This is a genomic window from Bradyrhizobium sp. SZCCHNR1051 (assembly GCF_032489615.1).
In the GTDB taxonomy this organism is placed as follows: Bacteria; Pseudomonadota; Alphaproteobacteria; order Rhizobiales; family Xanthobacteraceae; genus Bradyrhizobium.
Genome location: NZ_JAUEYJ010000012.1, coordinates 56,483 through 168,239, shown reverse-complemented (window position 1 = coordinate 168,239; position 111,757 = coordinate 56,483). Strand labels below are relative to the sequence as shown.

General features: G+C 65.8%; 109 protein-coding genes, 1 tRNA gene and 2 pseudogenes (2 of these 112 cut by a window edge). 61 read left to right on the top strand and 51 right to left on the bottom strand.

Annotated features, from left to right (window positions below; genetic code table 11):
- The 4 genes from uvrB to QW868_RS16785 form a co-directional block, all read right to left on the bottom strand.
- Window positions 1–2,963 carry the 5' portion of an excinuclease ABC subunit UvrB gene (uvrB, locus tag QW868_RS16800; RefSeq protein ID WP_316230984.1) on the bottom strand. Its footprint begins 529 nt before the window's first position, so the window shows 2,963 of its 3,492 coding nt (coding positions 1–2,963); the start codon lies at window positions 2,961–2,963; its stop codon lies off the left edge, out of view.
- A 188-nt stretch (window positions 2,964–3,151) separates the two neighbouring features.
- Complete coding sequence (locus QW868_RS16795) at window positions 3,152–3,334, bottom strand: hypothetical protein (RefSeq protein WP_315733962.1); 183 nt, start codon at window positions 3,332–3,334, stop codon at window positions 3,152–3,154.
- Between the two features lie 203 nt (window positions 3,335–3,537).
- Window positions 3,538–3,750, bottom strand: coding sequence for a hypothetical protein (locus QW868_RS16790; RefSeq protein ID WP_315733961.1), 213 nt, complete (start codon window positions 3,748–3,750; stop codon window positions 3,538–3,540).
- 66 nt (window positions 3,751–3,816) lie between these two features.
- Window positions 3,817–4,740 (bottom strand): LysR substrate-binding domain-containing protein, encoded by a 924-nt coding sequence (locus tag QW868_RS16785; protein ID WP_316179932.1) that lies wholly within the window; start codon window positions 4,738–4,740, stop codon window positions 3,817–3,819.
- Window positions 4,741–4,830: 90 nt separating this feature from the next.
- On the opposite strand from QW868_RS16785, the gene QW868_RS16780 reads away from it, so the two are divergent.
- The 3 genes from QW868_RS16780 to QW868_RS16770 are packed head-to-tail and all read left to right on the top strand — an operon-like array spanning window position 4,831 to window position 6,568.
- Window positions 4,831–5,595, top strand: a complete 765-nt coding sequence (locus QW868_RS16780) for a sulfite exporter TauE/SafE family protein (RefSeq protein ID WP_315757351.1) — start codon at window positions 4,831–4,833, stop codon at window positions 5,593–5,595.
- Between the two features lie 7 nt (window positions 5,596–5,602).
- Window positions 5,603–5,842, top strand: coding sequence for a hypothetical protein (locus QW868_RS16775; RefSeq protein WP_316230983.1), 240 nt, complete (start codon window positions 5,603–5,605; stop codon window positions 5,840–5,842).
- A gap of 30 nt (window positions 5,843–5,872) precedes the next feature.
- Window positions 5,873–6,568, top strand: coding sequence for a glutathione S-transferase family protein (locus QW868_RS16770; RefSeq protein ID WP_316230982.1), 696 nt, complete (start codon window positions 5,873–5,875; stop codon window positions 6,566–6,568).
- On the opposite strand, the gene QW868_RS16765 is transcribed toward QW868_RS16770, so the two are convergent.
- Window positions 6,565–7,347 (bottom strand): crotonase/enoyl-CoA hydratase family protein, encoded by a 783-nt coding sequence (locus tag QW868_RS16765; protein ID WP_316230981.1) that lies wholly within the window; start codon window positions 7,345–7,347, stop codon window positions 6,565–6,567. The genes QW868_RS16770 and QW868_RS16765 overlap by 4 nt on opposite strands.
- Before the next feature lie 102 nt (window positions 7,348–7,449).
- On the opposite strand from QW868_RS16765, the gene QW868_RS16760 reads away from it, so the two are divergent.
- Window positions 7,450–8,079 (top strand): helix-turn-helix domain-containing protein, encoded by a 630-nt coding sequence (locus tag QW868_RS16760; RefSeq protein ID WP_315778043.1) that lies wholly within the window; start codon window positions 7,450–7,452, stop codon window positions 8,077–8,079.
- Here QW868_RS16760 and QW868_RS16755 read toward each other — a convergent pair.
- From QW868_RS16755 to QW868_RS16740, 4 genes are all read right to left on the bottom strand, one after another.
- Window positions 8,054–8,539, bottom strand: a complete 486-nt coding sequence (locus tag QW868_RS16755; RefSeq protein WP_315778044.1) for a hypothetical protein — start codon at window positions 8,537–8,539, stop codon at window positions 8,054–8,056. The two genes, QW868_RS16760 and QW868_RS16755, sit on opposite strands and share 26 nt — an antisense overlap.
- A gap of 15 nt (window positions 8,540–8,554) precedes the next feature.
- Window positions 8,555–9,226, bottom strand: coding sequence for a hypothetical protein (locus QW868_RS16750; RefSeq protein ID WP_315784120.1), 672 nt, complete (start codon window positions 9,224–9,226; stop codon window positions 8,555–8,557).
- 147 nt (window positions 9,227–9,373) lie between these two features.
- The gene (locus tag QW868_RS16745; RefSeq protein ID WP_315784123.1) at window positions 9,374–10,057 is read right to left on the bottom strand and encodes an HAD family phosphatase; all 684 of its coding nucleotides are present in this window, start codon (window positions 10,055–10,057) and stop codon (window positions 9,374–9,376) included.
- The gene (locus QW868_RS16740; RefSeq protein WP_315784232.1) at window positions 10,054–10,275 is read right to left on the bottom strand and encodes a cysteine-rich CWC family protein; all 222 of its coding nucleotides are present in this window, start codon (window positions 10,273–10,275) and stop codon (window positions 10,054–10,056) included. The genes QW868_RS16745 and QW868_RS16740 overlap by 4 nt, the downstream gene beginning before the upstream one ends.
- A gap of 140 nt (window positions 10,276–10,415) precedes the next feature.
- Between QW868_RS16740 and QW868_RS16735 the strand changes: the two genes are divergently transcribed.
- The 4 genes from QW868_RS16735 (at window position 10,416) to QW868_RS16720 (ending at window position 16,168) form a co-directional block, all read left to right on the top strand.
- The gene (locus tag QW868_RS16735) at window positions 10,416–11,936 is read left to right on the top strand and encodes a DUF1800 domain-containing protein (protein ID WP_316230980.1); all 1,521 of its coding nucleotides are present in this window, start codon (window positions 10,416–10,418) and stop codon (window positions 11,934–11,936) included.
- Window positions 11,933–13,156 (top strand): DUF1501 domain-containing protein, encoded by a 1,224-nt coding sequence (locus tag QW868_RS16730; protein WP_316230979.1) that lies wholly within the window; start codon window positions 11,933–11,935, stop codon window positions 13,154–13,156. The genes QW868_RS16735 and QW868_RS16730 overlap by 4 nt, the downstream gene beginning before the upstream one ends.
- Before the next feature lie 137 nt (window positions 13,157–13,293).
- Window positions 13,294–13,614 (top strand): antibiotic biosynthesis monooxygenase, encoded by a 321-nt coding sequence (locus QW868_RS16725; protein WP_315733939.1) that lies wholly within the window; start codon window positions 13,294–13,296, stop codon window positions 13,612–13,614.
- Between the two features lie 571 nt (window positions 13,615–14,185).
- On the top strand, window positions 14,186–16,168 hold the full coding sequence (locus QW868_RS16720) for an AI-2E family transporter (RefSeq protein WP_315784133.1): 1,983 nt from the start codon (window positions 14,186–14,188) through the stop codon (window positions 16,166–16,168).
- A gap of 161 nt (window positions 16,169–16,329) precedes the next feature.
- On the opposite strand, the gene QW868_RS16715 is transcribed toward QW868_RS16720, so the two are convergent.
- From QW868_RS16715 to QW868_RS16695, 5 genes are all read right to left on the bottom strand, one after another.
- Window positions 16,330–16,791: a GNAT family N-acetyltransferase gene (locus tag QW868_RS16715; RefSeq protein ID WP_315813105.1), complete on the bottom strand. Its 462-nt coding sequence runs from the start codon at window positions 16,789–16,791 to the stop codon at window positions 16,330–16,332.
- 63 nt (window positions 16,792–16,854) lie between these two features.
- Window positions 16,855–17,049, bottom strand: a complete 195-nt coding sequence (locus tag QW868_RS16710; protein WP_315733936.1) for a hypothetical protein — start codon at window positions 17,047–17,049, stop codon at window positions 16,855–16,857.
- A gap of 67 nt (window positions 17,050–17,116) precedes the next feature.
- On the bottom strand, window positions 17,117–17,368 hold the full coding sequence (locus QW868_RS16705) for a hypothetical protein (RefSeq protein WP_315771868.1): 252 nt from the start codon (window positions 17,366–17,368) through the stop codon (window positions 17,117–17,119).
- Between the two features lie 194 nt (window positions 17,369–17,562).
- Window positions 17,563–18,213: a glutathione S-transferase family protein gene (locus tag QW868_RS16700; protein ID WP_315714112.1), complete on the bottom strand. Its 651-nt coding sequence runs from the start codon at window positions 18,211–18,213 to the stop codon at window positions 17,563–17,565.
- Between the two features lie 193 nt (window positions 18,214–18,406).
- The gene (locus QW868_RS16695) at window positions 18,407–19,639 is read right to left on the bottom strand and encodes a glycosyltransferase family 87 protein (protein ID WP_316230978.1); all 1,233 of its coding nucleotides are present in this window, start codon (window positions 19,637–19,639) and stop codon (window positions 18,407–18,409) included.
- A gap of 191 nt (window positions 19,640–19,830) precedes the next feature.
- On the opposite strand from QW868_RS16695, the gene QW868_RS16690 reads away from it, so the two are divergent.
- The 8 genes from QW868_RS16690 to QW868_RS16655 all read left to right on the top strand — a co-directional run bounded on the left by QW868_RS16690 (window position 19,831) and on the right by QW868_RS16655 (window position 28,606).
- A complete protein-coding gene (locus QW868_RS16690; protein ID WP_315757337.1) occupies window positions 19,831–21,033 on the top strand; it encodes a pyridoxal phosphate-dependent aminotransferase in 1,203 nt (400 codons plus the stop codon).
- Between the two features lie 120 nt (window positions 21,034–21,153).
- Window positions 21,154–21,678 carry a DUF992 domain-containing protein gene (locus QW868_RS16685; protein WP_315733932.1) on the top strand — a complete coding sequence of 175 codons (525 nt, stop codon included), beginning with the start codon at window positions 21,154–21,156 and terminating at the stop codon, window positions 21,676–21,678.
- A gap of 173 nt (window positions 21,679–21,851) precedes the next feature.
- Window positions 21,852–22,325 carry a DUF992 domain-containing protein gene (locus tag QW868_RS16680; protein ID WP_315733931.1) on the top strand — a complete coding sequence of 158 codons (474 nt, stop codon included), beginning with the start codon at window positions 21,852–21,854 and terminating at the stop codon, window positions 22,323–22,325.
- 176 nt (window positions 22,326–22,501) lie between these two features.
- Window positions 22,502–24,550: an elongation factor G gene (locus tag QW868_RS16675; RefSeq protein ID WP_315733930.1), complete on the top strand. Its 2,049-nt coding sequence runs from the start codon at window positions 22,502–22,504 to the stop codon at window positions 24,548–24,550.
- A 205-nt stretch (window positions 24,551–24,755) separates the two neighbouring features.
- Complete coding sequence (locus QW868_RS16670) at window positions 24,756–25,058, top strand: helix-turn-helix domain-containing protein (RefSeq protein ID WP_315733929.1); 303 nt, start codon at window positions 24,756–24,758, stop codon at window positions 25,056–25,058.
- A gap of 93 nt (window positions 25,059–25,151) precedes the next feature.
- Window positions 25,152–26,915, top strand: a complete 1,764-nt coding sequence (locus tag QW868_RS16665; protein ID WP_315733928.1) for a SulP family inorganic anion transporter — start codon at window positions 25,152–25,154, stop codon at window positions 26,913–26,915.
- A 126-nt stretch (window positions 26,916–27,041) separates the two neighbouring features.
- Window positions 27,042–27,884 (top strand): shikimate dehydrogenase, encoded by an 843-nt coding sequence (locus QW868_RS16660; RefSeq protein WP_315771871.1) that lies wholly within the window; start codon window positions 27,042–27,044, stop codon window positions 27,882–27,884.
- A 143-nt stretch (window positions 27,885–28,027) separates the two neighbouring features.
- Window positions 28,028–28,606, top strand: a complete 579-nt coding sequence (locus QW868_RS16655) for a hypothetical protein (protein WP_315771906.1) — start codon at window positions 28,028–28,030, stop codon at window positions 28,604–28,606.
- Between the two features lie 281 nt (window positions 28,607–28,887).
- Here QW868_RS16655 and QW868_RS16650 read toward each other — a convergent pair whose 3' ends face one another.
- Entirely contained in the window at window positions 28,888–30,024 is a 1,137-nt protein-coding gene (locus QW868_RS16650; protein WP_315733926.1) for an alpha-hydroxy acid oxidase, read from the bottom strand.
- Between the two features lie 401 nt (window positions 30,025–30,425).
- Here QW868_RS16650 and glmM point away from each other — a divergent pair, with 401 nt between their 5' ends.
- From glmM to QW868_RS16630, 4 genes are all read left to right on the top strand, one after another.
- On the top strand, window positions 30,426–31,778 hold the full coding sequence (gene glmM, locus QW868_RS16645; RefSeq protein ID WP_315733925.1) for a phosphoglucosamine mutase: 1,353 nt from the start codon (window positions 30,426–30,428) through the stop codon (window positions 31,776–31,778).
- 597 nt (window positions 31,779–32,375) lie between these two features.
- Window positions 32,376–33,221, top strand: coding sequence for an outer membrane protein (locus QW868_RS16640; RefSeq protein WP_315778051.1), 846 nt, complete (start codon window positions 32,376–32,378; stop codon window positions 33,219–33,221).
- Window positions 33,222–33,410: 189 nt separating this feature from the next.
- Window positions 33,411–34,238 (top strand): outer membrane protein, encoded by an 828-nt coding sequence (locus QW868_RS16635; RefSeq protein WP_315733923.1) that lies wholly within the window; start codon window positions 33,411–33,413, stop codon window positions 34,236–34,238.
- Between the two features lie 28 nt (window positions 34,239–34,266).
- Window positions 34,267–34,722 carry a GNAT family N-acetyltransferase gene (locus tag QW868_RS16630; protein WP_316230977.1) on the top strand — a complete coding sequence of 152 codons (456 nt, stop codon included), beginning with the start codon at window positions 34,267–34,269 and terminating at the stop codon, window positions 34,720–34,722.
- Between the two features lie 5 nt (window positions 34,723–34,727).
- Here QW868_RS16630 and QW868_RS16625 read toward each other — a convergent pair whose 3' ends face one another.
- Window positions 34,728–35,579, bottom strand: a complete 852-nt coding sequence (locus QW868_RS16625) for an amidohydrolase family protein (RefSeq protein ID WP_316230976.1) — start codon at window positions 35,577–35,579, stop codon at window positions 34,728–34,730.
- Entirely contained in the window at window positions 35,576–36,562 is a 987-nt protein-coding gene (locus QW868_RS16620; RefSeq protein WP_316230975.1) for an aldo/keto reductase, read from the bottom strand. Before QW868_RS16620 ends, QW868_RS16625 begins: the two co-directional genes overlap by 4 nt.
- 106 nt (window positions 36,563–36,668) lie before the next feature.
- Between QW868_RS16620 and QW868_RS16615 the strand changes: the two genes are divergently transcribed.
- The 6 genes from QW868_RS16615 to QW868_RS16590 all read left to right on the top strand — a co-directional run bounded on the left by QW868_RS16615 (window position 36,669) and on the right by QW868_RS16590 (window position 46,055).
- Window positions 36,669–36,959 carry a hypothetical protein gene (locus tag QW868_RS16615; RefSeq protein ID WP_315733919.1) on the top strand — a complete coding sequence of 97 codons (291 nt, stop codon included), beginning with the start codon at window positions 36,669–36,671 and terminating at the stop codon, window positions 36,957–36,959.
- 144 nt (window positions 36,960–37,103) lie between these two features.
- The gene (locus tag QW868_RS16610; protein WP_316230974.1) at window positions 37,104–38,276 is read left to right on the top strand and encodes a phosphoserine transaminase; all 1,173 of its coding nucleotides are present in this window, start codon (window positions 37,104–37,106) and stop codon (window positions 38,274–38,276) included.
- A 275-nt stretch (window positions 38,277–38,551) separates the two neighbouring features.
- Window positions 38,552–40,141 carry a phosphoglycerate dehydrogenase gene (gene serA, locus QW868_RS16605; RefSeq protein ID WP_316230973.1) on the top strand — a complete coding sequence of 530 codons (1,590 nt, stop codon included), beginning with the start codon at window positions 38,552–38,554 and terminating at the stop codon, window positions 40,139–40,141.
- Between the two features lie 452 nt (window positions 40,142–40,593).
- On the top strand, window positions 40,594–42,261 hold the full coding sequence (locus tag QW868_RS16600) for a mucoidy inhibitor MuiA family protein (protein WP_316231006.1): 1,668 nt from the start codon (window positions 40,594–40,596) through the stop codon (window positions 42,259–42,261).
- 134 nt (window positions 42,262–42,395) lie between these two features.
- Window positions 42,396–44,252 carry an ATP-dependent zinc metalloprotease FtsH gene (gene ftsH, locus QW868_RS16595; protein ID WP_315733916.1) on the top strand — a complete coding sequence of 619 codons (1,857 nt, stop codon included), beginning with the start codon at window positions 42,396–42,398 and terminating at the stop codon, window positions 44,250–44,252.
- Between the two features lie 117 nt (window positions 44,253–44,369).
- On the top strand, window positions 44,370–46,055 hold the full coding sequence (locus tag QW868_RS16590; protein ID WP_315771877.1) for a methyl-accepting chemotaxis protein: 1,686 nt from the start codon (window positions 44,370–44,372) through the stop codon (window positions 46,053–46,055).
- Window positions 46,056–46,128: 73 nt separating this feature from the next.
- Here QW868_RS16590 and QW868_RS16585 read toward each other — a convergent pair whose 3' ends face one another.
- The 4 genes from QW868_RS16585 to mgtA all read right to left on the bottom strand — a co-directional run bounded on the left by QW868_RS16585 (window position 46,129) and on the right by mgtA (window position 52,314).
- The gene (locus QW868_RS16585; RefSeq protein ID WP_316230972.1) at window positions 46,129–47,484 is read right to left on the bottom strand and encodes an esterase-like activity of phytase family protein; all 1,356 of its coding nucleotides are present in this window, start codon (window positions 47,482–47,484) and stop codon (window positions 46,129–46,131) included.
- Window positions 47,485–47,606: 122 nt separating this feature from the next.
- Entirely contained in the window at window positions 47,607–48,584 is a 978-nt protein-coding gene (locus QW868_RS16580) for a DMT family transporter (protein WP_316230971.1), read from the bottom strand.
- A gap of 97 nt (window positions 48,585–48,681) precedes the next feature.
- Window positions 48,682–49,611: a DMT family transporter gene (locus tag QW868_RS16575; protein WP_315778059.1), complete on the bottom strand. Its 930-nt coding sequence runs from the start codon at window positions 49,609–49,611 to the stop codon at window positions 48,682–48,684.
- Window positions 49,612–49,755: 144 nt separating this feature from the next.
- Complete coding sequence (mgtA, locus tag QW868_RS16570) at window positions 49,756–52,314, bottom strand: magnesium-translocating P-type ATPase (protein ID WP_316230970.1); 2,559 nt, start codon at window positions 52,312–52,314, stop codon at window positions 49,756–49,758.
- A 131-nt stretch (window positions 52,315–52,445) separates the two neighbouring features.
- Here mgtA and QW868_RS16565 point away from each other — a divergent pair.
- The 6 genes and pseudogenes from QW868_RS16565 to QW868_RS16540 all read left to right on the top strand — a co-directional run.
- A pseudogene (locus QW868_RS16565) lies at window positions 52,446–52,553 on the top strand (FtsX-like permease family protein); the annotation flags it as partial.
- A pseudogene (locus QW868_RS16560) lies at window positions 52,552–52,998 on the top strand (ABC transporter ATP-binding protein); the annotation flags it as partial. The pseudogenes QW868_RS16565 and QW868_RS16560, both read left to right, overlap by 2 nt.
- 347 nt (window positions 52,999–53,345) lie before the next feature.
- Entirely contained in the window at window positions 53,346–54,638 is a 1,293-nt protein-coding gene (locus QW868_RS16555) for an adenylosuccinate synthase (RefSeq protein ID WP_315733910.1), read from the top strand.
- Between the two features lie 36 nt (window positions 54,639–54,674).
- Complete coding sequence (locus QW868_RS16550) at window positions 54,675–56,324, top strand: hypothetical protein (protein ID WP_316230969.1); 1,650 nt, start codon at window positions 54,675–54,677, stop codon at window positions 56,322–56,324.
- A 54-nt stretch (window positions 56,325–56,378) separates the two neighbouring features.
- Entirely contained in the window at window positions 56,379–56,825 is a 447-nt protein-coding gene (locus QW868_RS16545; protein WP_315798168.1) for a DUF5413 family protein, read from the top strand.
- 48 nt (window positions 56,826–56,873) lie between these two features.
- Complete coding sequence (locus QW868_RS16540) at window positions 56,874–57,425, top strand: DUF4112 domain-containing protein (protein WP_409997726.1); 552 nt, start codon at window positions 56,874–56,876, stop codon at window positions 57,423–57,425.
- Window positions 57,426–57,525: 100 nt separating this feature from the next.
- On the opposite strand, the gene QW868_RS16535 is transcribed toward QW868_RS16540, so the two are convergent.
- The 3 genes from QW868_RS16535 to msrA form a co-directional block, all read right to left on the bottom strand.
- Window positions 57,526–57,810 (bottom strand): hypothetical protein, encoded by a 285-nt coding sequence (locus QW868_RS16535; RefSeq protein ID WP_315733902.1) that lies wholly within the window; start codon window positions 57,808–57,810, stop codon window positions 57,526–57,528.
- 395 nt (window positions 57,811–58,205) lie between these two features.
- On the bottom strand, window positions 58,206–58,616 hold the full coding sequence (msrB, locus tag QW868_RS16530; RefSeq protein ID WP_315784164.1) for a peptide-methionine (R)-S-oxide reductase MsrB: 411 nt from the start codon (window positions 58,614–58,616) through the stop codon (window positions 58,206–58,208).
- Window positions 58,617–58,711: 95 nt separating this feature from the next.
- Window positions 58,712–59,425, bottom strand: coding sequence for a peptide-methionine (S)-S-oxide reductase MsrA (msrA, locus tag QW868_RS16525; RefSeq protein ID WP_316230968.1), 714 nt, complete (start codon window positions 59,423–59,425; stop codon window positions 58,712–58,714).
- Window positions 59,426–60,366: 941 nt separating this feature from the next.
- On the opposite strand from msrA, the gene QW868_RS16520 reads away from it, so the two are divergent.
- Both QW868_RS16520 and QW868_RS16515 read left to right on the top strand, forming a co-directional pair.
- Window positions 60,367–60,624: a hypothetical protein gene (locus tag QW868_RS16520; RefSeq protein ID WP_315733898.1), complete on the top strand. Its 258-nt coding sequence runs from the start codon at window positions 60,367–60,369 to the stop codon at window positions 60,622–60,624.
- Between the two features lie 177 nt (window positions 60,625–60,801).
- Window positions 60,802–61,053, top strand: coding sequence for a hypothetical protein (locus QW868_RS16515; protein WP_315733896.1), 252 nt, complete (start codon window positions 60,802–60,804; stop codon window positions 61,051–61,053).
- Between the two features lie 10 nt (window positions 61,054–61,063).
- Here the strand turns inward: QW868_RS16515 and ppk2 are convergent, their stop codons facing one another.
- The 7 genes from ppk2 to napE all read right to left on the bottom strand — a co-directional run bounded on the left by ppk2 (window position 61,064) and on the right by napE (window position 67,890).
- Window positions 61,064–62,191: a polyphosphate kinase 2 gene (ppk2, locus tag QW868_RS16510; protein ID WP_315733894.1), complete on the bottom strand. Its 1,128-nt coding sequence runs from the start codon at window positions 62,189–62,191 to the stop codon at window positions 61,064–61,066.
- A 146-nt stretch (window positions 62,192–62,337) separates the two neighbouring features.
- Window positions 62,338–63,447, bottom strand: coding sequence for an ATP-dependent RecD-like DNA helicase (locus QW868_RS16505; RefSeq protein ID WP_316230967.1), 1,110 nt, complete (start codon window positions 63,445–63,447; stop codon window positions 62,338–62,340).
- 264 nt (window positions 63,448–63,711) lie between these two features.
- The gene (locus QW868_RS16500) at window positions 63,712–64,374 is read right to left on the bottom strand and encodes a NapC/NirT family cytochrome c (protein ID WP_315813117.1); all 663 of its coding nucleotides are present in this window, start codon (window positions 64,372–64,374) and stop codon (window positions 63,712–63,714) included.
- A complete protein-coding gene (locus tag QW868_RS16495; RefSeq protein WP_316230966.1) occupies window positions 64,371–64,841 on the bottom strand; it encodes a nitrate reductase cytochrome c-type subunit in 471 nt (156 codons plus the stop codon). Before QW868_RS16495 ends, QW868_RS16500 begins: the two co-directional genes overlap by 4 nt.
- Before the next feature lie 5 nt (window positions 64,842–64,846).
- Window positions 64,847–67,351, bottom strand: a complete 2,505-nt coding sequence (napA, locus tag QW868_RS16490; protein WP_316230965.1) for a nitrate reductase catalytic subunit NapA — start codon at window positions 67,349–67,351, stop codon at window positions 64,847–64,849.
- A 15-nt stretch (window positions 67,352–67,366) separates the two neighbouring features.
- Window positions 67,367–67,687 carry a chaperone NapD gene (locus tag QW868_RS16485; RefSeq protein WP_315733883.1) on the bottom strand — a complete coding sequence of 107 codons (321 nt, stop codon included), beginning with the start codon at window positions 67,685–67,687 and terminating at the stop codon, window positions 67,367–67,369.
- A 17-nt stretch (window positions 67,688–67,704) separates the two neighbouring features.
- Window positions 67,705–67,890, bottom strand: coding sequence for a periplasmic nitrate reductase, NapE protein (gene napE / locus QW868_RS16480; RefSeq protein ID WP_316230964.1), 186 nt, complete (start codon window positions 67,888–67,890; stop codon window positions 67,705–67,707).
- 385 nt (window positions 67,891–68,275) lie between these two features.
- Between napE and QW868_RS16475 the strand changes: the two genes are divergently transcribed.
- The 6 genes from QW868_RS16475 (at window position 68,276) to QW868_RS16450 (ending at window position 72,952) form a co-directional block, all read left to right on the top strand.
- Window positions 68,276–69,232: an aliphatic sulfonate ABC transporter substrate-binding protein gene (locus QW868_RS16475; RefSeq protein ID WP_316230963.1), complete on the top strand. Its 957-nt coding sequence runs from the start codon at window positions 68,276–68,278 to the stop codon at window positions 69,230–69,232.
- Between the two features lie 34 nt (window positions 69,233–69,266).
- On the top strand, window positions 69,267–70,442 hold the full coding sequence (ssuD, locus tag QW868_RS16470) for an FMNH2-dependent alkanesulfonate monooxygenase (RefSeq protein WP_316230962.1): 1,176 nt from the start codon (window positions 69,267–69,269) through the stop codon (window positions 70,440–70,442).
- Entirely contained in the window at window positions 70,439–71,245 is an 807-nt protein-coding gene (locus tag QW868_RS16465) for an ABC transporter permease subunit (protein WP_316230961.1), read from the top strand. Before ssuD ends, QW868_RS16465 begins: the two co-directional genes overlap by 4 nt.
- A 9-nt stretch (window positions 71,246–71,254) precedes the next feature.
- Entirely contained in the window at window positions 71,255–72,115 is an 861-nt protein-coding gene (locus QW868_RS16460) for an ATP-binding cassette domain-containing protein (RefSeq protein ID WP_316230960.1), read from the top strand.
- 14 nt (window positions 72,116–72,129) lie between these two features.
- The gene (locus QW868_RS16455; RefSeq protein ID WP_315757306.1) at window positions 72,130–72,705 is read left to right on the top strand and encodes a flavin reductase family protein; all 576 of its coding nucleotides are present in this window, start codon (window positions 72,130–72,132) and stop codon (window positions 72,703–72,705) included.
- A 91-nt stretch (window positions 72,706–72,796) separates the two neighbouring features.
- Window positions 72,797–72,952 carry a hypothetical protein gene (locus tag QW868_RS16450; RefSeq protein WP_315733870.1) on the top strand — a complete coding sequence of 52 codons (156 nt, stop codon included), beginning with the start codon at window positions 72,797–72,799 and terminating at the stop codon, window positions 72,950–72,952.
- On the opposite strand, the gene QW868_RS16445 is transcribed toward QW868_RS16450, so the two are convergent.
- From QW868_RS16445 to QW868_RS16405, 9 genes are all read right to left on the bottom strand, one after another.
- Window positions 72,943–73,467, bottom strand: a complete 525-nt coding sequence (locus tag QW868_RS16445) for a hypothetical protein (protein WP_315733868.1) — start codon at window positions 73,465–73,467, stop codon at window positions 72,943–72,945. The genes QW868_RS16450 and QW868_RS16445 overlap by 10 nt on opposite strands.
- On the bottom strand, window positions 73,397–74,776 hold the full coding sequence (locus QW868_RS16440) for a sigma-54 dependent transcriptional regulator (RefSeq protein WP_315778076.1): 1,380 nt from the start codon (window positions 74,774–74,776) through the stop codon (window positions 73,397–73,399). The genes QW868_RS16445 and QW868_RS16440 overlap by 71 nt, the downstream gene beginning before the upstream one ends.
- A gap of 53 nt (window positions 74,777–74,829) precedes the next feature.
- Window positions 74,830–75,177, bottom strand: a complete 348-nt coding sequence (gene fliN / locus QW868_RS16435; protein ID WP_315733864.1) for a flagellar motor switch protein FliN — start codon at window positions 75,175–75,177, stop codon at window positions 74,830–74,832.
- Window positions 75,178–75,207: 30 nt separating this feature from the next.
- Entirely contained in the window at window positions 75,208–75,828 is a 621-nt protein-coding gene (locus QW868_RS16430; protein WP_315733862.1) for a FliH/SctL family protein, read from the bottom strand.
- Window positions 75,828–76,922 (bottom strand): flagellar motor switch protein FliG, encoded by a 1,095-nt coding sequence (gene fliG, locus QW868_RS16425; RefSeq protein WP_315733860.1) that lies wholly within the window; start codon window positions 76,920–76,922, stop codon window positions 75,828–75,830. Before fliG ends, QW868_RS16430 begins: the two co-directional genes overlap by 1 nt.
- A 44-nt stretch (window positions 76,923–76,966) precedes the next feature.
- Complete coding sequence (gene fliF, locus QW868_RS16420) at window positions 76,967–78,568, bottom strand: flagellar basal-body MS-ring/collar protein FliF (protein ID WP_316230959.1); 1,602 nt, start codon at window positions 78,566–78,568, stop codon at window positions 76,967–76,969.
- 337 nt (window positions 78,569–78,905) lie between these two features.
- Window positions 78,906–79,181, bottom strand: coding sequence for a DUF1153 domain-containing protein (locus QW868_RS16415; protein WP_002714638.1), 276 nt, complete (start codon window positions 79,179–79,181; stop codon window positions 78,906–78,908).
- A gap of 267 nt (window positions 79,182–79,448) precedes the next feature.
- Window positions 79,449–80,147 (bottom strand): flagellar hook assembly protein FlgD, encoded by a 699-nt coding sequence (locus tag QW868_RS16410; protein ID WP_315733856.1) that lies wholly within the window; start codon window positions 80,145–80,147, stop codon window positions 79,449–79,451.
- A gap of 12 nt (window positions 80,148–80,159) precedes the next feature.
- Complete coding sequence (locus QW868_RS16405; protein WP_410051302.1) at window positions 80,160–81,764, bottom strand: flagellar hook-length control protein FliK; 1,605 nt, start codon at window positions 81,762–81,764, stop codon at window positions 80,160–80,162.
- A 355-nt stretch (window positions 81,765–82,119) separates the two neighbouring features.
- On the opposite strand from QW868_RS16405, the gene mnmA reads away from it, so the two are divergent.
- The 7 genes from mnmA to QW868_RS16370 all read left to right on the top strand — a co-directional run bounded on the left by mnmA (window position 82,120) and on the right by QW868_RS16370 (window position 86,625).
- Window positions 82,120–83,316 (top strand): tRNA 2-thiouridine(34) synthase MnmA, encoded by a 1,197-nt coding sequence (mnmA, locus tag QW868_RS16400; protein ID WP_316230957.1) that lies wholly within the window; start codon window positions 82,120–82,122, stop codon window positions 83,314–83,316.
- 27 nt (window positions 83,317–83,343) lie between these two features.
- Complete coding sequence (locus QW868_RS16395; RefSeq protein ID WP_316230956.1) at window positions 83,344–83,979, top strand: class I SAM-dependent methyltransferase; 636 nt, start codon at window positions 83,344–83,346, stop codon at window positions 83,977–83,979.
- Between the two features lie 75 nt (window positions 83,980–84,054).
- The gene (locus QW868_RS16390; protein ID WP_316230955.1) at window positions 84,055–84,399 is read left to right on the top strand and encodes a hypothetical protein; all 345 of its coding nucleotides are present in this window, start codon (window positions 84,055–84,057) and stop codon (window positions 84,397–84,399) included.
- Between the two features lie 238 nt (window positions 84,400–84,637).
- Window positions 84,638–84,714, top strand: a tRNA-Met gene (locus QW868_RS16385).
- A 106-nt stretch (window positions 84,715–84,820) separates the two neighbouring features.
- On the top strand, window positions 84,821–85,351 hold the full coding sequence (locus QW868_RS16380; protein WP_316230954.1) for a hypothetical protein: 531 nt from the start codon (window positions 84,821–84,823) through the stop codon (window positions 85,349–85,351).
- A 569-nt stretch (window positions 85,352–85,920) separates the two neighbouring features.
- Window positions 85,921–86,283: a hypothetical protein gene (locus QW868_RS16375; RefSeq protein ID WP_316230953.1), complete on the top strand. Its 363-nt coding sequence runs from the start codon at window positions 85,921–85,923 to the stop codon at window positions 86,281–86,283.
- 42 nt (window positions 86,284–86,325) lie between these two features.
- Window positions 86,326–86,625 (top strand): hypothetical protein, encoded by a 300-nt coding sequence (locus tag QW868_RS16370; RefSeq protein WP_316230952.1) that lies wholly within the window; start codon window positions 86,326–86,328, stop codon window positions 86,623–86,625.
- A 6-nt stretch (window positions 86,626–86,631) separates the two neighbouring features.
- Here QW868_RS16370 and QW868_RS16365 read toward each other — a convergent pair whose 3' ends face one another.
- The 4 genes from QW868_RS16365 to QW868_RS16350 form a co-directional block, all read right to left on the bottom strand.
- Window positions 86,632–86,877 (bottom strand): hypothetical protein, encoded by a 246-nt coding sequence (locus QW868_RS16365; protein WP_316230951.1) that lies wholly within the window; start codon window positions 86,875–86,877, stop codon window positions 86,632–86,634.
- 204 nt (window positions 86,878–87,081) lie between these two features.
- The gene (locus QW868_RS16360; RefSeq protein ID WP_316230950.1) at window positions 87,082–87,531 is read right to left on the bottom strand and encodes a YbhB/YbcL family Raf kinase inhibitor-like protein; all 450 of its coding nucleotides are present in this window, start codon (window positions 87,529–87,531) and stop codon (window positions 87,082–87,084) included.
- A gap of 15 nt (window positions 87,532–87,546) precedes the next feature.
- Window positions 87,547–88,206: a dienelactone hydrolase family protein gene (locus tag QW868_RS16355; protein WP_316230949.1), complete on the bottom strand. Its 660-nt coding sequence runs from the start codon at window positions 88,204–88,206 to the stop codon at window positions 87,547–87,549.
- Window positions 88,207–88,237: 31 nt separating this feature from the next.
- Window positions 88,238–88,666 (bottom strand): DUF2267 domain-containing protein, encoded by a 429-nt coding sequence (locus QW868_RS16350; RefSeq protein ID WP_315733835.1) that lies wholly within the window; start codon window positions 88,664–88,666, stop codon window positions 88,238–88,240.
- 228 nt (window positions 88,667–88,894) lie between these two features.
- On the opposite strand from QW868_RS16350, the gene QW868_RS16345 reads away from it, so the two are divergent.
- Together QW868_RS16345 and QW868_RS16340 are read left to right on the top strand one after the other, a co-directional pair.
- The gene (locus QW868_RS16345; protein ID WP_315778083.1) at window positions 88,895–89,461 is read left to right on the top strand and encodes an HPF/RaiA family ribosome-associated protein; all 567 of its coding nucleotides are present in this window, start codon (window positions 88,895–88,897) and stop codon (window positions 89,459–89,461) included.
- An 82-nt stretch (window positions 89,462–89,543) separates the two neighbouring features.
- Entirely contained in the window at window positions 89,544–90,521 is a 978-nt protein-coding gene (locus QW868_RS16340) for a ribose-phosphate diphosphokinase (protein ID WP_316230948.1), read from the top strand.
- A 16-nt stretch (window positions 90,522–90,537) separates the two neighbouring features.
- Here QW868_RS16340 and QW868_RS16335 read toward each other — a convergent pair whose 3' ends face one another.
- Window positions 90,538–91,605: a hypothetical protein gene (locus tag QW868_RS16335; protein ID WP_315785467.1), complete on the bottom strand. Its 1,068-nt coding sequence runs from the start codon at window positions 91,603–91,605 to the stop codon at window positions 90,538–90,540.
- Between the two features lie 101 nt (window positions 91,606–91,706).
- On the opposite strand from QW868_RS16335, the gene QW868_RS16330 reads away from it, so the two are divergent.
- The 3 genes from QW868_RS16330 to QW868_RS16320 all read left to right on the top strand — a co-directional run bounded on the left by QW868_RS16330 (window position 91,707) and on the right by QW868_RS16320 (window position 94,185).
- Window positions 91,707–92,372 carry a phosphoribosyltransferase gene (locus tag QW868_RS16330; protein WP_315733827.1) on the top strand — a complete coding sequence of 222 codons (666 nt, stop codon included), beginning with the start codon at window positions 91,707–91,709 and terminating at the stop codon, window positions 92,370–92,372.
- Window positions 92,373–92,386: 14 nt separating this feature from the next.
- Window positions 92,387–93,718: a nicotinate phosphoribosyltransferase gene (locus tag QW868_RS16325; protein ID WP_316230947.1), complete on the top strand. Its 1,332-nt coding sequence runs from the start codon at window positions 92,387–92,389 to the stop codon at window positions 93,716–93,718.
- A 77-nt stretch (window positions 93,719–93,795) separates the two neighbouring features.
- The gene (locus tag QW868_RS16320) at window positions 93,796–94,185 is read left to right on the top strand and encodes a helix-hairpin-helix domain-containing protein (protein WP_316230946.1); all 390 of its coding nucleotides are present in this window, start codon (window positions 93,796–93,798) and stop codon (window positions 94,183–94,185) included.
- A gap of 215 nt (window positions 94,186–94,400) precedes the next feature.
- Here QW868_RS16320 and QW868_RS16315 read toward each other — a convergent pair whose 3' ends face one another.
- Window positions 94,401–95,249, bottom strand: a complete 849-nt coding sequence (locus QW868_RS16315; RefSeq protein ID WP_316230945.1) for an outer membrane protein — start codon at window positions 95,247–95,249, stop codon at window positions 94,401–94,403.
- Between the two features lie 355 nt (window positions 95,250–95,604).
- Between QW868_RS16315 and QW868_RS16310 the strand changes: the two genes are divergently transcribed.
- On the top strand, window positions 95,605–95,883 hold the full coding sequence (locus QW868_RS16310) for a hypothetical protein (RefSeq protein ID WP_316230944.1): 279 nt from the start codon (window positions 95,605–95,607) through the stop codon (window positions 95,881–95,883).
- A gap of 127 nt (window positions 95,884–96,010) precedes the next feature.
- On the opposite strand, the gene QW868_RS16305 is transcribed toward QW868_RS16310, so the two are convergent.
- Window positions 96,011–97,348 carry an MFS transporter gene (locus QW868_RS16305; RefSeq protein ID WP_316163123.1) on the bottom strand — a complete coding sequence of 446 codons (1,338 nt, stop codon included), beginning with the start codon at window positions 97,346–97,348 and terminating at the stop codon, window positions 96,011–96,013.
- Between the two features lie 443 nt (window positions 97,349–97,791).
- Here QW868_RS16305 and QW868_RS16300 point away from each other — a divergent pair, with 443 nt between their 5' ends.
- Both QW868_RS16300 and QW868_RS16295 read left to right on the top strand, forming a co-directional pair.
- On the top strand, window positions 97,792–98,817 hold the full coding sequence (locus QW868_RS16300; RefSeq protein ID WP_315813137.1) for a histone deacetylase family protein: 1,026 nt from the start codon (window positions 97,792–97,794) through the stop codon (window positions 98,815–98,817).
- A 224-nt stretch (window positions 98,818–99,041) separates the two neighbouring features.
- On the top strand, window positions 99,042–100,475 hold the full coding sequence (locus tag QW868_RS16295) for a lysophospholipase (protein WP_316230943.1): 1,434 nt from the start codon (window positions 99,042–99,044) through the stop codon (window positions 100,473–100,475).
- 13 nt (window positions 100,476–100,488) lie between these two features.
- On the opposite strand, the gene ppsA is transcribed toward QW868_RS16295, so the two are convergent.
- The gene (gene ppsA, locus QW868_RS16290; protein WP_316230942.1) at window positions 100,489–102,942 is read right to left on the bottom strand and encodes a phosphoenolpyruvate synthase; all 2,454 of its coding nucleotides are present in this window, start codon (window positions 102,940–102,942) and stop codon (window positions 100,489–100,491) included.
- A 174-nt stretch (window positions 102,943–103,116) separates the two neighbouring features.
- On the opposite strand from ppsA, the gene QW868_RS16285 reads away from it, so the two are divergent.
- Window positions 103,117–104,244: an SbmA/BacA-like family transporter gene (locus QW868_RS16285; protein ID WP_316230941.1), complete on the top strand. Its 1,128-nt coding sequence runs from the start codon at window positions 103,117–103,119 to the stop codon at window positions 104,242–104,244.
- Here QW868_RS16285 and QW868_RS16280 read toward each other — a convergent pair.
- The 3 genes from QW868_RS16280 to QW868_RS16270 are packed head-to-tail and all read right to left on the bottom strand — an operon-like array spanning window position 104,204 to window position 107,476.
- Complete coding sequence (locus QW868_RS16280; protein WP_315778095.1) at window positions 104,204–105,142, bottom strand: 1-phosphofructokinase family hexose kinase; 939 nt, start codon at window positions 105,140–105,142, stop codon at window positions 104,204–104,206. The two genes, QW868_RS16285 and QW868_RS16280, sit on opposite strands and share 41 nt — an antisense overlap.
- 6 nt (window positions 105,143–105,148) lie before the next feature.
- Complete coding sequence (gene glk / locus QW868_RS16275) at window positions 105,149–106,129, bottom strand: glucokinase (protein WP_315778096.1); 981 nt, start codon at window positions 106,127–106,129, stop codon at window positions 105,149–105,151.
- Between the two features lie 3 nt (window positions 106,130–106,132).
- Window positions 106,133–107,476: a GH1 family beta-glucosidase gene (locus tag QW868_RS16270; protein WP_315785601.1), complete on the bottom strand. Its 1,344-nt coding sequence runs from the start codon at window positions 107,474–107,476 to the stop codon at window positions 106,133–106,135.
- A 213-nt stretch (window positions 107,477–107,689) separates the two neighbouring features.
- Between QW868_RS16270 and QW868_RS16265 the strand changes: the two genes are divergently transcribed.
- The 5 genes in view from QW868_RS16265 to QW868_RS16245 are tightly spaced (at most 34 nt apart) and all read left to right on the top strand, a layout consistent with a single transcriptional unit that may run on beyond the window.
- Window positions 107,690–108,640: an ABC transporter permease gene (locus QW868_RS16265; RefSeq protein WP_315778097.1), complete on the top strand. Its 951-nt coding sequence runs from the start codon at window positions 107,690–107,692 to the stop codon at window positions 108,638–108,640.
- The gene (locus QW868_RS16260) at window positions 108,637–109,521 is read left to right on the top strand and encodes an ABC transporter permease (RefSeq protein WP_316230940.1); all 885 of its coding nucleotides are present in this window, start codon (window positions 108,637–108,639) and stop codon (window positions 109,519–109,521) included. The genes QW868_RS16265 and QW868_RS16260 overlap by 4 nt, the downstream gene beginning before the upstream one ends.
- Window positions 109,518–110,528: an ABC transporter ATP-binding protein gene (locus tag QW868_RS16255; RefSeq protein ID WP_315813143.1), complete on the top strand. Its 1,011-nt coding sequence runs from the start codon at window positions 109,518–109,520 to the stop codon at window positions 110,526–110,528. Before QW868_RS16260 ends, QW868_RS16255 begins: the two co-directional genes overlap by 4 nt.
- Window positions 110,525–111,577 (top strand): oligopeptide/dipeptide ABC transporter ATP-binding protein, encoded by a 1,053-nt coding sequence (locus QW868_RS16250; protein ID WP_316230939.1) that lies wholly within the window; start codon window positions 110,525–110,527, stop codon window positions 111,575–111,577. The genes QW868_RS16255 and QW868_RS16250 overlap by 4 nt, the downstream gene beginning before the upstream one ends.
- A 34-nt stretch (window positions 111,578–111,611) precedes the next feature.
- On the top strand, window positions 111,612–111,757 hold the 5' end (the start) of the coding sequence (locus QW868_RS16245) for an ABC transporter substrate-binding protein (protein ID WP_315798202.1). It continues 1,345 nt past the right edge of the window; only the first 146 of its 1,491 coding nucleotides appear in the window; its start codon is at window positions 111,612–111,614; the stop codon falls past the right edge of the window.

The following is a 111,757-nucleotide window of genomic DNA, read 5'->3' as shown; positions in this document are numbered from 1 at the left end:
TTCTTGGCGCCGGCGTAGCTGCCCGCCTTGCCCTGCACGGTGCGCTGCTTGGCGGTGGGGTCGTCGACGACGGCGAGCTCGGTGGCGCGCAGGCGCTTGACCTCGTCGCGCAGGCGGGCGGCTTCCTCGAAGTTCAAATCGGCGGCGGCTTCGCGCATGCGGGTTTCGAGATCGGCCAGCACCGCCTCGAAATTGTGGCCGATCGAGATGACGTCGTCGGTGGTGGTGCCGCCGCCGGTCTCGATCAGCACGTGGTCGCGCTCGTAGACCGAGTTGAGGATGTCGCCGATCGACTTCTTCACGCTCTCCGGCGTGATGCCGTGGGCCGTGTTGTACTCCACCTGCTTCTCGCGGCGGCGGTTGGTCTCGGCGATGGCGCGCTCCATCGAGCCGGTCATCTGGTCGGCGTAGAGGATCACCTTGCCGTCGACGTTGCGCGCGGCGCGGCCGATGGTCTGGATCAGCGACGTCTCGCTGCGCAGAAAACCTTCCTTGTCGGCGTCGAGGATCGCGACCAGCGCGCATTCGGGAATGTCGAGGCCCTCGCGCAGCAGGTTGATGCCGACCAGCGCGTCGAACGCGCCGAGGCGCAAGTCCCGGATGATCTCGATGCGCTCGATGGTGTCGATGTCCGAATGCATGTAGCGGACGCGGATGCCCTGCTCGTGCAGATATTCGGTGAGATCCTCGGCCATGCGCTTGGTCAGCACCGTGATCAGCGAGCGATAGCCGGCCTGCGCGGTGGCGCGGACCTCGCCGAGGAGATCGTCGACCTGGGTGCGGGCGGGGCGGATGTTGACCGGCGGATCAATGAGCCCGGTCGGGCGGATGACCTGCTCGACGAACACGCCGCCGGCCTCGTTCAGCTCCCAGCCGCCGGGGGTCGCCGACACCGCCACCGTCTGCGGCCGCATCATGTCCCACTCCTCGAAGCGCAGCGGGCGGTTGTCCATGCAGGAGGGCAGGCGGAAGCCGTATTCGGCCAAGGTCGCCTTGCGGCGGAAGTCGCCGCGGAACATGCCGCCGATCTGCGGCACGGTGACGTGGCTCTCGTCGGCGAACACCAGCGCATTGTCGGGGACGTATTCGAACAGCGTCGGCGGCGGCTCGCCGGGCAGCCGGCCGGTGAGATAGCGTGAGTAGTTCTCGATGCCGGCGCAACTGCCGGTCGCCTCCATCATCTCGATGTCGAAGGTGGTGCGCTGCTCCAGCCGCTGCGCCTCGAGCAGGCGGCCCTGCGCGTGCAACTGGTCGAGCCGGATCTTCAGCTCCGACTTGATCGACTTCATCGCCTGCACCAAAGTCGGGCGCGGCGTCACATAATGCGAATTGGCGTAGACCTTGATGAACTCCAGCTCGTCCTGCTTGTGGCCGGTGAGCGGATCGAACTCCTCGATATTCTCGACGGTGTCGCCGAACAGGTTCACGCGCCAGGCGCGGTCCTCATAGTGCGCCGGGAAGATGTCGATGACGTCGCCGCGCACGCGAAAGGTGCCGCGGGTGAAATCGTGCTGGGTGCGCTTGTATTGCAGGGCGACGAGGTCGGCGATGAGCTGGCGCTGGTCGATGCGCTCGCCCTTCTTCAGCGCGAAGGTCATCGCGGTGTAGGTCTCGACCGAGCCGATACCGTAGATGCAGGACACCGAGGCGACGATGATGACGTCGTCGCGCTCGAGCAGCGCGCGCGTCGCCGCGTGGCGCATGCGGTCGATCTGCTCGTTGATCGAGGAATCCTTCTCGATATAGGTGTCGGTGCGCGGGACGTAGGCCTCAGGCTGGTAGTAGTCGTAATAGGAGACGAAGTACTCGACCGCGTTGTCGGGGAAGAAGCTCTTGAACTCGCCATAAAGCTGCGCGGCGAGCGTCTTGTTCGGCGCCAGGATGATGGCCGGGCGCTGCGTCGCCTCGATCACCTTCGCCATGGTGTAGGTCTTGCCGGAGCCGGTGACGCCGAGCAGCACCTGTGTGCGGTCGTTGCGCGCGATGCCCTCGACCAGCTCCTTGATCGCCTGCGGCTGGTCGCCCTTCGGCTCATAGGCCGACTTGATCTCGAAGCGGACGCCGCCTTCCGACTTCTCCGGACGGGGCGGACGGTGCGGCGTCCACACCTTGAGCGAGCCGTCGTCCTTGCGGAACTCGGGACGGCCCTCGCGGATCAGCGACTCCAGCGCTTCCGCCGTGGCCTTGACGCCGAGCGCCTCCATCTTGTTGCGCGGCGGACGGGCGAGCGCCTCCTCGTCGTCCTCGGCCGTGGGCAGGCCAAGCTGCCGCGCCAGCTCGGGATCGAGCGTCGGGATGGTGGCGGCGGTGCCGTAATTGGCTTGCGGCGCTTCGGCGAGGCCTGACTCGCCAGCGTTGTCAAAGGGCGCGTCCGCATGCGCTGCGGCGCTCCCTCCCCCCTTGTGGGGGAGGGGTGGGGAGGGGGGTACTCCGGCACGAGCTGTGTCTGAGTCGTCGGCCAACGCGGGAGGGGACTCAGGTCGCGCCGCCACGCTCTCCTCCTCTCCCCCTTGCGGGGAGGAGGCGGGGGTGGATTCACGGGCAGTGTTGCTTGGGGCACCCCCCTCCCCAGCCCTCCCCCACAAGGGGGGAGGGAGCGCAGCGTCCTGCTGGGCTGAAGCTTGTGACGTGTCACGGACGGACGAACGCCCTCCCACCGGCTGCGGATTCGGCCGCAGCGGGATCGGGCGATCGGACGTGTCGCGGGCCGCAACCTCAGCGCTCTTGCCGCGCGTCGACGCCCGCGCGCGGTGCGCGGCGGCCTCGCCGCCGCTGCGGCGGTCCCAGGAATTGTCCGGCGGAGGCTTCAGTCCCGTTGAGGAACCGATGCCGCTCTCGCCGCGGTTGATGGCGGGATTGAGCAGCTCGGCGAGCGCGGGCGCGATCGGCTGCACGTCGGGCCGGTGCGCTTTCGATTTCGGAGTTCGGCCAGGCTTCTTGGGGGTGTCGGGGGTCTTCGCCATGGCCCGAATATGGGACGGATGACGCCGACTTGAAAGAGTGATCGGGCGCCGCGCAGCGGCCTTGCTGACAGCATGGTGGCAGCAGGACGGCCCGAGATGCGCCTGCACGCGGAAGGCCACACGAGATCAGCGAGCGACTCGCGAGCCGGGGCGCGCGCGATGGCGCTCCAGCGACCCCTCGCTGCGGTTCAATGCCGGGTCGGCTGCTCGACGATGTCGAGATGCACGCCGTGGCAGGCGACGCATTGCAGGGCCCAGTACTCGGAACCGCCGCGGCCGTTGATGACGCTCAGGACGCTCAGCTCGGCATCGCAGTCCGGGCATCGCGTACGCACCGAATAAGCGAGGTGTTTGACGGCAGGCTCAGCCATGAATTGCAGTCCGCATTACGAATACACTCGGCATTTCGAATTGGCGTTTGGATTGTTGGCTTGGAACCGTCTGGCCGCGCGGATGGACTCTCGGGGACTTCACTCTCGAAGATTGTTCCACGTCGCGCTATCCGTCTTTTCCCGGGGGGCGGTCGATATCCTCCGTTGCATGCTCGAAGCGACGGCCTATCAGTTGGCCGTCGTCAGTCCCACCGCTTGCGGAAGCGGTCGATGTGGCTCTTGGCATCGGCGATCGCCATGTCTGCATCGGACCAGGCAAAGCCGACTTCGAGAGACGGGAACGAAACACCATTGATCACCACCGGGGTCATGTCCGCGCGGCGGATCCGCGCGTGCCACAAGCCGCGTCCTGCTTCGAACGGCTCGATGGCGAAGTCTTCGTACAAGTACGTCATTGCGCAGTCCTGGATGTTCCAAACTGCAACAACAGCATGAGTTTGTCCGGGCATTTGTGAACAGGTTCACACGTCAGCGTCTTTTTTGATCGCGTCCCTCCGCTGAGAATTCCGGGTCGCGGGTTGCGACGCTGCGCGCATGATCCAGCGCCGGAACGCGGCGAAATCACGTTGGCCGGCCTGGAAATGGCGGTAGACAAGATACCAGCGCTCGCCTTTTGGGACGGTCAGTGCGAACGGTGCAACCAGGCGTCCCGCCGCGAGGTCATCGTCGATATAGGGACGGATGCCCATCGCGACGCCGAGCCCGTCGATCGCGGCCTGCAGCGCATGCCCGTAATACTGGAACTCGGTGCCGCGCGCGCTGACGCGGGTGACGCCCGCGGCCTTCAGCCACAGCGCCCAGTCCTCGGCCGCATGCGACACCCGCAGCAGGCTCGGGCCCTTGAGGTCGGCCGGTTTCTTCAAGGTCGCGGCCAGCCGCGGCGTGCACACCGGCACGAGATCGGCGGCGAACAGCGGCTCGGCGACGAGACCCGGCCAGGCGCCGTGGCCGAGCTTGATGCCGCAGCTCCAATCGTCGCCGAACGGCACCGCCGCCCCGCCGGTGGTGATGCGGACCTCGATGTCCGGCTGCTCGGTGCTGAAATCGGCGAGCCGCGGGATCAGCCATTTCATCGCGAAGGTCGGACCGACGCCGAGCGTCAGCACGCGCATCGACGACGGCGCCATGATCTGCGCGGTCAGGCTCGACAGCGCATCGAAGATCGGCGTCAGCCCGCTCTGATAGGCGCGCCCCGGCGCGGTCAGCGCCAGGCGGTTGGCCTTGCGCTCGAACAGCACCACGCCGAGCCGCTGCTCGAGCAGGTTGACCATGCGGCTGATCGCGGCCGCGGAGACGTTGAGCTCGCCGCCGGCCGCGGCGAAGCTGCCGGTGCGCGCAGCCGCCTCGAATGCCTTGATGCCGTTGAGGAACAGCAGCCGTCTCATCGAGCCCTCAGGAAAACTGATGGAGGGCAAGATAACTCGGTTTGTGCGGCCGTCGCCAGTACGACAATCTGCATGGCGAGGAGATCAGCCATGACACCAGCCCTGATTGCAGCGCTCGGATTGCTGATGGTGGCGACGGCGTTCCTGTCGGGTCTGTTCGGCATGGCGGGCGGGCTGATCCTGATCGGCGTGCTCTTGGCGATCATGCCGCTGCCGGCGGCGATGGTGCTGCACGCGGCGACGCAGATGGCGTCGAACGGCTGGCGCGCCGTGCTGTGGCGCCGGCACATCCGCTGGCGGCCGGTCGCGGTGTATCTCGTCGGTTGCGCGCTGGCGCTCGGCCTATGGTCCCTGGTGCGCTACGTGCCTGACAAGCCGGTCGCGCTCCTGCTGCTCGGCGTCACCCCGTTCATGGCGCGGCTGATGCCGGCCGGCCTCAGGCCCGATCCGGACAGTGTCTGGCAGGGCGCGATCTACGGCACGATCTGCATGGGGCTGATGCTGATGACCGGCGTGTCGGGGCCGCTGCTCGACACGTTCTTTCTCGGCGCGCGGTTCGACCGCCGCTCGATCGTCGCCACCAAGGCGACGTGTCAGGTCGCGAGCCACCTCACCAAGCTGATCTATTTCGGCGGCATCATCGATCAGGCCGCGGGCCTCGATCCCGTGCTCGCGCTCGTCGCCGTCGGAGCGTCGATGCTCGGCACCAGCCTGGCGCGGCGGCTGCTGGAGGCGATGAGCGAGCAGCAGTTCCGCACCTGGGCCAACCGCATCATCACGGCGGTGGCGAGCTACTACATCCTCTATGGCGGCTGGCTGCTGCTGGCCGCGCAGAGCTCGGCGGCGGCAGAGTGAGGCGAGCATGGCCGTATCGGCAGACCCCCTGGTGCTCGACTTCGTCGAATGGATCGCGCGCGCGCCGCGCAGCCATGCCGAGGTGGTGGCGACGTGGCGAACGAGCTGCCCGCGGCTGACGGTGTGGGAGGATGCCGCCGATCTGGGCTATGTCACGCGCCAGGCGATCACGGGCGTCGGCATCTTCATTATCGTCACCGATGCCGGCGCGCAGCTGTTGCGCGACAACGGCCGCGTCGTGCGCTAGAACGGTCCGGACTTGGAGGAAAGACCGGGAATGGTAGTGAAGCTGTATGAACTCGTCGGGAGCGATGCGGGCCGCCCGTTCAGCCCCTATTGCTGGCGCACGCGGATGGCGCTGGCGCACAAGGGGCTGAGCGCAGAATCGATTCCGTGGCGCTTCACCGAGAAGAGCGCGATCGCTCCGCATGGATCGGAGAAGGTGCCGGTCATGCTCGACGGCGACCGCGCGGTGGCCGATTCCTGGGCGATCGCCAACTACCTCGAGGACACCTATCCGGACCGGCCGTCGCTGTTCGGCGGCGCCGGCGGCCGCGCGATGGCGCGCTTCCTCAATGCCTGGGGTGACATCGCCATCGTCGGCGGCATCTTCCCGCTGATCATCGCCGACATCCCGAAGAACCTTGCCGCCGAGGATGCCGACTATTTCCGCGCGTCGCGCGAGGCGCGGTTCGGCAAGAGCCTCGAAGAGGTCATGGCGACGCGCGACCAGGCGGTCATCGGCTTCCGCAGATCGCTGGAGCCGCTGCGCCAGGCCTTGAAGACGCAAGCCTTCATCGGCGGCGACGCGCCCGACTATGCCGACTACATCGTGTTCGGCGGCTTCCAATGGGCGCGCGTGGTGAGCCCGTTCCGGCTGCTGGAGGAGAGCGACAGCGTCCATGCCTGGCGCGAGCGGCTGCTCGATGCGTTCGACGGGCTGGCGCGCAAGTCGCCGGGCCACCCGGTCTAGAAACGCGGCGGCCGGCGCTCGCGCCAGGCCGCCAGCCCATCGGTGAGATCGCGGCTGCCGACCAGGCTCGCGAACTGCTCGCTCTCGACCTGCAGCCCCTCGCCGATCGCCATGTTGAGCCCGCGCGTCGCGGCGGTGATGATGCCGGCGATGGTGTCCGGCCCGTGGCGGATGATGCGCTGCGCCAGCGCGCGCGCCGCCGGCAACAGCTCGTCGTGCGGCACGACGGCGTTGACGAGGCCGATCTCCAGCGCGCGCTGCGCCGGGAAAGCGTCGCCGGTCAGCAGCAGCTCGAGTCCGCGCTTGCGGCCGACCAGCCGCGGCAGCCGCTGCGTACCGCCGAAGGTCGGCGGCATGCCGAGCCTGATCTCGGGCTTGGCGAAGCTGGCGCGCTCGCTCGCGACCGCAAGATGCACGGCCTCGGTGATCTCGCAGCCGCCGCCGAAGGCGAGCCCGTTGACCGCGGCGACGACCGGCTTGCGGAACGCCTCCAGCCGCGCCGTCATCGCCTGGCCGCGCCGCACGAAGTCGCGCAGCGCGGCGGCGCGCCCCTGGCGGACGCTTGCGGTGAATTCGTCGATGTCGGCGCCGGCCGAGAAGGCGCGTTGTCCCGCGCCGGTGAGGATCACGGCCCTGACGCCGGCATCGGCCTCGATGCGGTCGAGCGCGGCCATCAATCGATCGATCAGCGCGTAGCTGAGCGCGTTCAGCCGCTGCGGCCGGTTCAGCGTGATCGTGGCGATGCGGTCGGAGATGTCGAGCAGGATGAGGTCGGTCATGGCGTCTCGCAGGCTGGCGGTTGGAGCAAGCGAAGACTAGGCGTCGCGCCAGCCGAGGTATATTCACTGGTTAGTATACATTGACCGAGACCGAGCGCCGCCATGCCCCGATCCTCCGATCCCACGCCCGCCCGCATCGTCGCCGCCGCGAGCAGGCTGTTCTATGCCGAAGGCATCCGCGCCGTCAGCGTCGATGCGGTGGCGGAAAAGGCCGGCGTCACCAAGAAGACGCTGTATTATCATTTCCGCAGCAAGGACGATCTGGTCGCGGCCTATCTCGCCGCGCGCGACCAGCCGAACCTGACGCTGTTCAAGCGCTGGTTCGACGAGACCGAGGGCGTGCTGCCCGACAAGATCGCCGGGATCTTCAATCAGCTTGCGCGCGCCGCGCGGCATCCGAAATGGCGCGGCTGCGGCTTCCTGCGCACCACCGCGGAGCTCGCCAATCTGCCCGGCCATCCCGCGATCAGGATCGGCGCCGCCCACAAGAAGAAGTTCGAGGCCTGGCTGCAGGCGATGTTCGAAGAGCAGGGAATTGCCGAAGCGGGCGAGCTCGCGCGGCAGATGCTGCTCCTGCTCGACGGCGCGTTCGCGGTCGTGCTGCTGCATCGTGACGCCAGCTACATGGAGACCGCGGGCGCGGCGGCACGGACGCTGGTCGCGGCGGCGCTGCCAAAGGGGAGGCGATATGCTTCCCGCAGGACCGTCAGCCTGCGCAGCCGCGTCCCCTGACCCGCTCGCCGCGAACGATCGTTGCGACCATCTGGCTCGCCATGCCGTCGAAATCGGACGGCTTGATGTAGCCGGCGGCGTAGGCTTCCTGGGTCAGGCGTTCGATCCGGCGATCCTCGGCGGTCGTCCAGACGCCGGCGATGTAGGCGGCGCCCGCCGGACCATAGGTCTCGGGATAGCGCTCGTTCTGGTTCTGCCGATGATAGTAGTAGTGGTTGAGGCCGCTGATGAAGCTGTCGCGCTTGGCGCCGCAGCGGTCGCTCCAGGCCAGATCGAGCGCCTTCAGCGCGTCCTGGCGCTGCGAGCGCCGGGCGTCCTCGGTGTATTTCTCGTGGTCCTGAAACTCCGCGCCCGTGACGGGCGGAAACGCAGCCGCCGCACTCGGCGCGTCGGTCAGGAACAGGCGTCCGCCAACCTGCCAGACGAGGATGGCTGCGATGATGAAGATGAGCCGGTTCATGGCAGCGCTCGTTTGCTATCGCCGGTCCCGTTGCGCCTGCCGGATACGGCACACCGACGATTCGTCGGACCAGAGACCGGGTCCGGCGAACATCGGGACGTCCTCGCGCACATCGGCCGGAAAGTCCGCCTTGGTGATCCCCTTCTCGTCGAAGGCTTCGAACAAGGCCTCCTTCACGCGCTGATCGAGCGGCGTGCCGACGCTGGCGGCCGCCTCCTCCATGGATTTTTCGCTGCAGATCTTGGCGCCGAAGAAATTGCGCTTGCAATCCAGCTTGGCGACGTAGGCGCGCGTATAGGCGGTGACCGCCTCGACGAGGTTCTGCTTCTGGGTCTTGTCGCAGGGCGACAGCTTGTAGGCGGTCGCGGCCTGCAGCGCGTCCATGCGCAACGCATCGAGCTTGGGGTTCTTGTCGCTCTGCGAGGTGTGCTCGGCGAGCCATGCCTTGCGATCGAATTTTTCCCTGGACCTGGCATCGCCGAACGACATGTCCACCGTCGCGGACAGCGGTGCCACCACGGCCACCGTCTGTGACCCATTGGCAATATTGGACACCGTCTCGATCGGGGCCGACCAGGTCGAGGCTCCCCAGGACGCGCCCGGCAACGGAAAGCCCCTGACGGCCCAGCTCACACCACCGAATGCCACTACAAATGCCGCGCCCACGGCGCCAATAAATCGCAACATGAAACGACCCATCCACGAACGTCCCTAAGGTAGTCCATGCAGGTTAATGCATCCACCAGCGCCGCGCGATGCGTGCATCGACGTGAAGAGAAGGTGACCGGCTTCGGCGGCTTTTGAAGACAATGGGCGGATGAATGCGCCGTCGCTTCAGGTCCTGACGGGCAGCACTGAACGTTCGGCCAGCAGCGTGATCGTGGCGTCGAGATCTGGCAGCACGGCGGCGCATTTCGCGCGCGACTGTTCGGTCGGCGCAACGATGTCTGGCACCATCAGCGTGATCGCGCCGGCGGCATGGGCCGCGGCGACACCCGGATTGGAATCCTCGATCGCGATGCAGGCCTGCGCGCGCGTGCCGAGCCGCTTCGCGGCGAGCAGATAGAGATCGGGATGCGGCTTGGCGCGGCTGACATCGTCGCGCGTCAGGATCGCGTCGAAGCGATGGTGAATGCCGGCAAGCCGAAGATGCTCCGCGGCCGTGCTGCGCGACGACGAGGTGACGATGGCCTTGGGCAGACCGGCGGCCTCGATCGCCGCGAGCAGATCGATCACGCCGGACTTCAGCGGCATACCCTGGTGCAGGATCTCGGCGGTCTTGGCGGCGAACAGCCGGTTGACCTCGTCGAGCGGAAAATTGTCGCCGAAATGGTCGCGCAGCGTCCGTTCATTGTCCGGCCCGGGGATGCCGATCATGGCGTGGCAGAGCTCGGTCACCCCGTCGACATGGCCGAGCGCATTCAGCGCCGCGATCGCAGCTTCGAGATAGACCTTCTCGGTGTCGAGCAACGTTCCGTCCATGTCGAGCAGGACCGCTTCGACGTGCCAGCGCGTCACGATCCCGCCTCCGGTTCGCCGGCCAGCCTCTTGAGGCAGTTGACGCACAGGCAGTCCTTGAACCGGCTTTGTCCGCTCTTGGGCAGCGGCAGGCGCACGGCCTCTTCGAAGCACCAGCAGGAGCCGCCGGGATCGCAGCTGAACTCCGCGCCGCACGACTCGCAGGTGAGTTGCCGCGCGGTCATGTCCGCTAAACGATTTGTCACGTTCGGAGCCACGTCCGACCAGCCCCTTTTCATGTCCGGTTCATCTGCCGGGGCAAGTATAGTGCGTGACAATCTGCCGCGCCATCGCAGTCTGCGGTCGCGGCAACACAGCGTTTCGGGAGCTCCCGCGATGACAGGCTCGAGGATGTGGCATGGCGCGTGATGCTCGAGCGGCTCTTGTTGCATTGAATCGCTTCGGCTTCGGCGCGCGTGGCGGCGCCTCGGGCGATCTCGTCAATGCGGCGTCGGACCCGCGCGGCTTCGTCAAGGCCGAGCTCGGGCGTCCCAATGGAGCGCTCTTGGAGGCGCCGGGTCTGCAGCCGACGCCCGCACTCGCCGATGCCGTCTTCGCCTATCAGGACGAGGTCAAGCGGGCCCGCGAGGCCGCGAAGTCGGAGGCTGCGCCGCAGGAGCAGTCCAGCCCCACGCGCGGCCTGTCCACGAACGGCGCGGACAAAGCCACGGCCGCAACGCCATCGGCGGCCCCAGCAGCCGGCGCCGACCCTGCACCCGCGATGCAGGGAACGCCGGCAAAGCCCGCGCAGGCTCAGCAGCCGCCCAACGTCGTCCAGAAGACGTTCCGTGCCGAGGCGCTGGCGCGGCTGCAGCGCGCCGTGCTCGCCGATTGCGGCTTCACCGAGCGGCTGGTGGCGTTCTGGTCGAACCATTTCTGCATCTCCGCAGGCAAGGGCGAGTTGGCGCGGATGTGGGCCGGTGCGTTCGAGCGCGAGGCGATCCGGCCGCACGTGCTCGGACGCTTCGCCGACATGCTGAAGGCGGTCGAGCAGCATCCGGCGATGCTGTTCTTCCTCGACAACCAGGAATCGCTCGGACCGGACTCGCGCGCCGGCCAGAACCGCAAGCGCGGCCTCAACGAGAATCTCGCCCGCGAGATCATGGAACTGCACACGCTGGGTGTCGGCGGCGGCTACACCCAGGAGGACGTGACCTCGCTGGCGCGCATCATCACCGGCTGGAGCTTTGCCGGCCGCAACAGCCGCAACGCGGCGCCCGGCAGCTTCGTGTTCAATGCCAATGCGCACCAGCCGGGGCCGCAGACCCTGCTCGGCAAGGTCTATCAGGATGACGGTCTCGCGCAGGGCGAGGCCGCGCTCGCGGACATCGCCCGCCATCCCTCGACGGCGAACTTCATCGCCACCAGGCTCGCGCGCCATTTCGTCGCCGATGATCCGCCGCCCGCGCTCGTCGCCCGGCTCGAAGCCGTGTTCAAGAAGAGCGATGGCGACCTCAAGGCGCTGACCTTGGCGCTGGTCGACTCCGACGAGGCCTGGTCGGCGCCGCTGACCAAGATCCGTTCGCCCTATGAGTTCCTGGTCGCCGGCGGTCGGCTGCTGGCGCGCGTGCCGGAAGATCCCGGCTTCTATCTCAGTTCCCTGAACACGCTCGGCCAGCCGCTATGGGCGCCCGCAGGACCGAACGGATTTGCTGATACCAACGCGATGTGGGCTGCCCCTGAGGGCATGAAGCTGCGGCTGGACATTTCCGCGCAACTCGCCGCACGTCTCGGCAACAATCTCGATCCGCGTGATCTGCTCGATCTCGTCGCGGGCGATGCGACTTGGACGGAGACGCGGCGCACGATCGAGCGTGCGGAATCGCGCCAGCAGGCGCTGGCGTTGTTGCTGATGTCGCCGGAATTCCAGAGGAGATGACGATGGACCGGATCGCGACCTCGCTGTTGACCTCGCGACGCCGTCTGCTGCTGGCAGGCGCGTCCTTTGCGGCCTGGGGCTATCTGCCGAAATTCGCGCGGGCCGCCGGCCAGCGCGACCCGCGGCTGATCGTCGTGATCCTGCGCGGCGCGCTCGATGGCCTCGCCACCGTCGCGCCGATCGGCGATCCCGACTACGCCGGACTGCATGGCGCGATCGCGCTGACGACGGCGGGACCAAATCCGGCGCTGCCGCTCGATTCGTTCTTTGCGCTGCATCCGTCGATGCCGGAATTCGCGCGCATGTATCGCGACAAGCAGGCTGCCGTGATTCACGCGGTCGCGACACCGTATCGCGAGCGCTCGCATTTCGATGGTCAGGACGTGCTCGAAAGCGGCTTCGCCGGTCCTGGCCGCGTGCAATCGGGCTGGCTGAACCGCGCAGTCGAGGCTCTGCCGCGCGGCCCCCGCGTCGCGGGCGCGCTCGCGGTCGGTCCGACGGCGCCGCTGGTGCTGCGCGGCGCAGCGCCCACCGTCGGTTGGGCGCCGGTGACGGTGCCGCAGGCCGATGACGACACCGCGATGCGGCTGGTCGACCTCTATGCGCATCGCGATCCCGCGTTGGCGGCTGCATTGTCGCAAGGGCTCAAGCTCGAGAAGGTCGCGGTCGGTGACGACATGAAGCCGAAGCCGGGCGGCAACCAGATCGCGGCGATGCGCCAGGTCGCGCGCGGCGCGGCGAAGCTGATCGCCGCGGAGGATGGTCCGCGCATCGCCGCGCTGGCGTTCGACGGTTGGGACACGCATGCCAATGAAGGGGGTGCGGTCGGTCGGCTGGCGCAGCTCTTGTCGGGTCTCGACGGTGCGCTCGCCGAGTTCGAAAGCGGGCTTGGCCCGTGCTGGCGCGATACGGTCGTGGTGGTCGCAACCGAGTTCGGGCGCACGGCAAAGATCAACGGCACCCAGGGGACCGATCATGGGACCGGGACGATTGCGCTGCTTGCCGGCGGTGCGGTGAAGGGCGGACGGGTGATCGCCGACTGGCCGACGCTGAAGATGGCGAGCCTCTACCAGGGACGCGATCTTGCGCCGACGACGGATCTTCGCGCGGTGTTCAAGGGCGTACTCGCCGATCATCTCGGCATCGGCGAGCACGCGCTTGGCGGCGCGGTGTTTCCGGACAGCGCGGCCGTGAAGCCGATCAAGGGGCTCGTAGCGTAAGGCTCGCTTGCGCCATTTCCTGATCAGGCGTCCTGAAGCCTTTCACATTGCGGCATCAGCGGCCGTCGTCGCAGGCGCATTGCACCGCGAAGTCTGCTACTCCTCGACCTGCGGCATTCATCCCTCAGGAGATCAGCATGTTCATCGCCATGAATCGTTTTCGCGTCGCCAAGGGCTCGGAGGCCGCCTTCGAGCAGGTCTGGCTGTCGCGCGACAGCCATCTCGACAAGGTGCCGGGCTTCGTCGAGTTTCACCTGTTGAAGGGACCGGAAGCCGAGGACCATACGCTCTACGCCTCGCATACGATCTGGGCGTCGAAGACGACGTTCGAGGACTGGACCAAGTCCGAAGCATTCCGCGCCGCGCACCAGCGGGCCGGCGACACCAAGGTGCACTATCTCGGCCCGCCGCAGTTCGAGGGGTTCGAGGTCCGCCAAACGGTGGGCAGCAAGACGTAGGACAAGGACAAAGCCCACCATTGCGATCCGTCTCCGCGACTCGTCTTGGCTGAGCACGGCCGAGCGAACGCTCGTTTTGCGCTGAAGCGACGCGGCGGCCGACAGGACCCGGACGGCCGCCGGTCGTGCGCCATCGCAAGCTGCTCGCGCCGGGCCAGCCGGTCCGCCGGGCCTGCTGGCGTCAACAAGGACAACGCCATAGCGAAGGTCCGGCTGATTCGAGCAGGTGCGACGGCGCGCCGAAGCTGAGCAGTCGTAGCCGTCGGCAGACGCGCAGGCGACGTCAGGCGCTCTCGGGAACTGGAGCCTCACGAGGCTGTTATCGCGTGTCTGAAACAGGAAGCCGAATGTCCGGCAGGGCGGGCAGCGCCGGCCAGCGCCCTCGGTCGTTCTGTTCTAGCGAAGGCCGGGATGGTTGCTCGGATCGAGACGAACCTTTCGGCATATGACCACCGGCGCCGGCGACATCGTCAGAAGCTTCCCTCCGTTGCAGCGCGCCGCCTTCGTCGACGTTGACAGCCTGACCGCATGAGCGACGTGCGCCGCCCTTCCTCGTTCGCAGAGAGATTCGATGATCATCAGACAGCCGCTCAAGGTCCGCACCCCGGAGGAAGTTCTCGGGCTGATCAGCGCGCTGGCCGTCGCCATTTTTGCGGTCATCATCATCGCGCTGCTGTATTTCGGTCGTGACATCCTGGTGCCCGTGGCCCTGGCCATCCTGCTCAGCTTCGTATTGGCGCCGTTGGTCGCGCAACTGCAGCGGCTTCGTGCCCCGCGCGGACTGGCCGTCGTCAGCGTGGTCGTTCTCGCGTTCGTCGTGATCTTTACGCTGGGCAGCCTGCTCGCCACCCAGCTCACCCAGCTTGCCAGTGAGTTGCCGAACTATCAATCGACGATGAGCAACAAGATCCAGTCGTTCCGCGACACCAAAGCCGGGAGAGGGACGCTCGAGCGTGCATCGGACATGCTCAAGGATCTGGGCAAGGAACTCGACAAACCGAAAGAGCCGGAAGCGGCTCGGCCGCCGAGCGGACTGCGAACGAATTCCTCAGTCCCTGTGACCCCGATCCCGGTGGAGGTCCGGCAGCCCGATCCTGGAGCGCTGGACAGTCTTCGCACGCTGATTTCGCCGCTCATTCATCCGCTGGCGACGACCGGCATCATCATCATCTTCGTGATCTTCATATTGCTTCAACGCGAGGACCTGCGGAATCGGCTCATCCGCCTTGCGGGCTCATCGGACCTGCAGCGCACCACGGCGGCACTCGATGATGCGGCTTACAGGCTCAGCCGGCTGTTCCTCACCCAGCTCGCCCTGAACGGCGGGTTCGGCGTCGTGATCGGCGTCGGCTTGTGGTTCATCGGCATCCCCAGCGCCCTCCTTTGGGGAATCCTCGCCGCAGCGCTTCGGTTCGTGCCCTATATCGGCGCCGTCATCGCCGCGGCGTTTCCGCTTGCTCTGGCGGCAGCGGTGGACCCTGGCTGGTCGATGCTGATTTGGACGCTGGCCCTGTTTCTCGTGGTCGAGCCGTTGCTCGGCCACGTCATCGAACCGATGGTCTATGGGCGCAGCACGGGCCTGTCCCCTGTGGCGGTGGTCGTTTCAGCCGCGTTCTGGACCGCGCTGTGGGGCCCGATCGGGTTGGTGCTCGCGACGCCGCTGACGGTCTGCCTGGTCGTCATCGGACGACATGTGGAGCGCCTGGAGTTCCTCGACGTCATGTTCGGTGATCGTCCAGCGCTGTCTCCTCCCGAGATCTTCTACCAGCGCATGCTTGCGAACGATCCGACGGAAGCGGCCGAGAAGGCAGAGGAGTTCTTGAAGGAGCGCTCGTTGATTGCCTATTGCGACGAGGTCGCGGTGAAGGGGCTGCAATTGGCCCAAGCCGACGCCGACCGAGGGGCGCTCGCCTATGATCGCCTTGCAACGATCCGTGACGCCGTCGCCGAGTTGACCGCCGATCTTTCCGATCAGAATGATGGTCCGCTGGCGAAACGCGAGACCACCAGCGATCCGGAGGCGGCATCGGCCGTCGACAGCTCGGCCAGCAGTGGGGCCATCGACACGATACCCATCCTCAGCAAGGACAATCTCGCCGAAGGATGGCGGAGCGAGCAGCCGGTCCTGTGCGTGGCGGGGCGAACCCCGATCGACGAAGCGGCGGCGGTGATTCTCGCGCAACTGTCGTCGGCGCACGGGCTGGGCGCGAAGGTCTCAGGAGCGGAGGCGCTCTCGACGGCGAACGTCATCAAGCTCGAGCCCGCAGGTGTCGCGATTGCCTGCCTGATCTATATCGGCAATTCCGGCGTCGCACATATGCGCTACTCCGTTCGTCGCTTGAAGCGACGGCTCCCCAGAGCAAAAGTGATGTTGGTCTGCTGCGCGGCCGACGTCGATCAGGAGGCCGCGAAGGTGCTGCAAGAAGCCACCAAGGCCGATCTGGTCGCGGCGAGCATGGGCGAGGCTGTCAGAATGTGCATCGAAGCCGCGCAGGCGAAGGCTTCTCAGCTGGCACCATTGGAGCAGCAGGACACGACGACGAACGTGGCGTGAGACGCGCCACGTCCAACGACCAGGCCCGACAAAAAAATGCGGCCCCGGTCAGAGACGGCGACTGACGGGGACCGCTGAAACGCGTGACCGGTGACGGGGGGATGATCAGGCGCTCGATGGAGCGTAGGCCGGCCCCGTGACGGCGGCGTGACACCGCCCGTTCACAGCGCCTTGCGGTAGACGATGAAGCCCGAGCGCTCGGCGATCTTGTCGTAGAGCGCCTGTGCCGTGGTGTTGGTCTCGTGCGTCTGCCAATAGACCCGCGGCGCACCAGCCTGCCGCGCTTCGCGGTAGACCGCCTCGATCAGCGCCCGGCCGACGCCCTTGCCGCGGGCGGCCTCGCTCGTGAACAGGTCGTTGAGATAGCAAAGCGGACCGATCGTGGTGGTGGCGCGATGAAACAGGTAATGCGCCAAGCCGATCAGCTCGCCACCGCTCTCGGCGACCAGGGCATGCACCGGCTCGTTGGCATCGAAGAAGCGCGACCATGTCATCGCGGTCACCTCGGCCGGCAGCGCCGTCGGCCCGGAACGGCCGTAGAAGGCGTTGTAGCCGTCCCAGAGCGGCAGCCAGCGATCATGGTCGTCGCGCGCGATGGCGCGCACAGTGAGTGCTTCGTGCATGAAGGATTCGTCGTCCGTTTGAAAATCTCGACGGACCTTCGATACGCGCAGCCGTGTTCGCGATCAATCAGGGATGGGCAGCACCGGTTCGGCGGTGGGCGGCCGCATCAGCTCGACGTAGACCGACCGATCCTCCTCGGTCAGCGGCGAGAGCGAGAGCTCGCCCCGTCGCTCGATCAGGATCAGCAGTGACGCCGCCAGCAGGATCGCGAGTGCCAGGGTCACGGCAACGATTACGACCGTTGATTTCATCGCCATTTTGTGTGCGAGACAATCATCGCCTGTTGTCGCGAAAACCGCGAAGGGTTGTCAAAATGGCTTCCTGCTAAGCGGGCATCGACAAGAGGGCGCGAATCGACACCACCGCAATGGTGACGCTGACACCCAATGAGAGCGTGCTGGCCGCGATCGTTGCGACCACGGCGGTGGTCAGGCCGGGCGAAAGGGTGAGCGTTGCGTGGCCGTGAAAGCCGCTGACGGGCGTGCGGAGCCCTCTACGGTGGTTCGACTCCTGCGGCGACGCGCGGCCGCGGACCCAACTGAACTTCGGAACGGAAGCACAACGCCACCGGGACATGAAGTCGAAATCCCTTACCCATACATCCGCGAGCGAATCACTCGCAGAGGTAAATTCTAAGGTAGCGCTGGGCAGGATTGCGGCGGCAAATCAGCAAAAAAGGCAAGAACATGGCGCTCGTGGTATTTGTTCCCGCCTAAACGTGTATTTTCCCCGCTGTTCTACGGGCGGTCGGTAGTTTTACGGTGAGCATGTCACCCGTAGTCGGCGGCGATGCCGGCTGAATCGATCAGTGCCGGCTGCCAATCCATCGCGACGAAACCGGGTGTCTGTTCGACGCGGCGCAGCCAGTTGCGGATCTTCGGGAAGGTCGACAGATCGAAGTCGCAGCGATCGGCGACGTGCGTGTAGCCGTAGAGCGCGATGTCGGCGACCGTAAGCTGTTTCGCGGCAAAGTAATCGTTGCTCTTGAGATGATTCTCCATCACCTGGAGCGCGGCATAGCCGCGCTCCATCCAGTCCTCCAGCGCATGGGTCTGAAGGTCGCGCCCGCCCTTGACCAGGAGCAGCCAGAAATAGGCGGCGCCGATGTTCGGCTCGAGCGCATGCTGCTCGAAGAACATCCACTGCAGCGCTTCGGCGCGCTCGATGCGCTGCTCCGGCACCAGCGGCGTGCCGCCGGCGACATACCAGAGGATCGCGTTCGATTCGGCGATGAAGCGGTCCTCGCCGACTTCCAGCAGCGGCACCTGGCCGCTCGGATTCTTGGCGAGAAAATCCGGCGTGCGGCTCTCGCCGCGCAGAATGTCGATCTCGATCGCCTGATAGGGCGCGTTCAGAAGCGCAAGCGCAAGGCGGACCTTGTAGCTGTTGCCTGACCGCTGCATCGAATAGAGCTTGTACATCCGGCCGATTTCGAGTTCGAGGAATCAAGGGTTGGACGCATCGCGCATCCGGACGCCAGATCGTCCCGCAATGCGGCCAGACAATGATGCCGATGAGCGCAGGCTGCAAGTGCCGGCGGATGGAAAAAGTCGAAATGCGCTACTGCACTGCACTCTCGAATAACAACTTTCCAATAGATTCAAACAATCGAGATCACGCTTGTGCGATGCGCGCGTGTCCACCGATCTCGACGGCGCGATCGGTGAGTGCGCGGCGCAGGGTCAGCGCGAACAGGGCCATCAGAATGATGAGGCCCAGCGGTATCGTCGTCAGCCCGGCGACGCTGCGCGAGAGTAGCGGCACGATCCAGGCGGCCGCGAGCACGCTGAGCTCGTAGTCGCGAAAGCCGTTCGCGAGGCCGTGCCGGACGAAGAAAATGATCGCAACCGCAACGACCACGAGGTCGTAGTCGAGCACGTAGGGCGTCGCCAGCAGGCTCGCGCTCGCCAGTGCCGAAGCCTTGAGATCGAACGCAGCCTCGCTCTGCCACAGCCAGGCAAGTCCGGCCGCGAGCGACAGCGCCAGCAGGCTTTGCAGCGCATAGGCGGACCTGACATCGGCGCCCCAATGGCGCGCGGCGGAGAATACCGACTGGATCTTCTCCCACCCGGTGCCGCCTTGCTCGAGCACGACGCTCTGTGTGAAAGTCATGGACTGGAAGAAGGCGTGCCAGACCTCGTTGCCGAGCGCGGCGAAGCTGATCGCGATCAGCGCGGCCACCGTGGCGGCTGCAGCAGCGATCGTCGGCCAGCGCGTGCCTGCGAGCAGCGCCACGGGAATGAGGACGCCGAATTGCGGCTTGTAGGCGAGCAGGCCGATCAGGATGCCGGCCGCCCACGGCCGGTCGCGCTCCATCAGCAACAGCGCGCCGCCGAGCAGCGCCGCGGTGAAGAACGCGTTCTGGCCGTGACCGATGTTGACGAACACGGCGGGAAAGGCGGTCGCCACCAGCAGGGTCTCGGAACGCGGCAGGATCGCGCGCATGACCGCGAGGTATGCGAGCAGGCTCGACACGACCCAGAGCGCGAGCCCTCCGGCATAGGGCAGCAGGGCGGTGATGGCGGCGATCGCGAAGAAGAAGGGCGGGTAGTGCCAGCCGAAGAACGGCACGTCGCGGCCGTCGAACACGGCCTTTTCCATCGCATGCTGCAGCGGCGGATCGTAGGCATCGGCCGCCTTGCCGTGAAGGGTCAGCACGCCTGCCGCATAGACGTTGGAGAAGTCGGTCCCGATCGGCTTGCCGTTGCGGTCGATCAGCCCGTCGGACAGCGCGACCCAGCCCACGATCGCAGCGATCGTGAACGCGAGCAGAATCCAGCTGTAGGACTTGATCCGCGTGGCCGTGAGCCAGTCGCCGGATCGCAGGGCGCACCCGATAGTGGTCATTTCGGCCTGAGACTCTGGACAATCGTGGGCCCACGCTAGCGGGGCGGCTTTAACGTTCCCTAAAGTCTTGGGAGCCATGTGCCCAAGCTTCTTGCGATGCAGCGCTGGGGGCCCTACAAATGGGCGTTTCCCTGACATGACTGGTCGTGGCCCCGAGGGGGTGATCCACGACGCCTGCATAGGAGCTGATGATGTCCTTTCTCGCCGCTGCGCTCGACCGTGTGAAGCCGTCCGCGACCATCGCGGTCACGGATAAAGCGCGCGTCCTCAAAGCGGCGGGCCGCAACGTCATCGGCCTCGGCGCCGGCGAGCCGGATTTCGACACCCCGGACAATATCAAGGAAGCTGCGATCCAGGCGATCCGGGCCGGCAAGACCAAGTACACCGCGGTCGACGGCATCCCCGAGCTGAAGGAAGCCATCATCGGCAAGTTCCAGCGCGAGAACGGCCTCACCTATAAGCCGAACCAGGTGATCGTCGGCGTCGGCGGCAAGCAGGTGCTGTACAATGCGCTGATGGCGACCATCAATCCCGGCGACCAGGTGATCATCCCGGCGCCGTATTGGGTCAGCTATCCGGAGATGGTGGCGCTCGCCGGCGGCGAGCCGGTGCCGGTGGTCTGCACCGCGGCGCATGGCTTCAAGCTGCAGCCGGAGGCGTTGGAGAAGGCGATCACGCCGAAGACCAAGTGGCTGATCCTGTGCTCGCCGTCGAATCCGACCGGCGCGGCCTATACCAAGGCCGAGCTGAAGGCGCTCACCGAGGTGCTGGTCAAGCATCCGCATGTCTGGATCATGACCGACGACATGTACGAGCACCTCGTCTATGACGACTTCGTGTTCACCACGCCGGCGCAGGTCGAGCCGTCGCTGTACGACCGCACGCTGACCGTGAACGGTGTCTCCAAGGCCTATTGCATGACCGGCTGGCGCATCGGCTATGCCGGTGGTCCGGCGCACCTGATCAAGGCGATGGCGACGATCCAGTCGCAGTCGACCTCGAACCCGTGCTCGATCGCGCAATGGGCGGCGGTGGAAGCCTTGAACGGTCCGCAGGACTTCATTCCCGCGAACAACAAGGTGTTCAAGGAGCGCCGCGACCTTGTGGTCTCGATGCTGAACCAGGCGAGCGGCATCGAATGCCCGCGGCCGGAAGGCGCGTTCTACGTCTATCCGTCCTGCGCCGGCACGATCGGCAAGACTGCGCCGTCGGGCAAGGTGATCGACAACGACGAGGCCTTCGTCACCGAGCTCCTGGAGACCGAGGGCGTCGCGGTGGTGCACGGCTCGGCGTTCGGCCTCGGCCCGGCGTTCCGTATCTCCTACGCGACCAAGACCTCCGATCTCGAGGATGCCTGCAAGCGCATCCAGCGCTTCTGCGGCAATCTGAGGTAATCGGGCAACATCCGTCTCGAAACTCCAGAAGCCAAGTTCCAGGCCGAAAGGCGCCATGTTTTGAACATGGCGCCTTTCTCTTGTCGGTCGATAAGTCTGGTGGCGTAGGGTTGGAGTTCGATGCGGCTGCTTCTGCTGTCGATCATGTTGCTTGTGTCGGTTGCTCCATTCGCGCAAGCCCACGCAAATCGCCCCATGCGCGCCGGTGTGCTCGAGTGCGCGGGACGAAAGACTTCCGGCAAGCTCGTGATGTCCCAGTCACGCCTCCGCTGCGTGTTTCGCAGCCAGGGCCGCCAGCCGGAGCGCTATGTCGCCAAGGTCCGGCGCTACGGCCTCGATGTCGGGCTGACGGATGAGACCAGGATGGCGTGGGCGGTCAGCGCACCGGTCAACGATTTCGGCCGCAGCGAGCTGCGCGGGCGCTACGGTGGATTGTCCGCCAACGCTGCGGCTCTGGTCGGCTTCGGCGGCAGCTTCCTGGTGCGCGACACCGATCGCGCCGCCGCCCTGCAGCCGATCAGCCTGCAGGGGCAGACCGGCCTGAACATCGCTGCCGGAATCACCGAGGTCGAGCTGGTGCCGCTGCTGCCGATCCACCCGAGCCCGAGCCGTTCATCGTCCTATTTCTCGCGCTTCTATCGCTGAGCCGCGGAAGCGTTCGGGCGAACGCGTCGCAATGGCCGGCGCGATGGCGCGTGCTGACGGCGCGGCGAATCTGGTGCGACTGTAAGGCTTGTGGCATAGATGTGATGCCCCGTGATCGTCAGTCCGATCGACGGGTCTGCATCACACGTTCATTTCAGCCGGAGTTTTTATTCATGCGCTCGACCATCCTCGCCGGGCTCGCTGCTGCGGTCGTCCTCTGCACCGGCGGCGCTGCCCAGGCGCAAGATCGCGTGCGGGTCGGCGTCCTCGAATGCCGCGGTGGCGCCAGCGTCGGCTTCATCGTCGGCTCGGTCACCCATCTCGGCTGCGTGCTGCGCGCCGACGGGCTGCCGGAGGATCGTTACGTCGCGACCATCCGCAAGGTCGGCCTCGATCTCGGCATCACCCAGGAATCGCTGCTGGCCTGGGTGGTCTATGCCCCGGTTGCACGGCTCGGGCCGGGCGATCTCTCCGGCGACTATGCCGGCGCACAGGGCTCGGCCGCCGTCGGCGTCGGCCTTGGCGGCAACGTGCTGGTCGGCGGCTCCGCCAACTCGATCGCGCTGCAGCCACTCAGCGTCCAGGGCCAGGTCGGCCTCAGCGTCTCGGCGGGGCTGCAAAGCCTCGAATTGCGCCCGGGTCGGTGATCTTCCCTTTGCCGTGAATAGCCGCTCTTCCCGCCATCGTGCGGGAAGGCGGCGTGCTCCCCGCACTGCAGCGACGTTTTTCGCAGGCCACCTGCTTGCCAAAGCGGCAGCCGAGGCAGAGCATTCGGCTTTGCCGACCCAATCAAGGGCCGAGCTCCACAACGAGGAGGCGGCGAATGGGACAAGACCTGAGAAGTCCCCGCGGTCCACGGTGCATTGCGCTGGTGGGCCCTTTCCAAAGCGGTAAAACCACTCTGTTGGAGGCGATCCTGGCGCGGACGGGCGTGATCCCACGCGCGGGCAGCGTCGACGCCGGCACATCCGTCGGCGATGCCAGCCCGGAGGCGCGTCAGCACAAGATGAGCGTCGCCATGACGGCGGCGACTACGACCTTCATGGGCGACAGCTACACCTTCCTCGATTGTCCCGGCTCGGTCGAATTCATCCACGACATGCGCGCGGCGCTGCCGGCGGTCGATGCCGCCATCGTGGTCTGCGAGGCCGACGAGAAGAAGCTGCCGCAATTGCAGATCATCCTGCGCGAGCTCGAGGAGCTGCGCATCCCGCGCTTCCTGTTCCTCAACAAGATCGACCGCGCCAATGCGCGCATCAGGGAGACGCTTGCCACATTGCAGCCGGCCTCGCGCGTGCCGCTGGTGCTGCGCCAGATTCCGATCTGGAACGGCGAGCTGATCGAGGGCTTCGTCGACCTCGCGCTGGAGCGCGCCTTCATCTATCGCGAGCACAAGGCGTCGGAAGTCGTTGGGCTCGAAGGCGGCGATCTCGACCGCGAGAAGGAGGCGCGCTTCTCGATGCTGGAGAAGCTCGCCGATCACGATGACGCGCTCATGGAGCAACTGCTGGAGGACATCCCGCCGCCGCGCGACGCCGTGTTCGACGATCTCGCGCGCGAATTGCGCGAGGGGCTGATCTGCCCGGTGCTGCTCGGCTCGGCGCTGCGCGAGAACGGCGTGCTGAGGCTGATGAAGGCGCTGCGCCACGAGGCGCCCGGAATCGCCGAGACCGCGCAGCGGCTGGGCGTGAAGGACGCGAAGGAGGCGCTCGGCTACGTCTTCAAGACGTTGCACCTGCAGCATGGCGGCAAGCTGTCATTGACGCGCCTGCTGTCGGGCCATCTCGACGACGGCGCGACGCTGCATGCCGCTTCGGGCGAGGCGGCGCGCGTGTCCGGCATCCTGGCTGCGACCGGCGCCTATGACAGCAAGCGCGCGGGCGCCGAAGCCGGCGACACGGTCGCGCTCGGCAAGCTCGATGCGGTCAAGACCGGAGATACGGTTGCGACCGGCAAGACGGCGCCGCTGCCGCTGGCAAAGGTCGAGGCGTGTCCACCCGTGCTGGCGCTCTCGATCGCCGCCGTGGACCGCAAGGACGACGTCAAGCTCGGCCAGGCCTTGCAGCGGCTCCACGAGGAGGATCCATCGCTGACGATGGTACAGAACCCGCGCACCCACGACACGGTGCTGTGGGGGCAGGGCGAGATGCATCTGCGCGTCGCGCTGGAGCGGTTGCGCGACCGTTTCGGCGTCAACGTGAAATCGCATCAGCCTGCGATCGGCTATCAGGAGACCATCCGCAAGCCGATCACGCAGCGCGGCCGCCACAAGAAGCAGTCCGGCGGTCACGGCCAGTTCGGCGACGTCGTGCTCGACATCAGGCCGCTGCCGCGCGGCGAAGGCTTCCGCTTTGCCGAGAAGGTGGTCGGCGGCGCGGTGCCGCGCAACTACATCCCGGCGGTGGAGGAGGGCGTTGTCGACGCAATGGCCCGCGGCCCCCTGGGCTTCCCCGTGATCGACGTCGAGGTCACGCTGACCGACGGCTCCTATCACAGCGTGGATTCGTCCGACCTCGCGTTCCGCACCGCGGCGCGGGTCGGCGTCGGCGAGGGGCTGCCGCAATGCCAGCCGGTGCTGCTGGAGCCGATTCACACCGTTGAGATCGTCTGCCCCACGGAAGCGACCGCCAGGATCAACGCGATCCTGTCGGCGCGGCGCGGCCAGATCCTGTCGTTCGACACCCGCGACGGCTGGCCGGGCTGGGATTGCGTCCGCGCGATGATGCCGGAGGCCGAGATCGGCGAGCTGATCGTCGAATTGCGCTCGGCCACGGCCGGCGCCGGCAGCTTCACCCGCCAGTTCGACCACATGGCCGAGGTGACGGGCCGCGCCGCCGACCACATCATCGCCTCCCACCGCGACGCCGCCTGAGCCGAACGCTCCGCGCCGAGCAGCACCGGCCCGTCATCCTCTCTCGGGATGGCGGGCCGGATCGCGTCGGGACCTTGCTCGGGCGCGCAGGGAACAGAGGACGAGGGCTGGGTTCCAGCTTGCCTCCGAAAGCAATTTATGATGTATTTTACATCATTGTCTTTGTCTCAGACATCATTTATGGTGTCTGCTACGTGAGGCCATCGTGATCACGTCGTTCCAGATGCGAGCAGCCCGTGCGCTGCTCGGGATAGATCAGAGAACCTTGGCCGAGCTGGCCGGCGTGTCGCTGCCGACGATCCAGCGGATGGAAGCCTCCACGGGCAACGTCCGCGGCGTGGTGGACTCGCTGACCAAGGTCGTCGATGCGCTCAATCGTGCGGGCGTGGATCTGATCGGTGAGCATTCCCGCAGCGAGAATGGCGGGCGTGGTGTTCGCCTGAAGGAACCGGGGCCGCCCCGCCGCATGGGCCGTCAAACTGACATTGTGCGCGATGACGCGAGCTAGGCTCATCGCGCGGCACGGGGCCCCTGGGCGCTTCGTGTGGGACGCATCGTCGGCTGCGCCGCGGCCCGATGAGGCGACGGGAGCGTGATGGGCATGAGCATCGCAAACGAACACCGTTCGCACGGGCGGGTCGGACATCATGAGCCGACCTTCGCCGAGCTTTATTCCCCCAAACTCCTGACGGTCTTGCGCGAGGGCTACGGCCTCAGCGACTTTCGCGCCGACGCGCTGGCGGGCCTGACCGTGGCGATCGTGGCGCTGCCGCTGTCGATGGCGATCGCGATCGCCTCCGGTGTCTCGCCGGGGCGTGGTCTCTACACCGCCGTGATCGGCGGCTTCCTGGTCTCGCTGCTCGGCGGCAGCCGCTTTCAGATCGGCGGTCCCGCGGGTGCCTTCATCGTGCTGGTCGCTGCGACGGTCGATCGCCAGGGTCTCGATGGCCTGCTGATCGCGACGATGATGTCCGGCGTGATCCTGGTGATCGCAGGATATTTGCGGCTCGGCACCTACATCAAGTTCATTCCCTATCCGGTCACGGTCGGCTTCACCGCGGGCATCGCCGTCATCATCTTTGCCAGCCAGCTGAAGGATCTGTTCGGTATCACGCTTGCGGGCAAGGAGCCGGGCGAGCTGCTTCCGAAGCTCACGGCGCTCGCGCATGGCGCGCCGACCGCGAGCATGTCTGCGGTCGTGACGGCCGCGCTGTCGATCGCGATCATCATCGGCCTCAAGCATCTGCGGCCGACCTGGCCCGGCATCCTGATCGCGGTCGTGGTCGCGGCCATCATCACCTTCGCGCTGCAGCTTCCGGTCGAGACCATTGGGACGAAATTCGGCGGTATCCCGCGCGAGCTGCCGGCGCCGGCGTTGCCGGCGTTCTCGCTCGCCAAGGTCCAGGCGGTGTTCCCCGACGCGATCGCCTTCGCACTGCTCGGCGCCATCGAATCGCTGCTGTCGGCCGTCGTCGCCGACGGCATGACCGGCCGTCGCCATCGCTCGAACTGCGAGCTGGTGGCGCAGGGCTTTGCCAATGTCGGCTCGGCGCTGTTCGGCGGCATCTGCGTCACCGGCACCATCGCGCGCACCGCCACCAACGTTCGCGCCGGCGCACGCGGGCCGGTGTCGGGCATGCTGCATTCGCTGTTCCTGCTGGTGTTCATGCTGATCGCGGCTCCGCTCGCGAGCTACATCCCGCTGTCGGCGCTCGCCGCGGTGCTGGTGGTGGTGGCCTGGAACATGGCCGAGAAGCACGAGTTCGCCACCCTGATCCGATCGTCCTGGGGCGATGCCACGGTGTTGCTCGCGACCTTCGGGCTGACGGTCTTCCGCGATCTCACCGAGGGCATCCTGGTCGGCTTTGCGCTCGGCGCCGTGCTGTTCATCAACCGCATGGCGCAGATGACCGGCGTCGAGGACAGCACGCCGCTGGTCGCGCAGGACCGTGCGGATTTCGAGGACGGCGCGCGGGTGCCCTACAATCCCAAGCTCAGCACCGACAAGGACGTGCTGGTCTATCGCATCACCGGGGCGTTCTTCTTCGGCGCCGCCTCGACCGTTGGCACCGTGCTCGACTCGATCGCCGACCGCCGCAAAGCCTTCGTGGTCGACTTCGCCGCCGTGCCGTTCCTGGATTCGACGGCCGCCAACGCCATGAGCCGCGTCGCCGCCAAGGCCAGGCGCCAGGGCATCCGCCTGTTCATCACGGGCGCGTCGCCGACCGTGCGCCGGGCGCTGCTGACCCACGGCGTGCGGCCGCCGCTGGTGCGCTATCGCGAGACAATCGAGCGCGCCGTGGCCGACATCAAGGGCAAGGAGACGGCGCCGGCGGACGTCGCCGATGGGCTCGCCGCGAGCTGACACGCGACCTTAACGCCGCGTCGCCGTTGGGGCCATGGCGCCTCTCGGCCGCTGCGGCGCTTTCCCGGGGGGCGACTGCCGAGCCCCAGCATTGACTCCAGCCGGGGCTTGTCCGATGTCACGGCCATGACCCTCGCCGCCAAACCCCGCGCTGCGTGCCTGATCGGCTGGCCTGCCGCGCATTCGCGCTCGCCTTTGATCCATCATCATTGGCTGCACGAGCTTGGCATTGCCGGCGGCTACACCATCGAGGCGGTGCCGCCGGAAGAGCTGGCGGACTTCGTCATGCATCTCGACCGTCGCGGCTTCGTCGGCGCCAACGTCACGATCCCGCACAAGGAGCGCGTGCTGGAGCTGAGCGAGCCGGACGCGCGTGCCCGCGCCGTCGGCGCGGCCAACACGCTCTGGTACGAGGACCGCATCCTGCGGGCCACCAACACCGACGTCGAAGGCTTCATCGGCAATCTGGATGCCGCCGCCCCAGGCTGGGACCGCACCGACGAGGCGCTGGTGCTTGGCTCCGGCGGCTCGGCGCGGGCCGTCGTGTTCGGCCTGCTCGAGCGCGGCATCGGCCGCGTCCACGTCATCAATCGCACCGCGGCGCGCGCACAAGCCCTGGCTGATCAGTTCGGCAGCCATGTCGTTGCCGAAGGCTGGGACCGCGTCGGCGCGCTGCTGCCGCGCGCGGGCCTGTTCGTGAACACCACCTCGCTCGGCATGCACGGCCAGCCGCCGCTCGAGCTCGACGTCGAGCTGTTGCCGCAGCAGGCTGTCGTCGCCGACATCGTCTACGTGCCGCTGGAGACGCAGTTGCTCGCGGCGGCGCGGGCGAGGGGGCTGCGCACTGCCGATGGGCTCGGCATGCTGCTGCACCAGGCCGTGCGTGGCTTCGAATTGTGGTTCGGCCGCCGTCCGCAGGTCACGCCCGAGTTGCGCGCGCTGGTCGAGGCCGATCTCACAAGGGCTTGAACGCGGAATAAGCGCAGATGGTCGGCGTCTCATTGATCGAGCGTCCGCGTAGCCCCGCATTGGACGCGGATGATCTTCTCTCGCCCTCGGAGCCCTGCATGTCCGCTCGTCTCGTCCTGATCCGTTCCGTCGCTTCACTCGCCATGGTTGCGGCTGTATCCGCGCTCGCCATTGCCCAGCAGGTGCCGGTGCCGACGCGCGTGCGCGGCGCCATCGAAAGCGTCGACGCCGACATGATGACGGTGAAAGCCCGCAGCGGCGAGATCTTCAAGCTGCGCATGGCCGGTGATCTGCGCGTTTCGGGTGTCGTCAAGGCGCAGCTTTCCGACATCAAGCTGGGCTCGTTCATCGGCGCCACCACGGTGCCCGGCCCGGACGGCGCGCCGAAGGCGGTCGAGATCCACATCTTTCCCGAGGACATGCGCGGCACGGGCGAAGGCTCGCGGTCGTGGGACCTGAAGCCGAATTCGAGCATGACCAACGCCACCGTATCCGAAAGCTCGGTCTCGACCGACGGTCACTCGCTGCTCGTCAAATACAAGGGCGGCGAGAAGCGGGTCGACATCGCGCCGGACACGCCGATCGTGACCTTCGTGCCCGGCGACAAGTCCGAGCTGACGGCCGGCGCGAAGGTGATGGCCACCGTCAAGCAGTTACCCGATGGCTCGCTCGAGACCAGCCGCGTCAGCGTCGGCCGCGATGGGCTGACGCCGCCGATGTGACCCAGCTCATCTGGAGCGTATGCCGCATCCTGACAAAAGGTGTCGTCCCTGCGAACGCAGGGACCCATAACCCCAGGACGGAGTGTCGGGGCACGCCAGGGTGTCTTAGTCTGAGCAGATGCCCAAACGCACCATGCAGTGGCGCGACCGCCCGAAATAACTGACAGCGGTGGCTATGGGTCCCTGCGTTCGCAGGGACGACAGCTTTTGCTTGGCAAGCGCTTCGGATCATCACGGTGTGAGACCAGCGTCATGCTTTGTCCCAACCGGTTAAGTGTCGATCAATCCGCCAGCACCTTCCGGTCGATCTCGGCCACCGTGTTGATGCCGCACAGGCCCATCGTCGTCAGCAGCTCGTTGCGGATGATGTCGATCGCCTTGGCGACGCCGGCCTGGCCGCCGGCGCCGAGGCCGTAGGCATAGGCGCGGCCGAGCATGCACGACTTGGCGCCGAGCGCGAGCGCGCGCATCACGTCCTGGCCCGAGCGGATGCCGCCGTCGAACATGATCTCGATCTTGTCGCCGACCGCTTCCGCAATGCCGGGTAGCACGTGGATCGAGGACGGTGCGCCGTCGAGCTGGCGGCCGCCATGGTTGGAGACGACAAGCGCCTGCGCGCCGGTCGCGGCCGCGAGCTTCGCGTCCTCGATGTCGTGGATGCCCTTGATGATCAGCTTGCCCGGCCAGATCGAGCGGATCCAGTCGACATCCTTCCAGTTCAGCGAGGTGTCGAACTGCGCTGCGGTCCAGGCCGAGAGCTTGGTGAGATCCTCGGTGTTCTTCACGTGGCCGGCGATGTTGCCGAAGGTGCGGCGCTTGCCCTGCAGCACACCCTGCACCCAGGCCGGCTTGGTGGCGAAGTCGAACAGCTTCGACAGCGTCCATTCCGGCGGCACGCTCATGCCGTTCTTGATGTCCTGGTGGCGCTGGCCGATTACCTGCAGGTCGACGGTCAGACATAGTGCGCTGCACTTCGCAGCGATCGCGCGCTCGACCAGGGCCTTGATGAAGCCGCGATCCTTCATGACGTAGAGCTGGAACCAGAACGGCTTCTCGACGCTGCCCGCGATGTCCTCGATCGAGCAGATCGACATTGTGCTCTGCGTGAACGGGATGCCGGCGGCCTGGGCGGCGCGGCAGGCGTGAATCTCGCCGTCGCCGTGCTGCATGCCCAGAAGGCCGACCGGCGCCAGGATCAGCGGCATCGATGACGGCTCGCCAAGGATCGTCGTCGACAGATCGCGCTTGGACACGTCGACCAAGATGCGCTGGCGGAATTTGATCTTCTGCAGATCGTCGCGGTTGGCGCGCAGGGTCTCCTCGGCATAGGAGCCCCGATCGGCGTAGTCGAAGAAGGCTTTGGGCACGCGGCGCTTGTGCAGCAGGCGCAGGTCTTCAATGCAGGTGACGTGTTTCATCGCGCTCTTCGACTCCCCACCGACGTCTCGTTTCTTGGGCTCGGCAGTCATCTAGCATCTTTGCGGCGCCTGCCAAATCCAACTTGGGAACCGCCACGGCGTCCGGGCAAGACACGCAAACTGCGAGCGTTCCGCAACAGGACGTCAGGGGCCGCCGGAGCGAGCACATTCCTGCTGCGGGGGCGCTCCGAGGGGGGCCCTCCGGAGCCGTCAGGTCGAGTGAAAAATTAGCCTTAACAATGACTTGCGGCGGCCGTGGCGGTTTCGTGGTAATGATTGATCACATTTTTTGAATCCATCTTAGCTTTAAGGCGACTATAACCCGCGGGCTGACCGGAGGGGCTTGCCATGTGATTCGCCCCCGCCGGTAACGAAATCCAGAAGCCGTTGCTGGGGGTCATATGAGCCGTAACTATTTCGGGACCGATGGGATTCGTGGCCGCGCCAACGGCCTGATCACGCCGGAACTCGCGCTCAAGGTCGGGCAGGCCGCAGGTCTTCTGTTTCAGCGCGGCGAGCATCGCCATCGGGTGGTGATCGGCAAGGATACCCGCCTGTCCGGCTACATGATCGAATACGCGATGGTGGCCGGCTTCACCTCGGTCGGCATGGACGTGCTGCTGGTCGGCCCGATGCCGACGCCGGCGGTCGCCATGCTCACCAAGTCGATGCGCGCCGATCTCGGCGTCATGATCTCGGCCTCGCACAATCTGTTCGAGGACAACGGCATCAAGCTGTTCGGGCCGCAGGGCTTCAAGCTGTCAGACGATGTCGAGAAGCAGATCGAGCAGCTGCTGGACGAGTCGCTCGACAAGAAGCTGGCGCAGAGCGCGAGCCTCGGCCGCGCCCGCCGCATCGACGGCGTGCATGATCGCTACATCGAATTCGCCAAACGCACCCTGCCGCGCGACCTCTCGCTCGACGGCCTGCGCGTCGTGGTCGATTGCGCCAATGGTGCGGCCTACAAGGTCGTGCCCGAGGCGCTGTGGGAGCTCGGTGCCGACGTGATCTCGATCGGCGTGGAGCCGGACGGCTTCAACATCAACAAGGAATGCGGCTCGACCTCGCCGGAGGCACTGTGCCGGAAGGTACGGGAAATGCGCGCCGACATCGGCATCGCGCTCGACGGCGATGCCGACCGCGTGATCCTGGTCGACGAGCGCGGCCACATCGTCGATGGCGACCAGCTGCTCGCGGTCATCGCGCAGAGCTGGAAGGAGGACGGCCGCCTGGCGCGCGCCGGCATCGTCGCGACGGTCATGTCCAATCTCGGTCTCGAGCGCTTCCTGCAGGGGCAGGGGCTCGAGCTGGTGCGCACGCCGGTCGGCGACCGCTATGTTCTCGAGCGCATGCTGGCCGACGGCTATAATCTCGGCGGCGAGCAGTCGGGCCATATCATTCTCTCGGACTACGCGACCACGGGGGACGGCTTCGTCGCCGCGCTGCAGGTGCTGGCGACGGTGCAGAGGCTGCGCCGTCCGGTCTCCGAGGTCTGCCATCGCTTCGATCCGCTGCCGCAGATCCTCAAGAACGTCCGCTATCGCAGCGGCAAGCCACTCGACGCGGACGAGGTGAAGTCGGCAATCGACACCGGACAGAAGCGCCTCAACGGCCATGGCCGACTGCTCGTGCGCTCCTCCGGCACCGAGCCGGTGATCCGCGTGATGGGCGAGGGTGACGACCGCGATCTGGTCGAGGAGGTCGTCGATGAGATCGTTGCTGCGGTCGGCAACGCGGCTGCGGCCGCCGCATAATCATCAACCGTCATATTCGGCCTTTGCGGCCTGCCATCATCGTCTGATGGCAGGCCGTTTTGTTGGCAGCTTGTCGTCCTGCGCGCGAGAGCGGTGGGCTCGGGTCTGCCGGCGCGATCCGCGGCTCGTCGTAAAGCGGGCAGGGGCCAGGACAGGGCGATGCATCGATGAAATCGGCCAATCGCGGCGGGCAAGTCTGCCAATCCGTTACGTCGTGCCCGGGCTTGACCCGGGCATCCACGACGTTCCTTCCGAGCGCAACAAGGACGGGGCTGGCCGGGACAGGCCGGCCACGACGATGTGGGAGCAGACGGCGCAAAACGCAGATCGCCATATGCGATCGCTCCGTCTGGAGAGAGGCGACGTCGACAATTTTAAGTTGAACTAATTAGTTGATGATTACTACGAAGACGAGACGGAGATGACGAATTGTTAGGAGGTGTTGCGCGGTCGTTAACGGTTCTTGTGTGCTCAGGAAATATCAACCTTAATAATTAGGGTTAAGCGCCGCTTAAGCATTTGGCGCGATTGTACGGTCGTCAGTTGTGATGTGGGGCCGGATTCTCGATCGCCTCACCGGCCAAAGGGACGAAGCCAATGCGTAGCGTTAAGTCTTTGATCGCCGCCGGAGCGGCCTCTCTGTTTTCAACTCTCGCCTTTGCGGCCGACATGCCCATCGCGCCTCCTCCGGTCTACGCGCCGCCGCCGGCGGCCGATTTCGGTGGCTGGTATCTGCGCGGCGACATCGGTTTCAGCAATCAAAAGGTCAAGGACGTTCATTACTCGCGCGAGTCCGCCTACACGCCGATGACGTCGTTCAACCAGACCTCGGCGTTCGACACCGCGGGCATCTACGGTGTCGGCGTCGGCTATCGCTTCAACAGCTGGTTCCGCGCCGACGTCACCGGCCAGTATCGCGGCAATTCGAACTTCAAGGCCACCGACCGCTTCAATGCAACAGCGGGCGGCGTGCCCTACAGCGGCATCGACAATTACAGCGGCAGCAAGTCCGAATGGCTGGTGCTCGCCAACGCCTATGTCGATCTCGGCACCTGGTGGTGCGTGACGCCGTTCATCGGCGCGGGTGTCGGCGGTGCGCGGGTGACGATTTCGAATTTCACCGACACGGGCATCAACAACCTGCCGTTCACGACCACGAGCTTCGCGACGGCGCCGACCTCCTCGAAATGGAATTTCGCTTGGGCGGCCCATGCGGGTCTCGCCTACAACGTGAATCCGAACTTGGTGTTGGAGCTGGCCTACAGCTACGTCGATCTCGGTCAAGGGCAGACCGGCGTCCTGTCCGACTATGTCGGCAACACCACCGGCAACGTCTTCAAGTTCAAGGACATCACCTCGCACGACCTGAAGCTCGGCGTGCGCTGGAATTTCGACCAGCCTCCGCCGCCCCCGATGATGCCGCCCTTGATCCGCAAGGGCTGAGCCGAGCGGTCCTCATCACTGTAAACAATCAAGCGGCGCGGGCCTCCCGCGCCGTTTGGCGTTTCTGATCCCGCTGTTCGAACGCCTCCGCGCTGAAAGAATTTCCGTGCAGAGCGCTGCGACAACGAATGATTAAGGTTAACGCGCGATGATCGGAACAGAGAGTCAAGCGTTGATTGGAGCGTTGCGATGCGTAGCCTGGTGGTGGCGGTTTCGGTGTGCGGCATGATCTCCGCGGCGCAGGCCGCGGATTTGTCCGACCTTCCGATCCTGCGGGGCGGCCTGACCGAGGGCCTGAACAATTCGCGGGTCAACTGGGACGGCTATTACGTCGGCGTCCAGGGCGGCTACGGCTCGTCCGATGAGAATTTCAACGGCTCGACCAAGAACATCACGGCGGCGGTGCTTGCCAACACGCTGATCGAGAGCCAGATGCAGGTATCGTCGTGGAACCCCAATCTCGGCAAGCAGTCCTCGCGCGCATCTGGCTTCGGCGCCTTCGTCGGCTACAACAGTCAGTGGGACGACGTCGTGCTCGGCGTCGAGGCGAGCTATCTGCATGGCAAGTATGGCGGCATGGCCTCTTCGAGCCGCACGCTTGTCAGCACGGCCGCACTGTCTGACGGCAATTTTCACGCCGTGACCTCGACGCAGTCCTCGCAGATATCGATCACCGACATGGCAACGATCCGGGGTCGTGCCGGCTATGCAATGGGCTGTTTCCTGCCTTATGGGTTCTTCGGCCTTGCGCTCGGCAATGCAGATCTCGGCCAGTCCGTGACGGTTCAGGATCGGGTCAGCACCACTTTTCTGGGGACCTACACGCCGCTCGCGCCGCTCAGCGCCAACAACATTCAGCACAATCACCTGATCTATGGCTACAGCGCCGGTCTCGGCGTCGACGTCAATCTCGTCGGCGGCCTGTTTGCGCGGGCCGAATACGAATACATCCGCTTCACCTCGACCGTCGACACCAGCATCAACACGGTGCGCGCGGGCCTCGGCTACAAGTTCTGAGCTGTTTGCAAGCCTGTCCTGAAAGCTCATGTCCATCATGATCCGGCCTGCGCAACGCGACGACGTCGGCGCCATTGTCGCCATGCTCGCCGACGATCATCTCGGCCGGGCGCGGGAGCGTGTCGAGCAGCCGTTGCCGCAGTCCTACTATGACGCATTCGAGGCGATCGTGCGGGACGCGAATATCACCCTGGTCGTCGCCGTGGAGGCGGACAGGGTGGTCGGCTGCCTGCAACTCTGCATCCTGCCCGGGCTCAGCTCGCAAGGTGCGTCGCGCGCGCTGATCGAAGACGTTCGGGTCGCAATCGACCGGCGCAGCCGGGGCATCGGCGAGCAGCTGCTGCAATGGGCGATTGCCGAGGCCCGCAGCCGGCGCTGCAATCTGGTCGAGCTCATGACGCATCAGAGCCGCACCGACGCACAGCGCTTCTATGAGCGGCTCGGCTTCGCCAAGAGCCATTTCGGCATGCTGATGCGGTTCTGATCTAATCAGAGCGGCAGGCGGTAGGCTGCGACGGCGTTCGGGCCGAAGGCCTTGTCGCGGACCTCGGCACCGAGCCGGGCCAGGCAGTGCTGGAGCGCCTGCTTGATTTCGCCATAGCTGCCGGCGAGCAGGCACACCGGCCAGTCCGAGCCGAAGATCAGCCTGTCGGCGCCGAAGCAGCGTGCGACGTGCGCGACATAGGGAAACAGCCGCTCGGCATCCCAGTCGGTCCAGACGGCTTCCGTGGCGAGCCCCGACACCTTGCACCAGACATTGCCGCAGGCCCCGAGCTCGGCGATGCGATCGGCCCAGTCCTGATCGAACCCGGTTACGATCGGCGGCTTGGCGGCGTGGTCCAGCACGAAGCGTGCTCTTGGAAACGCGCGCACGGTCGCGATCGCCGCCGGCAGCTCGCGCGTGCGCACCAGCAGATCGTAGGTCAGGTCGTGCGCGAACACGATGTCGAGGCCGCGCCTGACATCGCCGCGATAGATCCACGCCGGATCGGCCTCGTCATGGACCTGGTGGCGGATGCCGACCAGCCTGTCGCCGCCGGGCAGGCCGCGCAGCCTGTCGATCGTCGACCCTACCGATGGATCGCTCAGGTCGACCCAGCCGACGACACCGGCGACGAACGGCGTCGCGTGCGCGACGCGCAGGAATTCCTCGGTCTCGTCGAGCGACGACCGGGTCTGCACAAGGATGCTGGCGTCGAGGCCATTTTCGGCGAGCAGCGGGGCGAGGTCGGCGGGACCATACGGACGGCGGATCGGCGCCAGCGCGTCGCCGGCCATCCACGGATAGTCGGCGCGACCGGGATCCCAGAAGTGCTGATGCGCATCGATGACGCAGCTCATGGCGCCTCTCCCGGCAGCGGCGCCCGGGCATCGATCAGATTGCTGGCGCGCAGGTCGCGCCAGAACGTGTCGGGGATTCGCGTCTGCGCCAACGCGATGTTGTCGGCCGCCTCCTGCGCATTGCGCGCGCCCTGCAGGCCGACGGTGACGGCGGGATGGGCGAGACAGAACTGGATCGCGGCGGCCTTGAGCTCGGTGCCGTGTTGCTTGCACAGGGCGTCGAGCTGGCGCGCGCGGGCCACCAAGGCGGCATCGGCATCTTCGTAGTTGAACTTCGCGGGCCCGTAAGGATTGGCGAGGATGCCGCTGTTGTAGATGCCGCCGAGAATGATGGCGATGTTCCTCGCGCGGCAGATCGGAAACAGCGCCGTCAGCGCGCCCTGGTCGAGCAGCGTGTAGCGGCCCGCCAGGAGAAAGCAGTCGACCGGAACGGCCTCGGCGAAGCGCGCCAGCATCTCCGACTGGTTCATGCCGGCGCCGATCGCCTTGATGCTACCGTCGTCGCGCAGCCGCTGCAGGGCACGGAAGGCGCCAGCCACGGCTTCGTCATAGTGGTCGTCGGGATCATGGACGAGCAGGATGTCGACGCGATCCAGGCCGAGCCGAACCAGGCTCTCCTCGACCGAACGCATCACGCCGTCGTAGGAATAGTCGAACTGCGGCCGCAGCGGCGGCGTGCCCTTATAGTGCGTATCTTCGCCCGACGCCGTCGGGTCCGGCCGCAGCAGCCGTCCGACCTTGGTCGAGATCACGTAGCTGTCGCGCGGCTGCCGGCGCAGAAACGCACCGAGCCTCTGCTCGGCGAGGCCGAAGCCGTAGAGCGGCGCGGTGTCGTAGAAGCGCACCCCGCGCGCCCACGCCGCAGCGATCGTGGCTTCGGCATCGCCATCGCTGACCGGCTCGAACAGGCCGCCGAGCGGCGCCGTGCCGAGGCCGAGTCGGGTGATGTCGAGCGGGCTCCTCCCGAGACGGACGCGTTCCATTGTTCTGTCCTTGTTGTTCGGCGCGTACAGATCGCGTCATTGTGCATGGATGCGTTCGGCGAGACAATGACGTCGCTTGGTGCAGCACAACGAAGAGGAGAGGACGATGTCGGCGATCAATCCACTCACGGCCTTCGGTGTCGTGCTGGCGACTGCAGCGACCGATGCGGTTTACGTCATGTTCACTTCGGCGGTCGTTGCCAAGCGGCGAGTGTCAGCGGCGACCTGGAGCTCGATCTGGTACATGCTCTCGTCCTTCGCCGTGATCAGCTACACCGAGAACTGGATCTACGTCGCGTTCGCGGCGGTCGGCTCCTGGATCGGCGCCTACGCCTCTATGACCTTCCTGCATCGTCCGCCGGCTGGTCAGGCACCGGTCGGTGCCGCACCGGAATGAATTGCATTCGCTTGCATGCCAGCACGACTGCGTGAACGCCGACAAGAGTGCGCGAAGTTCCTTGACGCGGAACGACCCTTCCCGTATTCACGCCGGCGGGACACCTCCCCCCAACGGGAGGCTTACTATCTGGAAGGATAGACGATGACTGCAGCGAAGCCCTCGCAGCGGCCTGCCGTGCCGCATTTCTCCTCCGGCCCTTGCGCCAAGCGCCCCGGATGGACCTCCGAAAATCTCAAGGACGCTCCCCTGGGCCGTTCGCATCGCGCGAAGATCGGCAAGGCCAAGCTCAAGCAGGCCATCGAGCTGACGCGCGATGTCCTCGAAGTGCCGGCCGACTACAAGATCGGCATCGTGCCCGCGTCCGACACCGGCGCGGTCGAGATGGCGCTATGGTCGCTGCTCGGTGCGCGGCCCGTCACCACGATCGCCTGGGAATCCTTCGGCGAAGGCTGGGTCAGCGACATCGTCAAGGAGCTCAAGCTCAAGGACGTCACCAAGCTGCACGCCGGTTATGGCGAGATCCCCGATCTGTCGAAAGTCGATCCGGCAAGCGACGTGGTCTTTACCTGGAACGGCACCACGTCGGGCGTGCGCGTCCCGAATGCCGACTGGATCAGCGCGAGCCGTGAAGGCCTGACGATCTGCGACGCCACCTCGGCCGCATTCGCGCAGCCGCTCGACTGGCCGAAGCTCGACGTCGTCACCTTCTCCTGGCAGAAGGCGCTCGGCGGCGAGGCCGCGCATGGCATGCTCATCCTCTCGCCGCGCGCGGTGGAGCGCCTCGAGACCTACAAACCGGCCTGGCCGCTGCCGAAGATTTTCCGCCTCACCAAGGGCGGCAAGCTCAACGCCGGCATTTTCGAGGGCGAGACCATCAACACGCCATCGATGCTGTGCGTCGAGGACTATCTGGACGCGCTCAACTGGGGCAAGTCGATCGGCGGCCTCAAGGCGCTGATCGCCCGCGCCGACGCCAACACCAAGGTGCTGGCGGACTGGAAGGCGCGGACGCCGTGGATCGATTTTCTCGCCAAGGATCCCGCCATCCGCTCTAACACCTCAGTGTGCCTCAAGGTCGTCGATCCCGCGATCACGTCGCTGTCGGCCGATGCCCAGGCGGAGTTCGCCAAGAAGCTGGTGTCGCTGGTCGAGAAGGAGAACGCCGGCTTCGACTTCGCGCACTACCGCGATGCGCCGGCCGGCCTGCGCATCTGGTGCGGCGCCACCGTGGAAGCCAAGGACGTCGCGCTGCTGACGCAGTGGATCGACTGGGCATTCACCGAAGCCAAGGCCGCGCTGCCCAAGGCGGCCTGACCCACGCTCGTCGTGCCGTCATTGCGAGCGCAGCGAAGCAATCCAGGGCCACGAAGAAAGTCTGGATTGCTTCGTCGCTCCGCTCCTCGCAATGACGAAATTCAAGACGCGTAGGGTGGGCAAAGGCGTGAAGCGCCGTGCCCACCATCAACGTCAACCGACGCGAAAGACGGTGGGCACGCTGCGCTTTGCCCACCCTACGATTCGATTGCTTCCACCCATTCCGGCGCCGATGCGCTGTCCCTCTCTCGCGAGAGGCGTGAAGGAACATCGTCATGTCCAAACCCAAAGTTCTCATTTCCGATGCGCTGTCGCCGGCTGCCGTGCAGATCTTCAAGGATCGCGGCATCGAGGTCGACTTCCAGCCCAATCTCGGCAAGGACAAGGACAAACTCGCCGACATCATCGGCGACTATGACGGCCTTGCGATTCGCTCCGCGACCAAGGCCACGGCCAAGATCATCGAGCGCGCCAAGCGGCTCAAGGTGATCGGCCGCGCCGGCATCGGCGTCGACAATGTCGAGATTCCCGCGGCGACCGCCAAGGGCATCATCGTGATGAACACGCCGTTCGGCAATTCGATCACGACCGCCGAGCACGCGATCACGATGATGCTGTCGCTGGCGCGCGAGATCCCGCAGGCCGACGCCTCGACCCAGGCCGGCAAGTGGGAGAAGAACCGCTTCATGGGCGTCGAGATCACCGGCAAGACGCTGGGCGTGATCGGCTGCGGCAATATCGGCTCGATCGTCTGCGACCGTGCGCAGGGCCTGCGCATGAAGGTGATCGGCTTCGATCCGTTCCTCACCGAGGAGCGCGCGCTCGATCTCGGTGTCGAGAAGGTCGAGCTCGAGGAGCTGCTGAAGCGCGCCGACTTCATCACGCTGCACACGCCGCTGACCGACAAGACCCGCAACATCATCGATGCCGCGGCGATCGCCAAGATGAAGCAGGGCGTGCGCATCATCAATTGCGCGCGCGGCGGCCTGATCGACGAGCAGGCGCTGCTCGAGGCCCTCGACAGCAAGCATGTCGCGGGTGCGGCGCTCGACGTGTTCGCCGAGGAGCCGGCGACCAGCAATCCGCTGTTCGGTCATGCCAATGTGATCTGCACGCCGCATCTCGGCGCTTCGACCACGGAAGCGCAGGAGAATGTCGCGCTGCAGATCGCAGAGCAGATGTCGGACTACCTGCTCACCGGCGCGATCTCGAACGCGATCAACTTCCCGTCGATCACCGCGGAAGAAGCGCCCAAGCTGAAGCCGTTCATCGCGCTCGCCGAGAAGCTCGGCTCGTTCGCGGGCCAGCTCACCGAGAGCAGCATCACCAAGATCCAGATCACCTATGAAGGCCACGTCGCCGAGATGAAGACCCGGGCGCTGACCTCGGCGGTGCTGGCCGGGCTGCTGCGGCCGATGCTGGGCGAGGTCAACGTCGTGTCGGCGCCGGTGATCGCCAAGGAGCGCGGCATGATCGTCGACGAGGTGCTGCGCGCCGGCGAGAGCGACTATGAGAGCCTGATCACGGTCGCGGTCACCACCGAGCACCAGGAGCGCGCGGTGTCGGGCACGGTCTACGCCGACGGCAAGCCGCGTCTCGTCGACATCAAGGGCATCCGTGTCGACGCCGAGTTCGGCAAGTCGATGATCTACGTCACCAACGAGGACAAGCCGGGCTTCATCGGCAAGTTCGCAAGCCTCCTCGGCGACGCCAAGATCAACATCGCGACCTTCCATCTCGGCCGCGTGGCGCCGGGCAGCGACGCGATCGCGCTGGTCGAGGTCGACGGTGCGGTGCCGGCCGAGCTGCTCGCCAAGATCCAGGCATTGCCGCAGGTCAAGCAGGCCAAGGCGCTGGCGTTCTGATGACGCGCTGGAGCGCGCGGTGCTTCTTGGTTGAATCGACTTAGCCGCTGGCTCAGTTCACCTCTCCCGTCAAGCGAAGCTTCGCTTCGCCAGAGCGGGGGAGGTCGGCGCGAAGCGCCGGGTGAGGGCTCCCTCCACTCGGGCAGCCTCAATTGAGGAGACACCCCCACCCCAGCACTCCCCCGCAAGCGGGAGAGGGAGCGCACATCCTTCGCGGTTCGCAACCAGACCTCAACTCTTCACGCGCTGGGCCAAATTGACCGACCGGAAAGGGGCAGCACGGCACCGTGGCCGTGCTGCCTTTTTCTGTGCTCGTCTGTGCTCGGCGGAATTTCAACGGCAAGCTTTGCGGTCGCACGATTTGAACCCGCGGACCTCTCGTGGCGTCTAACGCCCCGCAAGGGACCGGCTCCTCCGGTTCTCAGGGCTGGGATACGGAGAGATCGATGGCAATGCGAACGACGTGGCTGGTTACGACAACTCTCGTTCTCGGTGCCTCGCTGGCGGCGGCGCCGGGCCATGCTGCAAACCTCGACGCGACGTCCACCGTCGATGCCGTCACCGTGTATCCCGACGGCGCGACCGTGACCCGGGTCATCTCGCTCGACCTTCCCGCCGGCGACACGACGGCGATTGCCAAGGACTTCCCGCTCGGACTCGATGCGTCCTCGCTTCGTGTGGAAGGCGAGGCCGGCGCCAAGCTCGTGATCGGCACCGTCGACGCCAAGCCGCCGCGTGCGGCGCCGCCGGTCAACCTGCCCGACATCGACAAGCGCATCGAAGCGCTGAAGGACGAGCGCGCCAATCTCGATGGCACGATCGCCGCGGCCCTGGCGCGGAAGAAATTTGCCGAGCGTTTTGCCGAGGCGTCACCGGCCGGGCTCGGCGAGAAGGGCGAGGCGCGTCCGATCACAGAATGGCGTGCCGCGTTCGCCGCCGTTGCCGACGAGGTTGGACAGGCCGACGCGGCGATCCGTGATGCCGAGCGCAAGCAGCGCGAGATCGATCGCGAGATCGCGCGCCTGCAGGACAATCTCACGACGAAGCCCCCGAGCAAGCTGGAGGTGCGGATCGAATTGTCGGCTGCAGCAGCGACCAAGGCGACCTTGCGCGTGACCTACGCGGTGCGCAATGCCCGCTGGGTGCCGCTCTACGACGCGCGTCTCGACACGTCGGCGAAGGACCGCAAACCGGCTCTCGAACTGGTGCGACGCGCCGAGATCCAGCAGGCCACGGGGGAGGACTGGTCCGAGGTCGCGCTGACGGTTTCGACGGTGCGGACCGGACGCGGCGGCAGCGCGCCCGAGCTCAGGACGATCATCGCGCAATATCCGCCGCCGCCACAGCCAGCGCCGAAGCCGGCCGCCGTCAGCGCCGCGCGAGGACTCATGGAGAGCCGACAGGAGTTTCGCTTTGGCGGAGGGACGACGTTCGGAGATGTCGCGGACAAGGCCGTCGAGCAGCAGACGGTTGCGGAGATCAGCGCCTTTCAGACCGTCTTTCACCTCCCCGGACGCGTCAGCGTCGGTGCCAATGATGGCGCGAAGAGCCTGCGTATTTCCACCGCGACGATCACGCCCGAACTGACGATCCGTTCGGCGCCCGTCATCGATCCCACCGCCTACCTCGAAGCGAGCTTCCCGCAGAACGAGGAGGCACCGCTGCTGCCGGGCAAGGTCTCGATCTATCGCGACGGCATGTTCGTCGGCACCAGCAGACTGGCGTCGGCCGGCAAGGACGAGGTCGTTCATGTCGGCTTCGGGGCCGACGACAAAGTCAAGGTCGAGCGCAGTGTGGTCAAGCGCAACGAAGGCTCGGCCGGCCTGATCGTGACGACGGCGAAGATCGACGAGCGCACCTTCAAGACGACGGTCCGCAACGCTCACGACTTCCCGCTGAAGGTCGCGATCCAGGATCAGCTGCCGGTCAGCGAGAACGAGGAGATCGTGGTCGAGATGCTGTCCGCGACCACGCCGCCGACGTCGACGAACGTGCGCGATCGCCGCGGCGTCGTCGAATGGGTCATCGACGCCAAACCGGGCGAGGCCAAGGATATCGCCTTCGCCTGGCGGGTGCGCTGGCCGAAGGACAAGTCGATCGTGATGCAGCCGTCGGGTTGAAGCGGGGCGTGAGGCCACGGGCCGGCGCCGTTTGATCCATGACAAGCCGCCCGGTCCCGCTCCTGTTATGCGCGTGGGAACCCGTTCGATCACGTCCTGTCCGGCCGTGATCGAACTCGACCGAGAGCGCCGCCATGGAATCCGACCCGAACACCCGCAAGCAGGCCGTCGCCGTCGGCTACATCTTCCTCGCCGGCGTCGGCATGCTGCTGCTGCAATGGCTGCTGACGACCTACAACACGGTCGAAACCATTCCCTATAGCCAGTTCGAGCAGCTGATCGAGCAGGGCAAGATCACCGAAGTGGCGGTTGGCCAGGATACGATCCAGGGCAAGTTCAAGGACAAGCAGCCGGACGGCAAGACCTCGTTCATCACCACGCGTGTCGATCCGCCGTTGGCGGCGAAGCTTGCCGCGAAGGGCGTGACGGTGACCGGCGTACCCTCGGGCGGGCTGATTCAGGCGCTGCTGTCCTGGGTCGTGCCGGCGCTGATGTTCTATCTGATCTGGGTGTTCCTCGGCCGCAAGGTGATGGACCGCCAGGGCTTCGGCGGCCTGATGTCGATCGGCAAGTCGCGCGCCAAGGTCTATGTCGAGACCGACACCAAGGTGACCTTCGCCGATGTCGCTGGCGTCGACGAGGCCAAGTTCGAGCTGCAGGAGGTCGTGCAGTTCCTGAAGGATCCGAAGAGCTATGGCCGGCTCGGCGCACACGTGCCCAAGGGCATCCTGCTGGTCGGCCCGCCCGGCACCGGCAAGACGCTGCTCGCGCGCGCCGTCGCGGGCGAAGCGGGTGTGGCGTTCTTCTCCATCTCCGGATCCGAATTCGTCGAGATGTTCGTCGGCGTCGGCGCCGCGCGGGTGCGCGACCTGTTCGAGCAGGCGCGCAAGGCCGCGCCCTGCATCATCTTCATCGACGAGCTCGATGCCCTCGGGCGCAGCCGAAGCGGCGGCGGCCAGTTTGGCGGCTACGACGAGAAGGAGCAGACGCTCAATCAATTGCTGGCGGAGCTCGACGGCTTCGACCCAAGCTCCGGCGTCATCCTGCTCGCCGCGACCAACCGGCCGGAGATCCTCGATCCCGCACTCATGCGCGCTGGCCGCTTCGATCGGCAGGTGCTGGTCGACCGTCCCGACAGGGGCGGGCGGCTTGCCATTCTCAAGGTGCATGTCCGCAAGATCACGGTCGCCGACAGCGTCGATCTCGACAAGGTCGCGGCCCTGACGACCGGCTTCACCGGCGCCGACCTCGCCAACCTGATCAACGAGGCTGCGATCGCGGCGACGCGCCGCAAGGGCCACGAGGTGACGTTCGACGATTTCACGATGGCGATCGAGCGCATCGTCGCCGGCATCGAGAAGAAGAGCCGCGTGCTCAGTCCCGCCGAGCGCCGCCGCGTCGCCTATCACGAGATGGGGCACGCGCTGGTCGCAGCCAATCTCGTCGGCGTCGATCCGGTGCAGAAGGTCTCGATCATTCCGCGCGGCGTCGGCGCGCTCGGCTACACGATGCAGCGCCCGACCGAGGATCGCTTCCTGCTCGCGGTCAGCGAATTGAAGAACCGCATCGCCGTGCTGATGGGCGGACGGGCTTCCGAGCAGTTGATCTTCGACGGCGACGTCTCGACCGGTGCCGCCGACGATCTGCAGCGTGCGACCGAGATCGCGATCGAGATGGTCACCAAATACGGGATGGATGCGACCGTCGGGCAGCGCACATACGCGCCGCGTCCACAGGTCTCGTTCCTGCAGCCACAGGATCAGATCGTGTCGGCGGCGGAGGAGACCGGCCGCGAGATCGATCTCGCCGTGCGGGATCTGATCGCAGACGGCGGCGCCCGCGCTCGCGCGATCCTCGAAAGCCATCGCCCGGACCTCGAGCGCGGCGTCACGCTCCTGATCGCCAAGGAGACGCTGACCGCCGAGGAGTTTGCGCCGTTGCGGCCGGCCTCCGCTGCGGTCCCGGTCCGGGATGCCGTTGTCTCGAGCTGATCCGGGTTTCTACGGGGGGTGTTCGCAACCGAAATCTAACCATCGCCTGATCAGTTGACAAGCAGCTCACCTTAACAGATCGAGGTCGTCGATCGGGGACCGGGCGGAGTTCGTTACGTGCTGCTGAATAACCTGAAGATCGCCCCCAAGCTCGCCATCGTCGTCGGCGTGGCGATGCTGGGCCTTGCCGCGGCCGGTACGTTTGCCGGCACTCTGATGCAAAAGGAGATGGTCGACGCCCGCATCGAACAGTGCCGGGCGATCGTCGAGACCGCGCGTAACATGGCCATGGGCCTCATCAAGGAGGTCGAAGCCGGCAAGCTGACGAAGGAGGCCGCGCTCGACGAGTTCGTCAATCGCGCGAGAACGATGACCTTCGACAAGGGCATGGGTTATCTGTTCGCCTACACGATGGACGGCAACGTGGTGTTGTCCCAGGATCCGAAGCAGCGTGGCTCGAATGTGATCGATTTCGAGCTCAACGGCCGCAAGCTCGTCGTCGAGCTGCGCGACGGCGTTGCCAAGGACGGCGAAGTCACCTTGCACTACGAATATCTGCGTCCCGGTCAGGAGCAGCCGACCCGCAAGATCTCCTATGCGGTGATGATTCCCGGCTGGAATACGTTCGTGGGCACCGGCGTCTATGTCGACGATCTCGATGCGAAGATGAAGCCCCTGAAATGGCTGATCTGGATGGCCTGCGCGGGCATCGCGGTCATCGCCGGCGGGATCGCCTGGCTGATCAGCCGCAGCATCAGCGTGCCGCTCGATCGTCTCGGCATCCGCATGCGCGAGATCGCCGATGGCCGGCTCGATGGCGAGATTCCCGGTGTCGGCCGCGGCGACGAGATCGGCGGGATGGCCGCCACCGTCCAGATCTTCAAGGACAACGCGCTGCGGATGCGCGAGCTCGAGCAGGCCGAGGCCGCCACCCAGCAGCGCGCGGCCGCCGAGCGGACCGCGGCCATGCAGAACCTCGCCGCCGACTTCGAGCGCAGCGTCAACGGCATCGTCCGCTCGGTGGCGTCGGCGGCCGAGGGCATGCAGCACACCGCGCAATCGATGACCTCGACCGCGAGCGATGCCAGCTCGCGCGCCTCGACCGTCAGCGCCGCCACCCAGAGCGCCAACGACAATGTCGGCACGGTCGCGGCCGCGGCCGAAGAGCTGTCGAGCTCGGTCAATGAGATTTCGCGCCAGGTCGCCCGCTCCAGCGAGATTGCGAGCAAAGCCGTGGGCGACGCGGAGCGCACCAATGCGACCGTTCAGGTCCTGTCGACCGGCGCCGAAAAGATCGGCGAGGTCGTCAAGCTGATCCATTCGATCGCGGCGCAGACCAACCTGCTGGCGCTGAACGCCACCATCGAAGCCGCGCGCGCCGGCGAGTCCGGCAAGGGCTTTGCCGTCGTCGCCTCGGAGGTGAAGGCGCTCGCCAACCAGACGGCGAAGGCGACCGAGGAGATTTCGGCACAGGTCGCGGCGATGCAGACCTCGACCCAGGATGCGGTCACCGCCATCAGCGGCATCACCCAGACCATCGCGCAGATGAGCGAGATCACCAATTCGATCTCGACCTCGATCGCGCAGCAGGGCGACGCGACGCGCGAGATCGCCCGCAACATCCAGTCCGTCGCCGCAGGCTCCAACGAGATCAGCGCCCATATCGGCGGCGTCACCAAGGCGGCGGAAGCGACCGGCATGGCTGCCTCCGAAGTGCTGTCGAGCGCGCGCGAGCTCGACAGCCAGTCGGGCCTGCTGCAGCAGGCCGTCGATGGCTTCATGGCGAAGGTGCGAACGGCCTGATCAGGCCAGGGCGCGCCGTTGATCCGGGGCTCTCGGATCAACGGCGGCCGTCAAGTCGTAGGCGTGCCAGCCGTCACTTGGCTTTGAGGAAGTCGCCGACCTCCAGCAGCACGAACTCGTTGTCGTCGGCCTTGTTGGGATCCCGGCTGGACGAGAACGGCAGGTTGTTGTCGTTGCCGACGATGATGTGGGTTTCGTCGACGCGGTCGACATTCTCGATCGTGAAGAACGGGAAGGCGAGCACGCCGTCGTTGAGCGGCTTGCGCGCCTTTTTGTCCGGATCCTTGATCTTCATCAGGTCGATAAAGGCGATCTTGCGGACCGGCTTGCCGACGTTGGCGTCGGACAGTTCGATCTTGTAGACGCGCTTGAACTTGGCGAGATCGGGAAAGCAGTTGTCGCCGCGCGTGCCCTGCGGGCAGGCCTTGTCGCTGGTGCCCTCGCCATTGTCACGCTCGATGATCAGCCCCTGTGTGGGATCGATCATGTTGAAATCGCCGATGGCGTTGCCGTTCTGCTCGAACACATACTGCCAGTAGCGGCCGGTGAACCGCTCCGCCGCGACGTCGAATTCGAGGATGCGCGAGGCTTCCTTGCCGTCGACCTTCTCCCAGTCCTTCTTGTCGGTGTCCCACAGCGGACCTTCGAGCAGGCCATAGATGAACTTGCTGTCCACCGACGACGCAAAGCCTTCATATCCCTTCGAGCGCCGCAGGTTGACGTTCGCATAGGTCGCGCCTGGCGCGCCCGGCGATTGCACCGCCCAATGGTCGGGCGAGCGCACCGGCTTGCCGTCGGCGACCGTGTCGAACACGGCCAGCACCTTGCCGGTCCTGTCCGCCTTGATGACGTAGGGACCGAACTCGTCGCCGATCCAGAGATTGTCGCCGATGATCTGGAAGCCCTCGGTATCGAAATCAGCACCGGTCAAATAGCGCTTGGCGGTGTCCTCATGGACGATGCGGAAGGGCACCTTCCTGTCGGGATCATGCAGGAAGATCGTCTCGAGCCGCTCGACCTTGCCGCTGGTCCAGTCGATCTTGTGGTGGTTCAGATAGAGCATCGAGTCGGGCGAGTTGTAGCGCGAGCCCATGCCGTTGTCGGTGAGGACCCAGAACGTGCCGTCGGCCATCTTCTTGATGCCGGAGTGGCCCTGGAGAGGTTGTCCCTTGAACGGGAGCGACACCCCGGTCGGACGCTCATAGGACTTGCCCATCACGCTGCCGATCGCGTCGATGCGCTTGCCGGTGGTGTATTTGCCGGAGGTCTTGAGATCGTTCGGGGCATCGGCCGGCGCCTCGACGAAGGACTCGGCCGGCATCACGGCATGGCCGGAGAGCGTCGCCGGGAATTCGCCTTCGCCCTGGGCGAACGCTGTGCCGGCGCTCAGAACGAACGCGGCAACGGTGGTCAGCAGATATCGACGCATGGGAGGGCCTCCTGGGAGCTTGATCCACGCATCGTTCTGGACAGGAGGCCTGACGCGGCGCTGACATTTCGATGACAGCCGGATGATGCTCCCCGGTCTTCATGAGGCGTCTTGCCGCACGCTCACGTCTTGAGTCGGTCACCCGTGCCGGGAGGCCGGATCGGGACCCGCGACGCGATGATCACGCCGGCAATGACCAGCGCGTAGCCCGCAAGGTGGAACAGCCTGAGCTCCTCGCCGAGGAGCAGGATCGCGAGCACCGAGCCGAACAATGGCACCAGATGGAGGAACGGCGCGGCGCGGTTCGGTCCGATCAGGCTGATGCCGCGATTGAAGAACAGGTAGGCCAGTGTCGACGCAAACACGACCACGTAGCCGAGCGTCAGGACCGACAGCAGATCGGGCTTGAGCACGAAGCCCGACGCGTATTCCCAAGCCGCGAACGGCAGCAGCAGCACGGCGCCGGCCGCCGTGCAGGCTGAGATCAGCGACAGCTGGTGCACCGCCGGCCGTCGCGTCATGGCGGCCGAGTAGAGCCCGAATACCATCAGCGCGCCCGCAAACATCAGGTCACCGCGGTTGAATTGGATGCCGGCGAGCGCACCGAGATCGCCGCGCAGCAGGATCACCAGCACGCCGATCAGCGACATCGCAATGCCGGCGAATTGGGCGATGGTCAGGCGCACACCGAACAAGGCCAGCGACCACAGCGCGACGAACAGCGGCGTCGAGGATTGGATCAGGAGACCGTTCAGCGCCTGGGTATATTGCATCGCCCAATAGGACAGCGCGTTGTTGATGGCAAAGCCCGTCAGCGACAACAGCAGGATCAGCGGCCAATGCGCGCGCAATGTTCGCCAGTCGCGGGCGAGATGCGCGCGGGCGAAAGGCCACAGCATCAGGAACGTTCCGACCCAGCGGATGCAGGACAAGGTCAGCGGCGGGACATGACCGGCCACATAGCGCGCGAGCACGATGTTGCCGGCCCAGAACAGCGAGGCCAGCGTGAGCAGCAGATAGGGCTGGTTGTTCAGCCAGGAGAGCGGATGACGGTGTGGGGCAGGCAAAGGCAGCCAAGCGTGCTTGGAGAGACGAGGCAATCTGGGCTGAATCGTATCCCCTCGCAAGCCGGCGCAGCGGATTGGTGCCATGCATCGGACAGCAAAGGGCCGCGGGGGCGCGCGCAGGACGTGGATATCAGGTCGCCTGCTTGCGCGACGCCACGAACACGCCGGCGAGCACCAGCACGAAGCCGATCACGTGGAAGACCTCCGGCTGCTCGCCGAGGAACACGAAGGCCATGATCGAGCCGAACACCGGGACCACGTGAAAGAACGGCGCGGCGCGATTGGCGCCGATCAGGAGCACGCCGCGATTGAAGCAGAGATAGGCGATCGTCGAAGGAAAGATCGCGACGTAGAGCAGCGACAACAGGTTCTGCGCGTCGAGCGCCATGACCGGTCGCGCGTTGATTTCCCAGATCAGCAGCGGAATGAGGCTGGCTGCGCCGCAACCGAAGGTGAAGGCGACCATCGACAGGCCGTGGATCTGCGGCCGCTTGATCGTCAGCACCGAGTAGAAGCCGAACACCGCCATCGCCAGCAGGAAGATCAGATCCCCTCTGTTGAAGCTGATGTCGGCCAGCGCGGTGGGGTGACCGCGCGTCAGGATGAGCAGCACGCCCACGAGCGACAGCACGATGCCGATGGCCTGCGCCAGGGTCAGGTGCACGCGCAACAGCAGCATCGACCAAATTGCCACGATCAGCGGACCAGCCGACTGCAGCAGCAGGGTGTTGAGTGCCTGCGTATATTCGAGCGACCAGTATTGCAGCGTGTTGAAGGCGCCGATGCCCGTCACGGACAACGCGATCATGATGCCGAGCCGCGACCGGATCGCGGGCCAGTCCTGGCGCAGTTGTTTCCAGGCGAGCGGCAGGATCAGCAGGAAGGCGAGCGACCAGCGCAGGAACGACAATGTCACCGGCGGGATGTGGCCGGCGGCAAGCCGCCCGACGATCGAGTTGCCGGCCCAGCACAGCGCCGTGATGCTGAGCAGCACATAGGGCTGGTTGGCGATCCAGGCGCGCGCGGGCGCGGCGGACGCGGTGGGATCGGCGGCGGACATGCGGCGGTGTTGGCCTGGTTCGATGCGCCGCGGCGCGCGGCCGGGATGTCCGGCCGCCGTTCCTCCCGGCGCTTTCGACAGACACCAATTGCAGCTGCCTATCAAGAGGGCAGATGCATCGCGACCATGCAGCGATGGCCGTCGTCAAGATCGCGCACGAGCGTGTCCCCGGTGCGGTCTCCGCGGTCCGGATCGCACCGCGAGCGATTTGAGGCCCTCCGCACTGACCAGATAGGCGACGACGAGGGCGGCGATGGCAGCTAAGACGGTGAGGGGCGGTGCAACGAAGCCGAACCATGCGCCGGCCGGTGTGAAGGGCACGACCAGTGCGACGGCGAGCGCGGTGAGCGACGACGCCGTCAGCATCGGATCCGCCCGGTTGCTCCATGGCCGCCCATTGGTCCGGATGATGAAGATGACGAGAATCTGGGTTGCCATCGATTCGAGGAACCATGCGGTGCGGAATTCATCGGGCGTCGCATGGAACAAATACAGCAGCGCGCCGAAGGTGAGAAAGTCGAACAGGGACGACAGGGGCCCCATGATCGCGGCAAAGCGCATGAGCCGCTTCATGTCCCAGCGCTGCGGCCGCGCGGTCGCCTGCCGGCTCACGCGGTCGAACGGAATGCCGAGCTCGGAGAGATCGTAGAGCAGATTGTTGAGCAGGATCTGCGTCGGCAGCATCGGCAGGAACGGCAGCACCATCGATGCGGCGGCCATCGACAGCATGTTGCCGACATTCGAGCTCGCGCCCATTCGGACATACTTCAGGATGTTGGCGAAGGTGCGTCGGCCTTCTTCGACGCCGTTGGCGACGACGTCGAGATCAGAGGCGAGCAGGATGATGTCGGCGGCCGATTGGGCGACGCCGGTGGCGCCTTCGACGGACAGGCCGATGTCGGCCGCCTTCAGCGCCGGCGCATCGTTGATGCCGTCCCCGAGGAAGCCAACGATCTCGCCGGAGGCCTGCAGCGCCTTGACGATGCGCGATTTCTGATCGGGCGCGAGACGGCCGAACGCATCGGCCGAGTGCACCTGCACCGCGAGCGCGTCGTCGCTGAGCTCGGCGATGTCGCTGCCGGACAGCACGCGATCCGCCTTCAGCCCGACCAGGCCGGCCAGCCGCTTGACCACGACGGGATCGTCGCCGGAGAGGATCTTCAGCGCGATGCCGGCGCGGGCAAGCTGCGCGATCGCAGCCGCCGCGGTCGGCTTGGGCGGATCGGCGAACGCGCACAGCCCTTCGAAGATCAGTTCCTGCTCGTCGTCGGTTTCGATCTCGCGCGGCGCGCCGTTCCACGGCCGTGACGCGATCGCGACCGTGCGCAAGCCCTCGCGTGCGAGCGCGTGAACGCGCTCGTACATCTCGGTGCGGCCGTTGTCGTCGAGCGGCGCGAACGTGCCGCCATGCCGCTGCTGCGTACACAACTCGATCACCGCCTCAGGCGCGCCCTTCACGATCAGGATCCGATCCTGGCCGCGGATCGCCAGCACCGAGCCGAGCCGGCGCGAGAAGTCGAAGGTCTGCTGGCCGCCCAAAGACCATCCCTCGGCCGCATGATTGGCGCCTGCGACGAGCGCGCAATCGAGCGAGCCGCGATCACCGCCGAGTGCGGCCGCGATCGCGCCGAGCTCGGCAGCTCGCGGATGGTCGGTGCCGTCGGGCGCGACGCTGCGGGCGAGCGTGATCTCCGCGGATGTCAGTGTTCCCGTCTTGTCGGTGCACAGCACCGACATCGCGCCGAGATCATGAATCGCCGCAAGCCGCTTCACGATCACCTTGCGCTTGGCCATGCGCAGTGCGCCGCGCGACAGTGTCACCGTCGTGATCATCGGCAGCAGCTCGGGCGTCAATCCGACCGCGAGCGCGACCGAGAACAACAGCGAGTCGAGCACATCGCGTCCGAATACGACGCGAACCGTGAGCACGATCACGACCAGGGCCAGCGTAAGCCGCGCGATGACGAGGCCGAATTCATGCAGGTCGCGCTCGAACGGCGTGCGCGCCTGCCCCTCGGCGAGCGCCGCGGCGGCCGCGCCGAACATCGTGTTCGGTCCAGTGTTGACGACGATGGCGACGGCCTCGCCGGTCTGCGCCACCGAGCCGCGGAACAGCGCATTCGACGTGTCGTTCTCAACGGCCGGAATGCCGGCCTGTTTCGTCACGGGATAGGGCTCTCCCGTGAGCGCCGCCTCGCCGGCGGTGAACGCCTTGCTTTCGATGACCAGCGCATCGGCAGGAACGATGTCGCCCGCGCGTACGCGCAGGATGTCTCCGGGAACGACCGCCTCGACGTCGATCTGGCGATAGGCGCCATCCCGCTTGACCTCGGCCTTCAAGGCGACGGAGCGGCGGAGCTCCTCGGCCGCCTTGACGGCATGTCCCTCCTGAACCGTGTCGAGGCCGATCGACAGCGTCAGGATGAGAACGATGATGGCGCCGCCGATCACGTCTCCCGTCACCATCGAGATGATGCCCGCCACCAGCAGGATCAGCGACAGCGGCTCGAGCAGGCGGCGGAGCACGGCGCGCAACGGACCCACGACGTGCGAGGGCGCATCGGCGTTGTGGCCGTAGCGTTGCAGCCGCTGCTCGGCGTCGGCCGCGCCGAGACCGTTCAGGTCGCAGCCGAGCGTCGCGCCCGCCTGCGCGGGCGACAGGCGCCAAAATTGGTGCGGGCCGGAGGTCGTCTCAGTGCTCACGCGGGCCTGTCCAGGTTGGTGGATGAATGGTCGTGGTCATCATGGCTGATTTGCATGAAGCTCTCCGGGCGGCGGTTGACCTAGCGCAACATCCCGCTGCCGTGATGGCCTCGGTTGCCGCAATGCGCCGCATCGCCGCCGTGCTGATCGTCTCGGTGATCCAGCGCTCCAAGGAGATCGGGATCCTGCGTGCGATGGGCACCTCGCGCGGACAGATTTTGCGCGTGCTTCTGCTGCAGTGACACCGAGCTCACCCGCGGCCATACCATCCGCTTCATCTCTCAGTCTCATCTCCTGATCCTTGCCTTCACGGCCAAGGAGAACGTGATGATGCCGCTGCTGGTCGATCGCGGCTTCCCGGGCCCCGAGATCGAGGCGCAGGCGTCGACGCTGCTCGACCAGGTCGGGCTGGCGAAATTCGCCGACCATCTCGCGAGCAACATGTCAGGCGGCCAGCAGCAGCGCGTCGCGGTGGCGCGGGCGCTGGCGATGAACCCCGATCTGGTGCTGGCGGACGAGCCGACCGGCAACCTCGACACCAAGTCGGCCGAGGCGGTCTTTGGCCTGATGCGCGAGGTCAATCGGGAGGTTGGCACGAGCGTCCTGCTCGTCACCCACAACCTTGATCTGGCACGGCGCTGCGATCGCATCATCGAGGTTGTCGACGGCCGCATCCAGAGCTGAGAGCGCGCCGCTTCGATCGTAGATTCGCCGCCGTTCGGGTGCTCAATGGAACCGCCCGGGTCGATGCGCCGCCAGAAGCGTATGGCCGGGTCGCCCGATCCGCAGCCGGGGCGGCATGAAATTTTGGGGCTTATCAAAGGCTTGGTGGCGCTCTTGTGTGCTCCGAAGGCCCGTTCTCGCTTGCCTAGCCCGGCGGCTTCCTTTATCCGGTGGGTCGCCTCGCAAGCGAGCGGTCCCGGCCGCGATTTGGGCTGGGCGCATGGTTGGCCAGGCTGGCCCCTCATCGGAAGCGATTTCGTCCGAACCGATCGTGCTGTTTTGGATCTTGGCAGAGGAAAGAGCTGCGAATGGCTAACGTGGTCGTCGTCGGCGCCCAATGGGGTGACGAGGGGAAGGGCAAGATCGTCGACTGGCTGTCGGAGCAGGCCGACATCGTCGTGCGCTTCCAGGGCGGCCACAATGCCGGCCATACCCTCGTCATCAACGGCGCCACCTACAAGCTCGCTTTGCTGCCGTCGGGCGTGCTGCGCACGGGCAAGCTGTCGGTGATCGGCAATGGCGTCGTGTTCGATCCGCAGGCCTTCCTCGACGAGGTCGGCAAGCTCCAGTCGCAGGGCGTCGCCATCAGCCCGGACAATCTGCGCGTTGCCGAGAACGTCACGCTGATCCTGCCACTGCACCGCGAACTCGACGCGCTGCGCGAGTCCGCGAGCGCGGCGACCGCGATCGGCACCACCCGCCGCGGCATCGGCCCGGCCTATGAGGACAAGGTCGGCCGCCGCGCGATCCGCCTGATGGACCTCGCCGATCTCGATACGCTGCCGCACAAGATCGATCGGCTGCTCGCGCACCACAATGCGCTCCGCCGCGGCCTCGGCCTCGAGCCGATCGACGGCCAGCAGATCCTGCGCGAGCTGACGGCCTTTGCGCCGAAGCTGCTGCCCTATGCGGAGACGGTCTGGCGTCTGCTCGACATCAAGCGCCGCGAAGGCAAGCGGATGTTGTTCGAGGGCGCGCAGGGCGCGCTGCTCGACGTCGATCACGGCACCTATCCCTACGTGACCTCGTCCAACACGGTCGCGGCGCAGGCGGCCACGGGCGCGGGCCTCGGGCCGGGCGCGATCGGCTATGTGCTCGGCCTGTGCAAGGCCTACACGACCCGGGTCGGGCAGGGGCCGTTTCCCACCGAGCAGGACAACGAGACCGGCCGCAAGATCGGCGAGCGTGGCCGCGAATTCGGAACGAATACCGGCCGGCCGCGTCGTTGCGGCTGGTTCGATGCGGTCCTGGTCCGCCAGGCGGTGCGGACCTGCGGCATTAACGGTCTTGCGCTGACCAAGCTGGACATTCTCGATGGTTTCGACACCATCGATGTCTGTACCGGCTACAGGCTGGACGGCAAGGAGATCGATCATTTCCCGGCAGGTGAGGGCGCGCAGGCTCGGGTCGAACCGATCTACGAGACCATCGAAGGCTGGAAGCAGCCGACTGCAAACGCGCGCTCCTGGGCCGATCTGCCGGCACAGGCCATCAAATACGTCCGGCGGATCGAGGAACTGGTGGGTTGCCCGATCGCGCTGCTTTCCACCAGCCCCGAACGCGAGGATACTATTCTGGTCCAGAATCCCTTCGAGGCGTGACGGGACCCGACAGCTGAGCGCGCGAATTGAGTTGATATGGCCGACTACTACCCGCTGATAGCCCGTGCCATTGCCGGATTGGACCCCAACGCTCCCGGGGAAAGCCGGCGTGCGCTTTACGAGCGGGCGCGGGCGGCCTTGATCGCACAGTTGCGCAGCGTCCAGCCGCCGCTGAGCGAATCCGAGATCACGCGCGAGCGGCTGTCGCTCGAGGAAGCCGTGCGCAAGGTTGAGGCGGAAGCGGCCCAGCGCGCCCGCGAGGCACAGCGGGCGTCCAGCGGCGCGGCCCGCCCAGGTGATGCGCTCCGGCGGGCCGGTGCGCGCAATTCGGATGCTCCGGCCACCCCCGCGGCTCAGCCCGCTCCGACTCCAGACCAGGCCGCCACGACCGCCCCGCGGCCACGACCGGCGGCCCCGGCCGCTGCCCGGGCCGAGCGGCCGCCGCTCGGCGGCGAGACGGCCGAGCCGCGTCCGGCGCGCAATCCACGACCGGATGCGCCGCCGGCTGCCGCTGGCGCGCCAGCTGTGCCGCCGCGGCCCCAGCCGCCTCAAACGCCTCCACAGGATGGGGCGGCGCCTCCAGTGCGCGAACGTCCGGCGGCCGCCCGCCGCGGTGCTCAGGACAACGGCAATCCGGCAACGCCGCCCGCCATGCGCGGCTTCCGCGACATCACCGCCGATGTCGACGATCTCGGCAAGGCCACTGCCCAGGCCAACCGTGCGGCGCGCAAGACCTACGCCAACGTTCCGACCACCGATCTCGATCGGCTCGAGGGCGACGACGATGACCGGCCGCCACTGCCCGAGGCGCCATACTCCTATGACGAGTCGGTCCAGGAGGCCGAGCGCTACGCGCTGCCTGCCACCTCGACCCGCCAGCGCGGCGCCGCGCCGGATCGCGAGGGCAAGAAGAAGTCGGAGCGCAGCGGCTCGACCTTTCCGTTCAAGGCCGCCATCGCCGCAGGGATCGTGCTGATCCTGATCGGCGCCGGAATTCTGTGGGGCCGGCCGCTGGTCGGGATGGTCAATGGCCTGTTCAAATCTTCCTCGACGGTCGAGGCGCCCAAGGACACCGGCACGCCGCTGAGCAAGCCGAAGATCACCGACCGTGTCGGCCAGTCGCCGTCCTCGGACCAGATCGCGCCGGTCGCGCAACGCGTCGTGCTCTATGACGAGGATCCCGCCGATCCGAAGGGCAAGCAATACATCGGCTCGGTGGTCTGGCGCACCGAGCAGATCAAGGCGACGGGGACGCAGAAGGCCGACATCGCTGTGCGCGCCGACATCGAGATTCCCGATCGCAAGTTCAAGATGACGATGTCGTTCCGCCGCAACACCGACACGTCGCTGCCGGCGAGCCACACCGCGGAACTGACCTTCATCCTGCCGCAGGATTTCTCTGGCGGCGGCGTCGGCAACGTGCCGGGGATCCTGATGAAATCCAACGAGCAGGCGCGTGGGACGCCGCTGGCCGGCCTCGCAGTGAAGGTCACCGACGGCTTCTTCCTGGTCGGCCTGTCCAATGTCGACGCCGACCGGACCCGCAACGTGCAGCTCCTGAAGGAGCGCTCCTGGTTCGACGTTCCGCTGGTCTACAGCAATCAGCGCCGGGCCATCATCGCGATCGAGAAGGGCGCGCCGGGCGAGCGCGCCTTCAACGACGCCTTCGCGCTGTGGGGTGACTGAGCAGTCCACACGCGCCTCGCGCGTTGGGCGAATCGGCGAGGCAGGAGATTGGGCATGAAGCGATATCTCATCTTCGTTGCCGTGGGCCCGGCGCTGGGCGGTTTCGCGCTGCTTCTGGTCACGACCTACATGTCCGGCTATTGGACCAACACCAATCCCGGCGAAGTGGCCAAGCTGTTCAAGGTCTTCGTCACCTCGCTGCAATACAGCTACCTGTTCGGCTTCCTGCCGGCACTGATGATGTGCGCGATCGACGACATCCTGTTCCACGTCAGGCGCATCGGACCGACCATGCGGATGCTGCTGGTGGGCGGCATCGCCTTCCTGCTCGCCGGCTTCAACTACGCTTCGCACGGCTCCGAATACGGTGCCCTGCAATGGGTCCTTTACGGACTGGTCGGCTTCATTCCCGCGACGGTGTCGTCGTGGCTGGTGCACAAATTCGTCGACGAAACCCCGCCCGAAGCGCCGGCGGCTCAGCCCAGCGAGCACAGCGCGTGACGGCGTGACGCAACTTGCGCCCTGCTGCCGCGTTTCTATGTGATGGGTATGCAAGAGCAGATGACCCCCTCGCCCCGCCGCGCCTCCGGACGCGCCTCGCAGGCACGCTTCAACGCCAATGAGGCGCGTGGACCGATCATCGACCAGGACGGACGTGAGATCCCGCAGGGATCCTTCCAGTCCTCGTTCAATGGCGCCTTCGTCGGCCCGGGCGGCGTGCGCTTCGATTTCAGCACCTCCAATCCATTCGGCAATCTGACCCGTGAGCAGCGGATCGCGCGGCTGGAGGCGGTGGCGAAGCTGCTCGACGTCGCCTTCGTCCTGCCCGGCACCAACATCCGCTATGGCATCGACGGCATCATCGGCCTGATCCCCGTGGTCGGTGACCTCATCGCGACCGCGCTGTCGCTGTGGCTGGTGCGCGAGGCCCGTGCGCTGGGTGCGCCGTGGCACGTCATCACCCGGATGCTCGGCAATGTCGCGGTCGAGGGGGTGATCGGCATGGTGCCGGTGGCGGGCGACGCCTTCGACGTGCTGTTCCGCGCCAATATGCGCAACGCCAAGATCCTGCGGCGGTGGCTCGATACCCAGCCGCGTTGACGCGCCGCGAGACCGGGCCAAAAGCCGCACAAACCGACCCCTATAAAAAAACTGCCCCGCACAAGGCGGGGCAGGGTGTTGGAGAATGGTTTGGCAGCCGTCAGGCCGCATCGGCGTCCGGCGCCTTGTCGACCACCCGGCGCGGCAGCGGGAACGCCTCGCTCTCATACAGGGTGCGGATGCCGTTCTGGTCGAACCGGGCTTCCTCGACCTGCAGGTAGGCGCCATTCAGCGAATCCGCAGGCAACTCCTCCATGGCAAAGCGCACGGCTTCAGCCGCGGTGCCGAACCGCCGATAGGCAAACCCCGCCCGCTTCTTCTTGCGGATGGCGGCGGGAAACAGTTCGGCAGAGGTGTTGAAGTTGAACGGACGCAGTGGACGCATGGTCTGAGACCTCTTCTTGTCGGCTGGAAGCGCTGACGCGAGCTTTCAAAACATTCAGCTTGGCGATGACGCCAGCGATTGCGGGGGTGGAGGGCGGGATTTGCCGCTCCAGGCGGCCCGGCCCTGCATAGTCAGTTACGACCCCTAATATAGGCCGATTTGGCAGAAATGCGAATCCTGCACGCTCACATCGTAAATCCGGCCTGGTTCGGACCGCGCTGAAATGTCCTCTTTTTTCAATAGTTTAATCGATCTGCAACTTGTGAATGTAGGAGAGCCCGATCTGCACGGCTAAAATCTCACCCCTGGTGGCCGGTTTTGGCCGCCCACGCCTCGCCGGCCGCCAGCCCAGCGGCCCCATTACCGTCCGTAACGGAACCGGGCCGATGGTGACGTCAGCGCGGCTTCAACTTCAGGGCCGCGGAGTTGATGCAATAGCGCAGGCCGGTCGGCCCCGGACCGTCGGGAAAGACATGGCCGAGATGGCCCGAGCATTTCGAGCACAGCACCTCGGTGCGGACCATGCCGTGGGTATAGTCGGTTTCCTCGTCGATGTGGCTCTCCGTCGCCGGCTGGGTGAAGCTCGGCCAGCCGCAGCCGGAGTCGAATTTGGCGTCGGACTCGAACAGGGTCTGGCCGCAGCCGGCACACACATAGGTCCCGGCGCGATGCTCATGCTCGTATTCGCCCGAGAACGGGCGCTCGGTCGCCTTCTCGCGCAGCACGGCGTACTGCATCGGCGTCAGCTCCTTGCGCCATTCCGCCTCGCTCTTGATGACCTTGTCGTCGGTCTTGGTGTCGCTCATCTCTTTTCCTCTGGCGGACCTAGACTCGTCCGCCCCTGTCATTGCGCTGATCGGCCGCCGTCGCGGCCTCAAAGTCGTGGCGGCAGGTCGTCGCCTCAGTTCGTCGCTTTGGCCTCGCCGACCAGCGTCGGCTTCTCGATGTAGTTCTCCGCGAAGATCTTCTTCAGGTTCTCGATCTTCGGCAGGTCGTTATAGGCAATATAAGGCTGGCTCGGGTGCAGCGTCAGATAGTCCTGATGATAGGCCTCGGCCGGATAGAACGCCTCGAGCTTGCCGATCTTGGTGACGATCGGCTTGCCGAACACCTTGGCCTTGTCGATCTGGGCGACATAGGCCTCCGCGACCTTCCTCTGCGCCTCCGAGGTGGTGAAGATCGCCGAGCGATATTGCGGGCCTGAGTCCGGGCCCTGTCGGTTCAACTGGGTCGGATCGTGCACGACCGAAAAGAAGATCTGCAGGATCTTGCCGTAGGAGATCTTCTTCGGGTCGTACTTGATCTGGACCGATTCCGCATGGCCCGTCGTGCCGCTCGACACCGTGCGGTAGTCGGCCGTGGCCTTGGTACCGCCGGCATAGCCGGACACCGCGCTGATCACGCCCGCCGTGTGCTGGTAGACGCCCTGGACGCCCCAGAAGCAACCGCCGGCGACAACGGCGGTTTCCAGCCCGTCGGAGGCCGGCTGATCCTGGGCCGGCGGTGGGATCACGACGGCCACCTCGGCGGCGTGCAGCGGCTGCCAGGCCAGGATGCCGGCCGTCATGGCACCGAGCACGGCTGTCTTGACGAAAAGGGAGCGGGTGAGGCGCATCTTTGGATCCTCGTGAGGGGTGGCTTGTCTCGTCTCGCCAGCCGGAAACACTGGCCCGGTCCGGCCTCTGCTGCAAGATACGTCGGTGCCCGGCCGGCGTTACGGGGGACGCGACACGACTGCGTGAACGGCCGGGGTGGCGCGAGGCGTGCACAATTGCGCACTGGGCGCCGGGAACGACACTGTGAGTTGTGGCGGGAGCGTTCCAGACATGGCGATTTGTTCTCGCGGCTCGAATGGCCCGAGGGATACCGGTTCATTGGCCCTCCGGAAGCGGAGGGCGCAGGGAAGGCCGGACCTCGGCTGAGGCCCGTGGCCCGCCTGCTCAAAAAAATGCAGGCGGCAGGTACCACAGGTGCAGCCAGACAGATCCGGCCTTCCCCGCGCGATGGTGTTAACGCTTATACGTGCTCTCCTCGGGGACCGGCTGTCTTGCCCCCGTCGCCGGCGGATCATCACCACCAGCTTGGCCTCAGCGTCGGGAGGCCAGGACCACACGCTTTCGCCGTCCGCGCCATGTCGTTCGTCCGCAGGCGCTTCGCCCGCTGCAACATGTCGCGTCCATCGCATTTCGCTGCCAACGTCCGTGACGATCGCGATACGTCCCCTGCCGTGCAACGAAACGCGGGCATCATAAGCCTGATTTGGGCAAACCGCGAAACGATTTATGTTTTTCAGAAGACCTTGACAGCTTCTGTCGTCGTTGGCCGATTTGCCCGACGGGCCATCTAGTCCGCAAGCTCACGATGACATCACACTTCGTCGATCTTCGAACCATGATGTGGTTCAGGTCTCGTGGTCGTGATGCCCGCGCGGCGGAGACGCCGCGAATATTTCGTTCTCTCTGCGGTCAATACAGAGGCGGACGCGTCTCGATCGTCAGACCCCTGACCAGACATCGAGTGCGCGTTCTCCGCATCGTGAGAACCTGGAGAACAATCATGACATCCTGGAAATCAAAGGCGGCAGCGGTGCTGCTGTCGATGGCGACTGCCGCGCCGGCATCGGCGCAGGGCTGGTTCTACGGCGAGCAGGAGCCGGGGGCGTTTCAGGCGATGTATCCCGATCGCGACGTGCTCAACGGCGGCGCACTGACGCCGGCGGGACGAATGGGCCTGGTGCGCGCCTCCGGCGCGGCGCCCGCGTTTCCGCCGTCCGCTCATCTCCGCCCGTATGATCGGCTGCCGCAGCGGCGATGACGGGTCGCCTGGAAGGCGTCCTACGATCTGCTGCCCGGACAGCGGCTGCAGCGCTACGTCTGAGAGATGGGCGCGATCACGAACGGCCGTCACCTCGCGCGGTCGTGATTGGGATGCCGCTTTCGCCTGCCTACATCATCGCCTGCGCGAATTGGTGCGCAACAGGGAAGACCAATCATGATCGCATTCAGGAGCCTGGCGGCAGCTCTGCTGATGTCGCCACTGGCGGCCACCGCGGCGTCGGCCCAATTCTCCGAGCCGGCGGCCTATGCGGCCATGCATCCCGACCGCGATGTGCTCAATGGCGGCGCGCTGACGCCGGCGGCGCAGGCGGAGCTGGCTCGCCGTGGCCCGCCGGCCTTTCCGAATGCAAATGCAGCGATGCCGCCAGCCGATCCCGTGAGGGCGCATCGGCGTCATCGGCGCTGAGCGCGTCGCCTCAGCTCGCGTGCTCCTCGCGCTCGTGGATGACGCTGGCGCGGCCGACGATGAGATCGTCGACCTGCCCGATGCGCGAGGCGTCCTTGCCGGCATAGGGCAGGGAGTGCAGCACGCAGCGCATCGCGTTCAGCCGCGCGCGCTTCTTGTCGTCCGACTTGATCACGGTCCACGGGCAGTCGGCAGTGTCGGTGGAGAAGAACATCGCCTCCTTGGCGCGGGTGTAGTCATCCCATTTGTCGAGCGAGGCGGTGTCGATCGGCGACAGCTTCCACTGCTTGAGCGGATGCGCCTCGCGCTCCTTGAAGCGGCGGCGCTGCTCCTCGCGGCTGACCGAGAACCAGAACTTGATGAGATGCATGCCGCTGCGCACGAGATTGCGCTCGAACTCCGGCACCTGGCGCAGGAACTCGTCATATTCGGCCTGCGAGCAGAAGCCCATCACGCGCTCGACGCCGGCGCGGTTGTACCATGAGCGATCGAACAGCACGATCTCGCCCGCGGTCGGCAGGTGCTCGACATAGCGCTGAAAATACCATTGGCCGCGCTCGACGTCGCTCGGCTTGTCCAGCGCGACGACGCGGGCGCCGCGCGGATTGAGATGCTCCATGAAGCGCTTGATGGTGCCGCCCTTGCCGGCGGCATCGCGGCCCTCGAACAGCAGCACCAGGCGCTGCCGCGCATCCTTCATCCAGTTCTGCAGCTTGAGCAGCTCGGTCTGCAGGATGAATTTCTGTTCCTCATAGTCCTTGCGGTACATGCGGAATTTGTAGGGGTAGCCGCCCTGGCGCCAGTTGTCGGCGAGCTCGTCGGAGGTGTGACGCTTGTCGGGCTTGGCCTTGCCCTCGATCAGCGCCTTCATCAGCTTGGCATCGTCGGGCGCGGCACCATCCAGCATCGCCTTGACCGGCGCAGAGTTGGCGTCCAGGGCCGGCGGTCCGTTGAGCACGGTCTCGAACGCCGACAGCCCGGTGATCTGCGCGGCCTGCATCTGTTCGTCGACCAGCGACTGCGCGATCGGATCGAGCCTGGCGGCGGACTGCCGGCGCGCGACACGCGCGGTGGCGGCTGCGCGCTTCATGCGTTGGCCGTTGGAGGCCTTGCCCTTCGTGGTCCTGGACTTTGCCATGCGATCCCGTCGCCTGCTGCTGGATTAACAGAGATGTGAATCGATCTCTATCCGCCAAGGACCCTGCGTCAGGTTGACGTGGATCAACCGGCCGCAGGCGGGTACCAGCGAGGCGGGCGAAATCGCCTCGCGCGGTAAAGCCGGCGTTACACTACGATCGACAGCCGCTTCGCGGCCCGTGTGATTCCGGTGTAGAGCCAGCGGGCGCGGCTCTCGTGGAAGGCAAAGCTCTCGTCGAACAGCACCACGTCGTCCCATTGCGAGCCCTGCGACTTGTGCACGGTCAGCACGTAGCCGTAGTCGAACTCGTCGTAGGGCTTGCGCTGCTCCCACGGGATGTCCTCGATGCCGCCGCCGAAGCATTCGCCGCGCACCGAGACTTTCGTTACCTTGCGTCCGAGATCCTCGTCGGGCGCGACCCGCATCGTCACGATCTTGGATTTCGAGGTCGCGCGCGACTTCACCCGCCATAGCCCGCCATTGAACAGGCCCTTCTTGCGGTTGTTGCGCAGGCAGACCAGCTTGTCGCCGGCGACGGGGAGGGCGTCCTCGATGTCGAGGCGCTGCCGAAAGCGGTTGTTGTAGGCGCGGCGGGTGGCGTTGCGGCCGACCAGCACCTGGTCGGCCTCCATCACGCGCGACGGATCGAGCTCGCGGCGCTCCACCACCTCGCTCTCGCCGTAGCGGCCGATGTCGAGCGTGTTGCCTTCGCGCACGTCCATCGACATCCGCACGATCGGATCGTCCTTGGCCTGGCGATGCACCTCGGTGAGCATCACGTCGGGCTCGCTCTCGGTGAAGAAGCCGCCGCCCTTGACCGGCGGCAGCTGCGCGGGATCGCCGAGCACCAGCAACGGGCAGTCGAAGGACAGGAGATCACGGCCGAGATCGGCGTCGACCATCGAGCATTCGTCGATGATGATCAGCTTGGCCTTGGACGCCGGCGCGTCGTCCCACAATTCGAAGTTCGGCTGCTCCTCGCCGCTCTCCTGCGCGCGATAGATCAGCGAGTGGATGGTGGAGGCATTGTCGCAGCCCTTGCTGCGCATCACCAGCGCCGCCTTGCCGGTGAAGGCCGCGAACTTGACCTCGCCGTCGACGTCTTCGGCGATGTGGCGGGCCAGCGTGGTCTTGCCGGTTCCGGCATAGCCGAACAGCCGGAACACCTGCGGCGTGCCGTTCTTGCCCGGCTTGGCCTTCAGCCAGTCGCCGACGGCCTTGAGCGCGGAATCCTGATGCGGGGAGAAGGTGGTCATGGCTCACGAGGATGGAGCCGCGCGGCGACTCGGGGACATTCCGTGAACCTAAGGGCTGCGGGCGGGAGATCAAGCGCTGATGCGAGTGGGTCCACGCCTCCCCCGCTTGCGGGGGAGGTCGCATCGCATCGGAAGATGCGATGCGGGTGGGGGAACGCTCCGGCGGGACTGCCCGTGTGGCGCCCCCACCCCAGCCCTCCCCCGCAAGCGGGGGAGGGGGCGCAGCGTGCCTGCGGCGATCGCTCGTTCCCCTCCAGAAGAAGCCTACTGCCAGCCCGGGACGCCGCGCATGTCCGGCAGATGATGCGCGATGCCCTTGTGGCAGTCGATGCAGGTCTTCTCGCCGGTGAAGAGGAAGCGCTGGTGCGCTTCGACGGCGCGCGGCGACTGCTTGGTGATGTCCATCGACTGCGCGCTGTGGCAGTTGCGGCATTCGAGCGAATCATTGGCCTTGAAGCGCGCCCATTCGTGCAAGGCCAGCTCCAGCCTGCGGTCGGTGAACTTCTCGCGGGTGTTGATCGAGCCGAACAGATGGCCCCAGACCTCCTTGGAGGCCTGCATCTTGCGCGCGATCTTGTCGGTCCAGTTGTGCGGCACATGGCAGTCCGGGCAACTGGCGCGCACGCCGGAGCGGTTGGAGAAGTGGACGGTCGACTTCAGCTCTGAAAACACGTTGTCGCGCATCTCGTGACAGCCGGTGCAGAACTTCTCGGTGTTGGTGATCTCCAGCGCGGTGTTGAAGCCGCCCCAGAAGATGACGCCGGCGAGGAAGCCCGCCAGCACCAGCACGCCGAGCCCGAACACGGAGCTCGGCTTCAGCAGCACGTCGATGAGGTCGAGAATGAACTGCCAGGCGCGGCGGACAAGGCCGAGCCGCTTCTCGGGGACGGGCGCTTTGGCGCCCGCCGGGATGTCGGCGCTGCTCATCGCTTGCCACCCGGCCTGTCGTGCGCCAGCAGCGTGTCGATGTCGACGAAGTCGTTGCTGACCGGCGGATTGGCCGTGCTCTGCGGCACGTGGCATTGGGTGCAGAAGAAGCGGCGCGGTGACACCGAGGCCAGGAACTGGCCGTCGCGATCCATGAAGTGGGTGATCGACAGCATCGGCGCCTTCGACTCCGCGGTGCGCGCGCGGGCATGGCAGGACAGGCATTTGTTGCCCTGCATGTCGACCTGATAGCCGTCGATGGCATGCGGAATCACCGGCGGCTGCTCCGGATAGTTGCGCACCTCCTTCTCGGCGGTGTTCTTCATCGGCTGCATCGGCGGCGCCGAGCCCTCGTCGTTGAGCGGTGCGGGACCGCGCAGCGAGGACGAGACGCTCTGGGCGAGCAGGGCGCTCGATCCGGCCGCAACGCTGGCCGCGATCAGCATGACAGCAATTTTTCTCATCATGATCGTCACACCCGCTCGATGCGCACGGCGCATTTCTTGTAGTCGGTCTGCAGCGAGATCGGATCGGTGGCGTCGAGCGTCACCTTGTTGATCAGCTTCGACTCGTCGAACCACGGCACGAACACGAGCCCGCGCGGCGGCTTGTCGCGGCCGCGGGTCTCGACGCGGGCGCGGATAAAGCCGCGCCGCGAGGCGACCTTGACCTCGTCGCCGCGCCGCAGGTTGGCTTCCTGCGCATCGTCCGGATGCATGAAGCAGACGGCTTCGGGGAAGGCCTTGTAGAGCTCGGGCACGCGGCGCGTCATGGTGCCGGAATGCCAATGCTCGACCACGCGGCCCGTCGACAGCCAGAACGGGTAGTCCTTGTCGGGCGATTCCGCCGGCGGCTCGTAGGGCAAAGCGAAGATGCGAGCCTTGCCGTCGGGGAAGCCGTAGAACTGCACGCCGGTGCCAGCCTTGACGTAAGGATCGGAGCCCTCGCGGAAGCGCCAGCGCGTCTCCTTGCCGTCGACCACCGGCCAACGCAGGCCGCGCTCTTTGTGGTAGGCCTCGAACGGCGCCAGGTCATGGCCATGGCCGCGGCCGAAGGAGGCGTATTCCTCGAACAGGCCCTTGTGGACGTAGAAGCCGAACGCCTTGGATTCGTCGTTGGCATAGCCCGGCTCGATCTGGTCGAGCGGAAACTTGTCGACCTGGCCGTTCCTGTAGAGCACGTCGAACAGCGTCTTGCCGCGATATTCCGGCTTCTTAGCGATCAATTCCTCGGGCCAGACCTCCTCGATCTTGAAGCGCTTGGAGAACTCCATGAGCTGCCAGAGATCGGAGCGTGCCTCGCCGGGTGCCGACACGAGCTGGTGCCAGAACTGGGTGCGGCGCTCGGCATTGCCATAGGCGCCTTCCTTCTCCACCCACATCGCGGTCGGCAGGATCAGATCGGCGGCGAGCGCGGTCACCGACGGATAGGCGTCGGAGACGACGATGAAATTGTCCGGGTTGCGGAAGCCCGGATAGGTTTCCTCATTCGCGTTGGGGCCGGCCTGGAGGTTGTTGTTGACCTGTACCCAATAGGCGTTGAGCAGGCCGTCCTTCAGCATCCGGCTCTGCAGCACGGCGTGATAGCCCGGCTTGTCGGGGATCGTGCCTTCCGGCAACTGCCAGATGTGCTCGGCCTTGGTGCGATGCTCCTTGTTGGTGACCACCATGTCGGCGGGCAGGCGGTGCGAGAAGGTGCCGACCTCGCGCGCGGTGCCGCAGGCCGAGGGCTGGCCCGTCAGCGAGAACGGGCTGTTGCCGGGCTCGCTGATCTTTCCGGTCAGGAGGTGGATGTTGTAGACGAGGTTGTTGCACCAGACGCCGCGGGTGTGCTGGTTGAAGCCCATGGTCCAGAACGAAACCACTTTCGTCTTCGGATCGGCATAGAGCTCGGCCAGCGCCTCCAGCCGGTTCAGCGGCACGCCGGACATCTCGGCGGCCTTCTCCAGCGTGTAGTCGGAGACGAACTTGGCAAAATCGTCGAACGAGATGTCGGTGGCGTCATTGGCCTTGGTGCGGCCGGTCGCCTTCTTCTCCAGTGGATGCTCGGGCCGCAGGCCGTAGCCGATGTCGGTCTGGCCGCGCTTGAACACGGCGTGCGCCTGGACGAAGTCCTTGTTGACGCGGCCGGTCTTGATGATGTGGTTGGCGATCGCGTTGAGGAGGTAGAGATCGGTCTGCGGCTTGAACACCATGCCGATGTCGGCGAGGTCGAACGAGCGGTGCTCGAAGGTCGACAGCACGGCGACCTGGACATGCGGCGCCGACAGCCTGCGGTCGGTGACCCGGCTCCACAGAATCGGGTGCATTTCCGCCATGTTGGAGCCCCACAGCACGAACGCATCGGTGGCCTCGATGTCGTCATAGCAGCCGGCGGGCTCGTCGATGCCGAAGGTGCGCATCATGCCGGCGACGGCCGAGGCCATGCAGTGCCGCGCATTCGGATCGATGTTGTTGGAGCGGAAGCCGGCCTTGAACAGCTTCGAGGCCGCATAGCCCTCCCAGATCGTCCACTGTCCGGAGCCGAACATGCCGACGCCGGAAGGACCGCGCTTCTTCAGCGCCTCTTTGTACTTCGCGGCCATGACGTCGAACGCTTCGTCCCAGGAGACGGGCGTGAACTCGCCGTTCTTGTCGTATTTGCCATTGGTCTTGCGCAGCATCGGATGCGTCAGGCGATCATGGCCGTACATGATCTTCGACAGAAAGTAGCCCTTGACGCAGTTCAGGCCGCGATTGACCTCGGCCTTGATGTCGCCATGGGTGGCGACGACCCGGTTGTGCTTGGTCGCGACCATCACGCTGCAGCCGGTGCCGCAGAAGCGGCAGGCGGCCTTGTCCCATTTCAACTCGGAGGCTTCGCGCTCGGTGACGAGGTTTGCCGCGAGCGAGGCGCTCGGCATGCCGGCGGCGGCCGCGGCAATCGCGGCGGCCTCCAGCTTCAGCATCTGGCGGCGATCGATCTTCATGTCGGTCATTGGAGTCTCGTGTGATTAGCCGGCGTCGATGGCGTGGAAGACGAGGCAGGCGGAGTGCACGTGCGGCAGCAGCCCGATCCGGTTCATGGTGGCGCCGAGCGCGCCGGCATCGGGCGCATCGACGACCACGATCAGCTTGCCGCGCTCGTCGCGGCCGTGGATCTCGCAGCCGGACAGCGCGAGGATGTCGGCTTCGACGCGATCGAGCTGCTCGGGGCGGGTCTGCACGATGATGCTGGCGATCTCGCCCTTGGCCGGCGCGACGACGGGATCGGCGGTGAGGACACGGCCGGTGATCAGCGCGCGGCGGTCGAGGGAGGTGCGGTGGGAGAGCATGGGCGTGGTCGTTCCAATCAATGCGCAGCAGGCGGGCCGGGCGGCCCGACCATCATCTGGTAGACCCACACCGTGAGCCCGTAGGAGCCGACGGTGGCGATCGCGAGCGCGGGCATCAGCACGGCGGTGAGAAACAGGAAGGCAAAAATTTCCATGCGTCTGCGACGCGCATGCGCGTTCGCATCGCTGCCAACGAGCGACATGAGAGAATTCTCTGCTAGGGGAGGTTCAGGAGGGATTGCGGCATCCGGGCCGCGCCTAATCTTATGTTTAAGAAAGCTCCGGAAACCGGCGTTGACCTGGATCAAGCGGGCGGAACCTCGCGCACACCGGCGCACCGCCAGAGCGGAGTCGCGCCGGTCCCACCGAGATCTTGGTTGATGGGCCGTGAAGACGCGTGATCGCATCTTTGCTTGCGAGAAATTCTCGCTGCTTTGCGTGGGGCCCTCGATACGATCATCCCCTCTGGTCGTGAGCCGAGAGGACCGGCATCACTATTTTCCAGGGGTGCTCGACACGCGTTTCGCCCGCCACCATCATCCTGTGCATCGCATCAACGTAGATGCGCAAGGGTGATCGGAGAGGGCAATGAAGCGGCGTGATTTTCTGAAACTGTCGTTGGCATCGGCTGCGGTGATGGCCTCAGCGGCGCCGCTGCGCGCCGAGGACAAGCCGAAGGAGATCCGCATCGGCACCCAGAAGGGCGGCTTCTTCCCGGCGGTGAAGGCGCGCCGCACCATCGAGGATACGTTCAAGCCTGTCGGCATCGACATCGTCTGGGTCGACTTCCAGTTCGGCCCGCCGCTGCTGGAGGCCATCAATGTCGGCAGCGTCGACTTCGGCTATGTCGGCGACGCCCCGCCGATCTTCGCGCAGGCCGCCAGTGCCAAGATCCGCTACGCGGCGGCCGTCAAGCAGAACGGCAGCAGTCAGGCGATCATCGTGCCCAAGGACTCGCCGATCAAGTCGCTCGCCGATCTCAAGGGCAAGCGCGTCGCCTTCGGCAAGGGCTCGAGCGCGCACAATCTCCTGGTCGCCGCGCTGGAGAAGGGGGGCCTGTCCTGGACCGACATCACGCCGGCACCGCTCGCGCCCGCCGATGCCACCGCCGCCTTCGTCAAGGGCTCGGTCGACGCCTGGTCGATCTGGGATCCGTATCTCGCGCTCGCCGAGCTCAAGGAGAATGCGCGCGTGATCGCGTGGGACAAGGATGTGCACAAGCCGAACTCATTCTACATCGTCGGCTCCGACTTCGTCGAAAAGTATCCGGCCGTGGTGGCCAGGCTGAACGCGGCGTTCGCCGCCGAAGGCGTGTGGGCCAACGCGCATCATGAGGAGGTCGCCAAGGCGCAGGCCGAGGCCACCGGCGTCGATCTTGAGGCGGTCAAGCGCTTCGTCGACCGCTCGGTCTATAGCGTCGTGCCGATCGACGACGAGGTCATCAAGAGCCAGCAGGCCGTCGCCGACCGCTTCGCCCGGGTTGGGCTCATCCCGAAACAAGTCAACGTCGCCGACATCGTCTGGAAGTGGACGCCGTCCACCTGACGCTCGCCTGCGACACGATCCGAAAGAGAACGACATGAGCAATGCTTCGAAGCCCAATGTGCTGTGGTTCCTGCCGACCCATGGCGACGGCCGCTATCTCGGCACCTCGCAAGGCGGCCGCGAGGTCAACTTCAACTATCTGCGCCAGGTCGCGCAGGCCGCCGACCAGCTCGGCTATTTCGGCGTGCTGATCCCGACGGGGCGCAGCTGCGAGGATTCCTGGATCGTGGCGTCGGCCGTGGCGCCTTTCACCGAGAAGCTGCGCTATCTCGTGGCGGTGCGTCCGGGTCTGCAATCGCCGGCTGTGGCCGCGCGCATGACCGCGACGCTCGACCGTGTCACCAACGGACGCCTGCTGGTCAACGTCGTCACCGGCGGCGATCCGGTCGAGAACAAGGGCGACGGCATCTTCCTGTCGCATGAGGAGCGCTACGAGGTCACCCGCGAGTTTCTCACCGTCTACAACGCGCTGCTCGAAGGCGAAGCCGTCAACTTCGCCGGCAAGCACATCAAGGTGGAGGATGGCCGGCTGCTGTTCCCACCGGTGCAGTCGCCACGCCCGCCGCTGTTCTTCGGTGGCTCGTCGGATGCCGGCATCGACGTCGCCGTCGATACGGTCGAGAAGTATCTTACTTGGGGCGAGCCGCCGGCAGATGTCGCGGCGAAGATCGCCAAGGTGAGAGCCGTCGCCGACAGCCGTGGCCGCAGGCTGTCGTTCGGCATCCGCCTGCACGTGATCGTGCGCGAGACCAACGCGGAGGCGTGGGCGGCCGCCGACGACCTCATCAAGCACGTCACCGACGACACCATCGCCTCGGCACAGAAGATTTTTGCGCGGATGGATTCGGTCGGCCAGCAGCGGATGTCGCAGCTCCACGGCGGCCGCCGCGACAAGCTCGAGATCAGCCCCAATTTGTGGGCCGGCGTCGGCCTCGTCCGCGGCGGCGCCGGGACCGCGCTGGTCGGCGATCCCGACACGGTGGCGGCGCGCATCCGCGAGTACCAGGAGCTTGGCATCGACACCTTCATCCTGTCCGGCTACCCGCACCTCGAAGAAGCCTACCGCTTCGCCGAGCTGGTGTTTCCCAAGCTTGGGCTGAACGTGTCGGAGCAGGCCGGCAACGTGACCAAGCTGCGCACCAACACCGGCCCGTTCGGCGAGACCATCGCCAACGAGCATCGTCCCCTGCAGCGGGCGTCGCAATCATGAGCCTGATCGAAAGCCTTCCCAAGGTTCGCAAGCTCAGGGTGCCCAAGGCGGATGGATTTCTGCCCTGGCTGGTTCCGCTCGCGATCATTCTGATCTGGCAGGCGGCCTCGGTCGCCGGCCTGGTGTCGCCGCGGGTGCTGCCGGCGCCGAGCGACGTCGCGCGCGCCGGGTGGAAGCTGCTGTGGTCGGGTGAGCTCGGCCGTAACATCTGGGTCAGCTTCTGGCGCGCCTCGATCGGCTTTTTGATCGGTGGCGGCATCGGCTTCGCCTTCGGGCTCGCCAATGGCCTGTCGCAGCTGTCGGCGAAGCTGACGGACACCACGCTGCAGATGGTGCGCAACGTGCCACATCTGGCGCTGATCCCGCTGGTCATCCTGTGGTTCGGCATCGACGAGAGCGCAAAACTGTTCCTGGTGGCCCTCGGCGTGTTCTTCCCCGTCTACCTCAACACGCTGCACGGGATTCGCACCGTCGATCCGCAACTCATTGAAATGGGCCGCGTCTACGGCATGACCGACAGCGAGCTGTTTCGCCGCGTGATCTTCCCCGGCGCGTTGCCGTCGATCTTCGTCGGTCTGCGCTTCGCGCTCGGCATCATGTGGCTCACCTTGATTGTCGCCGAGACGATCGCGGCCTCTTCGGGCCTCGGCTACATGGCGATGCAGGCGCGCGAGTTCATGCAGATCGACGTCGTCGTGCTCTCCATCCTGATCTACGCCCTGCTGGGCAAGGTCGCCGACAGCGCTTCGCGGGTGCTGGAACGGATGACGCTGTCCTGGCATCCGGCCTTCAGCAAACATTGAGGTTCGTAAATGCAGCAAGCGCTCCGAATTCCCGTGTCCGGCGCCGAGGCGATCGACGGCGCTGACGTGATCGGGCGGGCTGAGGCCTTCCGCCGCGCGAGGAAGCCAGGCGTGACCCCGGCCAAACCCGAGACGCGCGGCTTGCCGCTGGTGATCCGCGACCTTCGCAAGGCGTTCGGCGACAACGAGGTGCTGCGCGGCATCGATCTCGAGATTCCGGCCGGTCAGTTCGTCGCGATCGTCGGTCAGAGTGGCTGCGGCAAGAGCACGCTGCTCCGCCTGATCGCAGGTCTGGACAAGCCGACGTCGGGCAGCATCAGCTTCGGTGAAGCCGCGGCGCGGCCCGAGGACGTCCGCGTCATGTTCCAGGAACCGCGGCTGCTGCCGTGGGCGCGGGTGCTCGGCAATGTCGAGGTCGGCCTCGGCCGCGAGCGCAAGGCCGCCGGCGCGCATGAGCGCGCGCGGCAGGCGCTGGAGGAAGTGGGTCTCGCCGACAAGCGCGACCAATGGCCGGCGGTGCTGTCCGGCGGCCAGAAGCAGCGCGTCGCGCTGGCGCGCGCGCTCGTCAGCGGTCCGCGCCTGCTGGCGTTCGACGAGCCGCTCGGCGCCCTCGATGCGTTGACGCGGATCGCGATGCAGCGGCTGCTGGAGCGGGTCTGGGCCGATCAAACCTTCACCGCAATCCTGGTCACCCATGACGTGGCGGAAGCCGTGGCCCTGGCCGACCGGGTTCTGGTCATCGAGAATGGCCGGATCGCCGAGGACATCAGGGTCGATCTGCCGCGCCCGCGCCAGCGCGGCTCTGCGGAGCTTGCGGCGCTGGAAGGCTCGATCCTGAGCCAGTTGCTCGGACCGGGCACGACGGGTTAGGAGATAATATCGCAATGAACTCCATCGTCCGCCTCATGCCCGACGTCACCGCGCTTCAGCCCGATTTCCGCTCCGCGATGCGCCAACTGGTCGGGGGCGTGAGCGTGATCACCGTGGGGCGGGGCGATGAGGTCACCGGCATGACGGTGAGTTCGCTGTCATCGCTCTCGATCGAGCCGGCGTCCGTGATCGTGAGCCTCAATCGGAACGCCTCGTCCTGGCCGATCCTGCAGCGGGAGCGTGTTTTCGGCGCCAATCTGCTCGCCGCGGACCAGATCGGCGTGGCCGAGCGGTTCTCGGGTAAAGGCGGCCTCAGAGGCGCCGAGCGGTTCGCCGGCGCCGAGTGGCGCAAGCACGTGACCGGCGTGCCGCTCCTGGTCGGGGCGCTCGCCGCGCTGGACTGCGAGGTCGAGGAGATCATCGAGCGGCATTCCCATGGCATCGTGATCGGCCGCGTGGTGCATGTCGAGGTGGCGCCGCAAGCGGCAGCCCTGGCGTATTGGCATGGCGGCTATGTGCACGTCGACCGCGACGCGGACATCGCCCGACTTGCCCCCCTCGGCGGGGCCGATCCGCAGGACGTGCCGTAGGGGGTGAGCGGCGGTTGGTCGCAGGGTGGCGTCCCGAAGCTGAACGCCGTAAAAGCACCGCGGCCTTGAGGCGGTGTTTGCGGCGGAGCTGATGAAACGGATCGGAACCTGGGCGCTCTACGTGATCGGCACCGTCGCGATCCTGTATCTCGCGCTCTATGCCTATGCCGTGCTGACGCAACGCGAGTTCACGCCCGGCGATCCCATTCACATCTTCCGCAATCCCGAGGCGCCGAACTATTCGTGAGGTGGTGCCCGGCGACGACGCGCCGGCGTGTTCTCGCGAACCCACGGATCCGGGGACTGCTGACAGTCCTGTAGCTGCATCCAATCGTCGGTCAGAAACTGCACGCGGCAGCGGCGCCACACTTTGATGCGCCCGCCATCCGGCGACGTCTCGGCATCGGACAACGAGAGGGTGGGCGGCCGCCAGCGATAGCTGCGTTCATTGTCCCAGCCGTCGCAGCCCTCCCTGCCACAGGCGATCGTTCGCGAGATCAGCTTGCCCTTGCCTGCGAAGCACCAGCTCCGGGCGCCCCATTCCTGACCCGACGACGGATTGACGAGCGGTGCGTGCGACGTCTGCTCCCAGCAGCCGGACAGCACGCCGCGCGTTGCGGCATCAGCCGGCGAAACGGCAAGCGGCGCGCCGAGGGCCAGCGCGCCGCCGAGAACGATCCGGATGGGCAGATTATACGGCGCTCGGCATGCGCGGCGTGTCGCCGGAGCCTGGCGGCGGGATCGGCACGCCGCCGTCGGCATATTCGTTGAGCTTGTTGCGCAACGTGCGGATCGAGATGCCCAAGATATTGGCCGCATGTGTCCGGTTGCCCAGGCAGTGCTTCAGGGTCTCCAGGATCAGGTCACGTTCGACATCGGCGACCGTGCGGCCGACCAAAGCGCGTGTGACCTGTTCCGCGGCCATCGTAGCATGCGCGACGGCAGGCTGGGTCTTGCCGATGTCGAGACGGGTGCCGTCCGGCGTGAGGATGGCATCCGGCCCGATCTCGTCGCCCTGCGCCATCAGCACCGCGCGATGCATCGTGTTCTCCAGCTCGCGCACATTCCCCGGCCAGCGATTGGTGGTGAGGATGCGCTTGGCTTCCGCCGAGATCGGCCGCAGCGGCACGGCATTGGCCTCGGAGTATTTGCGCGCGAAATGCTGCGCCAGCTCGAGAATGTCGGCGGGGCGTTCGCGCAGCGGCGGGATCTTCAGGTTGACGACGTTGAGGCGGAACAGCAGGTCCTCGCGGAACGTGCCCTCGCGAACGGCGTCGGCAAGGTTGCGGTTGGAGGTCGCGATGATGCGGATATCGACCGGCACCGGGCGGGTGCCGCCGACGCGGTCGATCACGCGCTCCTGGATGGCGCGCAGCAGCTTGGACTGCAGCCGCACGTCCATTTCCGAGATTTCGTCGAGCAGCAGCGTACCGCCATTGGCCTCCTCGAACTTGCCGATGCGGCGGGCGACCGCGCCGGTGAAGGCGCCCTTCTCGTGGCCGAACAGCTCGGATTCCAGCAGATGCTCGGGGATCGCGGCGCAGTTGATCGAGATGAAGGGACGCTTGGCGCGGGCCGAGCGGGTGTGGACGTAGCGCGCCAGCACCTCTTTGCCGGTGCCGGACTCGCCGGTGATCATCACCGAGGCGTCGGAGCCGGCGATCTGCTGGGCGAGCTTGATCACCTTGGCCATCGCCTCGTCGCGATAGACGAGGTCGCGCGAATCGTTGGCGACGGCGGCGAGCACCGCCGCGATCAGCTCGGGATCCGGCGGCAGCGGAATGTATTCCTTGGCGCCGGCATGGATGGCGGCGACCGCGGCGCGTGCATCGCTGGTGATGCCGCAGGCGACGATCGGCACGTGGATGTGCTCGGCGTCGAGCCGCATCACCAGGTCGCGGATGTCGAGCGCGACGTCGACCAGCAGCAGGTCGGCGCCCTTGCCGCCGCGCAGCACCCGCATCGCCTGCTCGTTGTCCTCGGCATGGGTGACGGTGGCGCCGTTCTCCATGGCGATCTTGGTGGCCGTCGTCAACTGGCCCTTCAGCGTTCCGACGATGAGAAGCCGCATGTTGGTCTCCTATTCGGTCGCGCCGCTCTCGATCGGCACGCAGGTCATGCCTGTCAGTTGCGGTCGGACTTGATGATTTCGGTCATCGTCACGCCGAGCTTGTCTTCGACCAGAACCACCTCGCCGCGTGCCACGAGCCGGTTGTTGACGTAGATGTCGATCGCCTCGCCGACCTTGCGGTCGAGCTCGAGCACAGTGCCGGGCCCGAGCTTCAGGAGCTCGCCGACGTCCATCTTCGAGCGGCCGAGCACGGCCGAGACCTGAACCGGGACGTCGAACACCGCCTCGAGGTCGGCCGCGATGCGCGCGGCATGCTCTTCTTCGTTGTAGCCGACGTCCCCGCCCAACGGAGGCGCGTCCGCGGAATTGAGGTCGGGAAGCGGGATCTCGTTGTCGCTCATGACTTAAACTCCTTCGGCCGCCACAGCGGCCTAGTTCTTCCTGGACGCCATGTAGCGTCCGACCAGCTCGTTGATCTTGGCGTCGATCGCAGCGCGCTCCAGCACCACGCCGCCATCGGCCCACTCGATGCGGCAGTCGCCGGTCGCGATCTCCGGCTCGGCGAGGATCACGAGGCGTCCCTCGAAGCCGCTCTGCTTGGCGAGCTTCTCGATCTTCTCGCGGGCGAGCTCGTATAGCGTCTCGTTGATGCGCAGCACGAGGTGCGGCGTGGCCACCAGATGCGCGAAGCAGTCGTGCACGAGTCCGACGATCTCGCCGAGCGGCTCCGCCTCGATCAGCGCCGCGCACAGCTTGCGGGCGACGGCCACCGCCACATCGACGGCCTCGGTTTCCATCCGCTGCTCGATGCCTTCGAAGCGGGCGGAGATGCCCTGCAATTGGATGTTGATCTGCTCCAGCGCCGACGCGACGCGGCGGTCGGCTTCGACCTTGGCTTCGCGCTGCGCCGCCTCGTAGCCGTTGCGGTAGGCGGCGGCTTCGGCGGCCGCGACCTTCTGTGCGATCTCGGCGGACGTGGCCGCACGCTCCCGCGTCGTCTTCTCCGGCGCGGCGAAGTCGGTATCGAACAGGAATTTCGCGGGCTGAGCCATCAATACACCAGTTCGTCGTCGGCGCGGTTCTTGCTGAGCATGATCTCGCCCTTGGCGGCGAGATCCTTGGCGAGATTGACGAGCAGGGCCTGCGCCTCGTCGACGTCGCGCAGCCGCACCGGTCCCATGGCGGCCATGTCGTCCTGCAGCATCTTGGCGGCGCGCGACGACATGTTGCCGAAGAAGAAGTTGCGCACCTCCTCGTTGGCGCTCTTGAGCGCCACGCCGAGCTTGTCCTTGTCGACATTGCGCAGCAGCGTCTGCGCCGAGGCGGAATCGAGCTTGATCAGGTCGTCGAAGGTGAACATCAGCGCCTTGATGCGCTCGGCTGACTCCCGGTTATCTTCCTCCAGCGAGGTGATGAAGCGGGTCTCGGTCTGGCGGTCGAAATTGTTGAAGATCTCGGCCATGACCTCATGGGCGTCGCGGCGGCGGGTCTGCGACAGGTTCGACATGAATTCGGTGCGCAAGGTTTGCTCCACCCGCTCGATGACCTCCTTCTGCACCGCTTCCATGCGGAGCATGCGGCCGATCACGTCGAGTGCCATGTCCTCGGGCAGGATCGCGAGCACGCGCGCGGCATGCTCCGGCTTCAGCTTGGACAGCACGACCGCGATGGTCTGCGGATATTCGTTCTTGAGGTAGTTGGCGAGCACCTCTTCCTGGACGTTGGAGAGCTTCTCCCACATGTTGCGGCCGGCGGGGCCGCGGATCTCGTCCATGATGCCGTTGACGCGCTCCGGCGGCAGATATTGCTGCAGCAGCCGCTCGGTGGCGTCGAAATTGCCCATCAGCGCGCCGGAAGCAGACATGCGCGAGACGAATTCGAGCATCAGGTCCTCGACGACGTCGGCTTCGATTGTTCCCAGCGTCGACATCGCGAGCGACAGTTCACGCACCTCGTCGTCATCGAGCTGCTGCCAGATCTTGCCGCCATACTGCTCGCCGAGCGCGAGCATCATCACGGCAGCGCGCCGCGGGCCGCTCAAGGGCTCGGTCTTCGGGCGCTGCGCCTGGCGGCTCGCCAGCGTCGCGATCACCGTGGAAATGTCGTTGTTGTTGGCGTTGGCGTTCTGGGTCTGCGGCAGCGACATGGCGTCTACGTTCTTTTCAGTTCAGGCGGTTCACGTCGGTGGGATCAGTTCTGCTGCGGCTCGGCGAGCCACTGGCGGATGATGGCGGCGGCTTCGCCCGGGTTGCGGTCGGCCAGCTCGCCCACCCGGTGGACGGACTGGGCGTGGACCTGGCCCTGGACCTGGGCGACGTCGATCAGACTGGCGGTCTGCTGGGCGTGAGCGGCTGCCTGGACGGTTTCGTCGGTGAGCGCCGGCAGGCCGCCGCCCAGGGCGGCGACCTCTTCGGTGGCAATGATCTTCTTCACCAGCGGCCGCACCACCATGAACACGACGACAATGCCGAGCAGCATCATCACCGCGAGCTCGATGACGTACATGACGTCATCCTTGGTGAAGTGGAGCATGCCGAGGAAGCCGGTGGGCTCGTTGATCTGCGGCACCGTGGGAGCGTCGGCGAATTTCAGGTTGACCACCTCGACCTGGTCGCCACGCTTCTGGTCGAAGCCGATTGCGGAGCGGACCAGCGCGGCGATGCGGTCGAGCTCGTCCTTGCTGCGCTCCTGATAGACCAGCTCGCCCTTTTCGTTCTTGGAGTAGGCGCCGTCGACCAGCACCGCGACCGAGATGCGGTTGACCCGTCCGGCCTCGGTGACCTCCGTCTTGGTGGTCCGGGAGATCTCGTAATTGTTGGTCTCTTCGGTCTTCTTGCTCTGGTCCCGCGGCTGCTGCGGCGGCTGGTTCTGCTGGTTGCCCGGCAGCTCGTTGTTGACCGTGACCTGGCCGTTGTTCTCGTTGGTCGCCGACTGCTCTTCGCGGGTCTGGCTCGAGCGCAGCACGCGGCCTTCCGGATCGTAGCGGTCGGAGGTCTGGGTGATGCGGTTGAAGTCGAAGTCGGCGGAGAGCTGGACGCGGGCGCGGCCCGCACCGACGACCGAGGAGACGATGTCCTCGACCTGCTTGCGCATCCGCTTCTCGAAGGCGTTGCGGCGCTCGTCGCCGACCTGCTGGTCGATGTCGGTCTGGGTGCCGTCGGCGAGCAGCTGTCCGGCCTCGTCGACGATCGACACCCGCTGCGGCTTCAGGCCGTTGACGGCGGAAGCGACGAGGTGGCGGATGGCGCGGATCTGCGCCGGCTCGAGGGTGCCGCGCACGCGCACGACGATCGAGGCGGACGGCTCCGGGGTCTCGCGCGAGAACAGCGGCCGCTCCGGCAGGACGAGATGGACGCGTGCCGCCTGGACGCGGTCGATGGCGCGGATGGTGCGGGCGAGCTCGCCCTCGAGCGCGCGGAGATGGTTGATGTTCTGGACGAAGCTCGTGGTGCCCAGCGCGTCCGACTTGTCGAAGATCTCGTAGCCGACGCCACCGCCCTTGGGCAGGCCGCCCTCGGCGAGCTTCATGCGCAGCCGGGTGACCTTGTCCTTCGGCACCAGGATCACGCTGCCTTCATTGCGGATCTCGAAGGCGATGCCCTGCCGCTCCAGATCCTTGATGATGCTGGAGGAGTCTTCCATGGTCAGGTCGGTGAAGAGGGTGGTCATCTGCGGCGCCGTCACGCGCATGATGACGAAACCGAAGAAGCCGATCAGAGCAGCGGTGACTGCGATCATGGCGGTGAGCCGCGCGGCGCCCAAACCCTTCAGAAAGTCCAAGAGACCTTGCAAGCAACTGCCCCATAGTTCGGCATTTCGACGGGTGGCTGCTGAAAGGTGATTTGAGCTTCGCGGGCCTTTACGGCCGGTTGCATAGATCGCGAAATTCAATCCTTAACCTTCACCAACACCCGCATTTCAGGTGGCGATCCGATGTCAGCCGCTGCCCCCGCCATTCGCGGGACGGGTTGCGGAGGTTGAAACGAACCACTGGGCAATTATTGCCTATGGGAAGGTTTCGATATGGTTAACGGTGGTTAAAGGGTCCTAACAAAGTGTAGACATGCAAAAAATCGGCTTGGCAGGGCCAAGCCGATTTTCGAAGAAGTCCAGTCGCGTCGGTAACGATCTATTGGCGATATTGCTGAATTCGGGTGGTGCGCAGGCCGGCCAGACCGTGCTGGTCGATCGAGAACTGCCACGACAGGAATTCGTCGACGGTCAGGGTGTAGCGGCTGCACGCTTCCTCGAGGGATAGCAAGCCGCCGCGAACGGCGGCAACGACTTCCGCCTTCCGGCGAATGACCCACCTCTTGGTGCCTGGGGCAGGCAAATCCGCGATGGTGAGCGGGCTGCCGTCAGGCCCGATGACGTATTTCACCCTCGGGCGATGGGGTTCTGTCATGGCGTACTCACAAACTCTTAACCACTGAACTCACGGTAAGACCCTACGCCGCCTCGCTTAAAATTTGCCTAAGCCAAGGGCGCGAATCCGGCGATGTGCGCGAACGCCGCCACTTCCGGTGGCGAGACGCCCCGGGAGCGGAATCGTGGTAAATGATTGGTTAAGAATTTCCGGCGCTTACGCTGACGTGTCGTCGCGGCAGCAGAGCTTGATGTTCAAGCTCAGCTGCAGGCGCATCCGCGGTCTCAGGAGCCGGTTGCTTGGGGGCTAGCCGACGATCTGCCGGATCTGGTTGACCGTGTAGGTCTGGCCGCCGATCGTCAGCAATGGCGGCTGCTGGGTCAGGTCGACCGAGGACACCGCGCCCTGGACCTGGGTCTTGATCGCAACCGGATTGCCGTTGGTGGCGTCGGTCGCCACCGTCGTGATCTTGTACTGTCCATCCGGCCATTGCGTGCCGTCATTGCCCTGACCATTCCAGCTGTAGGTCTGGTTGTCACCAGCGTTGGCCGTATATTTGCCGGTGAAGACGGTCTGCCCGGCCTTGTTGATGATGTTGACCGTCAGATTGCAGTTCTTGGGGATGGTGAGGCCCCAGCTCGCCTTTCCACTGGACAGGCTGGTGGTGTCGCCGGCGACGACCGCGGTCTTGCCGACGAAGGCCAGCGCCTGGGTCGCCTGTGCCGTCTGCTGCATCGTGAGCAGCGATGCGAGCTGGTCGTTGGTCTTGAGCTGCTGCTCGACGCCGGCAAACTGCACGAGCTGCTGGGTGAACTGGTTGGTGTCGAGCGGATCCAGCGGATTCTGGTTCTGCAGCTGCGTCGTCAGCAGCGTCAGGAAGGTCTGGAAGTTGCCTGCAATCGTCGAGCCCGCGCTCGAGCCGAGGTTGCTGTTTCCGGATGACGAATTGGTGTTGGTCGTGCCCGAGACTGGCGGGCTTGACGTGATTGCGTCGCCGATTGCCATGGAAGGCTCCTGTTAAACCCTGATATCCACGCCGCCTTGCGCGCCGAACATCCGTCCATAGGACCGGCCGGCGAGCTGGACCGGGACGTTTTCGTCCTCGGTCACGATCAGGCGTTGTGCGTTGCCATTCTGTTGATAATCGCCGCCGTTCTGGCCGGACGAGTTCTGGTCGCGGAGCGAGAACTGCAATCCGCTGTTGTTGCTCTTGAGGCCGGCGTCCTGCAGCGCCTGCTGCAGCTGCGGCGCCGTCTGCTGCAGCATCGCCAGCGTCTCCGGCTTCTCGACCCGCAGATGCGAGGTCACCTGGCCGTTGCGGTCGACGTCGATGCGGACGTCGATGCGGCCGAGCTCGGCCGGATCCAGCCTGATCTCGAAGCGGCTCTTGCCGTTGAGCGCGGAGGCTGCGATCTCGACGGCAAGCCCGTGCAGCGGCACGGTGGCCACCGTGGCGGCTGTCGCGGTCAGGTTGGCCGAGGTGATCTGGCTGGTCGATGCGGCCGGCGTCGACAGTTGGGGCTGCACGGCGGCCGTGGCCTGTGCGCTCGGGTCGGGCGCCGGCGCGTTGGTCGGGCTGGTCGTCGGCGCGGCGTTGCGATCATGTGAGGCTGGTGCCTGCACGTTGCCATTCGCCTTCCCGTCGCCGGCCTCGACGGAGTCCGGCTTGGCTGCAACAGCGGGCTGTTGGGCGAGGGCGCCATGGCCCGGCTGCTGAGCGGCCTGGACGTCGCCATTGCCCGGTTCGGTGACCTTGCCGGCGGCGCCGTCGGCGAGCCCCGTCTTGGTCTGGGTGCCCGGCTTGCCCGTCGTCTTGGTGCCGCCGGGAACGGCCGCATCGAGCGCGGCGGTGAAGGTCTGATCGGCAGATGCGGCAGCGTCGCCGGAGGCCGCCGTTGCCGTCTCGGGCGCCGCCGCGGCGGATCCGGCTCCGTCGGCATCCTTGGCCGCACCGGTGGATTTGGCTGCGGCCGCAAGCAGACCTGCCGCGGCATCGACCGAGCCCCGCGGGCCAACACCGGATGCTCCGACGAGCGCGGTGGCGCCGGGTGCGTTGGATGTGCCGTCGCCGTCCGCCGTGCCATCGCCGGTGGCGGGGTTGGCGAGGGTGATGTCGGGCTGGATGGCGACGGCGACCGGCGTCGGCACGGCCACGGTCTGCTCGGCTATAGCGGTCGTTGTAGCGCTCGCATCCGTGCCGGCCTGATCGCCGTCCTTCTTGTCGCCGGTCTTGCCGTCGCTGGTCTTGCCGTCGGCGGTCCCGGCCGCATCGGTCTTGGTCGGCGTGCCGGTGGTCGCGTCGGCCGTGGTATCCGAACCGCTGCCGTCGTCGCGCGCAGTGCTGCCGTCGGCCTTGTCCGCCGGCTTGTCCTGCGACCTGGCCTGGGTGGTGCGATCGGCGTCGCCGGCCCGCGCCGGCTCGCGGCTCGGGGTGGAAGCGCTGCCGGCGCGCGGTGACGGCGACGTGGAGGTGGGCGGCGACGCTGTCGACGGATCCGGTGTCGCGGCGTCGACCAGCGCCGAGAAGCTGTCGGACGGCTGCGGAGCGTCCTGACGGGACTGTCTCGGCGCCGTGGTCTTGAGAACCGTGCCTGCCTGGATGTCGGACGTGACGCTGAACACCTTGGACCCTCTCGCGATGAACTCGACCAACCAGTTCAGCAAGGAGCGGGCCAAGCCGGCGCTTCTAAAAATAGTCAATAAATTCAATTTCTTATGGAATCGACCGCGGCGCGGGTCCCCTGCCGCGTCCTCGCCATTTCTGCCCGGCCGGCAAGATTTGCCGCCGGCATCTGCGACCGGCGCAATTGCTTCGCAGGAAGTGCGCCTATATTAGAGACAGATGCTTTCGTGTTGTTTCCGGTCAGGACATCCTGTCGGAGATCGCCGGAAGCAAGCCATCCGCAAAGACGGCGCATGCGAGGCGTTCCCGCGCCGGGAACCCGTTGCCTGACGCCGCGATCGCAGTGACCGGATCATGCTCAACAGTCTCGATCTCGAAGGCCGTCCCGAAGACACCAGGGTCGTCGTCGCCATGTCCGGCGGCGTGGACTCGTCGGTGACGGCCGCGCTGTTGAAGTCGGAAGGCTACGACGTCGTCGGCATCACCCTGCAGCTCTACGATCACGGCGCGGCGACGCACCGCAAGGGCGCGTGCTGCGCCGGCCAGGACATCCACGATGCCCGCAACGTCGCCGAGCGCCTCGGCATCCCGCATTACGTGCTGGACTACGAAGACCGCTTCCGCGAGTCGGTGATCGACAATTTCGCCGCCAGCTACGCTTCGGGCGAGACGCCGGTGCCGTGCATCGAGTGCAACCGCGCCATCAAGTTCGGCGATCTCCTGAAGACCGCGCGCGAGCTCGGCGCCTCCGTGCTCGCCACCGGCCACTACGTCGCCTCGCGGCGGCTGGCGGACGGATCGCGCGCGCTCACTTGCGCGGCGGATGCCGATCGCGACCAGAGCTACTTCCTGTTCGCGACCACGCGCGAGCAGCTCGATTATCTGCGCTTTCCGCTCGGCGACATGACCAAGCCGGAGGTGCGCGAGCTCGCGCGCCGCTTCGGCCTGGAGGTCGCCGACAAGCACGACAGCCAGGACATCTGCTTCGTGCCGACCGGCCGCTACACCGACATCATCGGCAAGCTGCGCCCGAACGCGATGGAGCCGGGCGAGATCGTCGATCTCCAGGGCCGCGTGCTCGGTGTGCATCACGGCATCGCAAACTACACGATCGGTCAGCGCAAGGGCCTCGGCATCGCTGCCGGCGCGCCGCTCTACGTCGTCAAGCTGGACGTCGCCACCCGCCGCGTCGTGGTCGGCCCGCGCGAGGCGCTGCGGACGCATCGCATCACGCTACGCGAGGTCAATTGGATCGGTGACGGCGCGCTCGACGCGGCCGCGCGCGAGGGCCTCGAATTGTTCGTGCGGGTGCGCTCGACGCGGCCGCCGCAGCCGGCCTGGCTGCGCGGTGCGGACGGCCATTACGAGGTCGAGCTCGTCGCCGGCGAAGAGGGCGTCTCGCCGGGCCAAGCCTGCGTGTTCTACGATGCCGCGTCCGGCCGCGCCCGCGTGCTCGGTGGCGGCTTCATCCAGAGCGCTGTTGCGGAAAGCAGCAGCTTGGGCGGCAACGTGATCAGGCCGCAGCGCGTGGCCGAGCCGGTCCGCGGCTGATCGGCATCCATCATTCGGGGCAGGGGCATGGGGGACATCGACCGCGCGGGGGTCGAAAAGGCCTATGAGCGCTGGGCGCCGGTCTACGATCTGGTGTTCGGCAAGGTCTTCGATCAGGGCCGCCAATCGACCATCGCGGAAGCCGATCGCATCGGCGGCCGCATTCTCGACGTCGGCGTCGGCACCGGCCTGTCTTTGTCGGACTATGCCCGGACCACGAGGATCTGCGGCGTCGATATCTCCGAGCCGATGCTGCGGCGGGCGCAGGCCCGCGTGCGCGAGCTGAAGCTCTTCAACGTCGAGACGCTTGCGGTGATGGACGCGAAGCATCTCGCTTTTCCCGACAATTTCTTCGACGCGGTGGTCGCGCAATACGTCATCACCGCGGTGCCGGATCCCGAAGCGACGCTCGACGATTTCATCCGCGTGTTGAAGCCCGGCGGCGAGCTGATCCTGGTCAACCACATCGGCGCCGAGAGCGGCCCGCGCCGCCTCTTCGAGCTCGCCTTCGCGCCGATCGCGCGCCGGCTTGGCTGGCGGCCGGAGTTCCCCTGGGCCCGCCTCGTGAACTGGGCCGCGAAGCATGGCGGCGTCACGCTGGCCGAGCGCCGGCCGATGCCGCCGCTCGGACACTTCTCGCTCATTCGCTACCGCAAGGGCTGATCGCCAGATACTCTGGCAGGCGCTTTGCCATGCCCTCCGCGCGGAACGCGAGCGCGGGGTTTGCGTTGCCCCGCCATGAGCATCAGGCAATCCTTGTTCCTCTCGTTCGCACTGGCCTCGGCCGCGGCCCACGCCCAGGCGCCCCCGACGCCGGCCACGCCGCCGCAGGCGACGGCACCGGCCCCCGACGCGAATGCCGCCTGCGCGCCGAACGTCCGCGCGACGGCGACGCCCGACGGCATCACCACCGGCCGCGCCGGCGAGCCGCTGGGCGACAAGCTGGCGAAGACCAACGGCGTGTTGTGTCCGCCGAGCGGGGTCGATCCGGAGATGCACGCGCCGACCCCGGAGGGCGGCACGACGCCGGTGATTCCGCCGCCCGGCAGCCCCGGCGGCAATCCGAACGTGCAGCCGAAGTGAGCCTCTTGTGATCTGCATTGCCGAGCTGCCGCTCTCTCCCGCGCGCGTCGGCCCGTGCCCCTCGGCGAGTGGCGGATACATCCGCAAGGCCTTGGAGAGTCGCCTAGAAATCCGCTGGTGCGAAAACCGCTGCGGCCCGCGAGCTTTGCTTGACAGGGGCGGAGACGCCTCCTTATATGCCGCCCGTTCACAAGGCCCGGCGCCCGCTTCGGCTGGTCTTGCCTTGATCGAACACCGTGGCGGGGTAGCTCAGCTGGTTAGAGCACGGGAATCATAATCCTGGGGTCGGGGGTTCGAGTCCCTCCCCCGCTACCACGCGTGACCCACTATTGTAGTGGGCCTCTGGAAACACATCTGCCCCGAGCAATGCGGCCAGCTTTCCCTTGACTTCAATCTCAAAGCCCTCCCGGGGTCCCTTCGGGTGAACCGCGACGCCATGCACGAGGGCCCGGAAATCGTCGATCAGGGTGCCTCGGTCGTCGTCGGCACCGGCGTGGCCCGCCATCCTTTCCGCCAGCGCGTCGACGGTCGCGACATGGCGATCCAAGGTTGCCGGATGCAGGGCCACAGGGATGGGGGCTTCCGCAAGCGCGGCCCGTTCCGCCTTGACACGCTGTCGTCCCCCGTTCAGCTCTGCAATGCGTTGCCGCTCGCCCTCGATCCGATCGCGCTTCGCCTCCAGTCGCGTGCGCGTTGCGGCCGCGTCTCCGGCAAGCCGCTCTCTTTCACGATTGTAGTTGCGCACGTAGATTTCGATCAGCCGAGGATCCTTCAATCCTCGGCCATGCCGCTTAGGACCAGATTCTCGACGTCCCGAACGTACAAGATCCTGCGGTTCGAACAGCTGCCGCTTTCGCGCACGGCCGAACAGCGGACCCGGGTCTTAGCAATCGCGCGATTTCCGGGTACGAACCTCCTCCGTGCGCAACAGCGCACGGACGCAACGGCGTAGCGCTCCATGCGCGGCGTCCACACGCATTGCGTTGCGTTGCGCCCAATCCTCAAGCTCAAGGGTCACGCACAATGTTGCTGCGCTGATTGTGGTTCTTGATGTGCAACTCATGCATTGCGACGGTGTACGAGATAAGTGACCTGTTACTTGGAGCGCGAACAAATTCAAACTTGCCACTCACCGCAGTGCCTTCGATGGACGTTAGCACCAATCGATGTCGATCTATTCGGTAGAGCACAGGCGTAGGAGATATCGTTCGCGATCGGCGATAGTGGGCATCGTTCTCAAATTGTAAGGCTTGGCCGCGTATCTTAAATTTAGAATGAGGCATATTCGACTTGATGAAACTGATTGAGGTCAAGTCAACCATTCAAGACCGGTAAGCGGGCGCTGTGCCATTTCGAAAGAATGCGATCAGGCACCTCGGAGGCCGTTCCTGATCGGTCGACGGGGAGGCGCTTCGCGTCGATTGGGACGAACCCGATCGAAATGAAAGCCAGTAGCACCGTTGATCCAGATCAATAGCAGTCGGCTGTAACGGCGCGATCTTTTTATAAAAGAGGTGCACCATGTCCGTGCAGTCGCCTTTGACTGACTCACCGGGACCTTCGAGCCGAGACGAACGCACTCGCCAGATCGATTCAGCAGCCTGGGCGGTGTTCTTCATCTGGGTCGGTGTCGTCATGCTCGCCGATCTGCCCTGGGCTTGGTTCCTTGTAGGAGTCGGCGTCCTCGTTGTAGGCGCGCAGATCGTGCGACAGCAACGGGGCCTGAAGGTCGAGATGTTTGGTGTAATCGTGGGGCTCATCATGCTCGCGGCCGGCATATGGGATCTTGTTGCTCTGCCCTTGCCGCTTATGCCCATTATCTTGATCGTGCTCGGCGGCTATCTGCTTTGGAAGACGCTTTCGCGAAGGGCTGAATCTTCGTAGGCGCGTGGTAGTGCGCGGCGCAGGGAGGCCGGGATGACTTGGATGACCGAATTGGTCGTGCTGGGGTTGGCCGCAGTTGGCGGCGTGGTCGCGCTCCGGTGTCTTCCGGTCGAGCCGCGGCATCGCTTGACGCGCACAGCAGGTGATTGGGTGAACAAGAAGATGCTCGCCCGCATGGGGTGGATAATGGCGAGCCTTCCGGAAGGCGCCCCACCCAAGCTGGTTATGTCTGTCCTGCCCAAGCTCCAGGCGCAGAATGAAGAGATACTCGAGCTGCTACGCGTGCAGAACGAGCTTCTTCGGCGAGGGCAGAACATCAGCGAGTTAAGTTTGGACGCCTGACGCACCCTAAGCACCCGGAATGACAATAGCCGCCGGTCCCACCATTCGCGCTAACGTTTGTCGCGCAGGATTCTGGACCTGCTGGTCGTAGCCGCTGCCTTCGCCAGTGCGGCGGATGCGCGGCAGGCGCACCGGATGGCGATCTCCGGCCGGGGTGACGGTTACGACGGATATTGGAATGGTCTCATCATCACTGACGCCGGCACGTGCGATCGCACCTACAGCCTTCCCGTCCATATCGCAGGTGGACATGTGCTGTCCGGAGGAATGGCCGAGGTTGCTGGCAGTGTCCCTCGCAGCGGTGATCCCAGTCTCGCTGGTCCATCATTCGGTTCAGACGATGAGTGTCCTTTCGCCTACTTCATCTTTGGGTTCAGTCGAGAGTCCGCTAAACCCTTGTGGGCGCAAGTTCCAGGCACATTGGGCCGGTCGTGACGATCGGCGTCTCGCACGCGACTATCTATGATACAGGCCGACCAGAGTGGCCTCGGCGAGGGTGAACTTGCGCGCCTCGCGTTCGACGTCGCGGCACGAAGCATTCGCCCGTATATTCAGATGATCCGCCGAGAGCGCAAGGAGCCGGAAATGATAGTGGTGGACGCCATGTCCCGGCGGAGGACACGGTCCTCCATAGCCAATCTTCCGGAAATCGTTGGCGGCCTGCTTCAGCCCGGGCTTCTGTGATGCGCCATCCACAAGGCCGGTTTGCGTGGGCGGAATGTCGTAGACCGCCCAATGATGCCAGGTGCCGCTTGGGGCATCGGGATCGTCACAGAGCAGGACATAACTGCGGGTTCCCTCGGGTGCGTCGGCCCACTGCAGGTGCGGGGACAGGTTTTCGCCGTCGCAGGTGAAGCGTCGCGGAATAGTCGAGCGGTCGACAAAAGCGCCAGACAGGAGTTCCATGGTTCTCTCCTAGCTTCAGATGGAGACAGGCGCTGGTGTGCGCAGATATCGCTCGAACCACTGGCTGGCATGGTCGATGACGGTGTTCATTGCGCCCGGCTCTGGAAACAGGTGCGTCGCGCCGGGAATGATTTCCAGTTCCGTTGGCCCGCCAAGCCGGGTGAGCGCCTCCTCGTTCAGCTCGATCACGCCGGAGTCGGCGCCGCCCACGATCAGCAGGGTTGGCGCATGGACATGAGACAAGGCCTCGCCAGCCAAATCCGGACGGCCGCCGCGGGAGACTACGGCGGCAATTCGATGAGGCAATTGAGCCGCGGCAACAAGGGCGGCCGCGGCGCCGGTGCTGGCGCCGAACAATCCAACCGGGAGGCCGGCAATCGCCGGTTTAAGGCCTTGAAGCCAGTCGACGGCTGCGACCAGCCGCTTTCCAAGCATTCCGATATTGAAAACGTTCGAGCGGTCATGCTCTTCTTGCGGCGTGAGAAGATCGAATAGCAGCGTCGCAAAGCCGCGCTCATTCAGCCCCTGCGCGACCGCAATGTTCCGGATACTGAATCGGCTTGAGCCGCTGCCGTGTGCAAAGACGACCAGGCCGCGTGCATTTTCCGGCAGGGTCAGCGTTCCTGCCAGCCCGAATGGCGGAATGCGAACGTCGAACGCTTGATCGATCTTCATGACGCATCCGCTCTGGGTCAGCCCTTCTGGATCAGCCCTGGAGGTTTCTGAGTTGGGCCGGAAGATGGGCCATCAATTTCTCGAATTCGCCGGGATCCAGCTTTTCCCATAGCACTTCGTAGATTCCACGCGCGGCCGTGAGAGGGTCGATGGGAAATTGCGGCGGAAGCTCTCGGCCAACATGCGCTACAAATTCGTCGATGTGCCGCTCCTTGGTCGGAGTCGCCGCCATATGCCAGCCCTCGTAGTAGATGCCGCGCACGATGATCGGTAGCTGCGCGCCGAGCTTAGCTGCGACCTCCGGCGGCAGACGGTCGCGCAGCGCGTGCAGGACGGCTCGCAACGCATTGTAGGCATGGTGGCGGCTTTCCAGGGCCAGCTGCTCATCGATCGCTTTGAGCCAAACATTGGTTTCCTGAACCGAATGATCCAATGCAGTCACACCCGTTGTTGTGCTCATGGTCTCGCTCCCAGGACAGAGACAGATGGCCAATTAGTCGCAGCCTGTCCTCGGCCTGCTTTGACCTGCCGCAAAGTTCCCCGAAGGAGGGCAACAAAATGAGCGCCGCCGGGCGTTCTGGACCGGCGGCGAGTTACCTGGTTGAGGGCGTCGGGCCGGGTTGATTTCGCGCAAGGCCGTGCGCGGGCGGCGTGCTCAGATCGGTCGCCTTTTCTGAGGAGCAAGATCATGCAAACCCCGGCTCAAATCGAATTCGAGAATCTGACGCCGTCTCCTGAGCTGCAAGCTGCGATCAGCCAGCACATTTCCGAGCTGGAAAAGCGCTTCGGTCGAGCGACCGCAGGTCGCGTCATCGTGCGAGGCCCTGGCGAGCGTCACAAGACGGGCGGTCAGTACCAGGTCAACATCCGGCTCGTTCTTCCCGACGGGCGCGAAGTCAACGTGGGCCGGACGCCCAAGGAGGATGAAAGGTATGCCGACCCGACCTTTGCAGTGGACGACGCTTTCAAGCGGGCGCGGCGGCAACTGCAGGATCAGGTGCTTGTGATGCACCGCGAGACGAAGCACCACCAAGGAGAGCCGGTTGGCACCGTGCTACGGATCGATCCTAGCGGCGAATTCGGGTTCCTCGAGGCGGACGACGGCCACGAGGTCTATTTCAATTGCAACAGTGTTCTGGAAGGCCGCGCGAACATCGCCGTCGGCGCGCGTGTCGGCTATGTCGAGGAGCTCGGAGAAAAGGGGCCTCAGGCCAGCACGGTCAGGCTCCTGAGCAAACACGGCATGCGGACGTAGGTGGTTCCTCATCTCAATTGGTGGTGTGCTCACAATGGACAGTAGCTGGACGCCTCGTACCGCACGGACGCGGAGCGATCGGTTGCGCCTTTTTGCCTTGAATGGCAGCACGGAGCTGGGCGAGCGGATTGCGTCCTCATTGGGCTGCAAGCTGGCGGCCCACGAAGAGCGCAGCTTTGAAGACGGCGAGCACAAGGTCCGGCCACTCGATACGGTTGCCGGGCGCGATGTCTTTGTCGTTCACAGTCTTCATGGAGGTCCGATTGAGAGTCCGAACGACAAGCTTTGTCGTCTGTTGTTCATGATCGGCGCACTGAAAGACGCAGGTGCCACGAGCGTGACCGCAGTCACGCCATATCTTTGCTACGCGCGAAAGGATCGCAGAACGAAAGAGAATGACCCCGTGACGATCCGTTACCTGGCGTCGTTGTTCGAGGCGGTCGGCACGGCCAGGATGGTGACGCTCGATGTGCATAACGAGGCTGCCTTCGAGAATGCATTCCGCTGTCCTTCGATTGCACTCACCACGGCGCCGCTGCTGATCGGAAGGATAAGATCAATCGCCGGCGACAGGCCGATCAGCGTCGTCTCTCCCGATCTCGGTGGTGGCAAGCGGGCCGATCTGTTGCGGGAGGCATTGCAAAAGGCCTTGCAGAGACCCATAGGCAAGGCCTTCGTCGAGAAACATCGCAGCTCCGGCCGGGTGTCCGGCGACCTCTTTGCCGGCGACGTGGCTGATGCGTTCTGCGTCGTCGTCGACGATCTCATCAGCAGTGGCGGAACCCTGGTGCGTGCGGCGAAAGCGGCGCGCGCGCACGGCGCAGGAAGTGTCATTGCGTGTGTCGCTCACGGCCTGTTCATGCCGGGGGCGGAAACGGCACTTGCGGACGCGTCTATCGATCACATTATCGCGACGGACACCGTTCCGCCGTTTCGGCTGCGCCCGGGTCCGGTTCTCGCCAAGCTTGAGGTGATCTCGGCGGCTCCGCTGCTGGCAGAAGCCATCAGACGGCTGCATCAGAACGAGTCGCTGGCTGATTTGATGATGTATCAGGCTTGACGAAGCCTTGCTCGAATCATCGGGCGAGCAGCCGTTCAAGCCGCTTTGCATCGGCTTCGGCAAGGGCGAGATAGTGGCGCGCGACGCGGGGCCATTTTTCCGGCGTGCGCGGCCGGGCATCGAGCAAATGCGCGATGGACAAGCGCGCCCGTAGCATCGCGCGACCAACTCGATAAAACAGGAATACGCCGCTTGCCGGATCATCGTGCAGCGTGCGTGCCAGCCCTTGTCGGATCGTGTCGCCGAACCATCGGCTGCCAAGCCGTTCGCATTCCAGGTGCAGAAACGCGATCTCGTCCAGTGCATCGCTGGCCCGCAAACGCGAATTGAACTCGAGACAGTCGATGATCGGATGGGCAGGCGTGAGCCAGATGTGCTCTGGTCTCAGGTCGCCGTGACCATCGACGATAAGCCTTTGCGAGACCCGATCGATGAGGATCCGGGCGTTCTGCTTGAGAAATCGTCGTTGAACGGACGCAACGCGCAAGATCGTGCCGTGCGGCAGGGCGAAGCGTCGATTCAGCAGGACTTGCAAATCGAGGACGGCGGCTTCGTGCAACGAAGCCAAATAGGTCTCTGGGTCGATCAGGACCCGCGAAGCATGCGAATAGAACCCGGCGAGAACCGCTGCGAGCTGGTCGGCATCGGTCTGGCGAGCCGTGCCGTTGCGCAGCACGGCCTCGAGCGTTTCGTCCTCGTTCAGCCGGCGCATGACGACGAGCCAGTCAGCCACCGGACCGGAGCCGCCGATCGCGTACCCCGAAGCAGTCTCGGTCAGCGGAACGACGCCGAGATAGACGTCGGGCGCCAGCCGGTGGTTGAGGCTGGCTTCTGCCAGGCAGGCCGTCCTGCGGCGAGCCAGAGTCGAAAAATCGAGATAGGCAAAACGGACCGGCTTCTTGAGCTTGTAGACCCGCCCGCCATTCATGAAGACCCAGGACATGTGGGTCTCGCGCGTCTGAAGGCGGTCGGGAACGGGAGTGTAGCCCTCGGGGCGGCTCAGGAATGCGACCTTGCCGGAAAGGGCAGAAACGCTGACGTTCTCGGCACCGTCCGTCGTGAGTTCGTTCTGGCGGTCCAGCATGACAATCACTTGCCAAACGAAGACCGAGACAGTTTGACACCGATCAACGATCCCGGGCGCCGGAGCAATAATCTGGCAAAAATTCAAGCGGATCTGCGGACATGTTGTTTCAGGACCGGGAAGACGCCGGCCGTCAGCTGGCAAAAACCTTGCTGAAGTACAAGAGTCGCCATCCCGTGATTCTGGCGTTGCCTCGCGGCGGCGTTCCCGTGGCCGCTGAGGTGGCCGAACGGTTGGAAGCGCCGCTCGATCTGGTTCTGGTGCGCAAGATCGGCGCGCCCATGCAGCCGGAGCTCGCGATCGGGGCGGTGGTGGACGGAGACGATCCGATTATCGTTCGCAATCAGGACGTCATCGATCTGACCGGCGTGAGCGAGAAGACGTTCGACGCCATCTGCGCCGGTGAGCTTGCCGAGATCGACAGGCGGCGCGAACTTTATCTTGGCGGTCGCCTGCGGTCCGACGTCAAAGGGCAGGTCGCGATCATCGTCGACGACGGCATTGCGACGGGGGCGACGACGCTCGCAGCGATCCGCGCGCTGCGAAGACGAGAGCCGAAGGAGTTGGTCCTAGCCGTCCCGGTCGCGCCGCTCGAGACCTTGCAGCGGTTGCACACGGAGGTCGATGCAGTCGTTTGCCTGGACACGCCGCGAGACTTTGGCGCGATCGGCTACTATTATCGTGACTTCGGCCAAGTCAGCGATGACGAGGTCATCGCAACCTTAAAGCGGTTCCCGGCGAAGACGACGACGACACCGGCCTCCTGATCTCGGGGTTGCTCATGAATACGTCGTCAAGCGCGCTCCTGACGGACCTGTACCAACTGAACATGGTGCAGGCGTATCTGGAAGCGGGCCAGACGCAGACCGCCGTCTTCGAATTCTTCGTCCGGAAGCTGCCGCCCCAGCGCAACTTCCTGGTGGCGGCCGGTCTGGAGCAGGCGCTCGAGTTCCTGCGAGGTCTGCGCTTTTCCGACGACGAACTGAGCTGGCTGGTACGAAGCGGCCGGTTCAGCGCGAGCCTGATCCGTTATATCGCGGATTTCCGCTTCAGCGGTGACGTCCACGCCATGCCGGAGGGCACGGTATTTTTCGCCAACGAACCTATCCTCCGCGTCACGGCGCCTCTCCCCGAGGCTCAGCTCGTCGAGACCCGCTTGATCAATCTGTTGCATTTCCAGTCGCTGATCGCGTCCAAGGCCGCCCGCATGGCGCTGCTCGCGCCGAACAAGCTGTTGGTCGATTTCGGGCTGCGCCGGGCTCATGGCGCGGAAGCCGGTCTTTTGGCAGCCCGCGCCAGCTATATCGGGGGCTTTGCCGGGACTGCGACCGTTCTCGCCGAGAAATGCTTTGGAATCCCTTCCTATGGCACGATGGCGCATTCGTTCGTCCAATCGTTCGATGACGAGACGGCAGCGTTTGAAGCTTTTGCGCGGGCAAGACCGAAGGATCTCGTGCTGTTGATCGACACCTACGACACGGAGATGGCGGCCAGAAAGGTGGTGGCCTTGGCTCCCCGGCTGCGGGCCCTTGGCATTTCCATCCGTGGAGTACGGATCGACAGCGGTGACCTGGTGGCGCTCTCGAGAAGCGTCCGGCGGATCCTTGATGAGGGCGATCTCGAGGACGTGACCATTTTCGTCAGCGGCGGCATCGACGAAGAAGCACTGTCTTCCTTTGAAGCCGCCCCCATCGACGGTGTCGGGATCGGCACCAGCCTGGCGACATCCTCCGATGCCCCCGCCCTCGACTGCGCCTATAAGCTACAAGAGTATGCAGGCACGCCGCGACGAAAGCGTTCGACCGGAAAGGCGACTTGGCCGGGCCGCAAGCAGGTGTGGCGTCGTTATGATCCCGACGGCCGCATGGTATCCGACGTGCTCTCGACGGACGATGATGTCCAAGAGGGAGAGGCCCTGATCGTCCCTGTCTTGCAACAAGGGCGTCCGGTCACGCATCAGCCCTCGCTCCAGGATATCCGCGCCTACGCCCGGACTCAATTGGGGCGACTGCCGAGAGCTCTTGAGGGACTCCAGGTCGGCTCATCCTATCCGGTCCATGTGGCGGCACGGCTCCGAGAATTGGCCGCTGCCGTCGACTTGAAGACGAAGTAGGTTGCTGCGGCTAATTCTCGTCATCTGTGTCAAGAGCGGAACGCCCGGTGTGCGCCTAGAAGGCATGGAGAGCGCCTATGCCGGTTCAGAATGCCGAAATTGCCAAGATGTTCGACCAGGCCGCGGAGCTCCTGGAGATCAAGGGCCGTTCTCGCGCGTATCGTAACGCAGCCCGCCTGATCGAGTGCCTGCCCAAGAGCATCACCGGCCTGCTGAAGGCAGGCGAGGATCTCTCCGAGCTACCTGGGATCGGCAAGGACCTCGCGGGCAAGATCGAGGCCATCGTAACGTCGCACAAGTTCGATGTGCTTGACCGGCTCAGGCGCGAGCTGCCGGGTGACCTCGGTGAGATTGCGGCGCTTCCCGGGCTCGGGCCCAAGAGCGAGCAGAAGCTCTTGCTCAACGAAGCGCCGCATCAGCTTCCCCGCAGAGAGAATCATCAAATCCGGCTGTTGCCGGTCGGGTGATGGTACAGACGGTGTACCTCCAGCTTCGGAAATACGCCCTCCATTCGGGGGACCGACGTTTCGTGCCATAAGCGGACCAACCACTTGCCGCTAGATCGTACGCGCTGTTGATGGACCAGCTGCGGGGGCAGTGACAGTGCAATCAATTGACAAACGGCACCGCCAAGGAGCGCCATTGTTGCTCTGCGAGTTCAGTACGCATTCAACGTAGTCCGCTAGAAGCGATAGTTGATGCCCACGCGAACGATCTGGAGTTTCGTGCTCACCGTATGGTTGGCTACTTGTCCAGGGGGGCCAAATCCGGGTGCGTTATTGAAAGTCGAATAGGAGAAGTTGCCGAGGTCGGCGTAGAGATACTCAGCCTTCGCGGACCAATGGTCTCGGAATGCCCATTCGACGCCACCGCCGGCTGTCCAGCCGACACGGGTGCTGCTGCGGCCGCCGACATGACATTCATTCAAGCCGTTCACGATCGGGCAGCCGTCGGCAAAATCCCACGCAAATCTCTTTGATGCGTCGACATTGGCGATCGCCGCGCCGCCCGTGCCATAGATCATGAATCGGTCAAAGGCCCAGCCAACGCGCCCTCGGACCGTGGCGAACCAATTCATACCAATGTGGTCGACTGATGCAACCGTTCTCCCCGATACCGGCTCGACAACATTGCCAGTGTTTCGCGACACGTTGCCATCAATGCCGTTGAAATCGCCCTCGATACCCAAGACCAGGTGCGACCAGCCTGCCGTTGTTGGCTGCCAGTTGCATCCAACCTGTCCTCCACCGGTAATGCCGGTGTGACTCGAGCTCGCCAGACCGGCATTGTTGATTGCCGTTCTTGCAATGCCATTGATGAGATTGGGCGGGAACGGAGGCGCGTCGGTCGTCAGGTTGTGTTTCACCTGGCCCCCGCCGAGGTTCGCGCCGACATAGCATCCCGTCCAACTAAACACGGCGAGCGGCGCAGCGCGGGGCGGGGCCTTCAGCGGCAGATCGGCCGCCGACGCGGCCTGCGCAAATGGAAGGATTGAAACAGCAGAAATGATTGCGACGGATGCGTTACGCATCGTTACCTCCCACCACCAGACCCGAGCCATGCTATTCGGTGCGCGGGTCCGTGGGCAATAACTTCGGGTTGTTTCATTTATAAGTTTCAACCCAGTGTGATGTTTTAACCACAGGTTGTATGTTGCAAAATATGAAGCTCATCGCACAACCTTGGATTGTGGATGCATTGCTCACCTAACAACGCCGAGATGCCGGGAGCCGCAGTCCATTGCTGGGGATCACCGTGGTTTCGGGGGCGCGTATCGCGCCGGGGGCGGGGGACCTTGTGGCGTGTGCCGGGGCAACTTTCCCCGCGCTCCCTTTGCTCGGCTCGATAGGCCTCTCCGCTGATCGGCGGGTTGAGATGATGAGACCGTGTCCGTTTCCACCAGGTCTGGGTTGCTTCTGATGGCTCGGAAAATCATGCTTGCCGGCTTTGCCGTGTTTCCTTTGGTGCTGCTCTGGTTCGGAGGTCCGATCGTCTGGACTGCCCTGCGAACTGGGCGGCTGCTTGGTCGTGGCGCCGTCTACGATCGTGACGTGCAGCCCAAGATGTACTTTTTTGGCTTGGTGTTCTGGCTTTGCATATTTCTCGTTGTGGCAGGGAATAGCGTATTAGTGCTCATGCATGTCGACGATTGGCTGTTCAATTGAACGCCACCTGCGCCATTCCACAGCGCTATCGCGCGTCGCCCTGGAATGGCAGCGAGGGGCCGACAAAGAAAACGGCGGCCGGGGGGCCGCCGTTGGAGTCGAGACCACGCGAAGCGCGGCGTGGTGCTCAGGAGGTTCGGAGCTGGACGCGCTGGATCTTGCCGACGATCAGCAAGTAGGCACACGCCGCGACCAGGGCGTTGAGGCCGACGAACACCAGCGCGCCGTTGAACGAGCCGGTGGCCGACAGGATGTAGCCGATCACGATCGGGGTGGTGATGCTGGAGAGGTTGCCGAAGGTGTTGAACAGGCCGCCGGAGACGCCGCCGGCTTCCTTCGGCGAGGTGTCGGAGACGACCGCCCAGCCGAGCGCGCCGATGCCCTTGCCGAAGAAGGCCAGCGCCATCAGGCCGACCACCAGCGCCTGGCCGTCGACATAGTTGCAGCCGATGATCGCCATCGACAGCAGCATGCCGCCGACGATCGGGATCTTGCGGGCGAGCGTCAGCGATCCCGTCTTGCGCAGGATGGCGTCGGAGATGAAACCGCCGAGCACGCCGCCGATGAAGCCGCACAGCGCCGGCAGGGTGGCGATGAAGCCGGCCTGCAGGATCGACAGGCCGCGCTCCTTGACCAGATAGACCGGGAACCAGGTCAGGAAGAAATAGGTCAGCGTGTTGATGCAGTACTGGCCGATATAGACGCCGAGCATCATGCGGTTCGACAGCAACTGTCCGATGTGCGACCAGGTCGGACCACCGGAGGCGGCCTTGGCGTCTTTCGCGCCCTCCATGTCGACCAGCGCGCCGCCGTCCTTGATGTAGTCGAGCTCGGCCTGGTTGACGCTCGCGTGCTCCTTCGGTCCGTACATGGTCCTGATCCAGATCAGGCCCATGAGGATGCCGAGCGCGCCCATCACGGTGAAGACGTGGCGCCAGCCGAACGCGTGCGCGATCCAGCCCATCAGCGGCGCGAAGATCACGGTCGCGAAATACTGCCCCGAGTTGAAGAAGGCCGACGCCGTGCCGCGTTCGCTGCTCGGAAACCAGGCGGCGACGATGCGGGCATTGGCCGGGAAGCTCGGTGCCTCGGCGAGACCGACCATGAAGCGCAGCGTGAACAGCGCGGTGACGGCGGCGGCGCCGGAGAAGAAGCCGATCCAGCCCTGCATCATGGTGAAGATCGACCAGATCACGATGCTGCAGGCATAGACCCAGCGCGAACCGAAGCGATCGAGCAGCCAGCCGCCCGGCACCTGCGCGAGCACATAGGACCAGCCGAAGGCGGAGAACACATAGCCCATCGCCACGGGATCGAGATGCAGCTCCTTGGACAGCGAAGGTCCTGCGATCGACAAGGTCGCGCGGTCGGCATAGTTCACGGTCGTGACCAGGAACAGCATGGTCACGATAAACAGCCGCACGCGCGATCGGCGCAGTTCGGCCGTGGTTACGATTGCGCTCATGCGCGCCACCTCTCTTGTCACGTTCCTCGAGAACTGTCCTAGAGGAGAGGGAGGGCCGCGGTCCAAACCGAAGCCTGTATCGATCGATCCAAATTTTGGATCAATCCCGGGGTCTCCATGCCGGGCAAAGGCTTCTCTCCTGACCATACGCGCAGGAGCCGATCAGGATTGCCCGTCGAGTTTTTCAGATTTCGTGGCGCATTCCGACGGCCGTCGCGGCAACCGCCAGCATGGCGGGCGGATCTCTCCTCACATCCACCGCGCCTCACGCGCCGGATCGCCTGGATCCCGGCAAATTCGCTGCCGACAAGATGCGAAGCGCAGCGGTCCGTTCCGCCGGTTGGAAGCCGCGCACGGACCAATGGACGTGCGAACCATCTGTGCTTGTATCGGCTGCTACTGCGTGCACAATCGTCGGTGCAAGCGAACAGGAGCCATTGCGCGTGAAGGCCGTCTACACCGAGCTGCATCGCAGCCATGATCCGCAATTCTATCTTGTGCGCGGCGTCGTCAAGCGCACCACCGAGCAGCCCGAGCGGGCGGATCGTCTGCTTGCGGGATTGAAGGCCGGCCATCACGAGTTGGTCGCGCCGATTCATTTCGGCCAGGAAGCTCGCGCGCGCGTGCACAGTCCGGAATACCTCCATTTCCTGGAAGAGGCGTGGGACGCGTGGGCCGCGCTCGGCGATGCCGGTGCGGAGATGATTCCGAACATCCATCCCGTTCGCAATGCCGCCACCTATCCGACGCACATCGTCGGGCGGCTGGGCTGGCACACGACCGATACCTCGGCGCCGATCGGGCCGGGGACGTGGGAAGGCGCCTGCGCCGCGACCGACGTGGCTGCGACCGCGGCGCAACTGCTGCTCGATGGCGAGGATGCGGCGTATGCGCTGTGCCGGCCGCCGGGCCACCATGCCTATCGGGACATGGCCTCGGGCTTCTGCTTCATGAACAACTCCGCCATTGCAGCCGCGCATCTGCGTCAGCGCCACGAGCGGGTCGCCATCCTCGACGTCGACGTCCACCACGGCAACGGCACGCAGGGCATCTTCTACGAGCGGCCCGACGTGCTCACCATCTCGATCCACGCCGACCCCACGCACTACTACCCGTTCGTCTGGGGCTATGCGCATGAGCGCGGCGCAGGCGCGGGCCTTGGCGCCAACCTCAACATTCCGCTGCCGCTGAAGAGCGGCGACGACACTTATCTCAAGGCGTTCGAGACCGCGGCCAAGACGATCCATGCGTTCGCGCCCGGCGCGCTCGTGGTCGCGCTCGGTCTCGATGCCTCCGAGCACGATCCGCTCAAGGGGCTCTCCGTGACGACGCCGGGTTTCCGCCGCATCGGCGGCGCGATCGCGCGGCTCGGCCTGCCCACGGTGTTCGTGCAGGAGGGGGGCTACCTCTCGGACATTCTCGGGCAGAACTTGACCGCAGTGCTCGGAGGTTTCGAAGCGGCGCGGTAAGCCTTCATCTCCTCCTCATGATCTCTTCCTGGTGTGCGCCGAGAACGCCATCGCATATCATTCGCATGGCTACGCTTGACGTGCGGAGGCGAGCCGCGACGCGGCCGCTTCAGGCTCGACAGTGCGGGCGACTGTTCGAAACATTCAGGTCCGATTGCTGCACCATTTAACAAGTGCTAGGCTTTGCGAACTACCTTCGGCTGTAGTCGGCTCGGAGGGACGTGATGAAGCGGCGAATGATCGGCCTGGATACCCTGGTCGCGGGATCCGAAGAGGCGTTGGCCCAGCCGATGGCCAAACTGACCGGGCCGGAGTTCGGCTCTGCAGCCTTGGCCGGTCGGCCATCCCGCCGAAGGCTGCTGGCCTCAGCCGGCCTCGGCCTCGGCGCTGCGGCCGTATCGTTCTCAGCCGGCCCGGCGATCGCGCAACCACGTGACGGCGCAAGCCTCGGCCGGCCGGTGCGCGTCAGCAAGGACCGGCTCGATGCGCTCGCAGCGAAGCTCCACGCCGTCTTCAATGAGCACAATATCTTGCCGCCATTCTCGGCCGAGAAGCACGGGGCGCGGGTCGACGTCGAACTGCGCCGGCTGACGACCTACACGCGCGTCCCCGAGACCGGTGAGCGCGTCAAGGTCAGCGGCCTGCTCGCGCTGCCCGCCGATCACAAGGGCGCACTGCCGGTCGTGTCGTGGCAGCACGGCACCATCCTGTCGTTCGATCAGGTCCCGTCCAATCTCGTCAGACTGGCCGATCCGAACTACGAACCGCGCGACAATGTCGATTCGATCGAGACGCTGTTCAACGTCCAGCGCCTGGTCGGCAACGGCTTTGCATTGATCGCGGCCGACTATCTCGGCAAGGGACCGTATCGCCAGGGGCGAGGCGAGGCCTATGCGGTGAAGGACGCGACCGTGCAGTGCTGCCTGGACGTGCTGAACGCGGGCCTGCTCGCGCTCGATCATCTCGGCCTGCGAAACACCGGGCTGTTCCTGAACGGCTGGTCGCAGGGTGCCTTGAACACGCAATGGCTGCGCCAGGAGCTGCAGCGGCGGCGCGTCGCGGTGGCGGCGAGCGCAACGCAAAGTCCGTTCAATAATCTTGCGGATTCGATGCGCTATTGGGTGTCGGCCGAACCGGGCAGCGCGTCGACTGACAGCACCTACCCGAAGCAGCCGATTTGGATCACGCCGTGCGTCATCGTCCTCCTGGGCAGCTATCGCCAGTATTACCGGCTCGGCGACCTGTTCAAGACCGCGATCAAGCCGCAACACCTCGCGCTGGCCGAGAAATACTGGGCCGACTACAGCATGGACGAGACGTTCAGCAAGTCGGTGCCGCAGCCCTCGGACCTGCTGGTCGACGGCTTCTTTGAGCGCTTCACCCACGAGACCAACAGCCGCTTCCTCCGCCGCCTGGCCGGCAACAGCTCGACCTATTGGGATTATGACGCCCCGATGCGGTTCTACTACGGCCTTCTCGACGAGGCGCTGCCGCCGAGCCTGGTCAAGATGCCGCTGGCGGCCGACGGCCGCTTTGCGCAAGGCACAGCGGTCACCGGAGCCAGCCATCGCGGCACGTTCCTGGCAAGCCTCTATGGCGGCGGCGACGTCATGGGCGGCGCTTCGACCGTGCTGGACTTCTTCAAGGCCTGCTCTTGAGCTTCGGCCATGATCAGCTCGCCAGCGCTTGCGGCGTGCGCGAGGCAAGCTCCCGCTCCGCGGTGCGGACGATCTCCATGGTGCGCACGACGCTCGCCGGATTGACGCTGATCGAATCGATGCCGAGTTCGGCCAGATAGCGCGCCACTTCGGGATAGTTGGCCGGCGCCTCGCCGCAGATGCCGACATGGCGACGGTTGCGATGCGCGCCTTCGACCGCCATCCTCAGCATCGCCAGCATGCCGGGATCGCGCTCGTCGAAATCGAACGCGACGATGTCGGAATCGCGGTCGACGCCGAGCGTGAGCTGGGTGAGATCATTGGAGCCGATCGAGAAGCCGTCGAAATGTTTGGCGAACTCGTCGATCAGGATCACGTTGTTCGGGATCTCGCACATCATGTAGATCTCGAGCCCGTTCTCGCCACGCACCAAGCCGTGCCCGGCCATCGCCGCGATCACCTTGCGCGCCTCCTCGACGCGGCGGCAGAACGGGATCATGATCTTCAGATTGGCGAGCCCCATCGTGTCGCGCACGCGCTTCAACGCCGCGCATTCCAGCGCGAAGCCGGCGGCGTAGGCGGGATGCGCATAGCGCGAGGCGCCGCGGAAGCCGAGCATGGGGTTCTCTTCCTTCGGCTCGAAATCGGAGCCACCGATCAGGCTGGCATATTCGTTGGTCTTGAAGTCTGAGAGGCGCACGATCACCGGTCGTGGGTAGAACGCCGCGGCGATGGTGCCGACGCCTTCCGACAGCCGCTCGACGAAGAAGTCGGCGGGCTTCTTGTAGCGCGCAGTCAGGCGCTTGATCGTCGCGCGGTCCTTTGCCGCGGTCACCTTTGCGGGCGTCGCCAGCGCCATCGGGTGGATGCCGATCGCCTGGTTGATGATGAACTCCATGCGGGCGAGGCCGACGCCATCGTTCGGCAGCAGCGCGGTCTTGAAGGCCAGCTCGGGATTGCCGAGATTGACCATGATCTCCGTGCGCGGCTTCTCCAGGCTGTCGATCGCCAGGCGCTCGACATCGAACGGCAGTGCGCCGTCGTAGACATGGCCGGCATCGCCCTCCGCACAGCAGACGGTGACGGTCGTTCCGGTCTTCGCGCGCTTGCTGAAATCCTCCGTGCCGACCACGGCCGGCACGCCGAGCTCGCGGGCGATGATCGCGGCATGGCAGGTGCGGCCGCCATGATCGGTGACGATCGCCGCCGCGGTCTTCATCACCGGCTCCCAGTCCGGACTGGTCGATGCGGCGACCAGCACCTCGCCGGGGCGGAACGCGTTCAGATCCTTGGGAGTGCGGATCCGGCGGATCTTGCCCGTGGCAATCCTTTCGCCCACGGCGCGGCCGGTTGCCAGCGCCTTGCCGGTCTTCTTCAGAACGTAGGTCTCGATCGCTTCGGGCCGCCGCTGCGAGGCCACCGTCTCCGGCCGCGCCTGGATGATGTAGAGCGCGCCGTCGCGGCCGTCCTTGGCCCATTCGACGTCCATCGGTGTCGGCCTGCCGGCCTTCTGCGAGTAGTGCTCCTCGACGACGATGGTGGCCTGCGCGAGCTCCAGCACGTCGGCATCGCTGATGCAGAATTTCGCCCTGTCAGCCGGCGGCGTCGCCTCGGTGCGCGTCGTGGGGCCACGACTGCGCGCGCCGGGCTTTGCGCCGGCTTTGGCATAGACCATCCGTTTGTCCTTGGCGCCGAGCCGGCGCGACAGCACGCTGCGGAAGCCGGCCGCGAAGGTCGGCTTGTGGACGTAGAATTCGTCCGGATCGACCGTGCCCTGCACGATGGTCTCGCCGAGGCCGTAGACCCCGGTGATGAAGGCGACGTCGCGAAAGCCGCTCTCGGTGTCCAACGAGAACATCACGCCGCTCGCGGCGCGGTCCGAGCGCACCATCTTCATCACGGCGACCGACAACGCGACCTTGTCGTGGTCGAAGCCGTTGTCGATGCGGTAGGAGATCGCGCGGTCCGTATAGAGCGAGGCGAAGCAGCGGCGGCACGCCTCGAACAGATCCTTCGCGCCGCGAATGTTGAGAAAGCTCTCGTGCTGGCCTGCGAAGCTCGCATTCGGCAGGTCCTCGGCGGTGGCCGAGCTGCGCACGGCAACCGCGACGCCGCGGCCATACTCCTGCTCCAACTGCTTGTAGGCCTCTGCGACCTCGTGGCGCAGGTCGTCACGGTCGGTCGCCGCGAACACGATCGCGCGGGCCTTCGCCGCGCGCTTGGCGAGGTCGGCAATGCGGCGCTTGTCGAGGCCGGCGAGCAGCTTCCGTAGCTCGTCGTCGGCTCCGGCCGCGCGCAGCGCATCGCGATAGGCGGCCGCCGTCAGTGCGAAGCCGTTGGGCACGCGCACGCCGTGCGACGCCAGCGCCGAATACAGCTCGCCGAGCGACGCCGTCTTGCCGCCGACGCCGGGCACGTCCTCGATGCGGAGATCCTTGAACCAGCGGATGTAGCTAGGTGCCGTCATCGGTCATCTCCCGCATCGCAGCGCGAACCTCAGTTTGTCGCGGCGGGCGGCGGCTGCCTTGCGCAAGATCAAGCAGGGCGCTCCGCGAGCCCCTTAAATCGCGGGATGACAACGGTTCCACCATAGGCGAGGATGTTTGCTAAAACCCATCGATCACCTCCATCCGGATCACCGATGATCTCCGACGACCAGAACGAGGACGGCAATCGCGAATGGTCGCGGTTCTGGCTCACGGCGCGGCAATTCTGGCTCGGATCGACGGCATGGCGGGTCTGGCTGCTCTGCGTCGCCCTGGTCGTCCTCGTGGTGCTCCAGCTCTACGTGCAGTTCCGCTTCAATTACTGGAACAGGGATTTCTTCGACGCGCTGGAGGGCCGCGATCCGACGCGGCTGCGGCAGCAGGCCGCTCTGCTCATTCCGCTTTGTCTGGCGAGCGTCGTGCTGGCGATCGTCTCGGTGTGGGGCCGCATGGCGATGCAACGCAACTGGCGGCAATGGTTGAGTGCCAAGGTGATCAACTATTGGGTCGAGGACGATCGCTATGCGCGGCTCGCGACGGTGCAGGGCGATCTGAAGATTCCGGAGTATCGCATCGCCGAGGACGTCCGCATCGCCACCGATGCGCCGATCGACTTCGTGGTCAGTGTGATCTCCTCGCTGCTGACGGCGGTCGTGTTCGTCCAGGTGCTGTGGCAGGTCGGCGGATCCATCGGCTTCGTCGTGGGCGGGCAGCAGTTGTGGATTCCAGGCTACCTGGTGGTCAGCGTCGTCATCTATTCCGGGCTGGTGACCGGGGCCATGCTGTGGGTCGGTTCGCCGCTCACGCGCGTCATCCAGACCAAGAACCAGGCCGAGTCGGAGCTGATCACCGCGGCCCATCACTTGCGCGACATCGGCGAAGGCATCGCGCCCAAGCAGGAGGAACGCAGCGTCATTGCCGGGCTGTGGATGGCGCTCGACCGCACGATCCAGCAATGGAAGCGGCTGTGCTGGCAGCTGATGCGCAACACCCTGGTGTCTCATCTGAATACGCTGCTCGCGCCGATCATCGGCCTCGTGCTGTGCGCGCCGAAATTCCTCGGCGATCAGATGACCCTGGGCGAACTCACCCAGGCAGCCGCTGCGTTCACGCTGGTGCAGGGGTCGTTCAATTGGATGGTGGACAATTTCAACCGCCTCGCCGAGTGGATGTCGTCGCTGGAGCGCGTCGGCGGGTTGCTGCTCTCGCTCGATCGGCTCAACGGTGATGCGGCGAGCGATGTCACGCCGTCTCAAGCCGCACGTCAGCCTGCAGACGGCTGACGTCGGCGGGATCGCACAGCGCGGTGCCGGTGCGCAGCAGCGCCGCAGCACCTGCGGCGACCGCAAAGCGAAACGCGTCGTCCAGCAACTCGCCCGCGGCGAGCTTCGCGACCAGCGCGCCGAGAAAACTGTCGCCGGCGCCGACCGCATTGACCGGCACCATCGTCAGCGGCTGAGCGCGCAGCACGCGGTCGCGGGTCACCAGCAGGGCGCCGAGATGACCCATGGTGAGCGCGACGGTGCCGGCCTTGCCGCTCGCGACCAGCGCGTGGGCGGCTTTCTCCCACGCCGTTGCATCGGGCAGGGCGCCGCCGACCAGCTCTTGCATCTCGTGCAGCGACGGCTTCATCAGGTCGATGCCGCCGGCAACCGCCGCGGCCAGAGCTGGACCCGAGGTGTCGAGCACGAATTGCGCGCCGCGTGATCGTGCAAGCGTCGCAGCGCGCGCGTAGAAGTCGGTCGGCACGCCGCGCGGCAGGCTGCCGCTGCCGATGACGAAGCGGGGGAACGGATCCTGGGCTGCGAGCAAGGCAAGGCCGGCCTGCCATTCGGCCTCGGTCAGCGTCGGACCCGGCAGGATGAAGCGATAGGGCTGGCCGCTGACGCGCTCCTGGACGAAGAAGTCCTCGCGCGTGTCCTCGGCCGTCGCCCAGGTGCGGCTGGCGACGCCTTCCTTCTCGACGAGCTGCTTCAGCAGCAGGCCGGTCGGACCGCCGACCGGATAGAGCGCGGTGACGTCGCCGCCGAGGCGGGCGATGACACGGGCGACGTTGATGCCGCCGCCGCCGGGATCTCGCTGTTGCGTCGTGCCGCGCAGCTTGGCCACCGGCACGATTTTCTCGACGCTCGTCGAGACGTCGACGGCCGGGTTCGGCGTGATCGTGACGATGTCGCTCATTCGATCTCAGTGCGTCGGGGAGCCGCCGCTCGCGGTGATGCCGGCCTCGAAGAACGATTTGAGACCGAGGAAGCTGATGTCGGGCTTGGTGACGATGTGCACCGGGATCGGCCGCAGATAGCTGTCATAGCGTCCCTTGCTCTCGAACTGCCGGCGAAAATCGGATCGTGCAAAGTAGTCGGGAAACCGCGGCGGGATGCCGCCGGCGATGTAGACGCCGCCGCGGGCACAGAAGGTGAGCGTCAGGTTGCCGGCGACGGCGCCGAGCCAGGCGCAGAACATGTCGAGCGTGGCGCGGCTGGTGGCGCAGCCGCCGTCGAGCGCGGCGCTGGTGATGGCGGCGGCGTCGCGCTTCGGCACCGAGGCTCCGTCGACGGCCGCGATGGCATGATAGACGTTTTCGAGACCCCTGCCGGACAGCGCGCGCTCGATCGAGACATGGCCGAAGTGCTCGCGCATCTTGGCCAGCACCGCGGCCTCGCGCGCGGTGGTGGCCGGCAAGGTGGCGTGACCTGCCTCGGTGACGGCAACCGTGGGACGGCCGCCGCCCGGCAGATAGCAGGCCGCGCCGAACCCGGTGCCCGGGCCGATCACCAGCATCGGTGCGCCGGCGACGGCCGCGCTGCCGCCGAGCGGATACAGATCATCCGGCCGGAGCGCCGGCAGCGACCAGCCGACGGCCTCGAAATCGTTCAGCAGCTTCGCCGAGCGGAGATTGAATTGCGCGGCCAGCTCGGCGCCGTCGATGGCCCAGGTGCTGTTGGTCAGCATGCCGCGATTGCGCTCGATCGGCCCGGCGATATCGAGCACGGCCGCGGAGGGCGCTCCGCCTTCTGCGTGCCGCGACAGGAACGCGGTGATCGCATCGGCAATGGTGGCGAAGTCCGCGACCTTCAGGTGTTCGACCTCGCCGACCACGCCATCGTCGAGCAGCGCGAAGCGCGCATTTGTGCCGCCGATATCGCCCAGAAGAACGCGATCGCTCATGCCTCAGTCTTCCGCCCGGTTGTACGGCCCGTCGGAGGTCCGGTGGGCCGCGATCATGTCCGCATACCATCGCGCAGACGCCTTGGGAATGCGACGCTGCGTGGTGTGGTCGACATAGACAATGCCGAAACGCTGCGAATAGCCCGCCCCCCATTCAAAATTATCCAGCAGCGACCACACGAAATAGCCGCGGACGTCGGCGCCTTCTTTCATCGCCTGTTCCATGGCGGCAGTGTAGGCCTTGAGATAGGCGATCCGGTCCACGTCATGAACCTGGCCATCATTGCCGAGGACGTCGGCAGCTGCGGTGCCGTTTTCAAGCACGTAGATCGGAAGCTGGAACCGCTGGTGGATATCCAGCAGCGTGTCGTGGAACGCACCGGGCACGACCGGCCAGCCGATCGCGCTGCGCGGCACGGTGTCGGGCGCCGGCCCGAAGCTCGCCCCGATCAGGTTGGTGTCAGCCCTCACGTAATGCGGCGAGTAGTGGTTGAGCCCGAACCAGTCGACGGGCCGTGCGATCTGCGCCATGTCGCCGGGCGCGACATATGGCGCGACGGCCTCCGCCAGCTCCGGCGGGTAGCTGGCAAACGCTTGCGGGAACGGGAAAGCGTCGTTCCAATAGGCTGCGAGCCGCAGCGCCGCTGCAGCGTCCGCCGGCTTGCTGGTGCAGGGATAGCAGGGCTGGCGGTTGTGGATCGCGCCGATCGAGGCGCCGGCGACGTCTTTGCGCAGCACGTCGACGGCGCGGCCATGGCTGAGATTGACGTGATGGATCGCCTTGTGCAGCGCCGTCTTGTCGGCCAAGCCAGGGGCATGCCAGCCGAGGCCGTAGCCGAACAGCGTGAACACGCAGGGCTCGTTGAAGGTGGCGAAGCGCTTGACCCGGTCGCCATAGCGCCGCGCGACCAGCGCGGTATAGTCGGCGAACCAGCCGGCGATGTCGCGGTTCTGCCAGCCGCCGAGCGCCTCCAGCGCCTGCGGCAGGTCCCAGTGGTAGAGACAGAGCCACGGCTCTATCTCAGCGGCAAGCAGGGCGTCGATCAGGCGGTCGTAGAAGGCGAGGCCGGCTTCGTTGGCCGCGCCGCGGCCTTGCGGCAGCACCCGCGGCCAGGAGATCGAGAAGCGATAGGCGTTGAGGCCGAGCTCTTGCATCAACGCCACGTCGCCGGCGTAGCGGTGATAATGGTCGCATGCGGTCTCGGCCGTGTCGTTGGTCTTGGTGCGGCCCGGCGCGCGCAGAAAGACATCCCAGATGCTGTCGGCACGGCCGTCGAGATGGGCTGCGCCCTCGATCTGGAAGGCCGAGGTCGAGGCACCCCAGAGAAAGCTCGGACGGATGGTCATGATCGAGAGGGGCCCTTGCGTTGTTGCGATCAGCCGCATGATGGCGGTCGCCGGCGCTCCGCCGTTGACCGGGATCAAGCCGACGATACCGTGGCCGGTGTGGCCTGCGAAGATGTCCTGCGCCGGGCAATGGCAATCATGCAGGCAACAGGCTTGCATCGGAGCCGAAAGCTGTGGAACGTGCGGCCGCCGAAAACTGGAGTCCCGGCGCGAATGAGCGTTTTTCTGCTGCGGCGCTGCCTGACCTTGCTGGCGACCCTCGTCGGCGCGTCGCTGATCATATTCCTGGTGCTCGACGCGCTCCCGGGCAACGCCGCCCAGATGCTGATGGGCGCGGATGCCTCGCCCGATGCGGTCAGGGCGCTGACGGTCAAGCTCGGGCTGGATCAGCCGCTGGCCTGGCGCTACCTGCACTGGATCGGCGGCATGCTGAGCGGCGATCTCGGCAACAGCTATGCCTATGGCACGCCGGTGGCCGAACTGATCCGCGAGCGGCTGGCGATGACGATTCCGCTCGCGATCCTGGCCATGGGACTCACGACCGTGCTGGCGCTCGCGGCCGGCATCTACACGGCCGCCAATCACAACCGCCTCGGCGATGTCGGCGTGATGTCCCTGACCCAGATCGGCATCGCCTTGCCGAACTTCTGGTTCGCGATCCTCCTGATCCTCCTGTTTGCGGTGAAGCTGCAATGGCTGTCGGCCGGCGGCTTCCCCGGCTGGGAGGACGGCATCTGGCCGGGGCTGCGCGCGCTGCTGTTGCCGGCTGTGGCGCTGGCGGTGGTGCAGGCCGCGATCCTGGCGCGGGTGACGCGCTCTGCGGTGCTCGACGTTCTGCGCGAGGATTTCGTCCGGACCGCGCGCGCCAAGGGCCTGACGAAGCGCGAGGTGCTGTGGCAGCACGTCTTGCGCAACGCGATGATCCCAGTGCTCACCGTGATGGGACTGCAATTCGCAAACCTGCTGGCCGGCACCATCGTGATCGAGAACGTGTTCTATCTGCCGGGCCTGGGGCGTCTCATCTTCCAGTCGATCGCCAATCGCGATCTCATCGTCGTGCGCAATTGCGTCATGCTGCTGGCGGCGATGGTGATCGTCGTCAACTTCGTGGTCGACGTGCTCTATGCGGTGATCGATCCGCGCATCAAGGTGCACGAGCTGTGAGTCCGTCCGTGATCATTCAAGCCGCAGCCGCCACGGCCCCCGCGCCGAGCGCGTTCTGGCGCCGCGCGCTGCGCCATCGCAGCTTCATCGTCGGCGCGCTGCTGTGTCTGCTGGTGCTCGGCGCTGCGCTGCTGTCGCTGGTGTGGACGCCGTGGTCGGCCTATGAGATCGACGTCGCCTCGAAGCTGCGGCCGCCGTCATCAGCGCATTGGCTCGGCACCGACGTGCTCGGCCGCGATATCGTCTCGCTGCTCTTGGTCGGCGCGCGAGCGACCATTCTGGTCGGCATCATCGCCGTCGGCATCGGTCTTACCTGCGGCGTCTGCCTCGGCCTGATCGCAGCCGCGCAGCGCGGCTGGACCGAGGAGCTGATCATGCGCTTCAGCGATTTCACCTTCGCCTTTCCGGCGGTGTTGTCGGCGATCATGCTGGCGGCTGTGATCGGCCCGGGCATGGTGACCTCGATCACCGCGATCGGCATCTTCCAGATCCCGGTGTTCGTGCGCGTCACCCGCGGCCAGGCCGGTGCTGTCTGGGCGCGCGAGTTCATCCTGGCGGCACGCGCTGCCGGCAAGGGCCGCTTCCGCATCACCATCGAGCACGTGCTGCCGAACATCCTGTCGATCCTGATCGTGCAGGCGACGATCCAGTTTGCGCTGGCGATCCTGGCGGAGGCGGCGCTGTCTTATCTCGGCTTGGGCACCCAGCCGCCGCAGCCGTCCTGGGGGCGCATGCTGAACGATGCGCAGACCTTGCTGTTCCAGTCGCCGAGCCTCGCCGTGTACCCCGGCGCCGCCATCGCGCTCGCGGTGCTCGGCCTCAACCTGCTCGGCGACGGCCTGCGTGATCTGCTCGACCCACGGCTGGCGAGGCAGCGATGATGGCGAGCGATCAGCCTCTGCTCGATGTCAGCGGTCTCGGCATCCGGCTCAACACCAGCCGCGGCCCGGCGCAAGCGGTGCGCGAGGTGTCGTTCGCGCTCCGGCGCGGCGAGACCTTGGGCATCGTCGGCGAGTCCGGCTGCGGCAAGTCGATCACGGCGCTCGCTCTGCTCGGGCTTCTGCCCGACAGCGCTGTCGTCAGCGGCAGCATCAAGCTCGATGGCCGCGAGCTGGTCGGATTGCCCGATGCCGATTACTGCAAGCTGCGCGGCAACCGCATCAGCATGATCTTTCAGGAGCCGATGACCGCGCTCAACCCGATGCATACGATCGGCCACCAGGTGGCCGAGCCGCTGCTGCGACATACCGGCTGCTCGGCGACTGAAGCGAAACGCCAGGCGATCGCGCTGCTCGACCGCGTCGGTCTGCCGGACCCCACCCGACGCTACGACGCCTATCCGCACCAGTTTTCCGGCGGCCAGCGCCAGCGCGTCACCATCGCGATGGCGCTGGCCTGCAGGCCCGACGTGCTGATTGCCGACGAGCCGACCACCGCGCTCGACGTCACCATCCAGCGCCAGATCCTCGACCTCATCGCCGATCTCGTGGCGGAGCAGGGCATGGCGATGATCTTGATCTCGCATGATCTCGGCGTCATCGCCGAGAATGTGCAGCGCATGATCGTGATGTATGGCGGCACGGTGGTCGAGAGCGGCAGCACCGATGCGGTGTTCTCGCGCATGGGCCATCCCTACACGCAGGGCCTGTTCCGCGCGCGGCCGCGGCTCGGGGCCCGCAAGGGTACGCGGCTTGCGACCATCGCCGGTACCGTGCCGGAGCTCGCCGATCTGCCGGCCGGCTGTCCGTTCGCCGATCGCTGTGCGCTGGTCGTCGACGCCTGCCGCGCGGCGCTGCCGCCGGCGATCGAGATCGGCATCGGTCATGGCGTCCGTTGCATCCGGACCGATGTCGCGCTTGCGCGTGATCCGGTGGGAGTTGTCGCTTGAGCACGGCATCGCAAGGAGCTGGCGAGACGCCGCTGCTCGAGGTCAGGGATCTCGTGCAGCGCTATACGCTGCCGCGGGAGAGCCTGCTGCGCCCAGCCGGACAGGTGCTCGCGCTCAATGGCGTGTCCTTGGCGTTGATGCCGGGCAAGAGCCTCGGCATCGTCGGCGAGTCCGGCTCGGGCAAGTCGACCCTGGCGCGGCTGATCATGGCGCTGGAGCGGCCGTCGTCGGGATCGGTGCTGATGGCGGGGCGCGATCTCGACCGACTGCCGGCCGACGAGCTGCGCCGCGCCCGCCGCGATTTCCAGATGGTGTTCCAGGACCCTTATGGCTCGCTCGATCCGCGCCAGACCATCGCGCGCATCGTGGCCGAGCCGCTCACGGTTCTGGAAAGCCCGGATCGCGAGTCCTTGCGGACGCGTGTCGCGAGCGTGCTGCGGCAGGTCGGGTTGCGCGATGCCGACATGGACAAGTATCCGCATGAGTTCTCCGGCGGCCAGCGCCAGCGCATCGCGATCGCGCGGGCGCTGATCACGCAGCCGAAGCTGATCGTCGCCGACGAGCCCGTCAGCGCGCTCGACGTCTCGGTGCAGGCGCAGGTGCTCAATTTGATGCAGGACCTGCAGGAGCAATTCGGCCTCAGCTATGTGCTGATCAGTCATGATCTGGCAGTCGTCGACTATCTCTGCGACGAGGTCGCGGTGATGTATCTCGGGCGCATCGTCGAGCGCGGACGGCCCGAGGATCTGTTCGGCCAGTGCGCGCACCCGTACACCCGGGCGCTGCTCGACGCCGTGCCGCGGGCGCAGGCCGGCGCGATCCGGCGCCGGCTCGAGAGCGTCGCGATCGCGTCGCAATCCCTCGGCGCGGCCGGATGCGCCTACGCGCCGCGCTGTCCACTCGCTGATGCCCAGTGCCGGGCGACGGCACCCTCCCTGCGGGCGCTCACGGGGCTGCATTCCGCTGCCTGCCACAAGGCGGAAAGCGTGATGGCGCTGCCGGCGCTCGTCGCCGCAGAACACCAGCCTCTTGTCTCGAAGCCGCTTTGACGCGTAACTTGGTTCCGTCCGGGAGAAACGAACAATGTTGAAAAGACTATCCATCGTCGCATTGGCCGCGCTCGTCGCGGCCACCGCTGTGCCGGCCTCGGCACAAAGCAAGAAGGACAGCGTCGTCGTCGGCATGACCTTGGAGCCGCCGGGGCTCGATCCGACCAGCGCGGCCGCCGC

Bases quoted from the DNA above. Each gene is read 5' to 3' on its own strand.
- QW868_RS16795 (WP_315733962.1), bottom strand. From the start codon at position 3,334: ATGGCTGAGCCTGCCGTCAAACACCTCGCTTATTCGGTGCGTACGCGA.
- QW868_RS16790 (WP_315733961.1), bottom strand. From the start codon at position 3,750: ATGACGTACTTGTACGAAGACTTCGCCATCGAGCCGTTCGAAGCAGGA.
- QW868_RS16785 (WP_316179932.1), bottom strand. From the start codon at position 4,740: ATGAGACGGCTGCTGTTCCTCAACGGCATCAAGGCATTCGAGGCGGCT.
- QW868_RS16780 (WP_315757351.1), top strand. From the start codon at position 4,831: ATGACACCAGCCCTGATTGCAGCGCTCGGATTGCTGATGGTGGCGACG.
- QW868_RS16775 (WP_316230983.1), top strand. From the start codon at position 5,603: ATGGCCGTATCGGCAGACCCCCTGGTGCTCGACTTCGTCGAATGGATC.
- QW868_RS16770 (WP_316230982.1), top strand. From the start codon at position 5,873: ATGGTAGTGAAGCTGTATGAACTCGTCGGGAGCGATGCGGGCCGCCCG.
- QW868_RS16765 (WP_316230981.1), bottom strand. From the start codon at position 7,347: ATGACCGACCTCATCCTGCTCGACATCTCCGACCGCATCGCCACGATC.
- QW868_RS16760 (WP_315778043.1), top strand. From the start codon at position 7,450: ATGCCCCGATCCTCCGATCCCACGCCCGCCCGCATCGTCGCCGCCGCG.
- QW868_RS16755 (WP_315778044.1), bottom strand. From the start codon at position 8,539: ATGAACCGGCTCATCTTCATCATCGCAGCCATCCTCGTCTGGCAGGTT.
- QW868_RS16750 (WP_315784120.1), bottom strand. From the start codon at position 9,226: ATGTTGCGATTTATTGGCGCCGTGGGCGCGGCATTTGTAGTGGCATTC.
- QW868_RS16735 (WP_316230980.1), top strand. From the start codon at position 10,416: ATGGCGCGTGATGCTCGAGCGGCTCTTGTTGCATTGAATCGCTTCGGC.
- QW868_RS16730 (WP_316230979.1), top strand. From the start codon at position 11,933: ATGACGATGGACCGGATCGCGACCTCGCTGTTGACCTCGCGACGCCGT.
- QW868_RS16725 (WP_315733939.1), top strand. From the start codon at position 13,294: ATGTTCATCGCCATGAATCGTTTTCGCGTCGCCAAGGGCTCGGAGGCC.
- QW868_RS16720 (WP_315784133.1), top strand. From the start codon at position 14,186: ATGATCATCAGACAGCCGCTCAAGGTCCGCACCCCGGAGGAAGTTCTC.
- QW868_RS16715 (WP_315813105.1), bottom strand. From the start codon at position 16,791: ATGCACGAAGCACTCACTGTGCGCGCCATCGCGCGCGACGACCATGAT.
- QW868_RS16710 (WP_315733936.1), bottom strand. From the start codon at position 17,049: ATGGCGATGAAATCAACGGTCGTAATCGTTGCCGTGACCCTGGCACTC.
- QW868_RS16705 (WP_315771868.1), bottom strand. From the start codon at position 17,368: ATGTCCCGGTGGCGTTGTGCTTCCGTTCCGAAGTTCAGTTGGGTCCGC.
- QW868_RS16700 (WP_315714112.1), bottom strand. From the start codon at position 18,213: ATGTACAAGCTCTATTCGATGCAGCGGTCAGGCAACAGCTACAAGGTC.
- QW868_RS16695 (WP_316230978.1), bottom strand. From the start codon at position 19,639: ATGACCACTATCGGGTGCGCCCTGCGATCCGGCGACTGGCTCACGGCC.
- QW868_RS16690 (WP_315757337.1), top strand. From the start codon at position 19,831: ATGTCCTTTCTCGCCGCTGCGCTCGACCGTGTGAAGCCGTCCGCGACC.
- QW868_RS16685 (WP_315733932.1), top strand. From the start codon at position 21,154: ATGCGGCTGCTTCTGCTGTCGATCATGTTGCTTGTGTCGGTTGCTCCA.
- QW868_RS16680 (WP_315733931.1), top strand. From the start codon at position 21,852: ATGCGCTCGACCATCCTCGCCGGGCTCGCTGCTGCGGTCGTCCTCTGC.
- QW868_RS16675 (WP_315733930.1), top strand. From the start codon at position 22,502: ATGGGACAAGACCTGAGAAGTCCCCGCGGTCCACGGTGCATTGCGCTG.
- QW868_RS16665 (WP_315733928.1), top strand. From the start codon at position 25,152: ATGAGCATCGCAAACGAACACCGTTCGCACGGGCGGGTCGGACATCAT.
- QW868_RS16660 (WP_315771871.1), top strand. From the start codon at position 27,042: ATGACCCTCGCCGCCAAACCCCGCGCTGCGTGCCTGATCGGCTGGCCT.
- QW868_RS16655 (WP_315771906.1), top strand. From the start codon at position 28,028: ATGGTTGCGGCTGTATCCGCGCTCGCCATTGCCCAGCAGGTGCCGGTG.
- QW868_RS16650 (WP_315733926.1), bottom strand. From the start codon at position 30,024: ATGAAACACGTCACCTGCATTGAAGACCTGCGCCTGCTGCACAAGCGC.
- glmM (WP_315733925.1), top strand. From the start codon at position 30,426: ATGAGCCGTAACTATTTCGGGACCGATGGGATTCGTGGCCGCGCCAAC.
- QW868_RS16640 (WP_315778051.1), top strand. From the start codon at position 32,376: ATGCGTAGCGTTAAGTCTTTGATCGCCGCCGGAGCGGCCTCTCTGTTT.
- QW868_RS16635 (WP_315733923.1), top strand. From the start codon at position 33,411: ATGCGTAGCCTGGTGGTGGCGGTTTCGGTGTGCGGCATGATCTCCGCG.
- QW868_RS16630 (WP_316230977.1), top strand. From the start codon at position 34,267: ATGTCCATCATGATCCGGCCTGCGCAACGCGACGACGTCGGCGCCATT.
- QW868_RS16625 (WP_316230976.1), bottom strand. From the start codon at position 35,579: ATGAGCTGCGTCATCGATGCGCATCAGCACTTCTGGGATCCCGGTCGC.
- QW868_RS16620 (WP_316230975.1), bottom strand. From the start codon at position 36,562: ATGGAACGCGTCCGTCTCGGGAGGAGCCCGCTCGACATCACCCGACTC.
- QW868_RS16615 (WP_315733919.1), top strand. From the start codon at position 36,669: ATGTCGGCGATCAATCCACTCACGGCCTTCGGTGTCGTGCTGGCGACT.
- QW868_RS16610 (WP_316230974.1), top strand. From the start codon at position 37,104: ATGACTGCAGCGAAGCCCTCGCAGCGGCCTGCCGTGCCGCATTTCTCC.
- serA (WP_316230973.1), top strand. From the start codon at position 38,552: ATGTCCAAACCCAAAGTTCTCATTTCCGATGCGCTGTCGCCGGCTGCC.
- QW868_RS16600 (WP_316231006.1), top strand. From the start codon at position 40,594: ATGCGAACGACGTGGCTGGTTACGACAACTCTCGTTCTCGGTGCCTCG.
- ftsH (WP_315733916.1), top strand. From the start codon at position 42,396: ATGGAATCCGACCCGAACACCCGCAAGCAGGCCGTCGCCGTCGGCTAC.
- QW868_RS16585 (WP_316230972.1), bottom strand. From the start codon at position 47,484: ATGCGTCGATATCTGCTGACCACCGTTGCCGCGTTCGTTCTGAGCGCC.
- QW868_RS16575 (WP_315778059.1), bottom strand. From the start codon at position 49,611: ATGTCCGCCGCCGATCCCACCGCGTCCGCCGCGCCCGCGCGCGCCTGG.
- QW868_RS16555 (WP_315733910.1), top strand. From the start codon at position 53,346: ATGGCTAACGTGGTCGTCGTCGGCGCCCAATGGGGTGACGAGGGGAAG.
- QW868_RS16550 (WP_316230969.1), top strand. From the start codon at position 54,675: ATGGCCGACTACTACCCGCTGATAGCCCGTGCCATTGCCGGATTGGAC.
- QW868_RS16545 (WP_315798168.1), top strand. From the start codon at position 56,379: ATGAAGCGATATCTCATCTTCGTTGCCGTGGGCCCGGCGCTGGGCGGT.
- QW868_RS16540 (WP_409997726.1), top strand. From the start codon at position 56,874: ATGCAAGAGCAGATGACCCCCTCGCCCCGCCGCGCCTCCGGACGCGCC.
- QW868_RS16535 (WP_315733902.1), bottom strand. From the start codon at position 57,810: ATGCGTCCACTGCGTCCGTTCAACTTCAACACCTCTGCCGAACTGTTT.
- msrB (WP_315784164.1), bottom strand. From the start codon at position 58,616: ATGAGCGACACCAAGACCGACGACAAGGTCATCAAGAGCGAGGCGGAA.
- msrA (WP_316230968.1), bottom strand. From the start codon at position 59,425: ATGCGCCTCACCCGCTCCCTTTTCGTCAAGACAGCCGTGCTCGGTGCC.
- QW868_RS16520 (WP_315733898.1), top strand. From the start codon at position 60,367: ATGACATCCTGGAAATCAAAGGCGGCAGCGGTGCTGCTGTCGATGGCG.
- QW868_RS16515 (WP_315733896.1), top strand. From the start codon at position 60,802: ATGATCGCATTCAGGAGCCTGGCGGCAGCTCTGCTGATGTCGCCACTG.
- ppk2 (WP_315733894.1), bottom strand. From the start codon at position 62,191: ATGGCAAAGTCCAGGACCACGAAGGGCAAGGCCTCCAACGGCCAACGC.
- QW868_RS16505 (WP_316230967.1), bottom strand. From the start codon at position 63,447: ATGACCACCTTCTCCCCGCATCAGGATTCCGCGCTCAAGGCCGTCGGC.
- QW868_RS16500 (WP_315813117.1), bottom strand. From the start codon at position 64,374: ATGAGCAGCGCCGACATCCCGGCGGGCGCCAAAGCGCCCGTCCCCGAG.
- QW868_RS16495 (WP_316230966.1), bottom strand. From the start codon at position 64,841: ATGATGAGAAAAATTGCTGTCATGCTGATCGCGGCCAGCGTTGCGGCC.
- napA (WP_316230965.1), bottom strand. From the start codon at position 67,351: ATGACCGACATGAAGATCGATCGCCGCCAGATGCTGAAGCTGGAGGCC.
- QW868_RS16485 (WP_315733883.1), bottom strand. From the start codon at position 67,687: ATGCTCTCCCACCGCACCTCCCTCGACCGCCGCGCGCTGATCACCGGC.
- napE (WP_316230964.1), bottom strand. From the start codon at position 67,890: ATGTCGCTCGTTGGCAGCGATGCGAACGCGCATGCGCGTCGCAGACGC.
- QW868_RS16475 (WP_316230963.1), top strand. From the start codon at position 68,276: ATGAAGCGGCGTGATTTTCTGAAACTGTCGTTGGCATCGGCTGCGGTG.
- ssuD (WP_316230962.1), top strand. From the start codon at position 69,267: ATGAGCAATGCTTCGAAGCCCAATGTGCTGTGGTTCCTGCCGACCCAT.
- QW868_RS16465 (WP_316230961.1), top strand. From the start codon at position 70,439: ATGAGCCTGATCGAAAGCCTTCCCAAGGTTCGCAAGCTCAGGGTGCCC.
- QW868_RS16460 (WP_316230960.1), top strand. From the start codon at position 71,255: ATGCAGCAAGCGCTCCGAATTCCCGTGTCCGGCGCCGAGGCGATCGAC.
- QW868_RS16455 (WP_315757306.1), top strand. From the start codon at position 72,130: ATGAACTCCATCGTCCGCCTCATGCCCGACGTCACCGCGCTTCAGCCC.
- QW868_RS16450 (WP_315733870.1), top strand. From the start codon at position 72,797: ATGAAACGGATCGGAACCTGGGCGCTCTACGTGATCGGCACCGTCGCG.
- QW868_RS16445 (WP_315733868.1), bottom strand. From the start codon at position 73,467: ATGCCGACGGCGGCGTGCCGATCCCGCCGCCAGGCTCCGGCGACACGC.
- QW868_RS16440 (WP_315778076.1), bottom strand. From the start codon at position 74,776: ATGCGGCTTCTCATCGTCGGAACGCTGAAGGGCCAGTTGACGACGGCC.
- fliN (WP_315733864.1), bottom strand. From the start codon at position 75,177: ATGAGCGACAACGAGATCCCGCTTCCCGACCTCAATTCCGCGGACGCG.
- QW868_RS16430 (WP_315733862.1), bottom strand. From the start codon at position 75,828: ATGGCTCAGCCCGCGAAATTCCTGTTCGATACCGACTTCGCCGCGCCG.
- fliG (WP_315733860.1), bottom strand. From the start codon at position 76,922: ATGTCGCTGCCGCAGACCCAGAACGCCAACGCCAACAACAACGACATT.
- QW868_RS16415 (WP_002714638.1), bottom strand. From the start codon at position 79,181: ATGACAGAACCCCATCGCCCGAGGGTGAAATACGTCATCGGGCCTGAC.
- QW868_RS16410 (WP_315733856.1), bottom strand. From the start codon at position 80,147: ATGGCAATCGGCGACGCAATCACGTCAAGCCCGCCAGTCTCGGGCACG.
- mnmA (WP_316230957.1), top strand. From the start codon at position 82,120: ATGCTCAACAGTCTCGATCTCGAAGGCCGTCCCGAAGACACCAGGGTC.
- QW868_RS16395 (WP_316230956.1), top strand. From the start codon at position 83,344: ATGGGGGACATCGACCGCGCGGGGGTCGAAAAGGCCTATGAGCGCTGG.
- QW868_RS16390 (WP_316230955.1), top strand. From the start codon at position 84,055: ATGAGCATCAGGCAATCCTTGTTCCTCTCGTTCGCACTGGCCTCGGCC.
- QW868_RS16375 (WP_316230953.1), top strand. From the start codon at position 85,921: ATGTCCGTGCAGTCGCCTTTGACTGACTCACCGGGACCTTCGAGCCGA.
- QW868_RS16370 (WP_316230952.1), top strand. From the start codon at position 86,326: ATGACCGAATTGGTCGTGCTGGGGTTGGCCGCAGTTGGCGGCGTGGTC.
- QW868_RS16365 (WP_316230951.1), bottom strand. From the start codon at position 86,877: ATGTCCACCTGCGATATGGACGGGAAGGCTGTAGGTGCGATCGCACGT.
- QW868_RS16360 (WP_316230950.1), bottom strand. From the start codon at position 87,531: ATGGAACTCCTGTCTGGCGCTTTTGTCGACCGCTCGACTATTCCGCGA.
- QW868_RS16355 (WP_316230949.1), bottom strand. From the start codon at position 88,206: ATGAAGATCGATCAAGCGTTCGACGTTCGCATTCCGCCATTCGGGCTG.
- QW868_RS16350 (WP_315733835.1), bottom strand. From the start codon at position 88,666: ATGAGCACAACAACGGGTGTGACTGCATTGGATCATTCGGTTCAGGAA.
- QW868_RS16345 (WP_315778083.1), top strand. From the start codon at position 88,895: ATGCAAACCCCGGCTCAAATCGAATTCGAGAATCTGACGCCGTCTCCT.
- QW868_RS16335 (WP_315785467.1), bottom strand. From the start codon at position 91,605: ATGCTGGACCGCCAGAACGAACTCACGACGGACGGTGCCGAGAACGTC.
- QW868_RS16330 (WP_315733827.1), top strand. From the start codon at position 91,707: ATGTTGTTTCAGGACCGGGAAGACGCCGGCCGTCAGCTGGCAAAAACC.
- QW868_RS16325 (WP_316230947.1), top strand. From the start codon at position 92,387: ATGAATACGTCGTCAAGCGCGCTCCTGACGGACCTGTACCAACTGAAC.
- QW868_RS16320 (WP_316230946.1), top strand. From the start codon at position 93,796: ATGCCGGTTCAGAATGCCGAAATTGCCAAGATGTTCGACCAGGCCGCG.
- QW868_RS16315 (WP_316230945.1), bottom strand. From the start codon at position 95,249: ATGCGTAACGCATCCGTCGCAATCATTTCTGCTGTTTCAATCCTTCCA.
- QW868_RS16305 (WP_316163123.1), bottom strand. From the start codon at position 97,348: ATGAGCGCAATCGTAACCACGGCCGAACTGCGCCGATCGCGCGTGCGG.
- QW868_RS16295 (WP_316230943.1), top strand. From the start codon at position 99,042: ATGAAGCGGCGAATGATCGGCCTGGATACCCTGGTCGCGGGATCCGAA.
- ppsA (WP_316230942.1), bottom strand. From the start codon at position 102,942: ATGACGGCACCTAGCTACATCCGCTGGTTCAAGGATCTCCGCATCGAG.
- QW868_RS16285 (WP_316230941.1), top strand. From the start codon at position 103,117: ATGATCTCCGACGACCAGAACGAGGACGGCAATCGCGAATGGTCGCGG.
- QW868_RS16280 (WP_315778095.1), bottom strand. From the start codon at position 105,142: ATGAGCGACATCGTCACGATCACGCCGAACCCGGCCGTCGACGTCTCG.
- glk (WP_315778096.1), bottom strand. From the start codon at position 106,129: ATGAGCGATCGCGTTCTTCTGGGCGATATCGGCGGCACAAATGCGCGC.
- QW868_RS16270 (WP_315785601.1), bottom strand. From the start codon at position 107,476: ATGACCATCCGTCCGAGCTTTCTCTGGGGTGCCTCGACCTCGGCCTTC.
- QW868_RS16265 (WP_315778097.1), top strand. From the start codon at position 107,690: ATGAGCGTTTTTCTGCTGCGGCGCTGCCTGACCTTGCTGGCGACCCTC.
- QW868_RS16255 (WP_315813143.1), top strand. From the start codon at position 109,518: ATGATGGCGAGCGATCAGCCTCTGCTCGATGTCAGCGGTCTCGGCATC.